At 64.7% G+C, this 109,888-nt stretch carries 89 protein-coding genes; 46 read left to right on the top strand and 43 right to left on the bottom strand.

The genetic code is table 11. The features are described 5' to 3' along the window. The coding region (locus CAG22_RS22100; protein ID WP_371916863.1) for a toxin VasX at positions 1–411 on the bottom strand (411 nt) is incomplete at its 3' end. A gap of 245 nt (positions 412–656) precedes the next feature. Between CAG22_RS22100 and CAG22_RS28565 the strand changes: the two genes are divergently transcribed. Beyond that, the gene (locus tag CAG22_RS28565) at positions 657–824 is read left to right on the top strand and encodes a hypothetical protein (RefSeq protein WP_023660823.1); all 168 of its coding nucleotides are present in this window, start codon (positions 657–659) and stop codon (positions 822–824) included. Positions 825–920: 96 nt separating this feature from the next. Continuing rightward, positions 921–1,100, top strand: a complete 180-nt coding sequence (locus CAG22_RS22095; protein WP_170929329.1) for a hypothetical protein — start codon at positions 921–923, stop codon at positions 1,098–1,100. A gap of 584 nt (positions 1,101–1,684) precedes the next feature. Here the strand turns inward: CAG22_RS22095 and CAG22_RS22080 are convergent. The 11 genes from CAG22_RS22080 to CAG22_RS22030 all read right to left on the bottom strand — a co-directional run bounded on the left by CAG22_RS22080 (position 1,685) and on the right by CAG22_RS22030 (position 15,316). Further along, positions 1,685–2,629, bottom strand: a complete 945-nt coding sequence (locus tag CAG22_RS22080) for a carbohydrate kinase (protein ID WP_085706190.1) — start codon at positions 2,627–2,629, stop codon at positions 1,685–1,687. A gap of 33 nt (positions 2,630–2,662) precedes the next feature. Further along, positions 2,663–4,153 (bottom strand): xylulokinase, encoded by a 1,491-nt coding sequence (xylB, locus tag CAG22_RS22075; RefSeq protein ID WP_085706189.1) that lies wholly within the window; start codon positions 4,151–4,153, stop codon positions 2,663–2,665. Between the two features lie 16 nt (positions 4,154–4,169). Next, positions 4,170–5,645, bottom strand: coding sequence for a mannitol dehydrogenase family protein (locus CAG22_RS22070; protein ID WP_085706188.1), 1,476 nt, complete (start codon positions 5,643–5,645; stop codon positions 4,170–4,172). A gap of 10 nt (positions 5,646–5,655) precedes the next feature. Beyond that, a complete protein-coding gene (locus CAG22_RS22065; RefSeq protein ID WP_085706187.1) occupies positions 5,656–6,768 on the bottom strand; it encodes an ABC transporter ATP-binding protein in 1,113 nt (370 codons plus the stop codon). A gap of 165 nt (positions 6,769–6,933) precedes the next feature. Then, on the bottom strand, positions 6,934–7,767 hold the full coding sequence (locus CAG22_RS22060; RefSeq protein WP_085706186.1) for a carbohydrate ABC transporter permease: 834 nt from the start codon (positions 7,765–7,767) through the stop codon (positions 6,934–6,936). 10 nt (positions 7,768–7,777) lie between these two features. Then, positions 7,778–8,701 (bottom strand): carbohydrate ABC transporter permease, encoded by a 924-nt coding sequence (locus CAG22_RS22055; protein ID WP_025338566.1) that lies wholly within the window; start codon positions 8,699–8,701, stop codon positions 7,778–7,780. 98 nt (positions 8,702–8,799) lie between these two features. Next, positions 8,800–10,110 carry a sugar ABC transporter substrate-binding protein gene (locus CAG22_RS22050; RefSeq protein WP_085706185.1) on the bottom strand — a complete coding sequence of 437 codons (1,311 nt, stop codon included), beginning with the start codon at positions 10,108–10,110 and terminating at the stop codon, positions 8,800–8,802. 143 nt (positions 10,111–10,253) lie between these two features. After that, complete coding sequence (locus tag CAG22_RS22045; RefSeq protein ID WP_085706184.1) at positions 10,254–11,159, bottom strand: AraC family transcriptional regulator; 906 nt, start codon at positions 11,157–11,159, stop codon at positions 10,254–10,256. A 125-nt stretch (positions 11,160–11,284) separates the two neighbouring features. Then, positions 11,285–12,049 carry a hypothetical protein gene (locus CAG22_RS22040; RefSeq protein WP_085706183.1) on the bottom strand — a complete coding sequence of 255 codons (765 nt, stop codon included), beginning with the start codon at positions 12,047–12,049 and terminating at the stop codon, positions 11,285–11,287. 64 nt (positions 12,050–12,113) lie between these two features. Continuing rightward, complete coding sequence (locus tag CAG22_RS22035) at positions 12,114–13,391, bottom strand: bifunctional O-acetylhomoserine aminocarboxypropyltransferase/cysteine synthase (protein WP_085706182.1); 1,278 nt, start codon at positions 13,389–13,391, stop codon at positions 12,114–12,116. 167 nt (positions 13,392–13,558) lie between these two features. After that, positions 13,559–15,316, bottom strand: coding sequence for an OPT family oligopeptide transporter (locus CAG22_RS22030; protein ID WP_085706181.1), 1,758 nt, complete (start codon positions 15,314–15,316; stop codon positions 13,559–13,561). A gap of 242 nt (positions 15,317–15,558) precedes the next feature. Here CAG22_RS22030 and CAG22_RS22025 point away from each other — a divergent pair, with 242 nt between their 5' ends. Continuing rightward, positions 15,559–16,752 (top strand): ATP-binding protein, encoded by a 1,194-nt coding sequence (locus tag CAG22_RS22025; RefSeq protein WP_085706180.1) that lies wholly within the window; start codon positions 15,559–15,561, stop codon positions 16,750–16,752. A gap of 172 nt (positions 16,753–16,924) precedes the next feature. Next, positions 16,925–17,086: a hypothetical protein gene (locus CAG22_RS28560; protein ID WP_024086757.1), complete on the top strand. Its 162-nt coding sequence runs from the start codon at positions 16,925–16,927 to the stop codon at positions 17,084–17,086. Positions 17,087–17,166: 80 nt separating this feature from the next. Here the strand turns inward: CAG22_RS28560 and CAG22_RS22020 are convergent, their stop codons facing one another. After that, positions 17,167–18,138 carry a GlxA family transcriptional regulator gene (locus tag CAG22_RS22020; RefSeq protein WP_085706179.1) on the bottom strand — a complete coding sequence of 324 codons (972 nt, stop codon included), beginning with the start codon at positions 18,136–18,138 and terminating at the stop codon, positions 17,167–17,169. Between the two features lie 130 nt (positions 18,139–18,268). Between CAG22_RS22020 and CAG22_RS22015 the strand changes: the two genes are divergently transcribed. After that, positions 18,269–18,910 carry an HD domain-containing protein gene (locus CAG22_RS22015; protein WP_025338578.1) on the top strand — a complete coding sequence of 214 codons (642 nt, stop codon included), beginning with the start codon at positions 18,269–18,271 and terminating at the stop codon, positions 18,908–18,910. 52 nt (positions 18,911–18,962) lie between these two features. Here the strand turns inward: CAG22_RS22015 and CAG22_RS22010 are convergent, their stop codons facing one another. Together CAG22_RS22010 and CAG22_RS22005 are read right to left on the bottom strand one after the other, a co-directional pair. After that, positions 18,963–20,012, bottom strand: coding sequence for a 5'-nucleotidase (locus tag CAG22_RS22010; protein ID WP_085706178.1), 1,050 nt, complete (start codon positions 20,010–20,012; stop codon positions 18,963–18,965). 165 nt (positions 20,013–20,177) lie between these two features. Further along, positions 20,178–21,086, bottom strand: coding sequence for a LysR family transcriptional regulator (locus tag CAG22_RS22005; RefSeq protein ID WP_085706177.1), 909 nt, complete (start codon positions 21,084–21,086; stop codon positions 20,178–20,180). A gap of 94 nt (positions 21,087–21,180) precedes the next feature. Here CAG22_RS22005 and CAG22_RS22000 point away from each other — a divergent pair, with 94 nt between their 5' ends. Further along, a complete protein-coding gene (locus CAG22_RS22000) occupies positions 21,181–22,356 on the top strand; it encodes an MFS transporter (protein ID WP_075044783.1) in 1,176 nt (391 codons plus the stop codon). Between the two features lie 130 nt (positions 22,357–22,486). On the opposite strand, the gene CAG22_RS21995 is transcribed toward CAG22_RS22000, so the two are convergent. Further along, entirely contained in the window at positions 22,487–23,110 is a 624-nt protein-coding gene (locus CAG22_RS21995; protein WP_085706176.1) for a glutathione S-transferase family protein, read from the bottom strand. 197 nt (positions 23,111–23,307) lie between these two features. Between CAG22_RS21995 and CAG22_RS21990 the strand changes: the two genes are divergently transcribed. The 3 genes from CAG22_RS21990 to CAG22_RS21980 all read left to right on the top strand — a co-directional run bounded on the left by CAG22_RS21990 (position 23,308) and on the right by CAG22_RS21980 (position 25,443). Continuing rightward, positions 23,308–23,610 (top strand): DUF3077 domain-containing protein, encoded by a 303-nt coding sequence (locus CAG22_RS21990; RefSeq protein ID WP_085706175.1) that lies wholly within the window; start codon positions 23,308–23,310, stop codon positions 23,608–23,610. A 78-nt stretch (positions 23,611–23,688) separates the two neighbouring features. Next, the gene (locus CAG22_RS21985; RefSeq protein ID WP_085592760.1) at positions 23,689–24,411 is read left to right on the top strand and encodes a hypothetical protein; all 723 of its coding nucleotides are present in this window, start codon (positions 23,689–23,691) and stop codon (positions 24,409–24,411) included. Positions 24,412–24,522: 111 nt separating this feature from the next. Further along, positions 24,523–25,443, top strand: coding sequence for a LysR family transcriptional regulator (locus tag CAG22_RS21980; protein WP_085706174.1), 921 nt, complete (start codon positions 24,523–24,525; stop codon positions 25,441–25,443). Between the two features lie 584 nt (positions 25,444–26,027). Here CAG22_RS21980 and CAG22_RS21975 read toward each other — a convergent pair. Continuing rightward, a complete protein-coding gene (locus tag CAG22_RS21975) occupies positions 26,028–27,332 on the bottom strand; it encodes an MFS transporter (protein WP_075044788.1) in 1,305 nt (434 codons plus the stop codon). A 266-nt stretch (positions 27,333–27,598) separates the two neighbouring features. Between CAG22_RS21975 and CAG22_RS21970 the strand changes: the two genes are divergently transcribed. Genes CAG22_RS21970 through CAG22_RS21960 form a run of 3 tightly spaced genes read left to right on the top strand, consistent with a single transcriptional unit; the run spans position 27,599 to position 29,907 of the window. After that, positions 27,599–28,762 carry an iron-containing alcohol dehydrogenase gene (locus tag CAG22_RS21970; RefSeq protein ID WP_085706173.1) on the top strand — a complete coding sequence of 388 codons (1,164 nt, stop codon included), beginning with the start codon at positions 27,599–27,601 and terminating at the stop codon, positions 28,760–28,762. Between the two features lie 20 nt (positions 28,763–28,782). Beyond that, positions 28,783–29,097: an NIPSNAP family protein gene (locus tag CAG22_RS21965; protein ID WP_013972037.1), complete on the top strand. Its 315-nt coding sequence runs from the start codon at positions 28,783–28,785 to the stop codon at positions 29,095–29,097. Positions 29,098–29,130: 33 nt separating this feature from the next. Then, positions 29,131–29,907: an SDR family oxidoreductase gene (locus CAG22_RS21960; RefSeq protein ID WP_025338589.1), complete on the top strand. Its 777-nt coding sequence runs from the start codon at positions 29,131–29,133 to the stop codon at positions 29,905–29,907. Positions 29,908–30,164: 257 nt separating this feature from the next. Here the strand turns inward: CAG22_RS21960 and CAG22_RS21950 are convergent, their stop codons facing one another. The 6 genes from CAG22_RS21950 to CAG22_RS21925 form a co-directional block, all read right to left on the bottom strand. Continuing rightward, a complete protein-coding gene (locus CAG22_RS21950) occupies positions 30,165–31,100 on the bottom strand; it encodes a cyclase family protein (protein WP_025338590.1) in 936 nt (311 codons plus the stop codon). 98 nt (positions 31,101–31,198) lie between these two features. Next, entirely contained in the window at positions 31,199–31,741 is a 543-nt protein-coding gene (locus CAG22_RS21945; RefSeq protein WP_025338591.1) for a WYL domain-containing protein, read from the bottom strand. Between the two features lie 107 nt (positions 31,742–31,848). After that, positions 31,849–32,835, bottom strand: a complete 987-nt coding sequence (locus tag CAG22_RS21940) for a zinc-binding dehydrogenase (protein WP_085706172.1) — start codon at positions 32,833–32,835, stop codon at positions 31,849–31,851. A gap of 279 nt (positions 32,836–33,114) precedes the next feature. Next, complete coding sequence (locus CAG22_RS21935) at positions 33,115–33,912, bottom strand: SDR family NAD(P)-dependent oxidoreductase (RefSeq protein WP_025338593.1); 798 nt, start codon at positions 33,910–33,912, stop codon at positions 33,115–33,117. An 86-nt stretch (positions 33,913–33,998) separates the two neighbouring features. Beyond that, on the bottom strand, positions 33,999–34,922 hold the full coding sequence (locus tag CAG22_RS21930) for a LysR family transcriptional regulator (RefSeq protein ID WP_085692048.1): 924 nt from the start codon (positions 34,920–34,922) through the stop codon (positions 33,999–34,001). A gap of 257 nt (positions 34,923–35,179) precedes the next feature. Further along, on the bottom strand, positions 35,180–36,127 hold the full coding sequence (locus CAG22_RS21925; protein WP_085706171.1) for an IS110 family transposase: 948 nt from the start codon (positions 36,125–36,127) through the stop codon (positions 35,180–35,182). A 386-nt stretch (positions 36,128–36,513) separates the two neighbouring features. Between CAG22_RS21925 and CAG22_RS21920 the strand changes: the two genes are divergently transcribed. The 3 genes from CAG22_RS21920 (at position 36,514) to CAG22_RS21910 (ending at position 39,312) form a co-directional block, all read left to right on the top strand. Further along, positions 36,514–37,707 (top strand): MFS transporter, encoded by a 1,194-nt coding sequence (locus CAG22_RS21920; RefSeq protein WP_025338595.1) that lies wholly within the window; start codon positions 36,514–36,516, stop codon positions 37,705–37,707. A 30-nt stretch (positions 37,708–37,737) separates the two neighbouring features. Beyond that, the gene (locus CAG22_RS21915) at positions 37,738–38,844 is read left to right on the top strand and encodes an alkene reductase (protein WP_085706195.1); all 1,107 of its coding nucleotides are present in this window, start codon (positions 37,738–37,740) and stop codon (positions 38,842–38,844) included. Positions 38,845–39,087: 243 nt separating this feature from the next. Next, positions 39,088–39,312, top strand: a complete 225-nt coding sequence (locus tag CAG22_RS21910; protein ID WP_085706170.1) for a type II toxin-antitoxin system Phd/YefM family antitoxin — start codon at positions 39,088–39,090, stop codon at positions 39,310–39,312. Positions 39,313–39,392: 80 nt separating this feature from the next. Here the strand turns inward: CAG22_RS21910 and CAG22_RS21905 are convergent, their stop codons facing one another. Both CAG22_RS21905 and CAG22_RS21900 read right to left on the bottom strand, forming a co-directional pair. Continuing rightward, the gene (locus CAG22_RS21905; RefSeq protein ID WP_085619223.1) at positions 39,393–39,788 is read right to left on the bottom strand and encodes a hypothetical protein; all 396 of its coding nucleotides are present in this window, start codon (positions 39,786–39,788) and stop codon (positions 39,393–39,395) included. 88 nt (positions 39,789–39,876) lie between these two features. Continuing rightward, positions 39,877–40,785 (bottom strand): LysR family transcriptional regulator, encoded by a 909-nt coding sequence (locus tag CAG22_RS21900; protein ID WP_085706169.1) that lies wholly within the window; start codon positions 40,783–40,785, stop codon positions 39,877–39,879. 291 nt (positions 40,786–41,076) lie between these two features. Here CAG22_RS21900 and CAG22_RS21895 point away from each other — a divergent pair, with 291 nt between their 5' ends. Genes CAG22_RS21895 through CAG22_RS21885 form a run of 3 tightly spaced genes read left to right on the top strand, consistent with a single transcriptional unit; the run spans position 41,077 to position 44,675 of the window. Further along, entirely contained in the window at positions 41,077–42,381 is a 1,305-nt protein-coding gene (locus tag CAG22_RS21895) for an MFS transporter (RefSeq protein ID WP_025338598.1), read from the top strand. Between the two features lie 30 nt (positions 42,382–42,411). Further along, positions 42,412–43,653, top strand: a complete 1,242-nt coding sequence (locus CAG22_RS21890) for a Zn-dependent hydrolase (protein ID WP_085706168.1) — start codon at positions 42,412–42,414, stop codon at positions 43,651–43,653. Next, positions 43,653–44,675, top strand: a complete 1,023-nt coding sequence (locus CAG22_RS21885) for a histone deacetylase family protein (protein WP_085706167.1) — start codon at positions 43,653–43,655, stop codon at positions 44,673–44,675. Before CAG22_RS21890 ends, CAG22_RS21885 begins: the two co-directional genes overlap by 1 nt. 227 nt (positions 44,676–44,902) lie before the next feature. Here the strand turns inward: CAG22_RS21885 and CAG22_RS21880 are convergent, their stop codons facing one another. Further along, a complete protein-coding gene (locus CAG22_RS21880) occupies positions 44,903–46,327 on the bottom strand; it encodes a PLP-dependent aminotransferase family protein (protein ID WP_015269943.1) in 1,425 nt (474 codons plus the stop codon). A 323-nt stretch (positions 46,328–46,650) separates the two neighbouring features. On the opposite strand from CAG22_RS21880, the gene CAG22_RS21875 reads away from it, so the two are divergent. Further along, on the top strand, positions 46,651–48,060 hold the full coding sequence (locus CAG22_RS21875; protein ID WP_025338600.1) for an amino acid permease: 1,410 nt from the start codon (positions 46,651–46,653) through the stop codon (positions 48,058–48,060). Positions 48,061–48,063: 3 nt separating this feature from the next. On the opposite strand, the gene CAG22_RS21870 is transcribed toward CAG22_RS21875, so the two are convergent. After that, on the bottom strand, positions 48,064–48,231 hold the full coding sequence (locus CAG22_RS21870) for a hypothetical protein (RefSeq protein ID WP_371858551.1): 168 nt from the start codon (positions 48,229–48,231) through the stop codon (positions 48,064–48,066). Positions 48,232–48,427: 196 nt separating this feature from the next. On the opposite strand from CAG22_RS21870, the gene tam reads away from it, so the two are divergent. Beyond that, a complete protein-coding gene (tam, locus tag CAG22_RS21865; RefSeq protein WP_085706166.1) occupies positions 48,428–49,204 on the top strand; it encodes a trans-aconitate 2-methyltransferase in 777 nt (258 codons plus the stop codon). Here the strand turns inward: tam and CAG22_RS21860 are convergent. Beyond that, positions 49,194–49,565: a DUF2784 domain-containing protein gene (locus CAG22_RS21860; RefSeq protein WP_085619203.1), complete on the bottom strand. Its 372-nt coding sequence runs from the start codon at positions 49,563–49,565 to the stop codon at positions 49,194–49,196. The two genes, tam and CAG22_RS21860, sit on opposite strands and share 11 nt — an antisense overlap. A 156-nt stretch (positions 49,566–49,721) precedes the next feature. Next, on the bottom strand, positions 49,722–50,591 hold the full coding sequence (locus CAG22_RS21855) for a LysR substrate-binding domain-containing protein (RefSeq protein ID WP_013972053.1): 870 nt from the start codon (positions 50,589–50,591) through the stop codon (positions 49,722–49,724). Positions 50,592–50,834: 243 nt separating this feature from the next. On the opposite strand from CAG22_RS21855, the gene CAG22_RS21850 reads away from it, so the two are divergent. The 5 genes from CAG22_RS21850 (at position 50,835) to CAG22_RS21830 (ending at position 57,068) form a co-directional block, all read left to right on the top strand. Further along, entirely contained in the window at positions 50,835–52,151 is a 1,317-nt protein-coding gene (locus tag CAG22_RS21850; protein WP_085592731.1) for an MFS transporter, read from the top strand. A 15-nt stretch (positions 52,152–52,166) separates the two neighbouring features. Continuing rightward, the gene (locus tag CAG22_RS21845) at positions 52,167–53,558 is read left to right on the top strand and encodes an FAD-dependent oxidoreductase (protein ID WP_085706165.1); all 1,392 of its coding nucleotides are present in this window, start codon (positions 52,167–52,169) and stop codon (positions 53,556–53,558) included. Positions 53,559–53,655: 97 nt separating this feature from the next. Then, entirely contained in the window at positions 53,656–54,366 is a 711-nt protein-coding gene (locus tag CAG22_RS21840; protein WP_085592727.1) for a YebC/PmpR family DNA-binding transcriptional regulator, read from the top strand. Positions 54,367–54,510: 144 nt separating this feature from the next. Beyond that, a complete protein-coding gene (locus tag CAG22_RS21835; RefSeq protein WP_025338607.1) occupies positions 54,511–55,455 on the top strand; it encodes a LysR family transcriptional regulator in 945 nt (314 codons plus the stop codon). 200 nt (positions 55,456–55,655) lie between these two features. Beyond that, positions 55,656–57,068: a DOPA decarboxylase gene (locus CAG22_RS21830; protein WP_085706164.1), complete on the top strand. Its 1,413-nt coding sequence runs from the start codon at positions 55,656–55,658 to the stop codon at positions 57,066–57,068. Positions 57,069–57,414: 346 nt separating this feature from the next. Here CAG22_RS21830 and CAG22_RS21825 read toward each other — a convergent pair whose 3' ends face one another. Beyond that, positions 57,415–58,788: an MFS transporter gene (locus CAG22_RS21825; RefSeq protein WP_025338609.1), complete on the bottom strand. Its 1,374-nt coding sequence runs from the start codon at positions 58,786–58,788 to the stop codon at positions 57,415–57,417. 375 nt (positions 58,789–59,163) lie between these two features. Between CAG22_RS21825 and quiC the strand changes: the two genes are divergently transcribed. Beyond that, entirely contained in the window at positions 59,164–61,071 is a 1,908-nt protein-coding gene (gene quiC / locus CAG22_RS21820; RefSeq protein ID WP_085692039.1) for a 3-dehydroshikimate dehydratase QuiC, read from the top strand. 125 nt (positions 61,072–61,196) lie between these two features. Here the strand turns inward: quiC and CAG22_RS21815 are convergent, their stop codons facing one another. The 5 genes from CAG22_RS21815 to CAG22_RS21795 form a co-directional block, all read right to left on the bottom strand. Further along, positions 61,197–61,865: a bifunctional 2-polyprenyl-6-hydroxyphenol methylase/3-demethylubiquinol 3-O-methyltransferase UbiG gene (locus CAG22_RS21815; RefSeq protein WP_085706194.1), complete on the bottom strand. Its 669-nt coding sequence runs from the start codon at positions 61,863–61,865 to the stop codon at positions 61,197–61,199. Between the two features lie 45 nt (positions 61,866–61,910). Beyond that, a complete protein-coding gene (locus tag CAG22_RS21810) occupies positions 61,911–62,774 on the bottom strand; it encodes a sensor domain-containing diguanylate cyclase (protein WP_085706163.1) in 864 nt (287 codons plus the stop codon). A gap of 173 nt (positions 62,775–62,947) precedes the next feature. Further along, positions 62,948–64,276: a TolC family outer membrane protein gene (locus tag CAG22_RS21805; protein ID WP_085592713.1), complete on the bottom strand. Its 1,329-nt coding sequence runs from the start codon at positions 64,274–64,276 to the stop codon at positions 62,948–62,950. A gap of 1 nt (position 64,277) precedes the next feature. Beyond that, entirely contained in the window at positions 64,278–65,618 is a 1,341-nt protein-coding gene (locus CAG22_RS21800; RefSeq protein WP_085592711.1) for an HlyD family type I secretion periplasmic adaptor subunit, read from the bottom strand. A gap of 6 nt (positions 65,619–65,624) precedes the next feature. Further along, positions 65,625–67,361 carry a type I secretion system permease/ATPase gene (locus CAG22_RS21795; protein ID WP_085592709.1) on the bottom strand — a complete coding sequence of 579 codons (1,737 nt, stop codon included), beginning with the start codon at positions 67,359–67,361 and terminating at the stop codon, positions 65,625–65,627. A 545-nt stretch (positions 67,362–67,906) separates the two neighbouring features. Between CAG22_RS21795 and CAG22_RS21790 the strand changes: the two genes are divergently transcribed. Further along, complete coding sequence (locus tag CAG22_RS21790) at positions 67,907–78,904, top strand: peroxidase family protein (RefSeq protein WP_085706162.1); 10,998 nt, start codon at positions 67,907–67,909, stop codon at positions 78,902–78,904. 144 nt (positions 78,905–79,048) lie between these two features. Here CAG22_RS21790 and ttdB read toward each other — a convergent pair whose 3' ends face one another. The 3 genes from ttdB to CAG22_RS21775 are packed head-to-tail and all read right to left on the bottom strand — an operon-like array spanning position 79,049 to position 81,957. Continuing rightward, the gene (gene ttdB / locus CAG22_RS21785) at positions 79,049–79,657 is read right to left on the bottom strand and encodes a L(+)-tartrate dehydratase subunit beta (protein ID WP_085706161.1); all 609 of its coding nucleotides are present in this window, start codon (positions 79,655–79,657) and stop codon (positions 79,049–79,051) included. After that, positions 79,654–80,553, bottom strand: coding sequence for a L(+)-tartrate dehydratase subunit alpha (gene ttdA / locus CAG22_RS21780; protein ID WP_013972067.1), 900 nt, complete (start codon positions 80,551–80,553; stop codon positions 79,654–79,656). Before ttdA ends, ttdB begins: the two co-directional genes overlap by 4 nt. Positions 80,554–80,607: 54 nt before the next feature. Continuing rightward, a complete protein-coding gene (locus CAG22_RS21775; protein WP_085706160.1) occupies positions 80,608–81,957 on the bottom strand; it encodes a dicarboxylate/amino acid:cation symporter in 1,350 nt (449 codons plus the stop codon). A gap of 196 nt (positions 81,958–82,153) precedes the next feature. Here CAG22_RS21775 and CAG22_RS21770 point away from each other — a divergent pair, with 196 nt between their 5' ends. Together CAG22_RS21770 and CAG22_RS21765 are read left to right on the top strand one after the other, a co-directional pair. After that, the gene (locus tag CAG22_RS21770; RefSeq protein ID WP_085706159.1) at positions 82,154–83,065 is read left to right on the top strand and encodes a LysR substrate-binding domain-containing protein; all 912 of its coding nucleotides are present in this window, start codon (positions 82,154–82,156) and stop codon (positions 83,063–83,065) included. Positions 83,066–83,126: 61 nt separating this feature from the next. After that, complete coding sequence (locus tag CAG22_RS21765; RefSeq protein WP_085706158.1) at positions 83,127–83,612, top strand: isochorismatase family protein; 486 nt, start codon at positions 83,127–83,129, stop codon at positions 83,610–83,612. Between the two features lie 403 nt (positions 83,613–84,015). Here CAG22_RS21765 and CAG22_RS21760 read toward each other — a convergent pair whose 3' ends face one another. Then, positions 84,016–84,714, bottom strand: coding sequence for a pirin family protein (locus CAG22_RS21760; protein WP_047934682.1), 699 nt, complete (start codon positions 84,712–84,714; stop codon positions 84,016–84,018). Positions 84,715–84,889: 175 nt separating this feature from the next. Between CAG22_RS21760 and CAG22_RS21755 the strand changes: the two genes are divergently transcribed. Further along, positions 84,890–87,406, top strand: coding sequence for a UvrD-helicase domain-containing protein (locus CAG22_RS21755; protein ID WP_085706157.1), 2,517 nt, complete (start codon positions 84,890–84,892; stop codon positions 87,404–87,406). A gap of 7 nt (positions 87,407–87,413) precedes the next feature. Here the strand turns inward: CAG22_RS21755 and CAG22_RS21750 are convergent, their stop codons facing one another. Further along, a complete protein-coding gene (locus tag CAG22_RS21750) occupies positions 87,414–92,483 on the bottom strand; it encodes an NEL-type E3 ubiquitin ligase domain-containing protein (RefSeq protein WP_371916862.1) in 5,070 nt (1,689 codons plus the stop codon). Positions 92,484–92,527: 44 nt separating this feature from the next. Here CAG22_RS21750 and CAG22_RS21745 point away from each other — a divergent pair, with 44 nt between their 5' ends. The 4 genes from CAG22_RS21745 (at position 92,528) to CAG22_RS21730 (ending at position 96,828) form a co-directional block, all read left to right on the top strand. Further along, positions 92,528–93,454 carry an alpha/beta fold hydrolase gene (locus tag CAG22_RS21745; RefSeq protein WP_085693232.1) on the top strand — a complete coding sequence of 309 codons (927 nt, stop codon included), beginning with the start codon at positions 92,528–92,530 and terminating at the stop codon, positions 93,452–93,454. A gap of 163 nt (positions 93,455–93,617) precedes the next feature. Next, positions 93,618–94,043: a VOC family protein gene (locus CAG22_RS21740; protein ID WP_085592689.1), complete on the top strand. Its 426-nt coding sequence runs from the start codon at positions 93,618–93,620 to the stop codon at positions 94,041–94,043. After that, positions 94,040–94,819, top strand: a complete 780-nt coding sequence (locus tag CAG22_RS21735; protein WP_085706155.1) for an alpha/beta fold hydrolase — start codon at positions 94,040–94,042, stop codon at positions 94,817–94,819. The genes CAG22_RS21740 and CAG22_RS21735 overlap by 4 nt, the downstream gene beginning before the upstream one ends. Positions 94,820–95,151: 332 nt before the next feature. Beyond that, complete coding sequence (locus tag CAG22_RS21730) at positions 95,152–96,828, top strand: MFS transporter (protein ID WP_075044823.1); 1,677 nt, start codon at positions 95,152–95,154, stop codon at positions 96,826–96,828. A gap of 113 nt (positions 96,829–96,941) precedes the next feature. Here CAG22_RS21730 and CAG22_RS21725 read toward each other — a convergent pair whose 3' ends face one another. Beyond that, positions 96,942–97,511, bottom strand: coding sequence for a hypothetical protein (locus tag CAG22_RS21725; RefSeq protein ID WP_023662794.1), 570 nt, complete (start codon positions 97,509–97,511; stop codon positions 96,942–96,944). A 111-nt stretch (positions 97,512–97,622) separates the two neighbouring features. Between CAG22_RS21725 and CAG22_RS21720 the strand changes: the two genes are divergently transcribed. The 7 genes from CAG22_RS21720 to CAG22_RS21690 are packed head-to-tail and all read left to right on the top strand — an operon-like array spanning position 97,623 to position 103,906. Continuing rightward, positions 97,623–98,300 (top strand): thermostable hemolysin, encoded by a 678-nt coding sequence (locus CAG22_RS21720; RefSeq protein WP_085706154.1) that lies wholly within the window; start codon positions 97,623–97,625, stop codon positions 98,298–98,300. Continuing rightward, positions 98,290–99,750, top strand: a complete 1,461-nt coding sequence (locus CAG22_RS21715; protein WP_085706153.1) for an AMP-binding protein — start codon at positions 98,290–98,292, stop codon at positions 99,748–99,750. The genes CAG22_RS21720 and CAG22_RS21715 overlap by 11 nt, the downstream gene beginning before the upstream one ends. A 15-nt stretch (positions 99,751–99,765) precedes the next feature. Beyond that, positions 99,766–100,446: a TenA family transcriptional regulator gene (locus CAG22_RS21710; protein ID WP_085706152.1), complete on the top strand. Its 681-nt coding sequence runs from the start codon at positions 99,766–99,768 to the stop codon at positions 100,444–100,446. Next, on the top strand, positions 100,433–101,239 hold the full coding sequence (locus CAG22_RS21705) for an SDR family oxidoreductase (RefSeq protein WP_085706151.1): 807 nt from the start codon (positions 100,433–100,435) through the stop codon (positions 101,237–101,239). The genes CAG22_RS21710 and CAG22_RS21705 overlap by 14 nt, the downstream gene beginning before the upstream one ends. Further along, complete coding sequence (locus tag CAG22_RS21700) at positions 101,236–101,877, top strand: tetratricopeptide repeat protein (protein WP_025338632.1); 642 nt, start codon at positions 101,236–101,238, stop codon at positions 101,875–101,877. The genes CAG22_RS21705 and CAG22_RS21700 overlap by 4 nt, the downstream gene beginning before the upstream one ends. A 2-nt stretch (positions 101,878–101,879) precedes the next feature. Continuing rightward, positions 101,880–102,542: a response regulator gene (locus CAG22_RS21695; RefSeq protein WP_085706150.1), complete on the top strand. Its 663-nt coding sequence runs from the start codon at positions 101,880–101,882 to the stop codon at positions 102,540–102,542. Next, a complete protein-coding gene (locus CAG22_RS21690; RefSeq protein WP_025338634.1) occupies positions 102,539–103,906 on the top strand; it encodes a sensor histidine kinase in 1,368 nt (455 codons plus the stop codon). The genes CAG22_RS21695 and CAG22_RS21690 overlap by 4 nt, the downstream gene beginning before the upstream one ends. Positions 103,907–103,912: 6 nt before the next feature. Here CAG22_RS21690 and CAG22_RS21685 read toward each other — a convergent pair whose 3' ends face one another. Then, the gene (locus tag CAG22_RS21685; protein WP_085592672.1) at positions 103,913–104,299 is read right to left on the bottom strand and encodes a VOC family protein; all 387 of its coding nucleotides are present in this window, start codon (positions 104,297–104,299) and stop codon (positions 103,913–103,915) included. Positions 104,300–104,680: 381 nt separating this feature from the next. On the opposite strand from CAG22_RS21685, the gene CAG22_RS21680 reads away from it, so the two are divergent. Continuing rightward, positions 104,681–105,586 (top strand): LysR family transcriptional regulator, encoded by a 906-nt coding sequence (locus CAG22_RS21680; RefSeq protein WP_025338637.1) that lies wholly within the window; start codon positions 104,681–104,683, stop codon positions 105,584–105,586. A 38-nt stretch (positions 105,587–105,624) separates the two neighbouring features. Here CAG22_RS21680 and CAG22_RS21675 read toward each other — a convergent pair whose 3' ends face one another. Then, positions 105,625–106,098: a YMGG-like glycine zipper-containing protein gene (locus CAG22_RS21675; protein ID WP_025338638.1), complete on the bottom strand. Its 474-nt coding sequence runs from the start codon at positions 106,096–106,098 to the stop codon at positions 105,625–105,627. A gap of 151 nt (positions 106,099–106,249) precedes the next feature. On the opposite strand from CAG22_RS21675, the gene CAG22_RS21670 reads away from it, so the two are divergent. From CAG22_RS21670 to CAG22_RS21655, 4 genes are read left to right on the top strand one after another with little or no spacing between them, the layout of a single operon-like run. Further along, entirely contained in the window at positions 106,250–106,846 is a 597-nt protein-coding gene (locus CAG22_RS21670; protein WP_085693236.1) for a paraquat-inducible protein A, read from the top strand. Next, positions 106,843–107,487 (top strand): paraquat-inducible protein A, encoded by a 645-nt coding sequence (locus tag CAG22_RS21665; protein WP_085592668.1) that lies wholly within the window; start codon positions 106,843–106,845, stop codon positions 107,485–107,487. Before CAG22_RS21670 ends, CAG22_RS21665 begins: the two co-directional genes overlap by 4 nt. Next, on the top strand, positions 107,471–109,111 hold the full coding sequence (locus tag CAG22_RS21660) for an intermembrane transport protein PqiB (RefSeq protein ID WP_085663282.1): 1,641 nt from the start codon (positions 107,471–107,473) through the stop codon (positions 109,109–109,111). Before CAG22_RS21665 ends, CAG22_RS21660 begins: the two co-directional genes overlap by 17 nt. Positions 109,112–109,122: 11 nt before the next feature. After that, positions 109,123–109,659, top strand: a complete 537-nt coding sequence (locus CAG22_RS21655; protein ID WP_085706149.1) for a membrane integrity-associated transporter subunit PqiC — start codon at positions 109,123–109,125, stop codon at positions 109,657–109,659. The last annotated feature ends 229 nt before the right edge of the window (positions 109,660–109,888 follow it).

Raw genomic sequence — 109,888 nt, 5'->3', positions numbered from 1 at the left:
GGAGAAGGCCAGCCAGGCGCTGGCGTACCTGCTGGTATCGAGGTTGAGAAAGGCCGAAGGAATATCGTGGTCTTCGTTCACGCATTTTTCGGGCAGCGGAGAAGGCGGGCCATCTGGCGGCTCATAAGGGTTGAAGCGGCGCAGATGGCCTTGCTCGCTGACGGCATAGGCATGCCAGACCTGCTGGTCGAGCAGCACATAGAGGAAGCCCATGCGCAAAGTGCGCAAGCCGATCTTTGTCGAGATATGCCGGTTATCCGCCACGGTGGAAACACACTCGGGGCGGGTATCGGGCACCAGGGCGCGGCGCAGCGGCAGGATAGGCAGGCCCTGGCGCTCGCAGAACATGCACTGGTCGTGCGGCAGCCCGGCTTCGGCGATCGCGAGGGCAATACGTTGGCTGATGGTCATGAGCGATCCTCGTATTGGACAGGGCCTTGACGGCCTCTGAACACTAACGGGGAATCGCTTTCCAGAGAGGCATTGGGCTTCCTAAAAGCTTGTAGGAAACGTCTCTGAATAATGGTTTAGCTCTATATGGGGCCATGATCGGTACCCCGGCCTTTTGCGCCACCTGTCGAACCCAAGGCACTGCTGCTGGCCGTTTTCCGTCCGATCTGTATGCGCGATCAACGCGCAAACCCAGGAGAACTTCCATGGCAAACGATCAGAATGACCCCGGCCTCGAGCAAACCGAATCCCAGCCCGGCAGCGGTGACGGAGAGGTCCCGCTACCTTCGGATGACGAAGGCCCGATAGAAGAGGAGATGGAGGACGTGCAGGCAAACAATTCGGTTTCTGCCGAGCACCCGCAGCCTCGGTGACGGGATTTGGCCGGAACGAATGCGGTTCACACCTTTCTTGCGAGGTATGCAGCGATGAGCCCCGATCCGAATGCCCAAGGCGGCACGAACCCGGACATGCCCACTTCACCCGACCCGGCCGTTGACCCCGACCGCCCGACCATACCCGACCCTGACGACGACCCGCTCATGAACGAAGAAGAGGGTGGTGATTGGCAGAAGGAAGACAGCTTGGCTGATGACGGCAGGCAGAGCGTGGAGCAGCCTGCGGTAGACCTGGATCAGCGCAGGGAATGACCATTGATAGGGCAAGGCCCTGTGGGAGCGGGTTTACCCGCGAAGAATCCAACTCGGTGCATGGCACCGGCTGCGCCGGTGTTCGCGGGCATGCCCGCTCCCACAGGTACTGTGGCTGCCTTGAAGGCTGTGGTGATCCTGTGGGAGCGGGTTTACCCGCGAAGAATCCAGCGCGGTGGCTGGCACCGGCTGCGCCGGTGTTCGCGGGTGAACCCGCTCCCACAGGTACTGTGGCTGCCTTGAAGGCTGTGGTGATCCTGTGGGAGCGGGTTTACCCGCGAAGAATGCGACACGGTGCATGGCACCGGCTGCGCCGGTGTTCGCGGACAAGCCCGCTCCTACAGGTACTGCGGCTGCCTTGAAGGTTGTGGTAATCCTGTGGGAGCGGGCATGCCCGCGAAGAATCCAACGCGGTGCATGGCACCGGCTGCGCCGGTGTTCGCGGGACAAGCCCGCTCCTGCAGGTACTGCAGCTGCCTTGGAAGGTTGTGGTGATCCTGTGGGAGCGGGTTACCCGCGAAGAATCCAACGCGGTGCATGGCACCGGCTTCGCCGGTGTTTTCGGCTAAACCCGCTCCAGCGCATCAGGCCATAAGCGATACCTCATGCTCAAACGGCAGGTCCGGGCCCACTCGGGAGCAGGTGATCGCCGCAGCACGGATCGCATAGGCAAGCATCGCATCGATGGTGTCACGCTCAAGCATCGCCAAACCTGCCGGGTTGTCGGCTCCGAGCCTGGCGAGGTAGGCGAGCACTGCCGCCTGGAAGGTATCACCAGCACCCACGGTATCGCGCACCGGTAAAGACGTATCCGCCGGACGCAGCCATGACCCGTAAGCGCAATGCACGCTTGCCCCGTCACCGCCATGCGTGACAAACACCAGACTGCACCGTTCGCCAAGCCAGCCTCGAGCCACTTCTGCGGGGTCGCGCCCCGGGTACAGCAGGGTCAGGTCTTCCTCGCTGGCCTTGATCAGATGTGCGTGGCCGGCAAAGGCTTCAACCTGGCGCCGCCACAGCGCCACATCCGGCTGCGGATTCAGCCGCACGTTCGGGTCGAGGCTGATCAGGCGTTGATCACGTTCGCGTTGCACCAGCGCCATCAGGGTATCGGCCACGGGCGTCACCACCAGGGTGTACGACCCCACATGCAGCCCGCGCACGCGCTCATCCAGCGCAGGCAGATGTTCCAGCCGCACCTGTCGGTCCGCGCAGCCTTCACCGCGAAACTGGTACTGCGCCGAGCCGTTGGCATCCAGGCCGACCATGGCCAGTGTGGTTGGCGCATCACTGCTCACCAGGTAGCCGCATTCCACGTTTTCCTCTTCAAGCACCCTGCGCAGTCGCACGCCCAGGTAGTCACTGGACAGGCCGCCGAACAACGCGGCGTCCGCGCCCAGCCGGCGCAGGCCGACCGCGACATTGAACGGCGAGCCGCCGGCAATCGCGGTAAAGCCCAGCTCGCTACTGCGGGGGCTGTTTTCCACGCTGAACACATCGAACAAGGCTTCGCCACACACCAGATACATGGAGTTCTCCAATACGAAAGGTAAGGCCGGCGATCAGCGTGCCGGCAGATGATCCCGGTAGCGCTGATAGGCAACCTGGTACTCGGCTTGCTGTGCCGGGCGGGGCAGGGTGCGTGTGCTTTCGTCCAGGGCCACGCAGCGTTGGCAAAGGGTTGCAAGGCTGTCGCCATGGCCCGACTGCCGGCCGAGGCTCCAGACGGCCTGGATTGCAGCACCCAGGGCGGCGGCTTCGGTCTGTTGCGGGCACACCACTGGCAGGCCGAGCAGGTCTGCCAGCACCTGGCGCCACAACGGGCTTTTCGCCGCGCCGCCGACCAGGCGGATTTCGCTGCCTTGCAAGCCACTGGCGCGCAGCAGGTCGAGGCCGTGGCGCAGGCTGAAGCAGGTGCCTTCCAGCACTGCCCGGCACAGGTTGGCGCGGGTCAGGTTGGTACTGGTCATGCCGTGCAGGCTGGCACTGGCGTTGGGCAACGCGGGTACGCGCTCGCCGTCGAAGAAGGGCAGCATCAGCAGGCCGTCGGCGCCAATGGGCGCTTGGCCGGCAAGCTCGGTGAAGCGCTCGAGGTCCAGCTCCAGCAGATCGCGCACCAGGGCGCAGGCGCTGGTCAGGTTCATGGTGCAGATCAGCGGCAGCCAGCCACCGCTGGAGGCGCAGAAGGTCGCCACTTCGCCCTGTGCGCTGACGCGGGGCTGGTCGTCATAGGCCGCCAGGGTGCCGGAGGTGCCGAGGCTCAAGGTGATCATGCCGGGGGCGATGTTGCCGGTGCCGATGGCGCCGAGCATGTTGTCGCCACCCCCACTGGCTACCCACGTCTGCGGGCTCAGGCCCAGCGCCTTGGCGGCGTGCTCCCGCAGGGTGCCGATGTACTCGCCGGATTCGACCAACTCGGGCAAGGCTGCCAGCAGCCGCTCGCCTGGCTCGATGCGTTGCAGCACATCGGCGGCCCAGGTTCGACGGCGCACGTCGAAATACCCGGTACCGGAGGCGTCGCCGGGCTCGCTGCAGGCGCGGCCGGTCAGCCAGTGGTTGAGGTAGTCATGGGGCAGCAGGATATGAGCCAGGCGGGCGAACAGGTCGGGGTGCTGGCGCTTGGTCCATAGCAGCTTGGACGCGGTATAGCCTGGCGCGATCACCAGGCCCAGGCGATCGAGCGAGCCTTTGGCGCCACCGAGTGCATCGAGCAGTTGCTGGTTCTCGGGCGCGGTTTCGGTGTCGCACCAGAGCTTGGCCGGGCGCAGTACCTGGCCCTCGGTATCGAGCAGCACCAGGCCATGTTGCTGGCCGGACACCGCCAGTGCGCGGATCGCCCGGCCGTCGACACCAGCCGCACGCAGTGCGCCGGCCACCGCGCTGCGCAGGGCGGCCAGCCAGTCGGCCGGGTCCTGCTCGCGGCGCCCATCGCGGCCTTGGGGTGGGGCGTGGGCGGCGCTGCCCAGGCCGAGCACCTGGCCACTGCCGGCGTCCAGCACCAGGGCCTTGGTGCCTTGGGTGCCGCAGTCGATGCCGAGGAACAGTCCATCCATGTCGATACGCTCCGGGTCAGTCGCCGAGGACCTGGCGCAAGGTTGCACTCACGCCGTGTTCGCGCAAGCTGTCGTATAGGCGCTCGAAGGCACTTACGAAGGCCCTGGATGCCGGTATCGCCGTGCCGAAGATCGCCTCGTCGCCGAGCACCCGGGCGGCCAGGCCGTCACGCTGCACCACCCGCGCCTGGCAGTCGGCGGCGCGTGGGTCGGGGATGCTGTAGCGGGTGCCGTGTTCGTCTTCGCCGCGCAGGTACACCGCCCAGGCCGCGACCACCAGGGCGACGCGCTCCAGTGGCTTGCCATCGGCGATCAGGCGGTTGGCGGTGGGCACGATGAACTTGGGAAACTTCGACGAGCCGTCCGAGCACACGCGCTCCAGCTGGTCGGCGATGGCGCGGTTGGCGAAGCGTTCGCTGAGGCTGGCCTTGTAGCGCTCCAGGTCGATACCCGGCACGGGGGCCAGTTGCGGGGTTACGTCCTGGTCCATGAAGGTGCGCATGTAGCGATGCAGTAGCGGGTCGGCGAGGGTTTCGTGGACAAAGCGGTAGCCCTGCAGGAAGCCCAGGTAGGTGAGCGCCAGGTGGCTGCCGTTGAGCAGTTTGATCTTCATCGCTTCATAGGGCGTGACGTCGTTGGTGAACTGCACGCCGACCTTTTCCCAGGCAGGGCGCCCGGCGACGAACTTGTCTTCCACCACCCATTGCAGGAACGGCTCGCACACTACTGGCCAGGCATCCTCGACGCCATGGCGCTCGAGCAGTTGCTGGCGGTGGGCGGGGCTGGTCATCGGCGTGATGCGGTCGACCATGGCGTTGGGGAAGCTGACATTGCCGCCGATCCACTCGGCCAGCTCAGGGTCGAGCAGCCGGGCGAAGGCCAGCAGCGCCTTGCGCGCCACATCGCCGTTGTGCGGGAGGTTGTCGCAGGACATCACGGTGAACGGCCCGCTGCCGGCCGCGCGGCGGCGGCGCAAGGCTTCGCAGAGAAAGCCGAACACACTGTGCGGGGCCTGTGGGTTGGCCAGGTCGTGCTGCACCTGTGGCAGGTCGGCGCGGAATTCACCGGTGCTGTCGTCGATGCAGTAGCCGCCTTCGGTGATGGTCAGCGAGACGATGCGGATGGCGGACTCGGCCAGCTTGGCCAGCAGCGCGCCGGCACCGTCCTCGGCCAGCAGCATGCCGTTGAGGGCGGCGATCACCCGCACTTCGGTGTCGGGCTGGTCGCCCAGTTCGAACAGGGTGTAGAGGTGGTCCTGCGCGGCCAGGGCATCGCGCATGGCGCGGTCTTCGCTGCGCAGGCCGGCGCCGCAGATGGCCCAGTCGAGGCCTTCGCCGAGGTTCATCAGGGCGTCGGTGTAGGCGGCCTGGTGGGCGCGGTGGAAGCCGCCGACGCCGATGTGCACGATGCCCTGGCGCAGTTGCCCGGGGTCGTAGGCGGGGCGGGTGACCGTGGCCGAAAGCTGGCCGAGGTTGGTTTGGTTCAGTTTCATTCTGCAGTCCTCAGGCCGCTTGTTGCAGGCGTTTGTCCAGGGCCTGGCCGTTGCTGTCGAACAGGTGGCAGTGGGCTGGGTCGAAGGTCAGCTCCAGTTGTTCACCAAAGGCCGGCGCGAAGTCGCCGCGCACGCGTACGGTGAGCATCTCCCCGGAGGCGGCACGCACATGGCAGTAGCTGTCGCTGCCCAGCCGCTCGCTGACGTCGGCGGTCACCTGCAGCGAAGCTGGGGCGCCTTGGCCGGCGAGGGTGATGTTCAGGTGCTCGGGGCGGATGCCCAGGGTCACCTGGCTGCCGGTGTGCAGGTCGCCTGCGCACAGGGGCAGGGCGATGCGGCTGCCGCATTCGAGGGCGACCTCGCACTGGTTGCCCTGGTTGCGGCTCAGGTGGCCACGCAGGAAGCCCATCTTCGGGGTGCCGAGAAAGCCCGCCACGAACAGGTTGGCCGGGTGATGGTACAGCTCCAGCGGCGAGCCGACCTGCTCGACGCGCCCACCGTTGAGCACCACAACCTTGTCAGCCAGGGTCATCGCCTCGACCTGGTCGTGGGTCACGTAGATCATGGTCGCGGCCAGCTCCTGGTGCAGGCGTGCCAGCTCCAGGCGCATCTGTACGCGCAGGGCGGCGTCGAGGTTGGACAGTGGTTCGTCGAACAGGAAGATCTTCGGGTTGCGCACGATGGCCCGGCCGATCGCCACCCGCTGGCGCTGGCCGCCGGAAAGCTGGCGAGGCTTGCGCTCGAGCAGCGGTTGCAGCTCGAGGATGCGCGCGGCGTTGTCGACCTTGGCGGCCACTTCCTGCTTGCTGACGCCGGCCAGGTCCAGGGCGAAGGAGAGGTTCTTGCGCACGGTCATGTGCGGGTACAGGGCGTAGGTCTGGAACACCATCGCCAGGTCGCGCTTGGCTGGGGCGGTGTCGGTGATGTCGGCACCGTCCAGGGTAATGCTGCCGCCGCTGACCTCTTCGAGGCCGGCGATCACCCGCAGCAGGGTGGACTTGCCGCAGCCGGACGGGCCGACGAACACCACGAAGTCGCGGTCGCGCACGTCCAGGTCGATGCCCTTGATGATGGCGTGGCCATCGAAGCCTTTGTACAGGTTGCGGATCTTCAGGTCAGCCATGTCGGGTTACCTCTGCGGTGGCCAGGAATTGATAGGAGTTAGCTGGACCCTGTGGGAGCGGGTTCACCCGCGAACACCGGCGCAGCCGGTGCCTGACACTGAGTCGCCTGCTTCGCGGGTGAACCCGCTCCCACAGGGGCTGTGTTACAGGGGCATGAATGCGGTTCATTTCACGGCTCCGAACGAGAGGCCACGCACCAGCTGCTTCTGGCTGACCCAGCCAAAGATCAGGATCGGCGCGCAGGCCAGGGTCGAGACGGCCGAGAGCTTGGCCCAGAACAGCCCTTCGGGGCTTGAATAGGACGCCACCAGCGCCGTCAGCGGCGCGGCAGCAGATGAGGTCAGGTTCAGTGACCAGAATGCCTCGTTCCAGCACAGGATCAGCGACAGCAGCAGGGTCGAGGCCAACCCGCCGCGGGCGATCGGCAGCAGCACGCGGACAATCTCCTGCCAGGTGCCTGCGCCGTCCAGCCGCGCGGCTTCGAGGATGTCCACGGGGATATCCTTGAAGTAGGTGTAAACCATCCACACCACGATCGGCAGGTTGATCAGGGTGTAGACGATGATCAGCGCCAGGCGCGAGTCCAGCAGGCCGAACTGCTTGGCCAGCAGGTAGATCGGCATCAGCACGCCCACCGGTGGCAGCATCTTGGTCGATAGCATCCACAGCAGCGTGCGCTTGGTATGGCGGGTTTCGAAGAAGGCCATCGAGTACGCCGCCGGCACGGCAATCAGCATGCACAGCAGGGTTGCCGAGACCGAGATCAACACCGAGTTCCAGGCGTAGGCAAAGTAGTCGCTGCGTTCGTTGATGTGCAGGTAGTTCTCCAGCGTCGGCGTGAACAGGAACTGCGGCGGCGTGGCGAACGCATCCAGTTCGGTCTTGAAGCTGGTCAGCACCATCCACAGGATCGGGAAGAAGATCACCAGGGCGATGCCCCAGCACAGCAGGCCTAGCAGTGCATTGTGCAGGCGGCGGGTTTGCTTGAGTGTCAGCATGGCGGGCTCCTCAGCTGCGCTCGGTGAGGTTCTTGCCAATCATGCGTACCAGCACGATGGCGGCGATGTTGGCGATCAGCACGGCGATCAGCCCGCCCGCCGAGGCCATGCCCACGTCGAACTGCAGCAGCGCCTGGTTGTAGATCAGGTAGGCGAGGTTGGTGGACTCGAAACCCGGGCCGCCACTGGTGGTGGTGAAGATTTCGGCGAACACCGACAGCAGGAAGATGGTCTCGATCATCACCACCACGGCGATGGGGCGGGCCAGGTGCGGCAGGGTCAGGTGCCAGAAGATCGCCAGCGGGCCAGCACCATCCAGGCGTGCGGCTTCCTTCTGTTCCTGGTCCAGCGACTGCATGGCGGTCATCAGGATCAGGATGGCGAACGGCAGCCACTGCCACGAGACGATCAGGATGATCGACAGCAGCGGGTAGTGCGCCAGCCAGTCCACCGGCTGCGCGCCAAACAGCCGCCACAGTGCTGCGAGGATGCCCGACACCGGGTGGAAGATCAGGTTCTTCCACAGCAGCGCGCTGACCGTGGGCATGATGAAGAACGGCGAAATCAGCAGCACCCGCACCACGCCACGCCCCCAGAACTCGCCCGCTTCCAGCAGCGCGGCAATGAGCACGCCGAGGACGATACTGATGGCCAGCACGCTGCCGACCAGGGTCAGGGTGTTGAGGGCGCCGGGCAGGAAGCCGGCATCGGTGACGAAGAAGGTGAAGTTCTCCAGGCCGACGAATGCGTTTTCGCCGGGGTACAGCAAGTTGTAGCGGATCAGCGAGAAATACAGGGTCATGCCCAGGGGCACGATCATCCACAACAGCAGCAGCGCTACCGAGGGGCTGACCAGGAACCAGCCGGGGCCGACACGGCGTTTGCCGGGGCGCGCGGTGGCTAGGCTCGGGCTGTCTAGGGCCGAAGTGTTCATGGCGACTCCGTGTGCGTCGAAAAGGGCGAGCGGCCGGCCGCCACCGCGCGGGTGTGCGGCGCGGCAACGGTCAGGTCATGGCTGCTCGGGGGTGGCTGTTACTTGGGATAACCGGCGCGTTTCATCTCGCGCTCGGTCGACTGCTGGGCCGCAGCCAGCACCTGGTCCACCTTCATCTGCCCGGTGAGGGCGGCAGAGAACAGCTTGCCGACCTGAGTGCCGATGGCCTGGAACTCGGGGATGGTCACCAGCTGGATGCCCACATAGGGCACAGGCTTCAGGGTGGGGTGGTCGGGGTCGACGCGTTTGAGCGATTCCAGTGTCACCTTGGCGAAGGGGGCCGCGGCCAGGTAGGCGTCGCTGTAGGTCGAGGCGCGGGTGCCCGGTGGTACGTTGGCCACGCCTTCCTGCTCGGCCACCAGCTTGCCGTAGGCCTCGGAGGTGGCCCAGGTGCTGAAGGTTCTGGCGGCGTCCTTGGCCCTGGAGCTGGTGGGGATCGCCAGTGCCCACGAGTACAGCCACGTGGCGCCCTTGTCGGTGACCTCCTTCGGAGCGAAGGCGAAGCCGACCTGGTCGGCGACCTTGCTCTGGGCCTTGTCGGTGACGAACGAGCCGGCGACGCTGGCATCGACCCACATCGCGCACTTGCCGCTGTTGAACAGCGCGAGGTTTTCGTTGAAACCGTTGCTGGAGGCGCCGGGCGGGCCGTACTGCTTGAGGGTGTTCACGTAGAAGTTCAGTGCGTTCTTCCACTCGCTGCCGCTGAACTCCGGCTGCCATTGCTCATTGAACCAGCGCGCGCCGAAGGCGTTGGCCACGGTGCCGATCAGCGCCATGTTCTCGCCCCAGCCGGCCTTGCCGCGCAGGCAGATGCCGTACTGGTCCTGGTCGGGCTGGTTGAGTTTGGCGGCGAACTCGCCGATCTGGGTCCAGGTCGGTTGCTCGGGCATGCTGAGCCCGGCCTTTTCGAACAGGTCCTTGCGGTAATAGGTGATCGAGGCTTCGGCGTAGAACGGCAGGGCGTACAGCGTGCCGCCCGCCGACAGGCCATTGCGCACCGAGGGGAACACGTCGTCCAGCCTGTAGTCGGCGGGCAGGTCGTTCATCGGGGCCAGCCAGCCTTTGGCGCCCCACAGCGCGGCCTCGTACATGCCAATGGTCAGCACATCGAACTGCCCGCCCTGGGTGGCGATGTCGGTGGTCAGGCGCTGGCGCAGCACGTTTTCTTCCAGCACTACCCACTTCAGCTTGATGTCCGGGTGCTGCTGCTCGAACACTTTGGCCAGGCGCTGCATGCGGATCATGTCGTTGTTGTTGACCGTGGCGATGGTCAGGGTTTCGGCGGCCTGGGTGAACAGCGGCAGGCTGAGGCAGGCGGCGGCCAGGCAGGTCTTGATCGAGTTGTTCATCGGTGAACCCCCTTACCGGGCCGGGTGACGGCGCGGAAGACATTATTGTTTTTGTGTCGCTCGCCGCCGATTACACCGCCCCACGGCGATGCCGACAAAGCCTCGCCTGCACTTGCACTGATACTTTTTTGCAGCGCTCGGGCTCAGGGGCGGTTCTGTTCGGTCAGCCGCTGGGTCACCAGGCTGCGGTAGCTGGAGGGGGTCATGCCCTTGAGTTGCTGGAAGCGCCGGTTGAAGTTGGACAGGTTGCTGAAGCCCGATTCGAAGCACACTTCGGTCACCGGCAGCTCGCTTTTGGCCAGCAGTTCGCACGACTTGCTGACCCGCAGGCGGTTGACGAACTCGACAAAACCGCGCCCCGCGGCCTGCTTGAAGAAGCGCGAGAAGTAGGTGGGGGTCATCCCCAGGTGCTCGGCCACCTCGTTCTGGGTGAGGTCCTGGGCATAGTGCTGGAAGATATAGTCCACCGCCCGGTTGATGCGTTCCACATGGTGCTCGTCGGCCAGTTGCGAGGAGGTGACGGTGGACAGCAGGTGGTAGTCCTCGCAGGCGGCGAGTTGTTCCATGAGGATAAAAAAGTATCCCAGGCGGGTCATGCCGCGGCTGTCGGCGATGCGTTGCAGCAGCATGCGGCTTTCGGCGATCAGCGCCGGGTCGCGGAACTCGATGCCATAGCGCGCCCGCGCCAGCAGCGGGGCCAGCTGGCCAAGCTCGGAGAACACCTGGCTACCGTCCTCCAGCACTTCGTCGGTGAAGTTGACCAGCATGTCGCGCTTGTCCACCACCTCGTCGGGGGCCATCTGGCTGATCCAGTTGTGCGGCAGGTTGGGGCCGGTGAGGAATAGCGTATCGGGGGCGAAGTTGCCGATGTAGTCGCCAATGAATACCTTGCCGGCACTGGCGACGATCAGGTGCAGCTCGTATTCCTTGTGAAAGTGCCAGCGCACCAGCGGGCTGGGGAAGCCATGCTGGCGGTAGATCAGCGAGTGGCCTTCGTGGTCGTCCATCAATTCGTAGGACGGGTCGGTGACTTTGCTCGTTCTGGGCATGGCGCTGTCCGGGCCTTGGGAGGGCGAGGCGTTATCGTAGCTCGAAGTGGTGAAGCAGGGCAGAGCCAGCTTCACCTGATCGTTTAACGCGGTCAGTTGCAGGAGCGGCCTTGTGTCGCGGTGTATCAGGCCCGTTGCAATGCCGCAGCGAGCGCCACGGTCAGCACCACGGCGCAGAGCATGGCCAGGCTGATGGTAACGGCCACGCCCCACCTTTCGAGCAGCCCTGCCAACACCAGATAAAACGCGATCACCCCCACCGCCCCGATCGCATTGCCCCGCACCATCGCCGCCATTCCGGCACGGCCATTTTGCACATGGGCGAACACCACCAGCGGCCAGGCAATCACCGGGATCGGCGCCAGCATGCCGCTGGCCGCCGGGCCCAACCAGTTGGCCAGGCTTGTGATGACCATCAGCAACGAAGTGGCAGACACCATGCGCAGAGGGATCTCCCAAAACCGCTGCCGGGGCCGGGCCAGGGCATCCGGCCTGGGCTCGCGGCCGCTGGCGCGTATTAGCACGCCAATCAGCACCAGCGCCACGGCAATCGACAGGTACAGGTTGCCCCCGTGGGTAAACGCATAGGCCGCTACACCATAGAACAGCATCGCCAGTAATACGGCCGGGCCGATGCCGAGCCTGCGTGTAGCGAACAGGTAGAAAGTGTAAGTGGCCTGCACCGCCGCCAGGCCGCCCAGCGCGCCGGGCACCGCACCCAAGGCAAAGGCCGTGCCCTGTTCCAGGCACAGGAAGGTCATTACCAAGGCCGAAGTGATCGGCAGGCCGGAAAGCAACCCACCGAGCAGGCCACCCCAGCGACGCGAGGCGAGGGAGATGGCCCACATCAGTAGCGGGGTGACGATCAGCTTGAGGTAGAACAGGGTCATCGCAGGGCTATCCATATGTGCGAAAGGTGCGCCCGCCGTAGGCATTGGGTAGGGCGCAGATGAATCAACCGCGGCTGGCCTCCAGCGCCTGGGCCAGGTCGGCGATGATGTCGTCGCTGTGCTCGATGCCGATCGACAGGCGCACCATGTCCCGTGGCACGCCGGCCTTCTCCAGTTCCTCGTCGTTGAGCTGGCGGTGGGTGGTGGAGGCGGGGTGGCAGGCCAGCGACTTGGCGTCGCCGATGTTCACCAGGCGCACCACCAGCTGCAGTGCATCGATGAAGCGCGCGCCGGCCGCCTGGCCGCCCTTGATGCCGAACGACAGGATCGACGCCGGTTTGCCGCCGGTGTAGCGCCGGGCCAGTTCATGCTCGGGGTGGTCGGGCAGCCCTGCATATTTCACCCACGCCACCTGCTCGTGGGCTTGCAGGTAGCGGGCGACCTTCAGCGCGTTCTCGGTGTGGCGTTCCATGCGCAGGGCCAAGGTTTCCAGCCCTTGCAGGATCAGGAAGGCATTGAACGGCGACAGCGCGGCACCGGTGTTGCGCAACGGCACCACGCGGCAGCGGCCGATGAAGGCGGCGGGGCCGAAGGCTTCGGTGTAGGTGACGCCGTGGTAGGACGGGTCGGGGGTGTTGAGCAGGGCGAAGCGTTCCTTGTTGTCGGCCCAGGGGAACTTGCCGGAGTCGATGACGATGCCGCCAATGCTGGTGCCGTGGCCGCCGATGTACTTGGTCAGCGAGTGCACGACGATATCGGCACCGTGCTCAAACGGCCGGCACAGCACCGGGGTGGCCACGGTGTTGTCGACGATCAGCGGCACACCATGGCGGTGGGCGGCCTCGGCCAGCGCGGCGATGTCGACGATATTGCCGGCAGGGTTGCCGATGGACTCGCAGAACACCGCCTTGGTACGCGAATCGATCAATGCTTCGAGGGCGTCGATGTCGTCATGGGCGGCGAAGCGGGTATGGATGCCCATGCGCGGCAGGGTGTGGGCCAGCAGGTTGTAGGTGCCGCCGTACAGCTTGGCCACCGAGACAATGTTGTCGCCGGCCTCGGCGACGGTCTGGATGGCGTAGGTGATGGCCGCCATGCCCGAGGCCACCGCCAGCGCGCCAACCCCGCCCTCCAGGGCGGCCATGCGCTGCTCGAGCACGTCGTTGGTGGGGTTCATGATGCGCGAGTAGATGTTGCCGGCCACCTTCAGGTCGAACAGGTCGGCGCCGTGCTGGGTGTCGTCGAAGGCGAAGGAAGTGGTCTGGTAGATCGGTACGGCCACTGCCCGGGTGGTCGGGTCGGGGCTGAAGCCTGCGTGGATGGCGAGGGTTTCCAGCTTCATGCAATCGTTCCTTGAGCGTGGGTGGAGCGATCGAGCATGTGGCGGGGGGAGGGTATGGGTCAAGCGTGAACGCGCGATGGGCTGCCCGGCAGCAGCCCATCGCATTCAAGGGCGCGTTAGAACGTTGTAAATGGCACGCAAGCAGCATGGCCGAGCCACGCCAACCGCTACAGCATCCGCACCATCTCCCAGAACGATGCCGCCACCCCGGTAATGCTTTCCCCGGCAATCAGCCCCGCTGCGGCCGTGATCGCAAACCGCTCTGTAACGCTCGGCCAACGGCAACCGACCAGCCAGGTAACCACCGCGCCGAGCCCCATCATCATGCTGATCGATGCCGGCAGTATGAACGCCAGCCCCAGCGCGCCGGTACTCGGCAGCCAGCGCGCCACCCATTGCGGCAGCAGGCTGTCCAGCACGCCCAGCAGTACGCCTGCCGCGCTGCCGGCCACGATCGCCCAGCGCAGCTCCGGCGACAGAGCCCCCAGCCCCTGCATCAGGGTCTGGGCCACGGCTTTCCAGGTCGCCACGGCCGGTGCGGGCCATTGCTCGCTAAGCAGCAGGGTCTGCGGATCGGGAATCAGCACCAGGTACACCAGCACGCTCGTCATGCTGCCGATGAGGATGCCCAGGCACTGTGCAATCAGTTGCTTGTGTGGCGTGGCGCCGATCGCCTGGCCAACCTTGAAGTCGTTCATCAGGTCGGTGGCTTGCCCGGCCGCGCCGCCGGCAGTGTTGGCGCTCATCAGGTTGATGGCCACCTGGCCCGGGGCGACCAGGCCAAAGCTGAGCTGCGACAGCTTGCCGATGGCGCCGATCGGCGCAATACCGGTGGCACCGACCACGCGCGCGGCGACCACCGCAAGGCATATCGCCAAGGGAATACTCAGCAGCGCCATCCACCAGTCGATGCCGAACAGCAACGCCTGTAGCGCCACTACCAGCGCAATGGACAATAACAGCCCGCACGCAGGTGCCAGGGAAAACCGCCCACGTGCGTGCGCTGCCCGGCTTGCCAGCGGGGCGGAGGGCCTTTGCCGGGGCATTTGCAACAGGCGGACCGACAATGAAGTCAGGGTCGCGCATACCATCAGGCTGACGCCCGGCCACAACAGCCATTCCACCAGGGCAGCGAACTGTGGGCCGCTGGCGTTCGGGGCCAGCACCACCAGGGCATGGTCGATCAGCCACGGTGCCAGCCCGCCCCAGGCCAGCGCGGCGCCGAACAGCAGCGTAAGGCCCACGCGGATACCGATGATGCCGCCGAAGCCGACCAGCATCAGCGAAGGATCGAGCGTGAAGGTCAGGCGCTCAAGCGCAGGCGAGGGTGCCCAGCGCGGTATCGCCCAGACGAACCCGTCAATCCACTTCACCAGCCCCGACAGCAACGCGGCGCTGCACAGCACCTTTATCCGCATCATGGCTTCGTGGCCGTGGCGGTAGATCTGCTGCAATGTCTCCAGGGTCGCCATGCCCTCAGGGAACTTCAGGCCATGGTCATCGAGCAGGGCGGGGCGCAGATACCAGGCGATCCAGATGCCCAGGAAGCTCACGGAGAACACCCAGGCCATCATCGGCAGCGGGTCCAGCTGGTGACCGGTGAGCAGGGTATAGGCGGGGATCGGCGCGACCAGCCCGCCAGAAACGATGGACGCGGCGGCCGAGGCCACGGTCTGGTTGATGTTGCTTTCGTGCAGCGTCCATGCGGGCCGGCCCTTGCTGCGCCCCGCCAGGCCCTGCCAAAGGGCGAAGCCGACCAGCAAGGCGATGATCGACATGTTGAACGACCAGCCGATCCGAAGGCCCGCGTACACATTCGAGGGTGTCAGCAGAATGCCCAGCACTACGCCGGTGAGCACCGCCCGCAGGCTCAGTTCACGTTCGATGCGAGCCTGGGGAAGGGCGGTGGACGGGGCATCTCTCATGGCAATCCCTTGTCGGAGTGGTAAGCGCGCTTTGCACAACTGAGCCACTGATGCCACAAAGGTTCACTGTCGCTGCTGGTTGTGAAAGGTGCCCAGCAACAGCCCGGAAGTGCTAGCGGCAACACCGTCGGGTCTCAAGAAAAGTGCTGTGCACAGGGGCTCGCTTTTGCTGACATTGCCGAATCAAGTGAAATTAGTTAAGTTATCTAAACTCGATAACTTTCCTAAACTCGGTATAAGTCATGGACCCGATCGCTAATCCCTATTCCCCGGGAGCAGGCGCGCCGCCGCCGGCATTGGCTGGTCGCGACGCATTGCTCAAGCAGGTAAGCATCGCAATCGCCCGCATTCGCCGGGGCCGGGCGGCGAAGAGCGTGCTGATGGTCGGCTTGCGCGGCGTGGGCAAGACTGTACTGCTCGAAAAAATGCGCATTGAAGCCGAGGCCGAGGGTGTTCATGCCATACGCATGGAGGCGCCGGAAAACCGTTCGCTACCCGCACTGTTGGCGCCTCAATTGCGCCTGGCGCTGCTTCGCCTGAGCCGGGTGGAAGCGGCTCGGGACCTGGCTCAACGGGGGTTGCGAGCCCTTGCCGGTTTTGCGAAGTCGTTGAAGGTTGCCTACGCGGACATAGAAGTAGGCCTGGACCTGGAGCCAGAACCTGGCTTGGCTGATAACGGTGACCTGGAAGGCGACCTGGCGACCTTGCTGGAGGAGGCCGGCAAGGCCGCACAGCGCGCCGACACGGCGCTGGTGATGTTCATCGACGAGTTGCAGTACGTTGCCGAAGATCAGTTGGCCGCGTTGATTACAGCCTTGCATCGCTGTGCCCAGGGCCAGTTACCTGTCACGCTGGTTGGGGCTGGCCTGCCTCAATTGCGGGGGCGTTGTGGTAACGCGAAATCCTATGCGGAGCGACTGTTCGATTTCCCTGAGATCGGCCCGCTTGCTCCTGAGGCCGCAAGGTTTGCGGTAGTACGGCCTGCAGAAGATGAAGGCGTGGCATTCGAAGAAGCGGCGCTGGGAAGTGTGCTGGCACATTCACAGGGCTATCCCTATTTCCTGCAGGAGTGGGGCAAGCATTCATGGGATGTAGCCACGCAGAGCCCCATCACCAGCGCTGATGTCGAAACTGCTTCAGAGCAGGCGATTGCCACACTGGATGAGAGCTTCTTCCGGGTGCGCTTTGACCGCCTGACGCTTGCGGAAAAGAAGTACCTGCGTGGCATGGCGGATCTGGGGGCCGGCCCTCATCGTTCTGGTGATATCGCGGCCAGCCTGGCGCGTAAGGTTTCCACGCTCGCACCGCTGCGCAGTGCATTGATCGAGAAAGGGATGATCTACAGCCCGAACCACGGTGATACGGCGTTCACGGTGCCGCTCTTCGATGAGTTCATGCGGCGTATCATGCCGGGCGATGATTGGCGGATGGGCTAGCCTGCTCTACAGGCATGCAAGCCGCAATCACAGGCAACGGTCCTCCCTGATTGCCAGTACGACTGTAAAGATATGCAAAGTTTCCCCGGGCCATCACGCTGCCGCTCTAGAATCCGCCCGCTGCCGAACCTGGTAATGGCAGGCAGCAGATCTAGCCTTGTGGAGCGTTCCAATGAAGTCGAAACACCTTTTCCGCGCAGCTCTGGTTGCGGCGCTGGTATCGGCCTTGTCAGGCTGCTGGATGTTCATGCCGCCGGGTGGTGGCGGTGGTCATGGTGGTGGCCACGGTGGCGGCGGTGGCTTTGGCGGCCATCAGGGCGGTGGCCCTCGCTAAGCTGACCTAGCGATGGAGCGCACAGCCTCGGCCGGGTCGCTAAAGCGTACCCGGCGCGAGCGCACATACCACGGTTCACCTCACCCCGACCGCCCAAACCGCTTGCGATACTCCGCCGGCGTCACCCCCACATGCTTCACGAACGCCCGCCGCAACGTATCCGCATTGGCAAACCCGCACAGCGCCGCCACCTGCTTCGGTGCCTCTCGCCCAGCCTCCAGCCGCGCCCGCGCAGCATTCACCCGCGCCAGCTCCACCCACGCGGCCGGGGTCATGCCCACATCACCCTGAAACACCCGTGCAAAATGCCTCGGGCTCAGCCCAACCCGCGCAGCCAGGCTGGCAACCCCGTGGTCCAGTGCGGGGTTGGCGGCCACGTAACGCTGCAACCCCTGCAATGCCGAACGCCCGACCGGCGACGTCCCGCCTTGCCGGCTGAACTGCAGCTGCCCGCCAGGCCGCTTGAAGTACATCACCAGGTGCCCGGCAACCTGCTTGGCAATATCCCGCCCCAGGTCTTCTTCCACCAGGGCCAGTGCCAGGTCCAGCCCGGCCGTTACCCCCGCAGCGGTACGCAGGTTGCCGTCATGCACCTGAATGGCGTCGGCATCCACCTGCACCCGCGGATAACGCTCGGCCAGAGGCTGCACCACGGCCCAGTGGGTGGTCACACGCCGGTCATCCAGCAACCCGGCAGCCGCCAGGGCAAACGCCCCCGTGCACACCGAGCCGTAACGCCGGCAAGCGCCCGCGCGTTGCCGCAGCCAGTCGAGAATGCCGGGGCGCAGGTATTGCTCGGCAGCCTGCGGCGTGCCGGCGACCAGCAAGGTGTCGATGGCTTCCAGGTCTTCGCCGATCCAGCCGTCGGCGACCAGGCGCGTACCGGAAGAGCTCACCAGCGGCCCCGGTTCGCAAGCCAGCAACAGTAGGCGATAGGCGTCACGGCCGGCCTGGCGGTTGGCTTCGGCGAACACATCGAGCGGGCCGCAGGCATCCAGCAGTTGTACGCCGGGCATGGCCAGGATGGCGACCGTGATGGGGGCAGAGGGCATGGTGGCTCCGGGCGTTGCGCCGCAAGTCCGTAATCCGCCGACAATGGCAGTATCTGGCGTTACAAGTCAATTGAGGGCATTGGCTCACGACCGCAGACTGGGCTCGTCATCAACCCACCCAGGAGCGACCATGTCCTCATCCATCGCCGGTATCCAGGTGCCCGACAGCGCCATGGCTCGGGAAATCACCGAGCTCGTCCGTGACACGGCTTCCCCTTTGCTGTTCCACCACTCCAGCCGGGTGTTCTACTTCGCGGCCCTTGCCGGGCAGCGGCTGGGGCTGCGTTACGACAGTGAACTGTTGTACGCAGGCTGCATGTTCCATGACATGGGCCTTACCCATCAGCACAGCAGCGATTGCTGCCGCTTCGAGGTGGACGGTGCCAATGCGGCGCGCGATTTCCTCCAGCGCCACGGCGTGGACGAGCGCGATGTCGAGCGTGTGTGGACGGCGATCGCGCTGCATACCACGCCGGGTATTCCAGAGCACATGCACCCGCTGATCGCCCTGGTTACGGCGGGGGTAGAAACTGATGTGCTGGGGCTGCACCACGAAGGGTTGGGGATTGCCGCGCGGGACGCCGTGGTCCAGGCGCACCCGCGTGGGGAGCGGTTCAAGGAGGCGATCATCCAGGCGTTTTATGACGGGATCCGGCACAAGCCGCAGACCACGTTTGGCAACGTGAAGGCGGATGTGATCGCGGACAAGGAGCCTGCATTCCGGCCTGGGAATTTCTGCAGCGTCATTCGGCAGTCCTGCTGGGCGAGCTGAGTAAAGCGGGCGGAGGCTGCAGAGCAGCCCCAGCAATTTCAACTGTTGCGCATCAATCCTGGGGCCGCTTTGCGGCCCTTTCGCGACACGAGGCCGCTCCCACAGGTTCAGCGACAACCTCGGGAGCAACGCTGTACCTGTGGGGCACGTCGAGCGCAGAGTCCGCTACCGAGCGCTCGCGATTCGCCACCCCGAACGGCACATGCACCATCGGCAAATCCCCCGCCGGCGATTGCAAATGGCTGCGCTGGTCATCAAAGAACACATGCGGCTTCAGTATCGACAGCACCCTGGGTTTTTCCATCCCGCCCAGAAAGAAGCACTCGTCCGGCGATACGCCCCAATCCTTCAACGTCGTCACCACCCGCTCGTGCGAAGGGGCATTGCGCGCCGTCACGATGGCAATCCGCAAGATGCGCTTGTACGCCGGGTCCTCGGCCAACTTGCGGTCTTCGAGCATGCGAATCAGCGAAAGCTTGCGGTACAGGTCCGCCAGCGGCCCCGGCGAATGCGGGATGCCCTTGCGCACGCGTTCATGCTCCTGAAACTCGTCCAGGTTGTCGTCGCGCTTGTACACGCGCTCGGCCTCGTCATCGGCAATCACCCCGTCAAAGTCGAAGGCTACCCGCAGTTCGGTGTCGATCTCGTCATCGTAGATGCGTGTCGGCAGCACCCGCCCGGCCGGGTAGTTGGCGTCGATGGCTTTCTGCACATCTTCCTCGTTGGCGCTGAGAAACAGCGAGGCATTGAACGCCGGGATGTACTCGTAGGGCGAGCGGCCCGACATGAACGCCGCGCGGGTGATGTCCAGCTGGTAGTGGCTGATCGAGCGAAACACCCGCAGGCCGGTTTCCGGCGAGTTGCGCGACAGCAGCACCACCTCCACCGGCAACTGCTCGGGGAAGGCCTGGTTGATGCTCAGGAAGCGGCGAATGAACGGGAACGCCACGCCCTTGGGGAAGGGTTCGTCCAGGTTCTGCTGCTGGTGCTGGCGGTAAGCCTCGACGCCCTGGGTCTGGTAGATGTCGTCCGAGACGGTGAGGTCGAACAGCGCACTCGAAGCAACGCCGATGACCAGTTTCTGTTCGATGGGGTAGGGCATGAAGTAACTCCTGAACATGAGCCGAGGGCAAGGGATCCTGTACAGCGCGATTCTGTAGGAGCGGCCTTGTGTCGCGAAAGGGCCGCAAAGCGGCCCCTGGATTTCAGCAACTGTGCATAGTCTGCTGGGGCTGCTCTGCAGCCCTTTCGCGACACAAGGCCGCTCCTACAAGGCGCTGGGCAGGACTGACAGTTGCTCCACCAGAAAATCCACGAACACCCGCACCCGCGCCGGCATCGCCGGGCCGCCGACGAACACCGCATGGATCGGCTCGCGATCACCGGGGTTGTACGCCTCCAGCAAGGGCACCAGCTGCCCGTCGGCCAGGTCATCGGCCACGGTAAAGGTACCGATGCGCGCCACGCCGGCGCCGAGCCTTGCCAACTGCGCCAGGGCCTCGCCGCTGCTGCATTCGATATTGCCCGTCACCTTCAATGAAAACGCCTGCCCGTCGCGACGGAACGGCCAGTCGGGTGCGGCGCGGCGGAAGTTGAAACGCAGGCAGTTGTGCCGGGCCAGGTCCTCTGGCACAAGCGGCGTACCGCAGCGCGCCAGGTACTCGGGCGAGGCGACGATCACCTGGCCGGTTTCGCCAATGGCGCGGGCGCTCAACGAACTGTCCGGCAGGTGGCCGAAGCGCAGCGCCACGTCGGCCTGGCCGCCGAGAATGTCGGCCACTTCGTCGCTGAGGGTAAGGTCGACCAGCACCTGCGGGTAGCGCGCGCTGAACGCTGCCAGCAACGGCACCACGGTCAAGCGGCCATGGCCCAGCGCTGCGCTGACCCGCAAGCGCCCGCGTGGCACGCCCTGGTCGGTGATGGCCTCTTCCACTTCTAGCATGTCGGCCAGCACCCGCCGTGCACCGCGCAGGTACGCTTCGCCCTCGGGCGTGAGGGTGATCGCCCGGGTGGTGCGCAGCAGCAGGCGGGTGCCCAGGCGCTGTTCGGTGCGCGCGAGGATGCGGCTCACCGCCGAAGGCGTCAGGCCCAGCGCCCGGGCGGCGGCGGACAGGCTGCCCTCCTGGGCCACCTTGGCAAATATTTCCATCTCTCCGGATCTTCCACTGAAGTCCATTTGTGCCCCTTCAGCAAAGGTGGTTCGCAAAAATGCAGTCTAGTGCGGCTCAGCTTCGGATCGTAGCATTTGCAGCACAGATAAGGAGCTTGCCATGCGTATCAATCCACCTCTTGTCGCACTCGCCATCGGTGCCTTCGGCATCGGGGTCACCGAGTTCGCCCCCATGGGCATGTTGCCCAGCATCGCCACCGACCTTGGCGTCTCCATCCCCGCTGCCGGATTGTTGGTCAGTGCCTATGCGATCGGTGTGCTGATCGGCGCACCGCTGATGACCTTGGCCACGGTGAAGATCCCACGGCGTTACCTGCTGATCGGGCTGATGGCCATTTTCACCCTCGGCAACCTGATGTCGGCCCTGGCCAGCGACTACGCCAGCCTGCTGGTCGCCCGCGTGGTCACCTCGCTGAACCACGGTGCGTTCTTCGGCATCGGTTCGATCGTCGCGGCCAGCGTGGTGCCGCCCGAGAAGCGCGCCGGGGCCGTGGCGGCCATGTTCATGGGGTTGACCCTGGCCACCATCGGCGGAGTGCCGCTGGCGACCTGGTTCGGTGAAATGCTGGGCTGGCGCACGGCATTCTGGGGCATCGCCGGGCTCGGCCTGGTGGCAATGACCACCCTCTGGTACGCACTGCCCAATGTGCCGTCGCCCAAGGGTGGCGGGGCCATGGCCGAAATCCGCGTGCTGGGCCGCGGGCCGGTGCTGGCGGCATTGCTGCTGACCGTGGTGGGCTCCAGCGCGATGTTCACGGTATTCACCTACATCGCGCCGATCCTGCAGAGCGAGGCGGCAGCGTCCACTACCTTCGTCACGGCCATGCTGGTGTTGTTCGGTGTCGGCCTGACCTTGGGCAACGTGTGGGGTGGCAAGGCGGCGGACCGCTCGATCGACCGTACCCTGATGCTGTCGCTGGCCGTGCTGATTGCGGTGTTGCTGGTGTTCCCGCTGGTGATGGACTGGCCGCTGCCGACTGCGCTGGCGATCCTGGTGTGGGGCGCTGCCAGCTTTGCCCTGGTGCCGCCGCTGCAGATGCGGGTGATGGAGGCGGCCAAGGATGCGCCCAACCTGGCGTCGGCGGTGAACATCGGGGCGTTCAACCTGGGGAATGCGATTGGTGCGGCGCTGGGGGGGGCGGTGATCAATGCCGGGCTGGGGTATTCGGCGGTTTCCCTGGCGGGGGCGGCGATGGCGGCGGTTGGGTTGGTGATGGTATTGATGTTTGCCTGGCGTGGGCGGGCGGTGGCATTGGGGGATCGGGCAGCGGTGTAAGGGCTTGAGTTCCTGGGGGCGCTTTGCGCCCCTTTCGCGACACAAGGCCGCTCCTACAGGAAACCGCGATTCCTTGTAGGAGCGGCCTTGTGTCGCGATGGGCTGCAAGGCAGCCCCACAGTTTTGCCCATCACGGCGTACCGTTACGGCCATGCAGGTGGTAGGCCGGGCGCTCGCTCAGCCGCTCGTAATAATCGCGCACGGCCGGCAGGTGCGGGTGCTCGAACGGCGTTTCGAACCAGCGGTTGACCGACAGGCCAATGGGGATGTCGGCCAAGGTAAACTGGCTGCCGGCCACGTAGGCACCGGTGCTTGCCAGCTGGCGGTCGAGAATGTGCATGTAGCGCGCCCAGTCCGCGCAGCCGGCGGCCAGGGCCTGTGGGTCCTGGTGGGCGGGCGAGTGCCTGACCAGCGACATGAACGCGTAGCTCCAGGAACGGTTGAGGTCCGAGGCCTGCCAGTCGATCCACTGGTCGATCCTGGCCCGCGCCTGCGCTTCGCCCGGGTAGAACCCGGTGGCGCCATAGTGCGTGGCCAGGTAGCGGATGATGCTGTTGGATTCCCACAGGGTGAAGTCGCCATCCTGGATCACCGGGATCATGGCGTTGGGGTTCAACGCAAGGAACTCGGCGCTGTCCGTCGCCTTGAAACCCGCCCCCCAGTCTTCGCGCTCGAACGCGACCTCGAACTCGGCGCACGCCCACAGGACTTTTCGTACATTGATGGAGGAGGCTCTGCCCAGTATCCGTAGCATGGTATTCATCCTTGTGGGGGGAGATTGATCGTCCGTCACTGCCGGTTGCCGGTCAAGAGCCTGAGTGGTGGTGGAGCATCCCCTTTGTAGGTTCCTTGTAGTCCATTTCCGAAAGTAAGCCTTTCCACCCCCAAGGTTATTGTGGCGGGGCAGGCAGCGCCCTAGTCTCGGCACGCTCGTAACCCCGAGGAATGGACATGGACAAAGACACTCCGAAAGAAAGCAGCAACCTCAATGTCGTGCGTGCAGCGGGCCGTTTTGGCAACGGCGGCGCCGAACTGGTGCAGATGAACGCGCAGTTGCCAATGCGTACGGCGCTGATGGAGGCCTCGAGCATCATGGGCTGCATTACCGAAATCACCCGCAAGGCCATCGACCGGCCCGGTGACCGCAAGGCGATGATGCAGGCCACGTATTACCTGGCAGGCATGGCCAAGGCGCTGATCGACGGCCAGTTGCAGCAGTTGCGCCAGGCTCGGGGAGGCGAGCAGGAGCCTTAGTCAGGCTTGCCTGGGGACCATGAACTTGGCACCCTTGGCCAGTTTGAATCTCTGTATCACGACAGAAGGAAGTTCGCATTGAGCTGGGACAAGGTGGGGAAACTCCTCGTAGCCGTGCTGCTTGGCCTGATGGTCCTGCTGGCCGCCTATGGGTTGCTCAGGGGCAACCCGCGCCTGGAGGCATCGCTGACCTATGCCTACCTCACCTATCCCAGCCAGTTCAGCGAACGCATCACCAAAGCCAGCGAGCAGCTCAAGTACGAGCAGTTGCAGGGGCGTATCAATGCCATCAGCGAGGGCGGGTTGAGCCACGATCAGGTCGAGCGGCTGATCGAAATGGCCCAGGCGCCGTATGCCCAGTTGTTCGCCAAGCCCTTCGAGGCCGGGCTGGTCGACCACCGTACCGGTCTGCTCATCGAGCTGCGCAACAGCGGTGATGCGCAGGTGCGCCTGGTGAAAATCCGCCTGCCGGCGAAAGGCCTGGTGCAGGTGCGCGATGCAGCTGGCAATGACACCATCCTGGAAACCTCCACCATGCAAGCGGACATCCCCGTCATCGAGCCGGGTGGCGCGTGCAAGGTATGGGTGTATTTCGATGCGGACTACTCGCAGATCCGCCAGGGCGGGGTCAGCATCAGTCACGCCGATGGCAAGGCTGACATACAGGTTTACCGCGAGGTCATCGGTTTCCCGGCCTGGGTGGCCCGTTACAGCCGCGAGCTGATAGTGCTGCTGGGCATATTGGCGGCCAGCGTGCTGGGCCTGGGGTATGCCTGCCTGTCGCGTCGGCGCGTGGCGTGAGCTTGCCGGGCGTGTCTTCAGGGCAAAGGACATTTGCCGTAAACTCAACAATCGCCCGTTGACAACCCTCTATAGTGCTCGGCATTACAAGACCCATGCCGAGCCTGCCCGATGATCCCCTCCCTGGACTCCATTTTTTCCCGCCTGCGCCTGCGTCAGTTACGCCTGCTCATCGAACTGGACCGTTGCGGCTCCCTGCACAAGGCGGCGGAGGCCATGGCGATTTCCCAGCCCGGGGCCACCAAGGCCTTGCGCGAGGTGGAAGAGGTGCTGGGTGTGCCGTTGTTCCAGCGCCTGCCCAGCGGCCTGGTGGCCAATGACGTAGGCCGTTGCGTGATGCGATATGCGCGCTTGATTCACAGTGACCTGGGGCATTTGCGCGAAGAGGTGCTTGGCATCGTCCAGGGCCAGGGTGGGCGGCTGGCGGTGGGTAGCATCATGGGTGCCATGCCGACCCTGGTCGGCGCCCTCGGGCGGTTGCGCCGCAAGCAGCCGCAACTGGCGGTGGAGATCGCCGAGAACACCAGTGCCAACCTGCTGGCCCAGCTTGATGAAGGGCGCCTGGACCTGGCCATCTGCCGGCCAGGGCTGGGCCGCAACGCGGCGGACTACGCCTTTGTCGAACTGGCCCAGGAGCCGCTGGCGGTGGTCGCGCACCCGCAGCACCCGCTGGCCGGTGCGGCGGCGCTGGAAGTTGGCGACCTGAGCCAGTATCGCTGGATCGTCTACCCGGCGAACATGCCAATGCGCCAGGCGCTGGAGCGTGAATTGAGCGAGGCGGGGGTGGAGGTGCCACGCTACCCGCTGGAAACCTTCTCCACCTTTGCCACCTTCATGCTGCTGGAAGACGACCCGACGCTGGTGGCGGTGATCCCCAGCGCCGTGGCGGCCTTTGCCGAGCAGCGCGGGTTGCTGGTGTCGCTGGCAGTGCAACTGCGGGCACTGAGCGAGCCGTTCGGGATCGTGCACCGGGTAGCAGCGCCGCTGTCGCCGGCGGCGCGGTTGCTGGTGGAGGAGCTTACGGCCGGTTGAGCCCTGTTGCGGCCCCCTATGGGAGCGGGTCTACCCGCGAAGAATACGACGCGGTGGATGGCACCGGCTACGCCGGTGTTCGCGGCCACGGCCGCTCCTACAGGTACAGCGTGATCCCGAAGCCTGCGCCGTCCCTGTGGGAGCGGGTTCACCCGCGAAGCAGGCGACGCGGTGGATGGCACCGGCTGCGCCGGTGTTCGCGGCTGAAGCCGCTCCCACAGGTACAGCGCAAGCCCGAAGCCTGCGCCGTCCCTGTGGGAGCGGGTTCACCCGCGAAGCAGGCGACGCGGTGGATGGCACCGGCTACGCCGGTGTTCGCGGCCGCTCCCACAGGTAAAGCGTGAACCCGAAGCCTGCGCCGTACCTGTGGGAGCGGGCAAGCCCGCGAAGCAGGCGACGCGGTTGATGGCACCGGCTACGCCGGTGTTCGCGGCCACGGCCGCTCCTACAGGTAAAGCGTGAGCCCGAGGCCTGCGCCGTACCTGTGGGAGCGGGTTCACCCGCGAAGCAGGCGACGCGGTGGATGGCACCGGCTCTGCCGGTGTTCGCGGCTGAAGCCACACAGGGATCTCGCAATCTAGGTCTCAGAACTGCCGCTCGCGGTAATCGATCAAGCTGGAAAACACCGCAATCAACACCGCAGCCACCACAAAGAAGATCAGCGCAAAGAAGTAATCCCCGGTGAACTGCACGATCAGCCCGATCACGATCGGCACCAGCACTCCGGCCATGTTGCCGCAGAAGTTCATGGTGCCACCCAGCACGCCGGTGCGCGACGGCCCGCCGATGATCGCCGGCAGGCACCAGTACATCCCGCACCAACGGATGAAGAACATCGCCACGCACAGCAGGCTGATCACCGCGACGGTCTCGCCCACATAGGCTGCCGCCAGGATGCACAGCGCCGCCACCAGCGCCGAACCGCTGAACATGGTGCGCATCACCAGGTTCGGCGAGGCACCGCTGGCCCGCCAGCGGTCACCGATCCAGCCGCCGATCAGTTCGCCGACAAACCCGCACATGAAGATCAGGAAGGTCGCCCCGCCCATGGCCGAGATGTTCAGGCCGTGGGCTTTGTGCAGGTAGCTCGGCATCCAGGTCAGCAGGCCGTAGAACACTGCCAGGATGCAGCTGTAGCCGGCGAACATGGCAAAGATCGAACGGTCCTTGAGCAGCTCGCGCAGCGGCAGCCTGGCCTTGGCTGCCGCGGCATGGGCGCTGGCGTTGCCTTCGGTGATGTGGCGCAGCTCGGCCTCGTTCACCCCCGGGTGCTCGCTGGGGTGGTTGCGGATGTACTTCCACGCCAGGATGCCGGCCAATACGGTGCCGACCCCGGCCACCACGAAGGCCAACCGCCACGAACCCAGCCAGGCAATCAGCCCGGAAATCAGGATCGCCCCCAGGGCGCTGCCCAGCGGCGCGCCGCCATCCACCAGCACCGCGCCACGGCCTCGTTCGTTAGGCGTCAGCCAGGCGCCATTGAGCTTGGCCCCGGCGGGCATGATCGGCGACTCGGCCACGCCCAGGCCGATACGCGTCAGCAGCAGTACCAGCCAGTTGTGCGAGGCCGCGCCCAGTGCCTGGAACAGGCCCCAGGCCACAGTTGCCGCGCCAATGATGCCGCGGGTGTGGAAGCGGTCCAGCAGCATGCCGCCAGGGATCTGCATCAAGGCATAGGACCAGAAGAACGCACTGAGCATCAGCCCTTCCATGGCCGGCGTCAGGTTGAATTCGGGGGCGATCAGCGGCAGCGCCACCGACAGCGAGGCGCGGTCGATGTAGTTGATTGCGGTCAGCAGCAACAGGATCAGGAAGATGCGCCAGCGCACCGTGGTCATCGGGGCCGCAGCGGGCAGCGCCAGGTCGGCCGGGGAGGGGATGGTCTTCATCGCAGGAGCTCGTTGTTGTGATTATCGGGAGGCGTAGCAACTACGCAGGCCGATTGTTGGAGCGCTGCCGGCAGTGCAGGTAATGAAAAGAGCTGATCCGCCAATAACGCCTGCTTATTACCCAGGCAGGGGATAAGCAGTGGTTATTGGCGGATCAGCTCTTTTCATTATCGGCGGCCCTGGCCCGCGCTCTAGATTGCCCCGGCACGGCCCGCCAGCGTCACGGCGGGCACAACAAGAACAACGCAGTTGCCTGAGGACCCCTCATGAGCCAATTCCAGTTCCATTTCCCCACCATTGCCAAATGTGGCGCGGGCCTGGCCGACCAGGCCGGTGCGCTGCTCAAGCCGTACGTGGACGGCACCCTGCTGGTGGTCACCGATCAGGGCCTGATCGACGCTGGCATCCTGGCCGGCTTCTTCGCCTCGCTGGAGCAGGCGGGCATCGACTACCAGCTGTTCTGCGCCGTTGAAGCCAACCCCGGCACCGACGTGCTCGACGCTGCCGTGGCGCTGCTGAAAGAGCGCAACTGCACCGCCGTGATCGGCGTGGGCGGCGGCAGCAGCATCGACACCGCCAAGGGCGTGGCGGCGATGGCCACCAACCCTGGCAACATCCTCGACTACGAGGGCTACGACAAACTGACCCAGCCGCCGCTGCCGATCTTCGCCATCCCGACCACCTCCGGTACCGGCAGCGAATGCACGGCGTCGACCGTGTTCACCAACAAGCGCACGCTGTTCAAGACGGTGATCGTCAGCCCGCGGCTGTTCCCGCGCCTGGCCATCCTCGACCCGGCACTGACCCTGAAGCTGCCTGCGGCCATCACCGCCGCCACCGGCATGGATGCCCTGACCCACGCCATCGAGTCGTATGTGTCGCGCCATGCCAACCCGATCAGCCAGGCCATGGCCCTGCAGGCCATTCGCATGATTGCCGGCAGCCTGGAAAAAACCTACTTCGTCGGCACCGACATGGCGGCCCGCGAGCAGATGCTGCTGGGCTCGTTCCTGGCCGGGGTAGCGTTCTCGCAATCCAAGCTGGGCAACGTGCATGCCATTTCCCACACCTTCGGCGGGGTGTTCAACATCCCCCATGGCATCGCCAACGCCGCCCTGCTGCCTTACGTGATCAAGTTCAACCTGCCGGCCTGCCCGGAGCGCTTCCGCGACATCGCCATTGCCCTGGGCGCCGATGTGACCGGGCTCAGCGTGGAGCAGGCCGCGGCACGCACGGTAGATGCAGTGGCGGCCCTGAACCAGGCCATCGGCATTCCCGCGACCATCCGTGAACTGGGCGTGGACCTGGAGTTCCTGCCGCAGATGGTCAGCGACTCGATGCGCAGCGGCAACGTGCTCGTCAACCCACGCCTGACCACCGCGCGCGATGTCGAGCGCCTGATCACCGACGCCTACCACGGCAACCTCTGAACCTTTACGGAACCACGACCATGTTCTATGAAATGCGTACCTACACCCTGCACATCGGCAAGATGAAGCAATACCTGGAGCACTTCGAAAAGGAAGGCTTGCCGGTGATCTCGCGCTACGCCAAGCTGGTGGGCTGGTGGTACACCGAGATTGGCGAACTGAACCAGGTGGTGCACATCTGGGCCTACGAGAGCCTTGACGACCGCATCGAGCGCCGCGCCGCCCTGTACCGCGATGCGGACTGGCTGGAGCGTTTCATCCCCGTGGCCTTCCCGATGCTGGTGCGGATGGAATCGAAGCTGTTGATGCCTGCCGCGTTTTCGCCGATCCAGTGACCCTGTAACTGCATTGCATCAAGGAGCAACCCAATGGATCTAGGCATTACCGGCCGCTGGGCCATCGTCTGCGCGGCCAGCCAGGGCCTGGGCAAAGGCTGCGCCGAGGCGCTGGGCAAAGAAGGCGTCAACCTGGTCATCAATGCCCGCACCCAGGCCACCCTGGAGCAGACCGCAGCCGAGTTGCGCGCGGCCTGCCCGGGCATCGAGGTGCGCACGGTGGCCGGTGATGTCGCCGACGCCGAGGTGCGCCAGGCGCTGCTGGCAGCCTGCCCGCAGGTGGATATCCTGGTCAACAATGCCGGTGGCCCGCCCCCGGGCGACTTCCGCGACTGGGGCCGCGAGGACTGGCTGAAGGCACTGGACGCCAACATGCTTACCCCCATCGAGCTGATCAAGGCGGTGGTCGATGGCATGGCCGAGCGCGGGTTTGGCCGGGTGGTGAACATCACCTCCGGCGCGGTGAAGGCGCCGATCGATATTCTTGGCTTGTCCAATGGTGCGCGCAGTGGCCTGACCGGCTTCATCGCTGGCCTGGCCCGTCAGCAGCGCCTGGCGGGCAGCAACGTGACGCTGAATAATCTGCTGCCTGGGGCGTTCGACACGGCGCGCCTGCAGAAGACCTTGAAAGCGGCAGGTGGCGATGTGGAAGCCACCGCCCAGTCGCGACGCAAGGCCATCCCGGCGGCTCGCTTTGGCAGTGCCGGCGAGTTCGGCGCTTACTGCGCGTTCCTGTGCAGTGCGCATGCCGGGTACATCACTGGGCAGAACCTGTTGATCGATGGCGGGGCGTTCCCCGGTACGTTCTGAATCGCCTGACTGAACGTAGGCACCTGTGGGAGCGGGTGAACCCTAATCCCGGTCAGTTAGGCAAATTGGGGCCGCTTTGCGGCCCTTCGCGGGCTTGCCCGCTCCCACAGGTTTGGCGCGGGGCTCAGAAAATGCGCGGTTCCTGTGGGAGCGGGCAAGCCCGCGAACACCGGCGAAGCCGGTGCCATGCACCGTGTCGCTTTCTTCGCGGGTGAACCCGCTCCCACAGGTACCGTGTCAGCCTTCAGGCGCGGCGATCAGTGAATCGCCACGGGGTTGATGTTCACCTGGGTCGAGCCCTTGTACAGGGGCTGGCCCAGCACGAACAGGAACTCGAACGCCTTGTCCTTCACCAGCGCGCGGGTGTCGATCAGCTCCAGGTTGTAGATGCCGCGCTTGGCCAGCATGAACTGGTTGACCGGGAATTCTTCACCGGTCGGGTTCGGGTACACCTCCGAAGCCCAGGTATCGCCACCAAAGGCGACAATGCCCTGGTCAGCCAGCCACTCGGCCGCCGGCAGGTCGATGCCCGGTTCGGTGGCGAGGAACTGCTGGTTGTCCTTGCCGATCAGTTCCAGCCAACCGGTGTTGAACAGCACCACGTCACCCTTGCGCAGGGTAATGCCTTCTTTCTTGAGCACGGCCTTGATGTCGTCGACGGTGAACGAGGTGCCGCCCGGCACGATGGCCTTGCCGTAGTGAGCGGTCATGTCCAGCACCACGCCGCGGGTGACCATTGGCGGTACTTTTTCCACGCCCAGCTTGGTCACGCCTTCGACGGTGACGAAGTCGGCAGCCTTGTTGCCGTTGTAGTAGACGTTGTCGATACCGATGTGGCCGATGCCGTTGAGCTGGGTGCCGACGCCGGTCCAGCCGTTGACCAGTTCATCGTTGAAGCTGAACTTGTTGCGGCCCAGGGTCTGGCCGGCCTGTTCGCCAGGCTGGATGTTGTACAGGTGGAAGCTGCGGTGGCGGAAGGCCGGCAGGTCTTTGCTCACCGGTACGGCCAGCGGGTAGGTCTTGCCGGTCTTGACCAGGCCGACCGCCTGCTTGACCACTTCGGGGGTGAGCAGGTTGGCGGCGCCGATTTCATCCTGTTTGCCGTAGGGCGAGGTCTGCCAGTCGGCGGCCAGGGTGGCCTGGGCAGTGGTCGCCAGGGCGACGGCGAGCAGCAGGGGCTTGAAGCGTTTCATCGGGTACTCCTGATAGTGAGGCGTTGTCAGGAGCAGATTCTGCGCAGGGCCAGCTATGGGAAAAAGCGGCCCGGGGGACAATGACTTTTGCTTGCCGGTCAACAACCACCCTCGTGCAGCGCCAGGCTCTGGCGCAACTGTTCGAGCATGGCCTGGCGCAGTGCCTGCGGCGCCTGCACGCGGATCGAGCCGGCCTGGGACAGCAGCCAGCCCATCAGCGCACGGTTGTCGTCGACGGTGGCTACCAGGGTGGCGCCACCGTCCGCTTGCAGCGTCAGTTGCATATCTGCCGACAGGGGCGCCGCTTCCAGGCGCCGGGCCAGCGCATCATCGACCCAGGCGTGCAATTCGACCTGTTCCGGGGGTGTGAGCGCATCGGGCTGCAGCTGATGCGCCTCACCCAGGTTCAGGCCCGGTTGCCAGTACCAGCCGTAGGGCATGCCTTTGCTGTTGCACTGCAGCGGGAACAGCGCCGCGAGTTCGACCAGGTCGCGTTCGACGGTGCGTTTGCTGGTGATATGGCCCACGGTTGTCAGGGCGGCCTGCAACTGGGTGGAACTCATCCCCGGGTGGCGGCCGGGCAGCAGCTTGAGCAGCTGCCACTGGCGGGCGATGGTGTGACGGGTAGGGTGGCTGGGCAAAGGGTTCGTCCTTGAAGGCAGGCACGAAGCCTGCCTGGGTAGTGGCGTTTAGCTATTGCCCAGCATACCTTGTAGCAGAATGGGATCCAAGTTCTCGCACACGGCGTTCAGTCGAGGCGCGTCACCCATTTGCCTGCGCCTTGGCCCTCTTTCAGTTGCCGCAGAGCCTGTGGCAATGCCGAGAAGGTGAACTCGCGGCGCTGTGGCGCGATCAGGCTGCCATCGGCGACGGCCTGCAGCAGGCGTTCACCGGCCACGCGCAGGGCTTGGCGATCTGCCAACCGGCCATGGGCATGAATGCTGTTGAGCGCCACTTCATGCAGCGAGATCGCCGTGCCGAAGGCGGGCGTTGGCGCGGTTTCCTGGCGGTCCTGGATGCACACCAGGTGGCCGTTGTAGCCGAGCAGGTGGGCAAGGCTGCCGGCATGGGCGCCGCTGACGGTGTCGAACAGGGCATGCAGCGGGCGCTCGCCCAGGGCGGCCTGCAGTTGGTTCTGCCAGTCGGCGTCGTGGTAGTCGAACACCCCACTCACACCAAGGGCCTTGAGCGTGGCGTGGTGGCGTCGGCCAGCACTGGCCCACACGCGCAGGCCGCGTTGCGCGGCCAGTTGCGCGAGGTAGAAGCCCACCGCGCCACCGGCGCCGATCACCAGCACGTCGCGGCTGGCACCTTCGGGCACCTTGGCCAGGGCCTGCCAGGCGGTCAGGGCGGGGCAGGGCACGGCGGCCGCGGCGGTGTCGCCGAGCGCACTGGGGATATGCATCACCAGGCTGACATCCAGCAGGCAGTGCTCGGCAAAGCTGCCGTCACGCGCCAGCGATTGGTGGTAGGCAACGCGGCTGCCCAACGGCATGTCGACGCCTGCGCCAACGGCGACTACCACACCGGCGCCATCCACGCCCGGGACCGTGCCTTGCTGCCAGGCAGGGTGGCCCCACTCGCAGATTTTCCAGTCCACCGGGTTGAGGGCAATGGCGCGGTTGGCCACCAGCACCTCACCGGGGCCGGGTTGTGGCAGGGGTTTACGCAGCAGTTGCAGGCCGTCGAGGCCGGCGTTCGGGGTCCAGGCCCAGGCTTGATGATCGGTTGGCATGGTGCGGGTCCTTTCGAGACGGGTGTGGGCGGCAGGCTAGCGGGGATCGGGCGGGGGAAACAGGTGCGGTGATGGCAAGGTGTTTTGACTGGAAGACAAGAAAGCGGGGCCGCTGTGCGGCCCATCGCAGGCAAGCCAGCTCCCACAGGTACAGCACCAGCCTGGAGCCTGTGCAATTCCGGTGGGAGCTGGCTTGCCTGCGATGGGCTGCAAAGCAGCCCCAATTCATTCAGCCCCGGGTTTCGACAAGGCTGTTTTGCCTGGTAGCCGGGGTTGAATTCAGATAGCCAGGCTGTCGACCACGCCGCCGTCGACCCGCAGCGCTGCACCGGTGGTGGCGGACGAGTAAGGGGAGGCGAGGTACACCGCCAGGTGGGCGACTTCGTCGACATCGGCGGCGCGTTGGATGATCGAACTCGGCCGTGCGGTACGCACGAAGTTGTCGGCTTCTTCACGAATGCTGCGCCCGGACGCCTGGGCTGCATCAGCCACCAGCGCGGCCACGCCGTCGGTCAGGGTCGGGCCGGGCAGCACTGCGTTCACGGTGACCCCGGTGCCGGCCAGGCGCTTGGCCAGGCCATGCGATACCGCCAGGTTGGCAGCCTTGGTGACGCCGTAGTTGATCATGTCGGCAGGGATGGCGATGCCCGATTCCGAGGAGATGAACAGGATCCGTCCCCAACCTTTCTCGACCATGCCCGGGGCATAGTGGCGGGCCAGGCGCACGCCGCTCAGTACGTTGGTGTCGTAGAAGCGCGTCCACTCGCTGTCGGCCACGTCGAAGAAGTCGACGTCGTCGTAGATGCCCAGGTTGTTGACCAGGATGTCGGCCCGTGGGTGGGCGGCGAACAGGGTTTCGGCACCGGCGGCGGTGCCCAGGTCGGCGACCACGCCGTGGATCTGCCCACGGCCACCTTGCTCGCGCAGTTCGGCCAGGGCGGCATCCAGCGACTTCTGGCTGCGGCCGGCAATGACTACGTCAGCGTTGGCGCGGGCCAGGCCGCGGGCGATAGCCAGACCAATACCGCCGGTCGAGCCGCTGATGATGGCGGTGCGTCCGCCGAGGTCGATGTTCATGGAATGGCTCCTGTGGGTGAGTTGCATCGATAGGAGCCATCCTAGTGAAGCGCGGTCAGACTGTAAAAGACGTAATTCGACTGAGTTCAGACCTTGTTGGACTTATCAAGCCCTTGCTCGGCCAATGCCAGCACCCGCTCGCGGAAAATGCCCACGATCGGCCGCAAGTCGACCTGGTGCCAGACCGCCCACAACTGCTCGCTGGGCTGGAACCAGTCCAGCTGGCGCAGCACCACGGTAGGCCCGGCGCTGGCCGACAGGCTGCTTTGCACCATGGCCAGGCCCAGGCCGGCGGACACCAGGCCGAGCACGCTCAGCGGGTCGTTGGCCTCCAGCGACAGGCGCGGGGTGAAGCCGGCATCGCCACAGCGGGCGATGAAATCGTCACGCTTGTGGCCCTGGTCGGGTTGGCCACCGGTGATGATCCAGTCCTGTTCGTGCAGGTCGGCGGGGGTCAGTTCGGCCTTGCTGGCCAGCGGGTGAGCGGCCGGGATGGCCAGCAGCAATGGGTCGTCCAGCACCGGTTGGCCGCGCAGGTCGGGGTCATTCTTTGGCGGCGGCTCGCAAACCAGGGCAATGTCCAGGCTGCGCTGACGCAGGCCTTCGAACTGTTCGTTGGGGGTCATGTTGTACAGCGCAATGTGAATGTTCGGGCGCTCGCCACGAATGGCCCGCACCGCGCCAGGCAGCACGCCGGCGTGGATGGCGTGGTTGACGTAACCGATGCACAGCCCGCCTTCTTCGCCACGGCCCAGGCGCTTGCCCAGCGATTCCAGGCGCTCGGCATGCTTGAGCAGGCCGCGCGCCTCGGCCAGGAAGGTGCGCCCGTCCCTGGTCAGGTACAGGCGCTGGTTGCGCCGTTCGAACAGCGCCAGGCCAAGGTTGTCCTCCAGCTGGGCAATCTGCCGGCTGAGGGGGGATTGGGAAATATGCAGCTGCTCGGCGGCCCGGCCGACGTTCTCGCATTCGGCGACGGCTACGAAGTAGCGCAACTGACGTAGATCTTGCATGAGACCTCCTGGGACTTAACTATTAACAATTATGACTTGGAAGGTCTCGATCTTGCCAGCGTGCCATGCGTTCACTTCGTCGGGTTGATGGACACGGTCAATTGTGGGAGCAACTGTCTTGCTCAATTTCTAAAATCTAGCGCGTCACCTGTGGGAGCGGGCTTGTCCCGCGAACACGGGCGAAGCCCGTGCCATCCAGCGCGGTATTGGCTTGGTGGGCAAGCCCGCTCTCATATGAATTACGTCAGTTTCCTGATCTAGGTCCGCTTAGGCTGTGGCAAGACCAGATCCAGCCAAGGCTCGCCATTCCTGAGCATGGCATTGAGCCGTACGAGGAATACCCGCATACAGGCTACGATAGCGACCTTGGCAACTTTTCCTCGTTCGCGCAGTGCCTCATAACGAGCCTTGAGTGCTGGGTTGTACTTCATCGCCACAAGGCATGACATGTACAACGATCGCCTGGCCTCAAACCGCCCGCCTGAGATAGAGCGCTTGCCCACAAATTTTCCGCTGTCGTGGTTGAAGGGCGCCACCCCGACCAATGAGGCTATTTCTCTAGACTCGACACGCCCCAGTTCTGGCAGAAGCGTTACCAGCTTGCCCGCCGTAACCAGCCCAATGCCTTTGACCTGGACCAGCTGAGTAACCCGTTCATCTTTCAGGGCTTCCGCTTGCTGGCTGATCGCTTGCTCAACCAGCTTGATCTGCGATTTGAAGTGCTGGAGGTTGGCTTTCAGAAAGTCGGACACCACGCGGGACTGCGCCTGTTTCAGGCGCCTCAGATCGTCATCACGCTGCTGAACCAGCCGATCACGTTGCTGCAGCAATTCCCGCAACAGCGCACGTTCCGGGCTGATCCGCAGGGTGGACTGGTCTGGAATGACCTCAGCGTAGTGGGCCAGTACTTCGGCATCGATGGCGTCGGTCTTGGCTTTGACGCCGATGGATTCTGCGAACGCTCGGGCTCGCCTGGGATTGACGCGTATGACTTTGTAGCCGCCATCCTGCAAGAAATGCATGACATCTCGCTCGTAGCCGCCCGTGGCCTCCAGCAAAACGCGCTTGATACTGCGCCCGCCAAGGCTTCGCTGCAGCTCCTCGAAGCCTGCCCGATCATTGCTCACATGGATTTTTATGCCCTGTGGCCGCACCAGCGCATCGAGTGATCGACTGGAAACATCAATACCCAGGAAGGACGCCATCACCAAACCCTCCTAAACTCAACACTGTGAGAGGACTTTGGCTTGGCCCACGCTTGTGATTCGAGATCAGAGCCGCATCCAACTGTTCGGGCTCTCGCCAAAGTGGAACGGTGAATGACAGCTTGTGCTCCCACTCGTGCTCATGGCACCTGCGGCATTCAGCTTGTCATTCACCGCTCTCACTCCAGATTTTAATCCCCCATCAAGACACAAGGCCGCTCCCACAACTGACCGCGCAGGCTGGAACATTAAAGTTGACCCGCTCGCAATAGCTTGAAGATAACCTTTGCCTTCAAATCAAAACTCATTGTCCCGTCCCCACCTTTTTCCCATCCCCACGTCCCTCGAGAATTCACCCATCCCAACCTTCCACAGGTGATTCTCAAATGCCTCTCGCCTTGTTAGCCCTGACCCTGGCAGCCTTCGCCATCGGCACCACGGAGTTCGTGATCGTCGGCCTCATCCCGACCATCGCCAATGACCTGGCGGTCACCCTGCCTTCGGCCGGCCTGCTGGTCAGCCTTTACGCCCTCAGCGTCGCCATCGGCGCGCCTCTGCTCACCGCCATGACCGGCCGCGTCCCGCGCAAGCTGCTGCTGGTCGGCCTGATGGCGCTGTTCACCGCCGGTAACCTGGTGGCCTGGCAGGCGCCCAGCTACGAATCGCTGATCATGGCGCGCATCCTCACCGGCCTGGCCCACGGGGTGTTCTTCTCGGTCGGCTCGATCATCGCCACCAGCCTGGTGCCGAAAGAAAAAGCCGCCAGCGCCATCGCCACCATGTTCAGTGGCATGACCGTGGCCTTCGTCACCGGTATCCCGCTGGGTACCTTCATCGGCCAGCACTTCGGCTGGCGCGTGACCTTCCTGGTGGTGGCTGCCTTCGGCCTGGTGGCGCTGCTCGGCGCACTGCTGTTCGTGCCCAAGCGCATCCAGCACAGCCAGCCGGCACCGCTGCTGCGCCAACTGCGGGTGATGCTGCAACCGCGCCTGCTGCTGGTGTATGCCATGACGGCCGTGGGTTACGGCGGCTCGCTGATCGCCTTCACCTTCCTTGCCCCGATCCTGCAGGACATCGCCGGCTTCGGCGCCAACAGCGTCGCCCTGGTGCTGCTCGCCTACGGCGTTTCGGTTGCCCTGGGCAACATCTGGGGCGGCCGCCTGGCCGACCGCAAAGGCCCGGTCAAGGCACTGTCGATCATCTTCCTGCTGCTGGCCGTTGTGCTGCTGGCGCTGACCTTCACCGCGCCGCATCCGGTGCTGGTGGTAATCACCGTACTGGCCTGGGGCGCGGTGGCCTTCGGCAATGTGCCGGGCCTGCAGGTGTACGTGGTGCAGCAGGCGGAAAAGGTCGCCCCCGACGCAGTCGACGTGGCTGCCGGTTTCAACATCGCCGCCTTCAACCTGGGTGTGGCCGGTGGTTCCTGGGGCGGTGCCCAGGTAGTGCAACAGCTCGGCCTCGGTCACACCCCATGGATTGCCGCGCTGGTCACCCTCGGTGCCCTGGCCCTGACCCTGTACAGCGGCCGCCTCGACCGCCGCGTACCTGCCCAGCCACAACCTGTTGTCAGCCGCGCCTGACCCCTGATTCGCCTTACGGAGATGCTCATGATGACTCAAGATCCGCTGTTCCAATCCCTGCAATTCGGTGCCCTTAACCTGCCCAACCGCGTGCTGATGCCGCCGATGACCCGCTCCCGCGCTGCCCAGCCTGGCGATGTACCGACCGCGCTGATGGCCGAGTACTACGCACAACGCGCCAGTGCCGGGCTGATCGTCAGTGAAGGCACCTGGATCTCGCCACTGGGCAAGGGTTACGCCCGCACCCCGGGTATCCATACCCAGGCGCAGATCGACGGCTGGCGCCTGGTCACCGAGGCGGTACATGCCGCAGGCGGGCGCATCTTCGCCCAGCTCTGGCACGTCGGCCGCCTCAGCCACAGCAGCCTGCTCGGCGGCCAGGCACCGGTGTCGTCCTCGGCGATGCAGGCCGAAGGCGTGAACGTGTTCATCGACAATGCCGACGGCACGCCAGGCTTTGTCCAGGCCTCCAAACCACGCGCGTTGAGCGAAGCGGAAATTGCCGAGATCATCGAGCAATACCGCCAGGCTGCGCGCAACGCGATGGCAGCCGGTTTTGACGGTGTCGAGTTGCACGCGGCCAACGGTTACCTGGTCAACCAGTTCCTCGATTCTGGCGCCAACGACCGCACCGACCGCTACGGCGGTTCGCTGGAAAACCGCCTGCGTTTCCTCGACCAGGTCACCCGTGCGCTGGTCGAAGGCACCGGCGACGCCCAGCGCGTAGGCGTACGCCTGGCGCCGCTGACCACGCTCAATGGCTGCGTCGATGGCGACCCGGTCACCACCTATACCGCAGCGGCCAAGCGCCTGGGCGAAATCGGCATCGGCTACCTGCACATTGCCGAAGCCGACTGGGATGACGCGCCGGACATGCCGGTGGACTTCAAGCAACAGCTGCGGGCGGTGTTCCCCGGGGTGATGGTGTATGCCGGCAAATACACCGGCGAACGTGCACGGCGCGCGCTGGAGGAGGGCTGGGCTGACCTGATCGGCTTCGGCCGACCATTCGTGGCCAACCCGGACCTGCCGGCGCGGTTGAAACTGGATGCACCCTTGGCCGAGCACGAACGGGCCACGCTGTTTGGCGGTGATGCCCATGGCCTGACCGACTACCCGGCACTGGCAACAGCCTGACCCCGACCGCTCCTCATGGAACTGCAAATGACTCATTGAGTTAGCAGGGACCCTGTGGGAGCGGCTTTAGCCGCGAACACCGGCGCAGCCGGTGCCATGCACCGCGTTGGATTCAAAGGGCTGGGCGATCTACCACAAACACGGCTTTTCGCCTGTCGTGTCTCACCTCTGTGCTTGAGCAGCGACGACTTGTTTGTGTCCTATATATGGACCAAAATATGGCTCTCTATTGAGGGTGTAAACATGCAAAAGATATTCGCTGACGTGGCCGTAAGCGTGTCGGAACTGAAAAAGAACCCATCCGCGGTGATGACCGGCGCTGCGGGTATGCCCGTCGCCGTGCTCAATCACAACCGCGTGATGGGTTACATGGTACCGGCCGAACTGTACGAGGCCATGATGGACCGCTTGGAAGATCTCGAATTGAGCGAACTGGCCAAGTCGGGGTTGGGTGAAAAAGGCCGGTAAACATCATCAGCGGTGTAGCCATCCTGCAAACGCCGCGCGCTACGAATGAGCTTCGCTCACAATACCCCTGTTCCTCGTTGCTATTCCGTCAGCATCACAGCATTGGCGTATTTTTCCTGGTCCGGTGTGAACGTTGTCAGCATGCCGGTGTGATTACAGGTCAGGGTGAGCTCTGTTCGCGTATCGATGAACAGATCCTCGCCGCGAAGGCCCTGCCATTGCGCCAGGTACTTGAACGAACCGTACTTCATCGGTTTCTTCAAAGCGCGATCATGGCCACCTTTCCAACCTAGCACCGGGAGAGCGCCATCGGCGCAGTGCCGGGCAAGTTCTGGTTGGGCCAGAGCACGCTCACGGCCAATCTCCCAGCAGCGGATCAAGCCCTCGTCGGGCCCCTTCCATGCTTCTTCCCAGGTGATCAAGGGGCGGATGGGGTGATGAATGGGGCGTCGAATGACCCCGGTAGCTCGATCCATGACTGAGATTGTCCGTAATGTTCAGTTGGTCTGGATGCTACTAATTGGCCACTATCGTGTCCAGTGCTCGCCGACCCCAGCTCTGCGTTCAGTCAAGGCTCTGCTGCAAAGCCTCGATAAACACCTCTTCCGCGCTGCTGAAGCGTTGCTCCCTGTTCCACAGCAGGTGGATATCCACATCGGCAATCCCTTCCTGCGGCGGCAGCTTCCACAGCAACCCGGCGTCTACATCCGGCGCCACCACATGCTCGGGCAGGCAACCTATGCCAAACCCGGCAATCACCAGCCGGCGCACTTCTTCAAGGCTTGGTGACGATGCCACGATCCGCCCGGCAAACCCTTGCTGGTCGCGGAAAATGGTCAGTGGCGACAGCATGCCGCCAATCTGGTCACTGGTGAAACTGACGAAGTTCTCCCGCTGCAGGTCGCCTTCGTCCTGGCCGAACAGGGCATGGTGCTTGCCACAGAAGAACGCATAGCGCTGGCGCAGGAACAACCGTTGCTCCAGCCGTGGCTGCGCCCGCCGGTTCAGGCTGAGGCCCGCCGTGGCGGTTTTTTCCTGCAGGGCGGCGACGATGTCGGAGCTGCGCATCACGTCGATCTCCAGCTCCACCCGCGGGTGCTGGCGGTGGAAGTCGGCGAGGAAGTCGTCGAAGCGTTCGTTGACGATACGGCTGATCATCAGCAGGCGTACCTTGCCCACCAGTTCGTCCGCCGGCTGCTCCAGCAAGCCGCCAATCTGCGACATCTGCCCATAGACCTCGCCGGCCAGCTGGAACAGCTGCTCGCCCATTTCCGTCAGCACGAAACGCGGCCCGCGGCGGGCGATGAGCTGGCGGCCAAGCTGTTCTTCAAGGCGCTTGAGCGCCTGGCTCACTGCCGGCTGGGTGAGGTGCAGGCGGGCGGCCGTGCGGCTGATGGACAGCTCCTGGCCGATGACCCGGAAGGTGCGCAGCAGGTTCCAGTCGAGGCGGTCGTTGAGCAGACGGTCGGGCATGGCAGGGCTCGATAATAAGCAGGGCTAATATTTCGAATAATAAATAGAAAATTGACTAATCATAGCCCCGGGCCGATAAATCGCAGGTATCGAGGCCTGCTGAGTCGGTGCTGGCCTCTTCGGGGGCTTGCCCGCTCCCACAGGGTCACCACAAGTTTCGAATGCTGCGCAGTACCTGTGGGAGCGGGCGAGCCCGCGAAGAAGCCAATACCGATTCAACAAGCCAAGCGCCACAAGAGCGCCCCCGTGCCCCTGACAACTCCTGCCAGAACAACAAGCAAAGGAGCCCCCGTGAAGCCCACCGCTTCCCCCCAGCCACGCCGTGCTGCCGCCGCCGCGTTCATCGGTACCATGATCGAGTGGTACGACTTCTACATCTACGCCACCGCCGCCGCCCTGGTGTTCGGCGCGCTGTTCTTCCCCTCCGACAACAGCCTGTTCAGCACCATGGCCGCGTTCGGCACCTTCGCCGTCGGCTTCTTCGCCCGGCCGCTGGGTGGCATCGTCTTCGGCCACGTAGGCGACCGAATCGGCCGCAAGAAGTCGCTGGTCATCACCTTGCTGATGATGGGCATCGTCACCGTGGGCATCGGCCTGCTGCCGACCTACGCACAAATCGGCGCCAGTGCGCCGGTACTGCTGATCCTGCTGCGCATCGTCCAGGGCATTGCCGTGGGCGGCGAGTGGGGCGGGGCGGTGCTGATGGCCGGTGAGCATGCCCCCAAGGGCCGGCGCAACTTCTTCGCTTCGTTCGCCCAGCTGGGCAGCCCGGCGGGCCTGATCCTGTCGCTGCTGGCCTTCGGCGCGGTCACCCGCCTGCCGGAAGAAGACCTGATGAACTGGGGCTGGCGCGTGCCGTTCCTGGCCAGCGCGCTGTTGCTGCTGGTGGGCCTGGCGATTCGCCTGGGGGTGAACGAGTCGCCCGAGTTCATCGCCAGCCGCGAGCAGGCGGAAAAGGCCCGGCGCAAGGAGCAGGCCCCGGTATTCGAAGTGCTGCGCACGGCCTGGCGCCCGCTGTTGCTGTGCATCGGTGCCAATACCCTGGGTATTGCCGGGGTCTACTTCACCAACACCTTCATGATCAGCTACACCACCCAGCAGTTGCACCTGGAGCGTTCGTTGATCCTGGAGTGCCTGTTCTTCGTGGCGATCATCCAGTTCTGCGTGCAGCCGTTGGCCGCGTGGCTATCGGAAAAGATCGGCGCCACCCGCTTCCTGGCCCTGGTCGCGCTGCTGGCGATGGCCTCGCCGTACCCGATGTTCGTGCTGGTCAGCTCGGGCCAGGGCCCGTTGATCGTGCTCGGCATTGCCCTGGCCGCCGCGTGCATGGCGTCGTTCTACGCGGTGATCGCCGGCTACGTCAGCGGCATGTTCGACACCCGCGTGCGCTACACCGCCATTTCCCTGGCCTACCAGATCTGCGGCGCCATCGCGGGCGGCCTGACCCCGCTGATCGGTACCTGGCTGGCCCACACCTTCACCGGCCAATGGTGGCCGATGGCGGTGTTCTACACCCTGATCGCCACCATCTCGCTGGTCTGCGTGCTCGCCCTGGCGCGCCAGTACGCCCGCAGCCAGCGCCTGGAACTGGCCTGATCGAACCGCTTTTTTCTGGAGTACCCGCACATGTTGAAAAGCAATGGCGAACGCCTGTGGGCGAGCCTGATGGCCATGGCCGAAATTGGCGCTACCGCCCGTGGCGGCAGCTGCCGCCTGGCCCTGAGCGACGAGGACAAGGCTGGCCGTGAACTGTTCAGCCACTGGTGCCGCGAAGCCGGCCTGACGCTGACTGTGGATGCCATCGGCAACCTGTTCGCTCGCCGTGCTGGCAGCGACCCCGATGCAGCGCCGGTGATGATGGGCAGCCACCTCGACACCCAACCTGAGGGCGGCCGTTTCGATGGCGTCTACGGTGTGCTGGCGGGCCTTGAAGTGGTGCGCCGGCTCAATGACCTGAACATCCAGACGCGCAAGCCGCTGGAAATCGCCGTATGGACCAACGAGGAGGGCGCCCGATTCACCCCGGCCATGTTCGGCTCGGCGGTGTTCACCGGCACCCTGGCATTGGACGAAGCGCTGGCCATTCGCGATGCCGATGGCATCAGTGTCAACGACGAACTGCAACGCACCGGTTACGCCGGCCAGCGCCCGCTGGGCGGCCAGGTCGATGCCTATTTCGAGGCGCATATCGAGCAAGGCCCGATCCTTGAAGACAACGCCAAGGCCATTGGCGTGGTCAGCGGCGGGCAGGCCATCCGATGGCTCGACGTCAGGGTCGAAGGCATGGCCGCACACGCCGGCACCACGCCGATGCCGCTGCGCAAGGATGCCCTGTACGGCACCGCACGGATGATCCTGGCGGTCGAGCAACTGGCTGCCGATTTTGCCCCCGAAGGCCTGACCACGGTGGGTGAACTGTCCATCGCCAAGTCCTCGCGCAACACCATTCCGGGGCTGCTGCAGTTCACCGTCGACTTGCGTCATCACCGGGATGAAGCCATCGAGGCGATGGAGCGCGACCTGACGTTGAAGCTGCAAGCCATCGCCAATCAGCGCGGGTTGCAGGTGCGTATCGAGCGCCATTGGATAAGCCCGGCCACACCATTCGATGCCGATTGCGTAGCCGCCGTGCAGCAGGCAGTGGATGGCCTGGGTTATGCCCAGCAGTCGATCGTCAGCGGCGCCGGCCACGACGCCATCCTGCTGGCCCGCTACTGCCCGACCGCCATGGTGTTCATCCCTTGTGTCGGCGGCCTGAGCCACAACGAAGCCGAAGACGTGTTGCCCGACGACGCCCGCCAGGGTGCCGATGTACTGCTCAATGCCGTGCTGGCCCGCGCGGGCCTTATCGAACAAGGAGACGCCTGATGCGTTGCTACTTCCACCCCGAACAACTGCTGCATCACCCACGCAGCTATTACTCGCGCGGCGCCATGCGCACCCCGCAGGAAGTCCCCGAACGCGCCCAGCGCCTGCTGCAGGCGGCCAAGGATCTGGGCTTCGACATCCGTCAGCCCGAGGACGCCGGCCTCGAACCGCTCAAGGCAGTGCATGGCGAGGCCTACCTGGCCTTCCTCGAAGAGGCCCATGCGCGCTGGAAGGAAGTGCCCGAGGACTGGGGCGACGAGGTCATGTCCAACATCTTCGTGCGTGAACCCAACGCCCTGCGTGGCATCCTCGCCCAGGCCGGACGCTACCTGGCTGACGGCAGCTGCCCTGTAGGCGAACACACCTGGCGCTCGGCCTATTGGTCTGCGCAAAGCGCAGTGGCCGGTGCCAAGGCCATTCTCGACGGCGAGCCGGCGGCCTATGCCCTGTGCCGGCCGCCAGGCCACCATGCGCGCTTCGATGCAGCCGGTGGTTTCTGCTACATCAACAACGCCGCTGTCGCTGCCCAGGCCTTGCGCAGCCGCTACAGCCGCGTGGCCATCCTCGATACCGACATGCACCACGGGCAGGGGATTCAGGAAATCTTCTACGACCGCCGGGATGTGCTGTATGTGTCGGTGCATGGCGACCCCACCAACTTCTACCCGGGTGTGGCCGGGTTCGCGGACGAGCGTGGCAGCGGTGCGGGGGAGGGGTACAACCTGAACTTGCCGATGGCGCATGGGGCTAGCGAAGCGGACTTCATGGGCCAGCTGGAAATCGCGCTGTCAGCGGTGAAGGACTTTGGCGCCGAGGTGCTGGTGTTGTCGCTGGGGTTCGATATCTACGAACTCGACCCGCAGAGCAAGGTGGCGGTGACGACTGAAGGGTTTGCGGTATTGGGCGAGCGGATTCGGGCGATGCGCTTACCGTGCCTGATCGTGCAGGAAGGGGGGTATCACCTGGAGAGCCTGGAGGCGAATGCGCAGGCGTTCTTTGCCGACAAGGCGGACTGGCGATAAGTGCCAGGGGCCGGCAGCCGAGGAATGGCTGCCGGCCTCTTCGCGGGTGAACCCGCTCCCACAGGGATCGCGACGCCCTAGGGCTTTCAGCAGGGCCGTTGCTCCCAAAGGGATATCACTAACCTCAAGGCTGGTGGGAGCCATGTGGGAGCGGGTTTACCCGCGAAGAGGCCGGGGCAGGCAGCCCATCAGCGCCAGGTGGACGCACGGATAGCCGAAGCAGCCCGTTACACCCCACCCCGCCGCACATGCTTCACCAACACCTTCTCCAGCAACTCCCACATCGCCGGCTCGGTACTGAACGCCACGTTGAACCGCATCCACCCGGTCGCCTTGGCATCGACCATGAACAACTGCCCGGGCCCCAACATGATGCCTTTCTCCAGCGCATCATCCAGCAGCGCCGCGCTGTCCGGAATCGCCGGGTGGCGGGTCCAGATATACATCCCTTCATCCGACTCGATGAACAGCTCGAAGCCCAACCGATGCAGATGCCGGCCAACTTCCTGGTGCGCCTCGGCCAAACGCTGGCGCAGGCGCTTGAGGTGCTTGCGCCAGCGCCCGTCGATGATCGCGGCATACACCACGCGCTCCATCACCTGCGAAGTGGTGAGGCCAGAGCGCATCTTCAGGTGCAGCAGCTTCTGCATCAGCTCGGGGTTGGCCAGCATGTAGCCGACCCGCACATTGGGCGAAATGCTCTTGGAGTAGCTGCCCACGTACACCACCTGCTGCAGGTGGTCGAGGCTGGCCAGGCACGGCTGCGGTTCGGCGACCATGTCGGCGTACAGGTTGTTCTCCACCAGGCGGAAGCCGTGCTGGCTGGCCAGTTGCAGCAGGCGGTGCAGCTGCGGTAGCGGCGTGCGCGAGCAGGTCGGGCTGTGCAGGTGCGGCTGGGTGAAGAACGCAGTGGGGCGGTGATGGGTGAGCAACTGCTCCAGCTGGTTCAGGTCGTAGCCGGCCGGTGTGCGCGGCACGCCGACCAGGGTCGCGCCCTGGGTGCGCAGGATGCTCATCAGGTTGGGGTAGCCCGGATCGTCCACCAGCACCACGTCGCCCGGGCGCACCAGGGTGCGCGCGGCCAGGTCCAGGGCCTGGCTGGCGCCATGGGTGAGCATCAGCTGCGCCGGGTTGGCAACGATCGACAGTTCCTGCTGCAGGTTCTGTGCGGTCAGTGCACGCAGCTCCATCAGGCCCATGGGGTCGCCGTAGCCCGACAGCTCCAACGGGCTGCCGGCCACCTGGCGCAGGCCGCGGCGCAGGCCGTCTTCGTACATCCAGTCGTTTGGCAGCCAGCCGCAGCCTGGCTTGAACGGCAACTGGCGGATTTCGAAGATCTGCTGCAGGTACCACTCGGAGTTGAACGTTGGTCGACTGGTGTCGGCCTCGGCGTTGTGCGGGTCGAGCAATTCGCCCGCCGCGCGGTTGACGAAGAACCCCGCATTACCCCGGCTCACCAGCAGGCCCTGGGCGACCAGACGGTCGTAGGCCTCGACCACGGTGAAGGTGCTCACCGAATAGCTCGCGGCAAAGGCGCGGATCGAGGGGACCTTGGCGCCTGGCTTGAGGGTCTGGTTGTCGATCAACTCGCGCAGCCCGTCGATGATCTGGTTCACCAGCGGGGTCGAGGAGTCTGGATGTAATTCGAACATTCGGGGCCTTCAGGGTGCGTATCGCCCGGCGTTTGCAGGGTGTATTGCATGGGCGACCTGTACAGTGCAGTGCGAGTTTCATGCCACTGTGCATGGCTCTCTGCGTCGGACATTTTTACATTAGGTGTCAGATATCGCCACCTAAAGCATGTTCAGTTCGTCCCAGGCGCCTGCCCTGGGGCGCGTCAGCAGGCCGCCATGGAGGGCCTGCGTGTGTTCGCTCACACCATCCTGCGCGCATTAGCACTGATGTACGTGAAACCGCCAGCCATCGGGGTTTCACAGATTTCCTTGGATAAAAAGAAGCACGGGGTACACAACTGATGGACGCAACATCCACAACCACCACCGCGAAAAGCGGGCACGAGAGCAAGCTCAGTGCCTCGCTCAAGTCGCGCCACCTGACGATGATGTCGATCGCCGGGGTTATCGGCGGCGCCTTGTTCGTCGGTTCCGGCAGCGTGATTCACAGCGCCGGCCCAGCCGCTGTGCTGGCCTACCTGGCAGGCGGCATCCTGGTGGTACTGATCATGCGCATGCTGGGTGAAATGGCGACTTCCTCGCCAGACACCGGTTCGTTCTCCACCTACGCCGATCGCGCCATCGGCCGTTGGGCCGGTTTCACCATCGGCTGGCTGTACTGGTGGTACTGGGTCATCCTCATGGCCTGGGAAGCTTATGTGGCGGGCAAGATCCTGCATGGTTTCTTCCCCGACGTCAGCGTCAACGTGTTCGTGCTGGCCACGACCCTGTTGCTGATCACCGTCAACTTCTTCAACGTCAAGCACTACGGTGAGTTCGAGTTCTGGTTCGCCTTGATCAAGGTGATCGCGATCGTCTGCTTCCTGATCGTGTGTACCGCTGCCGTGCTGAACATCTGGCAGTTCGGTGAAGTGCGTGGCATCAGCCACCTCACCGCCGAAGGCTTCATGCCCAATGGCATCACCACCGTGATCGGTGCCTTGCTCGGGGTGATGTTCGCCTTCCTCGGCGCGGAAATCGTCACCATCGCCGCTTCCGAAGCCAAGGACCCGGCTGCGCAGATCGTCAAGGCGACCAACTCGGTGGTCTGGCGTGTGTGCCTGTTCTACGTGGGTTCGATCTTCCTGATCGTTTGCCTGGTACCGTGGAACGACCCGCACCTGGGCGTTTCCGGCTATGGCGCCTACCGCCGCACCCTGGAGCTGCTGGGCGTGCCGTATGCCGAGCTGCTGATGAACTTCGTGGTGCTGACCTCGGTGAGCAGCTGCCTGATCTCGGGCCACTACACCGCTTCGCGCATGCTGTTCTCCCTGGCCCAGCGTGGCGACGCGCCGTCGTTCTTCAAGATCACCCGCGCTGGCACCGGTGTACCGGTGTACGCGATCATGGGTTCGTGCGCCGTGGCCGTGGTGTGTGCGCTGATCAACTTCAGCGAGACCCTGCGCCCGAAAGATGTGCTGGAAACCCTGATGAACACCACCGGCATGATTGCCCTGCTGGTGTACCTGGTGATTGCCTTCTCGCAGCTGCGCATGCGCCGCAAGCTGATTGCCGAAGGCAAGGAAGTACGCCTGAAGATGTGGCTGTTCCCATGGCTGACCTACCTGGTGATCGCGTTCATCGTGGCCGCCCTGGTAACCATGGCCTTCATGCCTGACTACCAGATCCTGGTGATCTCCACCGGTATCGCCGCGGCAATCGTGGTGGCGATGGGTGTGGTGCACCAGATCCGCACTGGCAAGCAGCACTAAGCGTCACTCGCTTCTCGAAACGGCCGGCTCCCTCGGGGACCCGGCCGTTTCGCGTTGTTGGGCATGGTTTTTTTCCGCTGGCATGTGAAAGCGCTGGTTCATCCAGGGCGAGCCGAGCAGGGCGGCGGTGGCGATCAGGGCCAGGATGGCGAGGGCGATGAAAGCTTTCATGGAGGGGCGCATACATGGACGACACCAAGCATAGGTGGTCAGTTCCGGCCCTATCGCCGGCAAGCCAGCTCCCACAGGTATTGCGCATGGCTTGAGATCGGTGCGTTCCCTGTGGGAGCTGGCTTGCCGGCGATAGGGCCCTCAAAGCCGACAGATGGCATATGCTGAACACATTGCCCGCCCAAAGGAGCTTCACATGGCCTGGTCCGCCACCCAGTATTCGCTGTTCGAAGACGAGCGTACCCGCGCCGTGCGCGATCTGCTCGCCGCTGTGCCACCACGCCCGGTACGCCACGCCACCGACCTGGGCTGTGGCCCTGGCAATTCCACCGAGGTGCTGCTGCAACGTTACCCGGATGCCCAGGTGACGGCCCTGGACAGTGACCCGGACATGATCGAAAAGGCCCGCGAGCGCAAACGGCTGTGCATCCCCCGGGTGCGCACTATCGTCGCTGACATTGCCGGCTGGTCCGCCCCCGAGCCGCAGGACCTGATCCTGGCAAATGCCTCGCTGCAATGGGTACCCGACCACGCCTCGCTGTACCCGCACCTGGTGCGCCAGTTGAGCGAAGGTGCCAGCCTGGCCGTGCAGACCCCGGACAACCTTGACGAGCCGGCCCACCGGCAGCTGCGCGAAATCGCCAGCCAGGGCCCCTGGGCGGCGAAATTCGCTGATTTCCAGCTGCCACCACGGCACAGCGCGGCGTTCTACTACGACCTGCTCAGCCCGCTGTGTGCACGGGTGGATGTGTGGCGCACCACCTACCACCACCCGTTGGCCGGTGGCGCCGAAACCGTGGTGGAATGGTTCAAGGGTTCGGCCTTGCGACCGTATCTGGCGCGGTTGGAGGAGCAGGAGCAGGCGGATTTCCTGCAGATGTATCTGCAGGCGATGCAGCGCGACTACCCGCCGGCCACCGATGGCAAGGTGCTGTTGCCGTTCCCGCGGCTATTCGTGATCGCTACCCGCTAGGGCGGCGCCAGCGCCAGGCCACGTAACTGTAGATGCCGAGGTTGAGCAGCAGCACGAAAGTGCCCAGCAGCAGCTGGATGTGCGGTGTCAGCCCGGCGGGGTAGATCAACGGCCAGATATAGTGCTCGACGAAGCCGCCCTGGTAACCCGCGTCACCAGCCGCGCTGCGCATGCGGTTTTCCCAGGTGGTCAGCGGGCAGCCCAGGTGCAGGCATTCCACCGCCAGGCCCCAGGCCAGCGCCGGCAGGTGCAGCAGCAGGGCAGGGCGCCAGCGCAGTACCAGCAGGCCGCCGAACAGCACCAGCAGGATGAAGAGCAGGTGCAGCAGGACCAGGCTGTCGGCGGCAAGGCGGTAGAGCATGGTTTGTGTGCCGAGGGTTGAGGTTATCCCAGCATAGTTGGGTTGCCTGTACCGGCCTCTTCGCGGGCTTGCCCGCTCCCACAGGATCACCACAGGTTTTGAATGCTGTGCTGTGCCTGTAGGAGCGGGCAAGCCCGCGAAGAGGCCGGCACAGGCTTACAACCCTTCCTCCACCATCTGCAGGAAGGTCGCCACCACCCGCCGCGTGCGCTGCTCGCTCAGGCACACCAGTGTCTCGGTCAGGTGCCGCTGGCAATCGACGATCGGCAACGCGCACACCCGCGCATCCGCACCAAACTCCGCCGCCGACACCACCCCCACACCAATCCCCACCACCACCGCTTCCCGCGCCGCTTCCCGGCCTTCCACCTGGATCGCGGGGCGAATCCGCAGCCCGGCCCGTTGCATTTCTTCTTCCAGCGTCTGCCGTGTCACCGACCCGGGCTCGCGCAGCACCAGCGGCGTATCGTCCAGATCCGCCAGGCTGATCGCGCCGCGGCTGGCCCATGGGTGCTGGTGGGAAACGAACGCCACCATCGGGTCGCGGCGCAGCGGCAGGCAGTGCAGGCGCTCATCGTCGACGTCCCGCCCCAGCAGGGCCAGGTCGGCCTGGTAGCTGAACAGCCGGGCCAGCGATTCGTCGGTGTTGCCGGTCTCGATCTTCACCTGGATGCCCGGGTAGCGCTGGCAGAAGCGGGCGATCTGCGGCAGCACGTGCACCGGCGCATCCACCGCCAGCACCAGGCTGCCGGTGTGCAGCGCACGCGAATCCTGCAGCAGTTCATGGGCCTCGGCCTCGCAGGCGAACAGGCGCTGGCTGATGCCCAGCAGGCGCTCGCCGAGGTCGGTGAGCTGCACCGAACGCTTGTTGCGGTGGAACAGCAAGACGCCGAAGCGCTCCTCCAGTTTGCGCACCTGGTCCGACACCGCCGGCTGGGTAAGAAACAGCTTTTCGGCGGCGCGGGTAAAGCTGCCGTGAACGGCCACGGCATGGAAGGCCTTGAGTTGTGCGTGGGAAACCGACATGACGACCTCAGTAACAAGCTGAGCTTATGTGTGAAATACGATAAATCGATTTTATTTATCTTAGCGCAACTGTTTCCATGCATGTCAGCCCGACGCTGGTACCACAAGTGCCGCCAGGGCCATGGCACCCATACGGCGCCATCTGACCCGATGACAGCCTCGTCATCGCTGTGCGTAACACAAGAACAAGACAGGCGTTTCTTCACATTCTGCCGGCACACTCAAGCAAGAGGTCAGACTTACATGAATCAATCCCTAGCCGCGTTCAAACGCTGGCGTATCCAGATTTTCGCCATTACCTGGCTGGCCTACGCCGCCTTCTACTTCACCCGCAAGGCCTTCTCGGTGGCCAAGCTGGGCATCGGTGAAGACCCCAACTTCATGCTCGACAAGGCCGCCATGGCCAACCTCGACGCCATCTACCTGGCCGCCTACGCCGTGGGCCAGTTCACCTGGGGCATGCTTGCCGACCGCTTTGGCCCACGCGTGGTGGTGCTCGGCGGCCTGCTGATTTCTGCTGCTGCGGCGGTGGTGATGGGCAGTTACGCCACCTTCCCGATCTTCGCCACCTGCATGCTGGTGCAGGGCCTGGCGCAATCCACTGGCTGGGCCGGGTTGTGCAAGAACATCGGCAGCTTCTTCCCGGCGTCGCAGCGTGGGCGGGTGCTGGGCCTTTGGAGTTCCTGCTATGCCTTCGGCGGCCTGGTGGCCTCGCCGTTCGCCGGCTGGTGGGCCTATACCCTGGTCGGTACCTGGCACGCGGCGTTCTTCTCCAGTGCCGCGGTGGTGGCGCTGGTGGCCGTGCTGTTCTTCTTCCTGCAGCGCAACAAGCCTGAAGACGTCGGCCTGCCGGCGGTGGAGCCCGAGCCGCAGAGCATGGCCCCGGCCGGCAACCTGTGCAGCGTGTGGGCGCCGCTGAAGGAGATCATGCGCAACCGCACGGTGCTGACCCTGGGGCTGGCGTACTTCCTGTTGAAGCCGGCGCGCTACGCCATCCTGCTGTGGGGGCCGGTGATCGTCTTCGAGCAGATGCCCTCGGTGGGCAAGGTGGGGGCAGCAATCATCCCGACAGCCTTCGAACTGGCCGGGCTGCTCGGCCCGATCATCATCGGCCTGGCCTCCGACAAGCTGTTCGGCGCCAGGCGCATGCCGGCCTGTGTCATCAGCCTGGTGTTGCTGACCGTGGCGTTGGCGGCGTTCATGGCGGCCATGCACACCGGCAGCGTGATCCTGGTGGTGGCCCTGCTGTTCGTCATGGGCCTGACCCTGTATGGGCCGGACTCGATGATCAGCGGCGCTGCGGCCATCGACTTCGGCACTGCCAAGGCCGGCGCCACCGCAGCAGGCTTCGTCAACGGCTGTGGCTCGGTGGGGGCGGTGCTGGGCGGGCTGCTGCCGGGGTACTTCGATGGTGTCACGGTGTTCATCGTGTTCGCCGGCTGCGCGCTGTTCTCGGCGCTGGTGCTGCTGCCGCACTGGAACAGCCGCCCGGCCAGCGCTGCGCAAAGTACCGACGTGGCACCGAATACCAGCATGGCAATCAAGCCACTGCGTACCTGAAAGGAAAGCGAGCGAATGAGACCCTTCTGGCTGCAACAGGCCCTGGATTCGGCGCAAGAGGCGGTGTGCCCGCCGCTGCAAGGCGATGCCCGTTGCGATGTATGCATCGTCGGCGGCGGCTATACCGGCCTGTGGACCGCACTGATGCTCAAGGAAGCGGTGCCGGCCCTGGATATCGTGCTGATCGAGGCCGATATCTGCGGTGCCGGTGCCAGTGGCCGCAATGGTGGCTGTGCGTTGTCCTGGTCGGCCAAGTACTTCACCCTCGAGCGGTTGTTCGGGGTGGCCGAGGCGGTGCGCCTGGTGCGTGAGTCGGAGCGCAGCATCGGTGAGATCGGCGCGTTCTGCGCGGCCAATGGCATCGACTGCGACTACCGCCTGGACGGCACGCTGTACACCGCCACCAACGCCGCCCAGGTCGGCGCCACCGACGCGGTGATCGCCGCGCTGGAGCAAAAGGGGATCAATTCGTTTCGCCGCCTGCCGCTGCAGCAGGTGCAGCGCCTGGCGGGTTCGGCGCGGCACCTGGAAGGCTGGTTCTCGCCGGCCGCGGCCACGGTGCAGCCGGGCAAGCTGGTGCGCGGCCTGCGCGGGGTGGCCTTGCAGCGCGGCGTGCGCATCCATGAGGGCACCGCCATGACCGGCCTGGAGCACGGCGCCCCGGTGCAGGTGCGCACGGCCCATGGCACGGTGCGCGCCGACCGCGTGGTATTGGGCCTGAATGCCTGGATGGCGCGGGCTTTCCCACAGTTCGAACGCAGCGTGGCGATTGTTTCCAGCGACATGGTGATCACCGAACCTTGCCCCGAGCTGCTGCACCAGGTCGGCCTGGACAGCGGCATCAGCGTGCTCGATTCGCGGATTTTCGTGCATTACTACCACAACACCTCCGATGGTCGGCTGATGCTCGGCAAGGGCGGCAATACCTTCGCCTATGGCGGGCGCATGCTGCCGGTGTTCGACCAGCCGTCGCCGTACCGGCCGCTGCTGCGTGAAAGCCTGGGCGGTTTCTTCCCGGCGCTGGCCGAGGTGCCGCTGGCGGCCAGCTGGAACGGGCCGTCTGACCGCTCGGTGACCGGTTTGCCGTTCTTTGGCCGGCTGGACGGGCAGGGCAACGTGTTCTACGGCTTTGGTTACTCCGGCAGCGGCGTCGGGCCCTGCCACATGGGCGGGCAGATTCTGTCGTCGCTGGCCCTGGGGCTGGACAACCCATGGACCCGTTCGCCGCTGGTCAAGGGACCGCTGGGGCTGTTCCCGCCCGAGCCGATTCGCTACCTGGGCTCGCTGATGGTACGCAATGCCATCCGCCGCAAGGAGCGGGCCGAGGACCGTGGGCTGCGGCCGCGCAGGCTGGATGTGCGCCTGGCGCGGTTTGCCGCGGCGGCGGGCAAGGCCGATAAAGGCTGATGAGATTTCTTGTCGAACACAGGCCAGAGGGCGTATAAACTGCACCCACTTTTGGCCGGTCGCTTCCTGAACCGGCCGCTGAAACAAGAGAGTCGACATGGGCGCACAGTGGAAAGCCAAACATAAAGAAGCCGCGGCCAACGCCAAAGGCAAGATCATGGGCAAGCTGTCCAAAGAGATCCAGATCGCCGCCAAGTCCGGCGCCGACCCGGACATGAACCCACGCCTGCGCCTGGCCATCGAGCAGGCCAAGAAGGCCTCGATGACCCGCGAGACCCTGGAGCGCGCAATCCGCAAGGGCGCGGGCCTGGACGGCGATGCCGTGCAGTACTCGGCGGTAAGCTACGAAGGTTTCGCCCCGCACCAGGTACCGCTGATCGTCGAGTGCCTGACCGACAACGTCAACCGCACCGTCGCGCAAATCCGCGTGCTGTTCCGCAAGGGCCAGCTGGGTGCCAGCGGTTCGGTGGCCTGGGATTTCAACCACGTCGGCCTGATCGAAGCCACCCCGAGCGGCGACGCCGACCCGGAAATGGCGGCCATCGAAGCCGGTGCCCAGGACTTTGAAGACGGCGACGAAGAGGGTTCGACCCTGTTCATCACCGACACCACCGACCTGGACGCGGTGCAGAAGGCCCTGCCGGAGCACGGCTTCACCGTGACCTCGGCGAAGATCGGCTACACCCCGAAGAACCCGGTGAGCGCGGCCACCCTGAGTGCCGAGGCGCTGGCCGAGGTGGAAGCGTTCCTCGAAGCCATCGACGAGAACGATGACGTGCAGAACGTTTATGTTGGTCTGACTGACTGATCTGCTTCTCTGGGGCCGCTTTGCGGCCCAATCGCCGGCAAGCCAGCTCCCACAGGTACAGCACAAGCCCCGATGGTTGTGGTGACCCTGTGGGAGCTGGCTTGCCGGCGATTGGGCCGGTCGATCCTCTGGAAGGGAGCCTGTATGAACCCCGCTTTCGCCTCCCTCAGCCTCGCCCACCTGCGCACCCTCGACCACCTGCTGCAGCTGAAGAACCTCAGCCACGCCGCCGAGCGCCTGGGCGTCAGCCAGTCCGCCCTCAGCCGCCAGTTGGCCCACCTGCGCGAAGCCTTCGACGACCCCTTGCTGGTACGCCAGGGCCGCGGTTACGTGCTCAGCGAACACGCCGAAGCCCTGGTCGAACCCCTGCGCCAGGTTCTCGAAGAGCTGCACGCCCTGCGCCAGCCCGCGGTGTTCGACCCGGCGCGCTGCGAGCGGCGTTTCTGCCTGGCTGCATCAGACTATGTGGCCGAGCACATGCTGCCGCTGCTGGTGGCGGCGCTGGAGCGCGAAGCGCCGGGTGTTTCGCTGGAGTACCGTACCTGGCAGGCCGGCCAGTACGCCTTGCTGGCCAGCGGCGAGATCGACCTGGCCACCACCTTGTTCGACGAGTCGCCACCCAACCTGCACGGGCGCCTGTTGGGCGAGGACCGCGCGGTGTGCCTGATGCGCCACGACCACCCGCTGGCCGCCCGTGGCGCGCTCAGCCAGGCCGACTACCTGGCGCACAAGCATGTGCGTATTTCCGGTGGAGGTGACAAGGACAGCTTCATCGACCGCCACTTGCGCGCCCAGGGCCTGCAACGGCGGGTCAGCCTGGAAGTGCCGTTCTTCTCTGCCACCGTGCAGGTGATCGCCAACAGCCAGGCGCTGGCCACCGTGCCCGAGCACATCGCCCGGCAGCTGTGCCGCCTGCATGACCTGGCCTGGCGGCCGCTGGGCTTCATCGACCACAGCCAGCGCTACTGGGTGGTGTGGCACCAGCGCCTGCAGGCCTCGGCCGAACACCGCTGGTTGCGCAACCGGGTGTTCGAGTTGTGGCGCCAGTCGCAGTTCGGTGTGCAGGGCGGGCATGCGGGTTTGCCATAGCAGGTATGCGCGAGGCGGGGTTATTTACTTCGGGTCAGGTGCCTAGACTGGGGCATTGTGTTGCCTGTAGCGGCCTCTTCGCGGGCACGCCCGCTCCCACAGGTACTGCATCGCTCTCAAGCCTGGTGCAATACCTGTGGGAGCGGGCGTGCCCGCGAAGAGGCCAGCACAGGCAGCGAAAAACCCACAGGAGACCCCAGGTGACCCCCGAACAATTCCGCCAGTACGGCCACCAACTGATCGACCTGATCGCCGACTACCGCCAGTCCGTCGGCGAGCGCCCGGTCATGGCCCAGGTCGAGCCCGGCTATCTCAAGGCCGCCTTGCCCGCTCAGGCCCCCCTGCAAGGCGAACCTTTCGCTGCGATCCTCGACGACGTCAACCAGTTGGTCATGCCCGGCCTGTCCCATTGGCAGCACCCGGACTTCTACGGCTACTTCCCCTCCAATGGCACCCTGTCGTCGGTCCTCGGTGACTTCCTCAGCACTGGCCTGGGCGTGCTGGGCCTTTCGTGGCAGTCCAGCCCGGCCCTGAGCGAGCTGGAGGAAACCACCCTCGACTGGCTGCGTCAGTTGCTCGGCCTGTCTGGCCAATGGAGCGGGGTGATCCAGGACACCGCATCCACCAGCACCCTGGTGGCGCTGATCTGCGCGCGGGAACGCGCCAGCGACTACGCACTGGTACGCGGCGGCCTGCAAGCCCAGGCCAGGCCGCTGATCGTCTATGTCAGCGCCCATGCCCACAGCTCGGTGGACAAGGCCGCATTGCTGGCAGGTTTCGGTCGCGACAACATCCGCCTGATCCCGACCGACGAACGCCATGCCCTGCGCCCGGAAGCACTGCAGGCGGCGATCGAGCAGGACCTGGCCGCCGGCAACCAGCCCTGCGCCGTAGTCGCGACCACCGGCACCACCGCCACCACGGCCCTCGACCCGCTGCGGCCGATCGGCGAGATCGCCCAGGCCCATGGCCTGTGGCTGCACGTGGACTCGGCCATGGCCGGCTCGGCGATGATCCTGCCGGAATGCCGCTGGATGTGGGACGGCATCGAGCTGGCCGATTCGCTGGTGGTCAACGCGCACAAGTGGCTGGGCGTGGCCTTCGATTGCTCGATCTACTACGTGCGCGACCCGCAGCACCTGATCCGGGTGATGAGCACCAACCCCAGCTACCTGCAGTCGGCGGTGGATGGCGAGGTGAAGAACCTGCGTGACTGGGGTATCCCGCTGGGCCGCCGGTTCCGCGCGTTGAAGCTTTGGTTCATGCTGCGCAGCGAGGGGGTCGAGGCGTTGCAGGCACGGCTGCGGCGTGACCTGGACAATGCCCAGTGGCTGGCCGGGCAAATCGGCGCGGCGGCGGAGTGGGAGGTGCTGGCGCCGGTGCAGTTGCAGACGTTGTGCATTCGCCATCGGCCGGCGGGGCTGGAAGGGGAGGCGCTGGATGCGCATACCAAGGGCTGGGCCGAACGGCTGAACGCGTCCGGGGATGCCTATGTGACGCCGGCGACGCTGGATGGACGGTGGATGGTGCGGGTGTCGATTGGCGCATTGCCGACCGAGCGGGAGCATGTCGAACAGCTCTGGGCGCGCCTGCAGGAAGTGGTCAAGGGCTGAAGCTGCCGGGGCCGCGTTGCGGCCCATTCGCCGGCAAGCCAGCTCCCACAGGGACCGCACAAGGCCTGAAGCCTGTGCGGTCAAGGTGGGAGCTGGCTTGCCGGCTAAAGGGCTCCCACAGGGACCGCACAAGACTTGAAGCCTGTGCGGTCAAGGTAGGAGCTGGCTTGCCGGCGAAGGGCACCCACAGGGACCGCACAAGACTTGAAGCCTGTGCGGTCAAGGTAGGAGCTGGCTTGCCGGCGAAAGGGCTCCCACAGGGACCGCACAAGACCTGGAGCCTATGCGGTCAAGGTGGGAGCGGGCATGCCCGCGAATGGGCTGCAGAGCAGCCCCCTGCAATCTGTCAGTGGCTCACTGCCTGAAAGCTCCCTTTACGGCTAGCCTCATACGCGGTCTTGTCCATCGGTTTGGCATCGGGGTTGCCAAGGTCTTCCATTGCCAGGCGATGGGTTTCCGGGGCGATGTACGCTGCCAGGGCACACACGCAGGTGATGAAGAACGCCAGGCCACCGACCACCAGCGGGATGTTGTCCGAACCAGGCGGGGCAACCAGGGCGAACAGTGCCGGCAGCATGGCGGTCAGCATGGTGCCGATGTTCTGCGCGATGGCCATGGCCGAAACACGGTAGCGGGTGTGGAACAGCTCTGGGTAGAAGCTTGGGAACACCGCGTTGTAACCCTGGTACACCATGCCCCACATGACGATGGAAGAGGCGAACGCCAGCGGTACGTTCTGGATGCTGATCGCATACAGGTAGACGAAAGCCAGCAGGCCCGAGCCCAGGCAACCGGCGATCATGGTCGGGCGACGGCCGATCTTGTCGGAAAGGTTGCCGACAAACGGAATCACCAGCACCGCGACGATGTTGCCGACTACCGGAATCCACAGGTACACGCTCTTGTCGAAGCCGATGCCATAGGCCGGCTGCACCGCGTAGGCCGCACCGAAGATGGTGGCGACCACCGGGATCACGTTCATCAGGGCCATGAACATCACCAGCACCATGTGCTTCCAGCTGTGGCGGAAGGCCTCGCTGATCGGCGACTTGGCGACTTTGTCCTGCTTCTCTTCCTTCACGAACGCCGGGGTTTCGTGCACTTCCTTGCGAATGATGAAGCCGGCGATCAGCACGATGGCGCTCATCAGGAATGGAATGCGCCAGCCCCAGTCGTTGAAGGCTTCGCTGGGCATGAAGTAGGCCAGTGGCAGGAACACTGCCGCCGCCAGCACCTGGCCAGCCTGCACGCCTTGCAGGGTGAAGCTGGCGTAGTAGCCCCGTCGACCGAACGGTGCGTGCTCCATGATCATCGAACTGGCACCGGAGATTTCCCCGGCCACGGCAAAGCCCTGGATCAGGCGCAGCACTACCAGCAAGGCCGGGGCGAGCAGGCCGATGTCGTGGTAGGTGGGCAGCAGGCCCACGGCCATCGTCGACAGGCCCATCAGGAACATGCACAGCAGCAGTACGTTCTTGCGGCCGCGGGTGTCACCCCAGTGGCCCAGCACGAAGGCGCCGACCGGGCGCGCCAGGTAACCCACGCCGTAAGTGGCCAGCGAGGCAATGATGGCCATTTTCGGGTCGGTGTTGGGGAAGAAGATCTGCGGGAAAATCAGCGCAGCGGCCTGGGCGTAAATGAAGAAGTCGTAGTACTCGAGTGCCGAGCCTATCCATCCACTGGCGGTCGCTTTCTTGGCTTGAGAGCTGGAGTGAGCCATCGTTGTCTCCGTTGTTATTGTTGTTTGCACAGGTTCCGCCGGAGATTCGCCAAGGCAGGAGGCGAGGGTCGGTGTGCCTGCGTCTGTGGTTCATGTTGACCACGGGCCAGTGGGCTGGCAATTCGCTAAAACCGGTTTTGTGCGATAATCGAACGCAAAACTAACCATTCCGTACAAAGAGATTGAAGCGACGACTTTACCTGCGAATAATCGATCGTGCCAGGAACTGTGGCACTGATTTTCCAGGCCCGGCCCAATCGCCGGCAAGCCAGCTCCCACAAGGTATGCGCCAATTCTGTGGGAGCTGGCTTGCCGGCGATTGGGCCGGTACAGGCAGCCCTGGCCTCAACCCTCTAACAACAAGGAACTCCCGCCATGCAGCGTTCGATCGCTACCGTGTCCTTGAGCGGCACCCTGCCGGAAAAGCTCGAAGCCATCGCCGCCGCCGGTTTTGACGGCGTCGAGATCTTCGAAAACGACCTGCTCTATTACGCCGGCAGCCCGCGCCAGGTTCGGCAGATGTGCGCCGACCTGGGTATTGCCATCACCCTGTTTCAGCCGTTCCGCGACTTCGAGGGCTGCCGCCGCGACCGCCTGCAGAAAAACCTCGACCGCGCCGAGCGCAAGTTCGACCTGATGCAGGAACTGGGTACCGACTTGGTGCTGGTGTGCAGCAACGTCCAGGCCGATGCCCTGGGCGAAGAGCAATTGCTGGTCGACGACCTGCGCCTGCTGGCCGAGCACGCTGGCAAACGCGGCCTGCGCATTGGCTACGAAGCCTTGGCCTGGGGCCGCCACGTCAACACCTACCAGCAAGTCTGGAACCTGGTGCGCCAGGCCGACCACCCGGCCCTCGGGGTGATTCTCGACAGCTTCCACACCTTGTCGCTCAAGGGCGACCCGAGCGCGATCCGCGACATCCCCGGCGACAAGATCTTCTTCGTGCAAATGGCCGACGCGCCGATCCTGGCCATGGATGTGCTGGAGTGGAGCCGCCACTTCCGCTGCTTCCCGGGGCAGGGCGAGATGGACATGGCCGGTTTCCTGGCGCCAATCCTTGCCACCGGCTACCGCGGGCCGCTGTCGCTGGAAATTTTCAACGACGGCTTCCGCGCCGCACCGCCCCGGCAGAACGCCGCCGACGGCCTGCGTTCGCTGCTGTACCTCGAAGAGCACACCCGCCTGCGCCTGGAGCAGGAAGGTACCCCGATCGAGCCCGGTGTGCTGTTCACCCCGCCGGCGGCCAGTGCCTATGACGGCGTGGAGTTCCTCGAATTCGCAGTCGACGAAGCCGTTGGCGCGCGCCTGGGCAGCTGGCTGAAGCGCCTGGGCTTTGCCGATGCAGGCAAGCACCGCAGCAAAGAGGTGCAGCTGCTGCGCCAGGGCGATATCAACATTGTGCTGAACGCCGAACCCTATTCCTTCGGCCACAACTTCTTCGAGGCCCACGGGCCGTCGCTGTGCGCCACCGCGCTGCGGGTCAAGGACCAGCAAGCCGCCCTGAAGCGCGCCACCGCCTTCCGTGGCCAGCCGTTCCGTGGCCTGGTCGGGCCCAACGAGTGCGAAGTGCCGGCGGTACGTGCGCCAGATGGCAGCCTGCTGTACCTGGTGGAGCAGGGCACTGCCGGCCAGACCCTGTACGACACCGACTTCAGCCTGGACAAGAACGCCACGGCCACCGGCGGCCTGCGCCGTATCGACCACATGGCCCTGGCCCTGCCGGCCGAGTCGCTGGACAGCTGGGTGCTGTTCTACAAGAGCCTGTTCGATTTCGCTGCCGACGACGAAGTGGTGCTGCCGGACCCTTATGGCCTGGTCAAGAGCCGCGCCCTGCGTAGCCAGTGCGGCACCCTGCGCCTGCCGCTGAACATCTCGGAAAACCGCAACACCGCCATCGCCCATGCGCTGTCCAGCTACCGCGGTTCGGGCGTGCACCACATCGCCTTCGATTGCGACGACATCTTCCGCGAAGTGGCGCGGGCCAAACTGGCTGGGGTACCGTTGCTGGAGATCCCGCTGAACTACTACGACGACCTGGCGGCGCGTTTCGATTTCGACGACGAGTTCCTCAGCGAACTGGCCTACTACAACGTGCTGTACGACCGCGATGCCCAGGGCGGCGAGCTGTTCCACGTGTACACCGAGCCGTTCGAAGAGCGTTTCTTCTTCGAGATCATCCAGCGCAAGGGAGGGTACGCCGGTTACGGTGCGGCCAACGTCGCGGTGCGCCTGGCAGCCATGGCCAAGGCCCGCAGCGGGGCGGCGCGCAAGCCAGTCCTGTAGTTGCTGCCTGTACCGGCCTCATCGCCGGCAAGCCAGCTCCCACAGGATCACCACGGCCCGATAGGCCAGTGCAGTACCTGTGGGAGCTGGCTTGCCGGCGATGAGGCCGGTAAAGCCACTGCGGTTCAGCGCCCCTCGGCCACCAACAGCAGCGACTGCGGCAGCGCACTCTGCGGGTGCTGTGGCTCCTGCAGGCTGACCAGCCGCAACCCCGCCATGTCCAGCGCGTTCAACCAGCTGGCCAGGGTACGGAAGTACCACGGCATCACCTGCCAATCCCCGGCGAACCCGGCAAACGCCTCCTCCCGCCAGCCATCCTGGTAATCTCCATCCGCCACGCTCCACGGGTGCAGGGTCTGGATCACCAGCGCACCGCCGGGCGCCAGCAACGCATTCATCGCCGCCAGCAACGGGATAATGTCCTGCTGCAACAGGGCGAAGTTGGCACAGATCAGGTCATAGTCCTTGCCAACATAGGCCTGCCCGGCGGCCAGCTGTGCATAGCTGGCCAGGTGCACCTCGGCGGAGCCTGCAGCACGGGCAGCATCCACCAGCGCCCGGTCTCCATCCACACCTACCGCCTCGATACCCCGGTCGCCCAGCGCGCGCAGCAGCCAGCCTTCACCACAGCCCAGGTCGAGCACCCGTTCGGGCTGGCGGCCAAGAATGGCCAGCAGGATGGCCTGGTCGGTGACCTGTCGGCGGCTCTCGATACTGCCGCTGCGCACCGCATCGATCCAGGCCTGGGCGTTGTGCTGCCAGCTGTCGAGCAAGGCGTCTTCAGGGTTGCGCATGGTCATCTCCGTCGTGCTCGTTTCCGCTGGCGGCCACCAGAGCGCTCAGCCGGCCGCAGCGCGCTGTCGCTTGATCCGGTACATATCGCCATCAGCATGGCGCAGCAGCATGTCGGCATCGTTGCCGTCCTCGGGGAAACGGGCCACGCCAATGCTGCAGGATGGCGCATCGATGCCCGCAAACTCGGCGCCGAGTGGCTCGGCCATGGTGGCCAGGATGCGTGCCACCTGCTCGGCGATGGCCTCTGGCGACACGTAGTCGGTCAGCAGCACGGTGAACTCGTCACCTCCCATCCGCGCCACTGTATCGGTCGCACCTACGCAGCCTTCCAGGCGCCGGGCCAGGGTGCACAGCACCCGGTCACCCACGCTGTGGCCATGGTTGTCGTTGATATCCTTGAAGTCATTGATATCGATGAACAGCAACGCCAGCGGGTGGTTGTGGTGCCGGGCCGCGGCAAGGGCTGTGTCCAGCCGCTCATTGAACATGGCCCGGTTGGCCAGGCGGGTGAGTGGGTCATGGTGGGCCAGGAAGCGCAGTTCCTCCTCGGCCTGGCGTTGGGCGGTGACATCCCGCGCCACACCGATGCGGGCATCGGCCTCATCGGACCAGCAGGCGGCCCACAGGATATGCACGATACCGCCATCCTTGCGGATGTAGCGGTTGCGGAAGTCGTAGTGGGATTGGCCGTTCATCACCCGGACGATCGATGCGCGGGTGATCGCCAGGTCGTCAGGGTGCATGTAGTCGGTGATCGGGGTGCCGATCAGTTCGCAGGCCCGGTAGCCCAGCAGCGCCTCGCAGGCATCGCTGACGAAAACGATCTGGTTGTCCCGGTCGACCACGAACACCGTGTCCAGCATCAGGTGGATCAGCCTGGGGTATAACGCTTGCAGGTCTACGGGCATGGGGCAGGGTGTCCGCGGCGGGGTGACCGATCATAGCCTGAAATGGAACAGAATGCGGTAGGCACCGCATACCCTGTGGGAGCGGGCATGCCCGCGAACACCGGCGCAGCCGGTGCCATCCACCGCGTCGCCTGCTTCGCGGGCATGCCCGCTCCCACAGGGCTGCCCGATAGTCAGTTGCTCACCACCAGTTCCGGCCCGAGGTAATCGTTGATCTGCTGGATATCGTCATCCCCCAGGCTGCCCACCGACGATGCCAGGCGCAGCCGCGACATCAGGTAGTTCAGCTTCGCCTCGAACAGGTCATGCCGGGCGTCAAACAGCAACTCCTCGGCATTGAGCACATCCGAGTTGGTACTGGTGCCGCCTTCCCTGAAACCCTTGCGGGCCGAAAGCAGCGAGCGTTCGTTGGACGCCACGGCCTTTTCCAGCGCCTGAATGCGCAAGGCGCCACTCTGCACGCCGCGGTACTCGCGGGTGGTGCCGGAAATCACTTCCTCGCGCGTGGCGTCCAGTTCATCCAGGGCCTTGGAACTGTTGGCGCTGGCCTGGCGGGTGAGGGCGCTGGTGCTGCCGCCGCTGTACAACGGAATGTTCAGCTCCAGCCCGATCGAGCTGTAGTGGTTGCGCTGGTTCAGTTCGGAAATCGACTGGCTGCTGCCGGCGGTATAGCCCGCCACGAAATCCAGGGTCGGCCAGTGCCCGGCGCGGGCGCGTTTCACTTCTTCTTCGGCCAGCTCGTAGTTGTGCCGGCGCGCATGAATCAATGGGCTGTCGGCCTGGGCCTTGACCAGCCAGTCCTGCAGGTTGCCCGGCATCAGCGGCGGGGTGCTGAAGCCCGGCTGCAAGGTGGTCAGCGACTCCGGCGTTTCACCGATGTATTCCTCCAGCTTGCGGCGGGCGTTGACCAGGTTGTCCTGGGCCTCGATCAGGTCGGCCTCGGCCAGGTCGCGACGGGCTACAGACTCGTCGATATCGGTGATGGTGCCGGCACCCAGCTCCATGCGCCGCTTCGCCGACGCCAGCTGCTCTTCGAAGGCATTCAGCTTGGCTTTGGCCAGGGTGATGGTTTCGCTGGCCAGCAGCACGTCGAAGTAGGCGTCGGCCAGGCGCACCGCAGCGTCCTGGGTCTTGGCATCGAACACCGCCACGCTGTAGTCGGCACGTTGCTGGCCCTGGCGGTACTCGGCCATCTTCTGCTTGTTGAACAGCGGTTGGCGCAACCGCACGTTGGCACCCTTGGAGTCATAGTCCAGGTCGCTGTCCCGGCCATTCTGCCGCTGGCTGCCATTGACCTTGTTGAAGTAGCCCGCAGCGTTGATCTGCGGCAGCAGGCCGGCCTCGCCGATGGCGCGGTTCTCACTGCCGGCTTCTTTCTCGTGCACCGCGGCGCGGTAGATCGGGCCCTGGTACTGCAGCAGGTCCCAGGCTTGCTTCAGGTCCATGGCACTGGCCTGTACGGACAACCCCAACAGGCACAACATCAGGCACGGGCGATTCATGTCATTGCTCCTTGAACGAGGCGTCCACGCGTTCGAGCATCGGCTTGAGCAGGTAGCTGAGCAGGTTGCGCTCGCCGGTCTTGATGGTGACGGTGGCCGGCATGCCGGGGCGGATGTGGTTGCTGCCCAGCAGGCCCATGCCGCCTTGCGTCACTTCCACTTGGGCCAGGTAGTACGGCTGCTTGCTTTCTTCGTCCATCAGGCGGTCGGCGGAAATGGTCATGACCCGCCCGGGGATGTTCGGTGTCTTCGCATGGTTGAAGGCCGGGAAGGCGAGGTCCACGTCCAGGCCCGGCACCATCTTGTCGATGGCCTGCACCGGGATCATTGCGTCGACCTGCAACGGCTGGTCGAGCGGCACCACCTCCATGATCTTGGCCCCAGGCTGGATGATGCCGCCGACCGTGGCGATGCTCAGTGCCTGGACCATGCCGTCGATCGGCGAGCGGATCACCGTGTGGGTCACTTCGTAGTCCAGCGCGCGCAGGCGATCGGCCAGGGTGGTGTTCTCCTTGGCGGTATCGGTCAGTTGCGATTCCACTTCCTTGAGGTAGTCGTGCTGGCGTTGCAGGATGCGCAGCTTGATCTCGGTGGCCTGGCTGCGCGCCCGGGCAATGTTGTTGAGGTTTTCGGCCTGGCCGGCGGACAGGTCGGCATTGTTGCGCTCCAGCTCCAGCAGGCGATTGCGTGGCACATAGCCTTCGGCGGCCAGCACGCGTGTGCCTTGCAGTTCCTGGTTGAGGAAGCCGATCTGCGAGGCGCGGGCGCCGTACACCTGCTGCAGGCCCTTGAGCTGCACCGCCGTGGCGGCCAGGTTTTCCTCGAGGATGCTCAGTTCACCAGCAAGGCCGGCGCGGCGGGTGTCCAGCAGGCGCTGTTGCAGGTCCATGGCTGCCAGCAGGCGCGGGTCGTTGCCGTAGTGCTTGAGCAGGGCAGGGTCGAAGGTGACCTTGTCGCGGCCATCGCGCTCGGCTTCCAGGCGGTTTTCCACGGTCTTGCTGACGATGTACTGGGCACTGACCGCGCCCTGTTCGGCCACCGCACGCAGGGCGTCCAGGCGTACCACCTCCTGGCCTTTCTTCACCATGTCGCCTTCACGCACCAGGATCGCCTCGACCGTGCCGCCGGTCAGGTGCTGCACCGCCTTGCGGTTGCTGGTGACCTTGACCGTGCCGGTGGCGACCACCCCGGCATCCAGTGGCGCCAGGCACGACCACAGCAGGAAGCCGCCAAAGCCGGCGATGACCATCCATACGCCCCAGCGTGCCGGCCGGCCCATGTCCAGGTCGATACCGTTGCGGGCCTCGGCGGGAATCAATTCGGTGTGTTGGGTCATCTGCATGATCGATCACTCCCGTGCTTTTACCGAGGCCAGCGGCGCTGCGGTCGCCGCCGGGATCACGCTGGCCTTGCGCAGCGCAGCGAACACTTCGTCGCGGCTGCCGAGCATGTGCACGGCACCGTCACGCAGCATCAGCACCTTGTCGACCGCGCACAGCACATTAGGCCGGTGGGAAATCAGGATTACCGTGGCCCCGCGCGCCTTGAGTTCGGCCAGCGCATCGACCAAGGCCTTTTCGCCAACGTCATCGAGGTTGGCGTTGGGCTCGTCCAGCACCACCAGGTTCGGCTCGCCATACAGCGCACGGGCCAGGGCGATGCGTTGCTTCTGGCCACCGGACAGCGGGCTGCCGTCGGCTGCCAGGCGGGTGTCGTAGCCCTGCGGGAAGCGCAGGATCATGTCGTGCACGCCACTGCTGCGGGCAGCGCGGATCACCGCTTCGCTGTCCACTTCGGTGAAGCGTGCGATGTTCTCGGCGATGGTGCCCTCGAACAACTCCACGTCCTGCGGCAGATAGCCGAGCCACGGGCCAAGTTCGGCCTTGTTCCAGGTGAAGATGTCGGCGCCGTCCAGGCGCACCTTGCCGGCCTGGGTCGGCCACACGCCTACCAGCAGGCGGGCGAGGGTGGATTTGCCCGAGGCCGAAGGGCCGATGATGCCCAGGCTTTCACCCGGGACCAGGCTGAAGCTGACCCCGCGCACGATGTTGTTGTTGGTGCCGGGGGCGCCGGCGATCACGTTTTCCACGGCCAGCATGCCCATTGGCCGCTGCAGCGACATGCTCGGTGGCCGCTGCGGGTAGTCGTGCAGCAGGTCGTTGAGCCGGCCCCAGGCGGAACGGCAGCCCAGCAGTTGCTTCCACGCGGCGATCGCCTGTTCAACCGGGGCCAGGGCGCGGCCGGTAAGGATCGAGCAGGCGATCATCATGCCGGGGGTGATCTTGCCTTCGATCGCCAGCAGCGCGCCGGCACCGAGGATCACTGACTGCAAGGTGATGCGCACGAAGCGCCCGGTGCTGCTGATCATTGCGGCGCGGTCGGAGGCCAGGGTCTGCATCTGCAGGATGCGCAAGTGCCCCTGGTACCAGCGCTTGCCTATCTCCGGCAGCATGCCCATGGCTTCGATCACTTCGGCGTTGCGCAGGTTGTTGTTGGCATAGCTGGCCGACGACATGGCCGCCTGGTTGGCCTCGGCCAAGGGTTTTTGCGTGGCCTTCTCGGTGAGGTAGGCCAGGCCCACCAGGATCAGCGAACCGATCAGCGTCACCAGCCCCAGCAGTGGGTGGATCAGGTAGCAGACCAGCAGGTAGATCGGCGTCCAGGGGGCATCGAAGAAGGCGAACAGGCCGTTGCCGGTCAGAAACTGGCGCACCTGCGCAAGGTCCTGCAGGGCCTGGGCCGGGTTGCCGCCGGCGCGGCTCAGGTTGCGTTCGAAGGCAGCGCTGAAGATGCGTCGGTTGAGGTCCATGTCGAGGAAGTTGCCGACCCGGATCAGTACGCGGGTACGGACCATCTCCAGGGCCGACATCAGCATGAACAAGCCGATCACCAGCAGGGTGAGCATGGTCAGGGTGGTGACGTTGCGGCTGACCAGGGCGCGGTCGTACACCTGCAACATATAAATTGCTGGCGTCAACATCATGACGTTTATGACGCCGCTGAAGGCGGCCAGGGCAAAAAAGCTGCGGCGCAGGCGGAACAGCACGTCGGCCAGCTCGGAACGAGTGCGTGGTGGCTTGTGCATCGGGGCCTCCCTTTATCACAAATCGGGAAGCCCTTGCGGCGCCCCGTGCAGCGGTAATCGTGGCTTCTGGTTGGCTCGCAGGCGGATCGCTCTAATGGCGGATGCTCCAAAACGCTGCGCTGCTCCCACATGCTGGAGCGTAGGTTGCAGCGACATAGCCGGTAATATCGTTTCGCTCTATGAAGTCTTTGAACTTTTCATAAGTGCCAAAAAAAACAGCTATTTGCATCGCATTATCATCGCCAGATGATTTTTTCGACGGGATATTGACAACCTTTTCGCCTGCGACTTTAGTCTGATGTATTCGGGCCCTGTGCGAGCTGGGGTCGATGCATGTGCGTTACAGCTGTATCGCATGCTTAACAAGGCCCCCCGGATGGTGGGTGCCGGCTTGCGAATGATGAGGCCAGTGGGGGCCAGCACAAGAGTGTTGTGCCCACTGAACCTGGACCACCGAACCAGTATCTGCGCACGTCAACACTGACTGGGCGCGGGAAGGACCCTGTTGCCCTGTGTCATCTCCGGACAGATCGAGGGCAATTGAAATGGCAGATTTCAGCAAGTCGGACCTGGAGTTCATCCTTCAACAGATTTTCATCGCCGAAGCCCACGCCGATGGCGCGAGCCTGACCGACCTGCTGCCCAACAGCCAGGTACCGTTCGGCCTGCGCACCGTGGACGGCAGCTACAACAACCTGGTAACCGGGCAGAGCGAGTTCGGTGCCGCCGACAACTCGTTCCTGCGCCTGCTCAGCCCCTCCTTCAGCGGCGACTATGCCGGCACCGGCACGGTCACCGATTCGCAACCACGCACCATCAGCAACCTGATCGTCGACCAGACGGCGAACAACCCGGCCGCGGTCGAGGCCAATGGTGGTGCCGCTCCGGTGATCAGCCCCGGCATCGACGGGGTGTTCGGCACCGCTGACGACACCGAAGTGTTCTTCATCCCCAACGTGTCGCCCGACGTCGGCCTGACCGCCGGCTTCAACGCCTGGATGACCTTCTTCGGCCAGTTCTTCGACCACGGTCTGGACCTGGTCACCAAGAGCAGCACCGACTTCGTGTTCATCCCGCTGCAGCCGGACGACCCGCTGTTCGTCGAAGGCAGCCCGACCAACTTCATGGTGCTGCCACGGGCTGTGCGTACCGCAGGCGCCGATGGTGTTGTGGGTACCGCCGACGATGGCCAGACCAACACCACCTCGCCGTTCGTCGACCAGAGCCAGACCTACAGCTCGCACCCCTCGCACCAGGTGTTCCTGCGTGAATACACGCTCAATGCCGCAGGCGACCCGGTAGCCACCGGGCGGCTGATCACCAACCGTGACCTGGGCGCCGATGGCCGCTTCGGCACCGCCGACGATGGCAACGGCGAAAGCGGTGGCATGGCCACCTGGGCGGTGGTCAAGGCCCAGGCACGCGACCTGCTGGGCATCAACCTGACCGACGCCGACGTGCACAGCGTGCCGCTGCTGGCCACCGACCCCTACGGCAACTTCGTGCGCGGGCCCAACGGCATGCCGCAGGTGGTGATGCGCGTTAGCAATGGCGCCGACGGCATCGCCGGTACCGCCGACGACGTCACCACGCTGGTCGAAGGCAACCGCGACGCGCCGATCAGCCTGGCCAATGCCGTGAGCACCGGGCATGGCTTCCTCGACGACATCGCCCACAACGCCGCGCCGGTGATCGTGAACGGTGTGCTGCAGGCCGACGCCGATACTGCCGTCGGCAACGCACAGCCGGTGGGGCCGGGTGGCAACAACCTGACCTACGACAACGAACTGCTCGACGCCCACTACATCGCCGGCGACGGCCGGGTGAACGAGAACATCGGCCTGACTGCCGTGCACCATGTGTTCCACTCCGAGCACAACCGCCTGGTGCAGCAGACCAAGGACACCCTGCTGGCTTCCGGCGACGTGGCGTTCCTCAACCAGTGGCTGATCGATGATGTCGCTGCCATCCCCACCACGCCCGCCGAAATCGCTGCGCTGGTATGGGACGGCGAGCGGCTGTTCCAGGCGGCCAAGTTCGGCACCGAGATGCAGTACCAGCACCTGGTGTTCGAAGAGTTCGCCCGTACCATCCAGCCGCAGATCGACGAGTTCCTGGCCCCCAACGGCTACGACACCTCGATCGACCCGGCCATCCTCGCCGAGTTCGCCCATGTGGTGTACCGCTTCGGTCACTCGATGCTGACAGAGACCGTCGACCGCTTCGACCCGGCGTTCGCCCCGGTGAACGGCGACCCGCAGCTCGGCCTGATCGCTGCCTTCCTCAACCCGCTGGCCTTCGCCGGCAGTGGCGCTACCGCCGACGAAGCGGCCGGCGCGATCATCCGTGGCGTCACCCGTCAGCTGGGCAACGAAATCGACGAGTTCGTCACCGAGGCGCTGCGCAACAACCTGCTTGGCCTGCCGCTGGACCTGCCCGCGCTGAACATTGCCCGTGGCCGTGACACCGGCATCCCCACCCTCAACGAGGCGCGGCGCGATTTCTATGCCATGACCGGCGACAGCCAGCTCAAGCCTTACATCAGCTGGGCCGACTTTGCCGACCATCTCAAGCACCCGGCATCGCTGATCAACTTCATCGCCGCCTACGGTACCCACGCCACCATCACCGGGGCGGACACCGAAGCGGCCAAGCGCGCCGCCGCCGTGGCGCTGGTGCTTGGCGGTGACGGCGCGCCAGCGGACCGCCTGGACTTCCTCAACGGCACCGGCGCCTACGCCAACGTGACACTGGTCGGCGCGGACGGCATCCCCGGCACCGCCGATGACATCACCGGAGTGACCGTGACCGGCGTCGATGACATCGACTTCTGGGTCGGCGGCCTGGCCGAGCAGAAAATGCCATTCGGCGGCATGCTCGGCTCCAGTTTCAACTTCGTCTTCGAGACCCAGCTGGAAGCGCTGCAGAACGGCGACCGGTTCTACTACCTGTCGCGCACCGCGGGCATGAACTTTGGCACCGAGCTGGAGAACAACTCCTTCGCCAAGCTGATCATGCTCAACTCCGATGTCACCCACCTGTCCAACACCGTGTTCCTCACGCCGACCTTCACCCTCGAGGTGAACCAGGCCAACCAGTTCACCGGGCTGGGGGCCGATGGCCGGGCCGACCCGACGGGCGGCATCATGATCAACGGCGTCGAAGTGGTGCCGCTGGTGATTCGCGACAACCCCGATACCGTGGGCACCGACACCAACTTCCTGCATTACACCGGCGAAGACCACGTGGTGCTGGGCGGCACCTCCGGCAACGACATCATCATCTCCGGTGAGGGCGACGATACCGTCTACGGCGACGCCGGCAACGACACCCTGGAAGGCGGTGCGGGCAACGATGCGGTGCTGGGCGGTGCCGGTGATGACATCATCACCGACTCCTTCGGCGACAACCGCCTGGAAGGCAACGATGGCAACGACGTGATCGTCGCCGGCAGCATGCTGGCGGCCGGCAACCTTATCCTGGGCGGCAACGGCCAGGACTTCATCATCACCACCGAGGACATCAGCACCACCTTCGGCGGGCAGGGCGACGACTTCATCCTCGGCGCCAAGACCAACCTACCACCGACCGGCAACGAGGGCGACGACTGGATCGAGAAGGGCACCCAGGACGGTGCGCCCGGCGACAACTTTGCGCCGCTGCTGGGTGACGAAGTGGTCGGCAACGACATCTTCGTCGGTGGCGGTGGCTTTGACGAGATGATCGGCGAGGGCGGTGATGACATCTTTGTCGGCAGCGACGCCCAGGACAAGATGGACGGCATGTCCGGCTTCGACTGGATTACCAACAAGAATGACCAGGTTGGCGTCACCGTCGACCTGACCCTGGCCGCCCTGGCTCAACCCCATGGCAACGCACCGAACCAGAACACCGGTATTTTCAACCCGGTCGGCGCCTCGCCGGCTTCCATCCTCGACCGCTTTGCCGAGGTCGAGGGCGTGTCCGGCTCGAACTTCGCCGATGTGCTCAAGGGCGATAATGTCGATGCCGTGACCATCCTCAACCATGGTGGTGCCACCGGCAGTGCGCTGACCAACGTGGCGCTGATCCGTGGCCTGCAGCAGTTCCTGGCCGATGCCGGGTTGCCGACCACCGGCTTTGCCACTGGCAACATCATGCTCGGCGGCAACGGCAGCGACCTGATCGAAGGCCGTGGGGGCGATGACCTGATCGACGGTGACAAGTGGCTCAACGTGCGCATCGCCGTGTATGCCCCAGGAGACGTCAACCACACCGGCCCTGAGATCGCCAGCTTCGACAGCATGGTCGACATGATTCCGTTCATGCTCGACCGCACCTACAACCCAGGCCAGCTCAAGGCCGTGCGGGAAATCCTGCCCGGCACCTCGACGGGAGGCGCGGCGTTCGACACGGCAGTGTTCTCGGGGGTGCAGAGCGAGTACACGGTGACGCAGAACACCAAAGGTACGCTCGACACTTCCGATGATGTCTGGACAGTGACCGACAACGTCGATGGCCGCGATGGCGTCGATACCCTGCTGCACATCGAGCGCCTGCAGTTCGCCGACAGCCAGCGGGTGCTGGTGGAGGGGCTGAATGCGCAGCCTACCGGCAGCCCGGCCATTACTGATGGCAACGGCGGTGCGATCACCGTGGGCGATGTCCTTACCGTAAACGTGGCCGGCGTGCTGGATGCCGACAACATCAGCGCCGGCAACCCGCTGGGCACGCTCGCCGACCGTTCGGTGTCGTACTACTGGCAGTTCGAGGCCACCCCGGGCAGTGGCGTGTTCGAAGACATCATCCTGCTGCCGGCCGGCGACCTGGCGTTCCAGAGTGCCGACGGCACCACGTTCAAGGTGTCGCCGGACCTGGCCGGGTTGTCGCTGCGGGTCAAGGCGATCTACCAGGACGCCCATGGCACCACCGAAGTGCTGTTCTCCCAGCCCACTACCGTGGTGCAACCGGGCGCGCCTGTGGTACCGACGCCAGCCACGCCGGTGGCGGATGCCACTGCTGGCGGCGCCGGGCTGCACATGGTGCGTTCCGACCTCAACTTCATCCTCGACCAGATCAAGATCGCCGAGGCCGATGCCAACGGGGCAGACATCCTCTCGCTGCTGCCCAACATCCGTGCGCCGCTGGGCCTGCGGGCGGTGGATGGCTCGAACAACAACCTGATGAACCTCAACGGTATCAACAATACGCAGTACGGTGCCGCCGACAACGTCTTCCCGCGCGTGACCGACCCGGTGTTCAACCCGGCCGAAGGTGCACCGGCCGGCTTCTTCGGCCCTGGCTCGCCGGCCATTCCGGGCTCGTCGTACGAGCAGACCAGCGGCCCGGTGTTCGACTCGCAGCCGCGCACCATCAGCAACCTGGTCGTCGACCAGACTTCCAACAACCCGGCGGCCTATGCCACCGCGTATGACCCGGGTGCGGACGGCGTGCTCAACTTCGGTGCCGTGGGCAACGACGACGTGCTCAAGGACGGCGTGCGCATCGTCGCCAGCCCGGGCCTGGACGGCCAGTTCGGCACCGCCGACGACCACGACGTGTACCTGTTCGAGAACACCGCCGCCGATGCTGGCCTGTCGGCGCCGTTCAACGCCTGGATGACCTTCTTCGGGCAGTTCTTCGACCATGGCCTGGACCTGGTCACCAAGGGGGGCTCCGGCACTATTTACATCCCGCTGCAACCGGATGACCCGCTGTACGTGGAGGGCGGTTTCACCAACTTCATGGTGGTGACCCGTGCGACCAACCTGCCTGGGCCGGATGGCATCCTCGGCAACGCCGATGACATCCACGAGCACACCAATACCACCACCCCGTTCGTGGATCAGAACCAGACCTACAGCTCGCATCCTTCCCACCAGGTGTTCCTGCGCGGCTATCTGCTGACCGACGACGGGCCTATCGCCACCGGCCGATTGATCACCAACCGGGACCTGGGCGCCGACGGCCGCTACGGTACCGCCGACGACACCGAAATTGGTGGCATGGCGACCTGGAAGGTGGTCAAGGCCCAAGCCCGTGACGTACTGGGCATCAACCTGACCGACGCAGACGTCGACAACGTGCCGCTACTGGCGACCGATGCCTACGGCAACTTCATCAAGGGGCCCAACGGTTTCCCGATGGTGATCATGAAAGGGGCAGACGGCATTGCCGGCACGGCCGACGACCAGCAGGTCGAAGGCAACCCGCTGGCGCCGATCGACCTGACCAATGCCGTGCGCACCGGTCACCAGTTCCTTGCCGACATCGCCCACAATGCCGTGCCGGTGTTCAGCAACGGCGTACTGGTGCCTGATGCCGATACCGATGTGGGCAATGCCGTGCCGGTGAACCCGCAGACTGGCGCCAACCTGGCCTACGACAACGAACTGCTCGATGCGCACTACATCGCCGGCGACGGCCGGGTCAACGAGAACATCGGCCTGACCGCCGTGCATGCGATCTTCCACTCCGAGCACAACCGGCTGGTGGCGCAGACCATGGACACCGTGCTCGATTCGGGTGACCTGGCCTTCATCAACGAGTGGCTGCTCAACCCGATAACCGTGCTGCCGGCCGACCAGGCCGCAATCGACGCGCTGGTGTGGAATGGCGAGCGGCTGTTCCAGGCCGCCAAGTTCGGTACCGAGATGCAGTACCAGCACCTGGTGTTCGAGGAGTTCGCCCGCACCGTACAACCGCGGGTCGACCTGTTCTTCGCCCCGACCCAGGTGTATGACGTCGACCTCGATGCGTCGATCGTGGCCGAGTTCGCTCACACCGTGTACCGTTTCGGCCACTCGATGCTGACCGAGACCGTCGACCGCTTCGACGTCGACTTCACCGTCATCAGCGACCCGGCCAGCGCCAACCCCGACCAGCAATTGGGCCTGATCGCGGCGTTCCTCAACCCGCTGGCGTATGCCGCCAGTGGCGTCACCCCCGAGGATGCCACCAGTGCCATCGTGCGCGGGGTCACCCGCCAGGCCGGTAACGAGATCGACGAGTTCGTCACCGAGGCGCTGCGCAACAACCTGCTCGGTCTGCCGCTGGACCTGCCGGCGATCAACATCGCCCGTGGCCGCGACGTCGGTATTCCTTCGCTGAACGCTGTGCGCCGCGACATCTATGCGCAAACCGGCGATACCCAGCTCAAGCCTTACACCAGCTGGGTCGACCTGGTGCAGCACCTGAAGCATCCGGAGTCGCTGATCAACTTCATCGCCGCCTACGGCACCCATAGCACCATCACCGGGGCCACCACGTTGCTGGAGAAACGCGCGGCGGCCATGGCCCTGGTGTTCGGCGGCGACGGCGCGCCGGCCGATCGCCTGGACTTCCTCAACAGCACCGGAGCCTACGCCAACGTCACGCTGCCTGGCAGGGATGGCGTGCTGGGTACCGCCGATGACCTGAGGGCAGTGACCGTGACCGGGGTCGATGCCATCGACCTTTGGATCGGCGGCCTGGCCGAAGCGAAAACCCCGTTCGGCGGCATGCTCGGCAGCACCTTCAACTTCGTGTTCGAGAACCAGATGGAGAAACTGCAGGATGGCGACCGCTTCTACTACCTGGAGCGCACCGCCGGCCTGTCGATGAACGCCGAGCTGGAAAGCAACTCGTTCGCCAAGCTGATCATGGCCAACACCTCGGCCACCCACCTGCCGGGCCTGGTGTTCTCCGACCCGGGCTTCTACCTGGAAGTGGACCAGAGCAAGCAGTTCAACGAAGGCCTGGGCAACCTCGACCCACTGGGCGAAAACGGCGAGCAGGTGGTGTTCCGCGACAGCCCGCTGACGGCAGGCCCGGACACCAACTACATCCGCTATGCCGGTGCCGAGCACATCGTGCTGGGCGGCACCGAGGGTGACGACATCCTGGTGTCCAGCGAGGGTGACGATACGGTCTGGGGCGATGGCGGCAACGACCGCATCGAGGGTGGCGACGGCAACGACCAGCTGCGTGGTGGTGCCGGCGACGACATCATCAGCGACATGGGTGGTGACGACAACATCCAGGGCGGCGACGGCAACGATGTGTTGCACGGCGGTAATGGCGTCAACCTGATCATCGGCGGTTTCGGCAACGACTTCATCGTCACCGGTGAGGACGCCTCCGAAGCCATTGGCGGCCAGGGCAACGACTTTATCCTGGGCAGCAAAGCCAACGAGCAGGACATGGGCAACGAAGGTGACGACTGGATCGAGAAGGGCACCTCGGACGGTGCACCTGGCGACAACTTCGACCCGCTCGGCAACGACCCGATCATCGGCAACGACGTGTTCATCGGTGGCAACGAGAACGACAAGTTCAACGGTGAAGGCGGCGACGACATCATGGTCGGCAGCCTGGGCTTCGGTGACCGCTACATCGGTGGTTCCGGCTACGACTGGGCGACCTTCAAGGGCCTGGCCCAGGGCGTGACTGCTGACTTCAGCGATCGCTTCTTCGATGTGCCGCCGGTACCGGGCTCGGGCGCGTCTGCGCTGGTGCGCTTCGACATCATGGAAGGCCTGTCGGGTTCGGCCCATGGCGACTTCCTGCGCGGTGACAGCGAAACTTCTGCCACCTTGCCGACCAACGGCGCCAACGGCAGCGTGCTGACCAACATCAGCCTGATCAACGGCCTGTCCGGCCTGCTGGCTGCCGGGGCAACGTTCTACGATGGTGGCAACATCATCCTCGGCGGCAGCGGCAGCGACCTGATCGAAGGCCGTGGCGGCGACGATATCCTCGACGGTGACAAGTGGCTGAACGTGCGCATCAGCGTGCGCGCCAACAGCGACGGCACCGGCCCGGAAATCGCCAGCTTCGACAGCATGGAGCCGATGGTGCCGCTGATGCTCAATGGCACCTACAACCCGGGCCAGCTGGTGATCGTCCGTGAAATCCTGAGCGGCACCGACAGCTACGACACGGCGGTGTTCTCGGGGGTAGCCACCGACTATAGCGTGGTGGTCGATGGCAACTCGGTGATCGTCACTGACCTGGTGGACGGGCGTGATGGTGTCGACCGCCTGACCGGTATCGAGCGCCTGCAGTTCTCCGACAGCGCCCAGGCCTCCGGTGTGGGCACTGCGGTCAACGCCGGCCCAACGGGCCACCTGGCGATCCTCGACGCTGTCACCGGCCTGCGTAACGACACATCGGTCAGCGGCCAGTTGCTGCGGGTGAGCAACGTGGCGGTGCACGATGCCGACAATGTCAGCGCCACCAATGCGAGCGGCGCCATCAGCGGCCCTGTGGCGTACTACTGGCAAGTCGAGACCCTGCCAGGTTCGGGTGTCTATGAAGACATCACCTTCGTCGCTGCCGGCGAAGTTTCCCGGGCCACCGGCGCCACCTACCGGGTCACGGACGATGTGGCGGGGCTGAACATCCGCGTACGGGCGGTGTACCAGGACGCCAAGGGCACGCTGGAAATCGTCGATTCGTCGGCGAACAGCGCGCCGACCGCCGGGCCGACCGTGACCGGGCTGCTGGTGCAGAACCAGACCCTCACCGCCAACACCGCGACCATCGTCGATGCCGACGGCCTGAGCAACCCGCAGTTCACCTTCCAGTGGCAGTCCAATCGCGGGCTCGGCTGGGTCAATATTGCCGGCGCCATCAGCAGCACCTTTGTCCTTACCCAGGAACAGGTGGGGCAGAACATGCGGGTGGTGGTCAGCTATGTGGATGACGTCGGGGTGCAGGAAAGCATCGCCTCCGACATCCTCGACCCGGTGGCCAACGTCAACGATGCGCCTACCGGTGCCGTGCTGATCAGCGACACCACGCCAGCCCTGGGGCAGACGTTGACGGCGCTTACCGGCAGTATTGCCGACCTGGACGGGCTGGGGGCGTTCAGCTTCCAGTGGCAGCAAGGAACTGGCGGCATCTTCACCAACATCATTGGGGCCACTGCGGCCACCTTCACCCCGGGCCTCGACCAGGGAGGCCAGCAACTGCAGGTGATCGTGCGCTACACCGACGCCTTCGGCGCGCAGGAGTCACTCACCTCGGCGGCGACTGCTGCGGTGCCAGCCTTGACGCTGGTCGGCACCAATGGCGCCGATATCCTGATCGGGAGCGCAGGCAATGACGTGATCTCTGGCCTGGACGGTGCCGATCAACTGTTTGGCGGGCTTGGCAACGACATCCTCAACGGCGGGCTTGGCGCGGATGCCATGAACGGCGGTGGTGGCAACGACACCTTCGTGGTCGACAACGTCGGCGACACGGTGATCGAGGCGCTTAACGGCGGTGTCGACTTGGTGCAGACCAGCCTGGCCAGCTACACCCTGGGTGCCAACGTTGAAAACCTGACCTTTACCGGAGTGGGCAACTTCATCGGTGGCGGTAATGCGCTGAACAACGTCATCACCGGCGGCGCTGGCAATGACCTGCTCAATGGCGCTGCGGGTGCCGACCGCCTGGTGGGTGGTCTGGGCAATGACACCTACGTGGTGGATAACGCCGGGGATGTAGTGGTCGAGGCCACGGGGGCCGGTACGGATACCGTGCGTACCACGCTGGCCAGCTACACCCTGGGTGCGAACATCGAGAGCCTGGTCTATACCGGGGTGGGCAACTTCATCGGAGGTGGTAACACGCTGGACAACAACATGTTCGGCGGCGCTGGCAACGACTTGCTCAATGGTGGTGCGGGTGCCGACCGCCTAGTGGGTGGCCTCGGCAACGACACCTACGTGGTGGACAACGCCGGGGATGTGCTGACCGAGGCCGTGGGAGGCGGTACGGATACCGTGCGTACCACGCTGGCCAGCTACACCCTGGGTGCGAACATCGAGAGCCTGGTCTATACCGGGGTGGGCAACTTCATCGGAGGTGGTAACACGCTGGACAACACCATGTTCGGCGGCGCTGGCAACGACTTGCTCAATGGTGGTGCGGGTGCCGACCGCCTGGTGGGTGGCCTCGGCAACGACACCTACGTGGTGGACAACGCCGGGGATGTGCTGACCGAGGCCGTGGGAGGCGGTACGGATACCGTGCGTACCACGCTGACCAGCTACACCCTGGGTGCGAACATCGAGAACCTGACCTATACCGGGGTGGGTAACTTCAGCGGTACCGGTAACACGCAGGCCAACTTCATTACCGGCGGTAGTGGCAACGATAGCCTGGACGGCGGTCTTGGCAACGACATCCTCAACGGGGGTGCAGGCAGTGACACGCTGTTCGGGGGTGGAGGCAACGACACGCTGCTTGGTGGCAGCGGCAACGACTTCCTCAACGGCGCAGCAGGCGATGACACGGTCAACGGCGGCGCGGGCGATGACACCATGATGGCCACTGATGGCAATGATGTCTTCCAGTTCGCCGCGGGCTTCGGCAATGACCTGATCATCAACTTCGACAGTAACGCGATCGGCGGCCAGGACAGGCTGGATATCACCGCCTTCAACATCACCGCAGCCACCTTTGCGGCCAACGTCACCATCACCGATGCCGGAGCGGACACGCTGGTCAGCATCGGTGCTACCGACTCCATCCGCCTGGTGGGAGTGGCGGATGCAACCACAGTGACCGCAGCGGACTTCAACCTGTCGGTTTGAGGAACCGAAGGAAAAGCTGTCGGCATTGAAATGCACGGGCTGCTGCGCAGCCCGTCGCGACACAAGGCCGCTCCTACAGGAGATCCCCTGTAGGAGCGGCCTTGTGTCGCGACGGGCCGCAAAGCGGCCCCATGTCGCACGCAGTTACTTGATGAACCGCACCTGGCTGTTTATCCTCTCGATCACCGCCCCCTTGCGTTCGTTGAACCGGGCCTTGTTCTGCTCGAACAGGTTGTTGCCCTTGGTGTCGATGGAGATGATCAACGGGCCGAACTCGCGCACGCGGTTCACCCATAGCGTCTCCGGCATGCCCAGGTCCTGCCATTCCGCACGCTCGATCTCTTCCACCTGGGTCGCCGCCAGCACCGCGCAACCGCCCGGGAACACCGCATGCACTGCCTTGTTCTCCAGGCAACCGGTCGTGGTCTCCGGGCCCATGCCGCCTTTACCGACGATCAGCTTGACGCCGGTCTGCTCGATGAACTGCTTCTCGAACTTTTCCATGCGCATGCTGGTGGTCGGGCCGATGGAGACCATCTCGAAGCTGCCATCGTCCTTCTTCCTGACGATGGGGCCTGCGTGGAAAATCGCGCCGCCACGCAAGTCGACCGGCAGCTCGCGGCCCAGTTCGATGAGCCGGCGGTGGGCAACGTCACGGCAGGTCACCAGTTGGCCGGTGAGGTAGACCACATCGCCCACGTTGAGGTTGGCCAGGTCTTCGTCGCTGATAGGTGTGCTCAGGATCTTTTTCACAGTACTACCCCTTCGTGCGAGAGGATGTCGTAGGACAGGTCGGCGTTGATGCGGATCTTGCCGCGGCGGTGCGCCCAGCAGCCGGTGGACACCGCCACACCGATGGTGGACGGGTGGCGGGCCGAAGACTCGATGTTCACGCCCATCACGCTGCTGTTGCCGGTCAGGCCCTGCGGGCCGATGCCGATTTCGTTGAGGCCTTCCTCCAGCAACTTTTCCATCATCGCCGCGCTTTCGTTGGGGTGGCTTGAGTCCACTTCGCGCAGGATGGCCTTCTTCGACAGGCGTGCCGCCGTCTCCACCGAGGTGGATACCCCTACACCCACCAGCAGTGGCGGGCAGGCGTTGACACCGCGCGAGGTAATGACATCGAAGACGAACTCGGTCACCCCTTCATAGCCTTGCCCCGGCATCAGTACCTTGGCCGAGCCAGGCAGCGTGCAGCCGCCGCCGGCCATGTACACGTCGACGATGGCGTAGTCGGCATCGGGGATGATTTCCCAGTCCAGCCACGGGATCTTCGAGCCGGTGTTGGTGCCGGTGTTCTTCTCGATGAAGGTTTCCACCGCATTGTGGCGCAGCGGCCCCTGAATGGTGGCTTCCCTGGTGGCGTTCTCGAGGATGCCTTCCATCTCACCCAGCAGCGGGAAGCGCGCGCCCGCCGAGACGAAGTACTGGATGACGCCGGTGTCCTGGCAGCTGGGCCGGTTGAGCTTGTCGGCGTATTCCTGGTTGTCGGCCATCGAGTCGTACACGGCGATGGCCAGCGGGTTGGTTTCGGCGGCGCGCAACTTGGCGGTCTTTTCCTTGACGTCGCGGGGCAGGCGCTTGCCGATATAGGCGGTGAACTTGGCCATCACGTCGGTAAGCGATGACACGGCTGTTTCTTTGTCCATGATTATTTCCTCACTGCATCACAAGGCGGGTTCTTTTTGCTGTTTTTCGAAAGGTCAGGGTGCGGGTGTGCCGGCCTCCAGGCGTGCAAGGGCAGGGTGCGGCACAGCGGCCTCGGGTTCGGGGGCGGTCGGTAGCTGGCCGTCCAGGGCCTGGGCCATGCGCTGCTTGTCCAGCGCACCCACCCAGTTGGCGATGGCCACGGTGCCGACCGCGTTGCCGATGGTGTTGGTGATGGCCCGGGCTTCGGACATGAAGCGGTCCACGCCCAGCAGCAGGACCATGCCGGCCACCGGGATGTTGTCCATGGTCGCCAGGGTCGCGGCCAGGGTGATGAAGCCCGAGCCGGTTACGCCTGCAGAGCCTTTGGAGGTGAGCAGCAGCACACCCAGCACGATCAGTTGGTCCATCAAGGTCAACGGTGTGTTGGTGGCCTGGGCGATGAAGATGGCGGCCATGGTGTAGTAGATGCACTGGCCGTCCGGGTTGAAGGTAAGGCCCGAGGGGATCACCAGGCCGACCACAGGCTTGGACACGCCAACCTTTTCCAGCTTGTTCATCAGTTGCGGCACCACCGACTCGGATGAGCTGGTACCCAGTACCGTGAACAGTTCTTCCTTGAGGTACTTGAGGAACTTCCACAGGTTGAAGCCGCACAGCCGGGCAATGGCGCCCAGCACCACCACCACGAACAGGAAGCAGGTCAGGTACATGGTCGCCATCAGCTTGCCCAGCGAAACGATCGAGCCCAGCCCGTACTTGCCCACGGTGAAGGCCATGGCCCCGCAGGCGGCCAGCGGTGCCACGCGCATGATCATGCCGACGATGAAGAACATGCCGTGGGAGAACGCTTCGAGCACATCCACCATCGGCTTGCCGCGCGGGCCCAGGTGGGAGAGGGCGATGCCGAACAGGGTGCTGAACAGCAGAATCGGCAGGATCTCGTTCTTGGCGAAGGCATCGGTCACGCTGCCGGGTATCACATGCAGCAGGAAATCGATGAACCCGCCGCTGTTGCCGGCTGCCGCGGCGGTGTAGGTGGAGATGCTCTTGGCATCCAGGGTGGCAGGGTCGACGTTCATGCCCTGGCCGGGCTGCACGATGTTGACCACCACCAGCCCCAGTACCAGGGCAAAGGTGGACAGCACTTCGAAGTAGATCAGCGCGCGCACGCCGACGCGGCCGAGTTCCTTCATGTTTTCCATCTTGGCGATTCCCAGCACCACCGTGGCGAAGATGATCGGGGCGAAGACCATCTTGATCAGTTTGATGAAGGCGTCACCGACGGGCTTCAGGTCAGCGCCAACCTGTGGCCAGAACACCCCGATCAGCACCCCGAGGGTTACGCCGATCAATACCTGTACGTAGAGCTTGCCGAACAACTTGCCGAACGATCGCTTGGCCATTGCCGTCTCCGAATTATTGTTGTGAGTCGGATTTATCTGGCGGCCGGGCTGCTCGTGAGGGGTGCAGGTCACACCTGGCCTTGGCGGCCGAAGAGCCCAGCTTTCTTGTGGTTAATCACGCAGGGCAAAAGGTAATGGTTTTTCAAAAATGCTGTAATACAATGAAATTCAACTCATTGTTTCCCTCAGGTTAATTATGAATCCGGTATCGGAGCTGGCGTTCTTCACCCAGCTGATCAGGGTGGGTAGCCTGGCGGGCACTGCTCGCGAACTGAACCTGACCCCGCCAGCGGTCTCCAAGCGCCTGGCCCAGCTGGAACAGCGCCTGGGCGTGCGCCTGCTCAACCGCACCACACGCAGCATCAGCCTTACCGCCGAGGGCGAGACTTACCTGGTGAATGCCAAGCGCATACTGGGCGAGATCGAGGAAATGGAACGGCAGGTGTCCAGCAGCCGCGCCGAGCCCAAGGGCTTGCTGCGGGTCAATGCGCCGCTGGGCTTTGGCCGTACCCACGTGGGGCCGGCGGTGTCATCGTTTGCCAAGCGCTACCCCGAGGTGGAAGTGCAACTGCACCTGACCGACCGCCCCATTGCCCTGCCGAACGATGCCATCGACGTGGCCATCCGCTTTGGCGAGCTGCCCGACTCACGGCTGATCGCCCGCAAGATCGCGGCCAACCGCCGCCGATTGTGCGCATCGCCCGGTTACCTGGAAGCCCACGGTACCCCCGAATCGCCAAAGGACCTGGCCAGCCACAACTGCATCGTGTTGCGCCAGAACGACGCCGCGTTCGGTATCTGGCGGCTCAGCCGCGGCAAGCAGAGCGAGTCGGTGAAGGTGCATGGCAGCCTCAGCACCAACGATGGCGAGGTCGCCCTGAACTGGGCGCTGGACGGGCAGGGCATCCTGCTGCGGGCCGAGTGGAACCTGGCCGACCACCTGCGCAGCGGGCGCCTGGTGGAGGTGCTGGGCGATTACCACACGCCGCCTGCGGATATCTATGCGGTGTACCTGGAACGCCTGAACCTGTCGGCCAAGGTGTCGTGCTTCGTCGAGCACCTGAGGGCATTCTTCCGCCAGGGGGACAGCCTGGCAGGGTGGCATTGAGGCCTTTGCCACAGGCGATCGCGTTATACTCCGCGCCTTTGCCCATGCCCGGAATCCGCCCATGCGCCAGGTTTTGCTCATTGTCGATGTCCAGTCCACCTTCAGCCCGCCCGAGTGGCTGGTCGATGGCCTGCGCCGGTTGTCGGCGAATATCCCCACCATCGCCTCGGTCGAGTTGCACGACGAACAGGTCACGCCGTTCGAGCGCCAGCTTGGCTGGCACCCGGCGGCCGAGGACGACAGCCTGGTCGAGGCCGACCAGGTGTTCGTCAAGCATGGCTACGGGCAGAGCGTCGAGGCCATCGACTACATCAAGAAATTGGGTGTGGAGCGCGTGCTGGTATGCGGGCTGCAGACCGAAACCTGTGTGCTGGCCGCCGGTTTCGCCCTGTTCGATGCGGGGCTGATGCCCACCCTGGTCACCGACATGACGGTAGGCTCTTCGCTCGACAGGTCGGGCAAGCTGGGCATCGACCTGTGGAAGCATCACTTCCGCCAGGTCACCACCTCGGCCGAGGTGTTCGCCGAAGTGGCTGTACCAGGCTAGCGCTTGCAGGCCCATTCTCATAGAACTGCACATAACTCATTGAATTAGCAGGGACCCTGTGGGAGCGGCTTTAGCCGCGAACACCGGCGCAGTCTGTGCCATGCACCGCGTTGGATTCTTCGCGGCTAAAGCCGCTCCCACAGGGTACGAGGATCGCTTGCAAATTCAGTTATCTGTGCGACAGCGCAGCCCAAAGGGTTGGGTAATCTCCCACAGGTTAAAGCATGGTCTTATCGGGCCGTGGTGATCGTGTGGGAGCGGCCTTGCGTCGCGAAAGGGCTGCGTAGCGGCCCCAGGATCTCGGCATCACAGCCGAAATTGCCGGGGCCGCCTTGCGGCCCTTTCGCGACGCAAGGCCGCTCCCACAGGGGAACACCTACATGCGAACTTGCAAGGACAGGCCTCAGGCCACATCCACCAGCACGATCTCGCTGTCCTCGATGGCGGTCACCCGCAGCACCTCCTCCTGCTCGATCGCCACGCCATCGCGCGCCTTGGCACGCAGCCCGTTGACCTCCACCAGCCCCTTGGCCGGCACCAGGTAGCCCCGGCGTGCGGCATCGAAGCGGTACTCGGCAGTTTCACCGGCACGCAGGGTGGCAGCCACCAGCCGCGCATCGGTGCGGATCTGCAGGCTGTCCTCATCGCCCGCACGGCCGCTGGCCAGGGTCACGAAGCCTTCGCCACGCTCACCTTTGGGGAACGGCCGGCTACCCCACTGCGGTGCTTCGCCAGTGCGCTCCGGCACGATCCAGATCTGGAAAATACGCGTGTCGACGTCTTCCAGGTTGTACTCGCTGTGCACGATGCCGGTACCGGCGCTCATCACCTGCACGTCACCGGCTTCGGTACGGCCTTTGTTACCCAGGCTGTCCTGGTGGCTGATCGCACCTTCACGCACATAGGTGATGATTTCCATGTCGCGGTGCGGGTGCGGCGGGAAGCCGCTGCCGGCAGCGATCAGGTCGTCGTTCCACACCCGCAGGTTGCCCCAGTGCATGCGCGCCGGGTCGTAGTACTCGGCAAACGAGAAATGATGGTGGGCGTCGAGCCAGCCGTGGTTGGCGTGGCCGAGGCTTTCGAACGGTCGCAGTTGCAGCATGGTCGTGCTCCTTGAATCAGTGGAATGAGGCCATGATGCGTCAAAGAAGCATCGAAAATAAGCGTAAATATCGGCTTAAAACAATCAGTAAAATAGATTAATTGCGATGGAGTGTTTTATCCGCTTCATCGCCTAATCCACTGATCTGCAAGCATTCGCTGGCGATTTTTTGTCGATGCGGCGAACATGCCCGCTGATTTTGTTTTTCAACGGAGTGACCGTGGCCCACGAGCAACCCCAGGCCCCTGCCGACCTTACCCCTCCTGCCCAGCTGCCCTGGTTTCGCCGCCTGGCGGCACGCCTGCTGGGGCGTGGCCTGACCCGCTTGCAGGCCCAGCACCGCGACTCCTGGTTCCTCGGCCACGCCAGCGGCCAGCGCAGTGGCCATGCCGATGGCGTGCGTGAAGGGTTCGAACGCGGGCGGGTGGAAGGTTACGAGGCCGGGCGCCAGGTGCTGGTGATCCGCGATACCCGGCCCGACACCGCCGCGGTGCCGGGCCGGGATGACAACCTGTTCGACGACTGGCGCCTGCCCCTGACTGCCGAGCTGAAAAAGCGCTTCAAGTCCGATGTCGCCCAGCGCCTGCCCGCCGAGGCCCAACCCAGTGCCGCGCAATGGAAGCTGATATTCAGCGACACACCGTCCACCTGCGTGGTGGCAGGGGCCGGGGCGGGCAAGTCCACCTCGCTGGTGCTGCGCATCCTGCTGTTGCGCCATTACCTGGGTTATGAGCTGGACGCGATGACCGTGGTCACCTTCACCCGCGAATCGCGTAAGGACTTCATCAAGCGCCTGCGGCAGGTCTTCGCGCTGTGGCAGATCAATCTGCAACCGGTGCAGGCCCGTGAACTGGTACGCACCTTCCATTCGCGCATCCTGCCGCTTGTGCGCAGCCTGCCGGGCTTTGACCAGGTGCGCGCGTTCGAAACGCTGGGCAACGAGATGCCGGTCGGGCGTGAGGCCGAGGCCGAGAGCAACCCGTTCGACCTGCGCCTGAACGATGCCCAGCGCCAGCAGCTGAACCAGTGCTACAGCACGCTGCTGGGCGAGAGCCCGCGTTTTGCCGAGCTGGTCGGCCTGTTGCGCAGCGAAGCCCTGCAGCTGAAGCCGCTGGACCCGAACAACCCCGATGTGCAGAAGCGCGCCCAGGTAACCCAGCTGGCTGCCCAGCGCGACGAAGAGCTGTGCGACGTGATCGAAGACCTGTGGTTCGCCGCCGGCGCCTGGCCGATCAAGGGCATCGAACCCTGCCGCGAGACCATCCAGATTCGTGGCAGCCGCTTCCATGTGCATGGCCGTCTGGCCGGCCAGGGGCCTTTGCTCGTGCTGGGCTTCGACCCGGCGGAAAGCGCGCAGTACCAGCGCCCCGGCGCCAAGCTGGCGGTGCGCGCCGAGTGGGCGGTCAAGCGCACCCTGTTGCAGGCCTTCTGCGACCAGCCGCTGATCTGGCTCGACAACTACGCCATGGCCCGGCGCCTGGCTGCCTCGCTGGCCGGTGATGCCGTGGCCGGCCCCGGCTTCGAATACAAGGTCAAGGGCGAGCTGGCCTCGGCGCCGCTGCTCGATGCCTTTGTCGGTGCGGCGAATTTCATCGAGAACCTCGGCCTGGAGGTGAACACTGCCGTGGCGGCGATGAGCTTCCCGTCCGGCGACAGCGATGCACTGTTCTTCGAGGCCCTGGCCCTGTACTGGAAGGCCCTGGAGGCGCACCTGCTTGACCAGTCGCCGCCGGTGATGAGCTACAACCGCATGTTCGCCTTGTTCGGCGAGAACAACCCGGAAAACCTGCAACTGCTGCCCGACCCGTTGCTGCGGCCGCTGGCGCACCTGATGATCGACGAGTTCCAGGACGTGTCACCGCAGATCGTCAGCTGGCTGCGCGCCAGCCTCGCCGAGATCCGTCGTCGCGGCCCGGCGATGCACACCGGGCGCCATGCCCAGCATTCGTCGCTGCTGTGCGTGGGCGACGACTGGCAGTCGATCTACGGCTGGCGTGGCAGTTCGCCCAAGTACTTCATGGAATTCACCAAGGCCTTCCCGTCGCCGGCCAACACCCGGGTGATGCTGGTCGACAACTACCGTTGCCAGCAGCAGGTGATCGACGCGGCCGAACACTTGGTCAAGGGCACCCCGGCAATTGCCGGCAAGAAAGCCCGGGCCAGTGGCCCGGCGGCCGAGTTGCCAGGCTCGCCGGTAAAAGTGTTCGACCGTGACGAGGCAGCCCTGGGTGAAACGCTGATCGAGCACTACCAGCGTGGCGAGACGGTAATGATGCTGTACCGCAAGGGCAGCGACAGGGCGCTGATGAACGAGCACCTGCAAGGCGTGCTGCACGCCGAGGCGGCGTTGCCGGCCGAGCAGCGCCGGCTGCGCCAGTTGACCTACCACAGTGCCAAGGGCTTGCAGGCCGATGCAGTGTTCATGCTGGGCGACTGCCAGTACCTGACCAGTTCGCCCTACAAGAACCAGGTGTATCGCCAGGCCGGGCTGGGCAAGGCCGGTGATGCCCAGCCGTTCGATACCGCGCAGAAGGAAGAGGTGCAGCGCCTGGCCTACGTGGCGGTAACCCGCGCGGTCAGGCACTGCTATTGGCATGTGGAGGCGGCCAACGCAGAGGTGGCGGCAGCGCCGCGTGCGTCGAGCCAGGTGGATGGGCGGCAGGCCTTCTTCGAAGACCTGCGTGGTCATTGATCAGCGTTCAGGCATCGAGGACGTCCGCTTGCCGGGTAAGGCTCAGCAGTAGCCCGGCTTCCACCTCCTGCTGTGCCTGGGTCAAGGCGTTCGTAGCCTTCACATACGCTTCCTCTTTTAGGGGAACCCGACTTAGCGTGCCGTTTTCGTCCAGCGCAAGGGTAGGCATTTCCGGGGCCAATGCACGTATTATCGCCTTGTCCAGGTAAGTGATCGGCTCCTGGCTTTCGTCCAGGCAATAAAATAGGTAATCGAGGCCTGGGCGCCAGAAGTCGGTAATGGCTTCGAACTGACTGGCATATTGGCGCTTGAGGTAGTCAACCCAGACCGGCTGTTCGCTCATCCACTGCTGCCTAGCGCTGGTGTCAGCATCGAGTTCCAGCACGGCAGCGCGAACGTTGTCGATGATTTGCTGGTTGAGCCTTGCGGCATCGCGATAGAGCATGCCGCTGCTGGGTTCGGGGAAATCGAGCTTTCCGCTCAAGGACTGGCGCAGTGCCAGGCGGACCTCGATATCGTCTACCAGGCCTGTTGCCAGGTCCGCATCGGGGAACGCCGCCGCGACGTCCAGCACGTCACGGTCCGGTAACTGACCGGCATGCTCCTGCAGCGCCCGCTTGCGCGAACTGCGTTGCAGGCTGATGCGATCGGCCAGTTCGTTGACTTTCTCGCGACGGTACAGCTTGCGATAAAGGTCGAGCAGCGGCTTGGCCGTGTCCTGTGCCCACCCAGACAGTTGGTTGGCCAGCAATTCCACTTCCAGAGCGCTGAATGCTTCGGCGCCGGCATCACCGCAAGTTGGCGGGAAGGATTGCGCCACCTCGTTCAAACGCTCGCGCAGCGCCGTGTCCCCATGGGCGTGCTCCAACAGTTCCCACACTCGCGCACGCAGGCCATCCGGATCCCTTCGCGCTTCCACTGAGTTGGTCAGGCGCTCCAACACCGCTTGCAGGTCGCCATTGTCGTTCTGATCGAACAGGTCGGACCACAACTGCAGCTGATGGTCGGTCGCGGAATCGCGCCAGAGCCCTTGCCACTCTGGCCTTTCCGGCGTGTGCTCGAAAATATTGACGCCGCTGGCTCGTAGCCGACTGGCCGACTCGGCCTCGAGGTTGTTGTAGTTGAACAGCCAGCGGCGCTCGGGCAAGCGGGCGGCGACGTCTCGCGCATACGGACTGCGCAGGATGCTTGCCAGGTCCGGAACTTGGCGAATGCGGTTGGATGAAAGGTCCAGGTAGCGCAACTGGTACTGTGACTGGTTCATCAGGGTGCTCAAGCCCTGGGGAAATGCCTGCAAATGAGCGTCGGAGAGGTTCAGGTGCTGCAACCGCGCCATGTAGCGCACATCAGGGGCGTTCTGCAGCGGGTTGAAGTCCAGCTCCAGTTGCTGCGGATGGATCATGTCCTGAAAGCGCGTGGCGAGGTTTTCATCGAGCGTGATGCGATTGTGCCCCAGCCTCAGGACATCCCGTGGTCGGCCGCAAAGGAAAGTCAATGTCGCTTCATCCAGTGTCAACTGGTTGCGCCGCAGGTTCAGCTGGCGCAGGTCTGGCATCGCTGCCAGCACTCGCTGTGCGGTGGGCGAGAGGGTAGCAAGGGTGTTGTTGGTCAGGTCCAGCGTGCGCAGCCTGGGCACCGATTCAAGTGCCTGGAACAGCGCTTCCCCGTCGATTTCTCGGTTGTTGGTGACTTCCAGCACTTGCAGGTTGGGGAAACGTGACAGGAACGTGCTGTCCAGTCGTTGCAGCTGAAGCTCGTTCAGCTTGAGCTCACGGATGTGGGGCAGGCTGGCTGTGATCGCTGGCAACTCGGGTAACCGAATACGCTCCAGCTCGAGCGTGCGACCCTTCCGCTGCCAAGCCTCGATGAGGCGATCAGTGCATCTTTGTCGATCGAGGCGCTCGAAGATGTCGTGTGGGCTCTTGTACCACGCCTCCAGATAGCTATTCAGATCTCTCCACTCTGTTTCCAGTTGTCGAATTGCCGAGCCGAGATCACCGGTCTGGCTCAGTTCGCCCCTCAGGGCGTTGATCTCGTTGCTCTTCAGCGAGGGGAAAAGTGATTTGAGCCGACGTATTGCGGCGTATGCGCCGATCGGGCCTGTTCCTCGGCCACTGAGTGGGTAACCGAATCGTCCATGTGCCAGGCGCATGGGCGAGCGAAAGCCTGGCTTGATTGGCTGCTGGCCCAGCAGTGCGGCGCAGCCCGAGCGGTCGGCGACGGCGCTGGCGAAAACTTCGGCCTCAGTCGCCTGCGGCTTTTCGGCTACCAATGCATCGCGCAGCAGTTGGCTGTCATCATTGGCCAGGTCTGCTCGGTACAGGCCGGTCAAGGCACGATCGAGGCGAGCGCGGGCCTGCAGGTAGCGGGCTTCTTCAGCCACGCGCAAGGGCACACGTCCGCTTTTCAGTCGATCGCGTTCGGCGCTGTCGGCATGCGCGACGAGCTCTTCCAGGGCATTGTCAGGCAAACCGGGGAACTGGCGGCCCAAGGTCTTCGCTTCGTCGCCAAGCGGTACCCGATGGCTTTTCAACATGCTCGCGAAGACTTCGCGACGGCGTGCTGACAGGCGGTTGGCCAACAGCTCGTCAAGGGCGCTCGGACGCTGCTCTGCTGGCGTATCGGGTAGTAACTGCTCTATGACATCTTCATCCATCCCCGCCAGGACAACCTTGCTCAGTTCGCCATTGTCAAGCTCTTCGCGGCCGATCTCTATCTGCAACGTGTCGGCTTTTGGCTCCGCTCCGAAGTAGACCGCCTCTCCCCATTTTTCGGCACCGGTGAAGACCTTCAGCCTGTAATGCGCAGGCCAACCAGGCATCTGTACCAGTTCGGGCAGCGCGAAGTTCATATGCGCAGCCAAAGGCAGGCCGTGACGTACTCGGGTGATGATGGTCTGCACGTCGTTGGTCAGTCGCAGGCGCAGCAAGGCATCGGCCAACAGAGCCGGGGGCCGCGAACCGTTGACCTGGCTGTGACGCAAGGTGTCTGCATCGACCTCGGTTATACGCAAGGCGGCAAGTTGCTCCGATGCATCCAGCCCCTGGCTGAATTGGCCCAGCCCTTCGAGCAACTGCGCATCGTCCCATTCGAGCGGGTTGTCATGGGCCAATTGCCAACGCTGGTCGCCGAGGTAGCGCAAGGCAGGGGCGTAGGCATCGGGGGCGTTCGGGTGACGCACATGCCACTGCCCGCCGGTTTCGAACACCTCATACAGTTTGCCTTGCAGCCAGACGTGGCTTTTGCCATCGAAGATGTAGAGCCCTTCGGAATTTGTCGGCACTCCGACTGGCAAGGAGTCCGAGGTGCTGTAAGGGCCCATGTCTGGGTGCCAAAGCCGTTCGCGGCCACCTTTCAATACACTTTCCAGCGCATCGACGAACCCCGATGCCTTGAGCGCGCTGCTGCCGGCGGCGAAGCCGGCAACAACGGCGGCATTGATGGCCAGCGACTCGAGTTGTTGCAGCGCTTCCTGGGTATCGCCTTCTTCCCAGGCTTCGAACCCGGTGAACACCGAATCCATGAGGTCGTAGGCGAATACTCCAAGCATCGCGGCATCCAGCCCAGGCACGAAGAAGGCGGCCACGTTCAGAACGTTCATGCCTGCGTCCAGCCAGTGTTGCAGCCGTTCCTTGCGTGCCTTGGCATCGGCATCGGCGGTTGGTACCGCGATCGTTCTGGCAGTTGCCATGAGGCGACGCTTGTGGTCTTTGTAAAGCACCTGCCAGATGGGAAGCGCCAGGCGGGTTCGCTTGAAGTGCAGTTCAGGCTTGTCCTTGGGTCTGCGCGTGGAGGTACCCTGCTCGAACAGGGCATGTTCGAGCTTGCGGCTGAACTCGACCTGGTGGTCCTTGTCAGCGAAGCTGATCAAGTGCTGTCGAAACGTGGTTTGCAGCAGGCGTTGACGTATGTGAGCACCGGCCTTTTGCAAAGAAGCGAACTCCCTCAGCGGGTGTTGTGCATCCTGGGGAATGTAGAGCATGCAGGGGTTGGTCTGGTCGGCTTCATCAGGGCCCAGCAGCAGTACGCCATGAATCGGGATGCCGAGCAGGCTGAAGCGCCAGCAGCGAAGCCTGTGTTCGCCATAGCGAGGCGTGCTTTCGTTGTCGCATAGCTGTACAAGGGCATCGCGACCTTTGAGCGTCAGCAGGCTCTTGAGGTAAGCGATCATCGCCTCGGTTTTCAGTGCCTGCTGGCTTGCATCGATCCACTGCTGCTCGATCGCGGCTTTTCTGGGGCCTTCATAGATACTCTGCAGGTGGTCTTGATACTGCCGGCCCAGGTCCAGACTTCGGCAAAGGTTCACGAACGCTTCGGGCTCCAGCCCAGGAAGTGAGGCGTCGTCGTCCGGGCCAAGGGTCAGGGTGTCGAACGGGCCCACTTCGTCGGTGCCTTCGAAATTGTGCAGGGCGGCCTCCAGCAGCGTGCGCTTCTGTGGTGGCCCTTCGGGGCGATTGATGTACGTATCGTCACCGCCGAGTGAGAAATCGAGGCCGGGGACATTCACCAGCGTGGTGTACACCTTGAACGGCTGGTGCAGGTACTGGGCCTTGTCCGCTTTGACATCCGGGCCCAACCGGCTCTCGAGCAAAGGCTTGCAGAATTCGCTGATCTGCCTGAAGTCCTCGAGCAAGGCCCGCAGAGCTTTGAACTCGGCATCGCGGGCGCTGATCAGCTGCCGTAAACGCGCCTGGTCTTCATCGCTGGCTGCGGCGTACCAGGCGTAAGGCGAGCCGTTTTCGTCGAGGTAGTCCTTGCGCGCGCTCTGCACGACGCGGCGGGTATGGTCGGGGTGCATCGTTCGGCACCAGGTAGGCAGGTTACGGACAATCTGGGCCTGATGGAAAGGCACGGGTGTGCTGGTCATGCTGAATACTCCGTGATCAATGGAGGCGCCAGTCGACAGGTTTCGCCTCGGCATGCGGTGGTATTTAGTTGAATCCACAGGTCGGTCCTGTGCACGAGAGCGTCGGTAGGGGAGCAGCGCGGGCAGGGCTGTTGGGAGATGGTGGCGCAAGGCATGGGGTAGGCATGTCGTGTGGATGACGCCGGCGTGTGGGGTATGGGTCGGTGTCATGTGATGCCTGGCCATGGGCCGGCGCTCTATCAGGGAGAACTACGATGCATTCGCTGTGCAGTCCCAAGGATCACCTGCTGGACCTCGACGGTATTGAAATTGCGGTACGGACCTGGGGCGCGGAGGACGGCATCCCGGTGCTGGCCCTGCATGGCTGGCTGGACAACGCCGCCTCGTTCGAGCGCCTGGCACCGATGCTCGACGGCTGCTTCGTGGTCGCCCCCGACCTGGTCGGCCACGGCCGCTCGGACCATCGCCGCCACGACAGTGGCTACTACCTGTGGGAACATGCCGAGGACATGCTGGCGGTGGCCGACAGCCTGGGCCTGGCGCAATTCCATGTGCTGGCCCATGGCATGGGCACCGGGGTGGCGTCGCTGCTGGCGGCCATGACCAGCGGTATTGCCAGCATGACCTTCCTCGACGGCATGGGCGCACCGTTCACGGTGGCCGAGGACGACCGCGTGCAGCACCTGGCCCGGGCCTACCGGCTCAAGCGAATGGTGCAGCGCAGCCAGTTGCAGGGTTTTGCCGAGCCGGACGTCGGCCGTTTCGAGGACCTGGACACGGCCCTGGCACAACGCCGCGAGCGCCTGGATACCGGGCTGTCGGAAGAGGCGGCACGGCTGCTGGCGCTGCGTGACCTGCTGCAGCTGGGCGAGGGCTATTGCTGGCGCCACGACCCACGCCTGGTGCTGCCCGAACCCATGCCGCTGACCGAGCGCGAAGCCTGCGACCTGCTCAGCCAGATCCGTTGCCCGTTGTACCTGCTGTTCGGCCGCCAGGGGGCATTCACTGGTGAAGCCTTTACCCGGCGCCAGGCGGCCTTGCCCAGCCAGGCGAAGATCTCCTGGCATCCGGGCGGGCACCACTTCCACCTGGATGCGCCGGACCGGGCGCTGGTCGATCAACTGCTGCGCATCCTCGCCCGCCATGAAGGGGGCGTGCTGCAACGGTTGGTAAACGAGTAACTGGATATGGTCATGCCATGCGCACGTGGGCTATGGTGGTGAATCTCATCGGGCTTGCGTGATCCCTTGTGGGGGCGGGCGAAGCCCGTGCCATTCACCGCAGCGCCTGATTCGCGGGCACGCCCGCTCCCACAGGAATCCAGCGGCCACAAGGAGCCTTGGCATGCGACCATTCGTCATCAAGCACATCGACCACCTCGTCCTGCGGGTCAGCGACCTGGAGCGCAGCGTCGCTTTCTACACCCAACTGCTCGGCTGCACGGTCAGCCGCGTGCGCGAAGACCTGGGAATGGTCCACCTGGCCACGGGCACGGCGATGATCGACCTGGTGACCCTGGACGGTCCCCTGGGTAAGCCTGGTGGGGCGGCGCCGGGAGCCGAGGGGCGCAACCTGCACCATTTCTGCCTGCGCATCGAGCCGTTCGACGAGGCTGCACTTACGGCCTACCTGCAAGCTGCGGGGGTTGAAGTCGAACCTGCCGAAAAGCGCTATGGCGCCGAAGGCGAGGGGCTGTCGCTGTACTGCTACGACCCTGATGGCAACCAGGTCGAGCTGAAAGGGCCGGTACCGGCAACGGAGGCTCCATGAGCAACCTGCACACCCGCGAGCACTGGATCGACACCGCACAAGGCAAGCTCTTCGCCCAGGAATGGGCGCCGCTGCAGGCGCAGGGCGCGCCTATCGTCCTGCTGCACGATTCGCTGGGTTGCGTTGCCCTGTGGCGCGAGTTCCCGGCGCAGCTTGCGCAAACCACCGGGCACCGGGTAATCGCCTACGATCGCCTGGGCTTTGGCCGCTCCGACGCCCACCCCGGCAGCTTGCGCCTGGGCTTTGTCGAGGACGAGGTACAGCAGGGGTTCACGGCGCTGCGCGAGCATTTTGGCATTGGCGATTTCATTGTCTTCGGCCACAGCGTTGGCGGCGGCATGGCCGTGGCCTGTGCGGCGGCCTTCGCCAGCCAGTGTGTGGGGCTGATTACCGAATCGGCGCAGGCGTTTGTCGAGGCCCGTACCCTTGAAGGCATTCGCGTGGCCGACCAGCAGTTTGCCGAACCCGGGCAGCTGCAACGGCTGGAGCGCTACCACGGCGGCAAGGCCGAGTGGGTATTGCGTGCCTGGGTGGACAACTGGTTGTCCGAGCACTTTGCCGATTGGAGCCTGGATGCGCTGCTGCCGCAGGTACGCTGCCCGCTGTTGAGCCTGCATGGCGACAACGACGAGTTCGGCTCGCCGGCACACCCCGAGCGGCTGGTGGCGCTGACTGGTGGCCCGGGGGTGATGCGCCTGTTGCAAGATTGTGGCCATGTGCCGCATCGGGAGCAGGCCGAGCGGGTACTGGAGGAAGTCCTGCAGTTCTTGCGCTGACCTTTCTCCCCAGGCTGACGCGATCCCTGTAGGAGCGGCCTTGTGTCTCGAAAGGGCTGCAAAGCAGCCCCGACAATCTGTGCAGGTACGCTGAAATCCTGGGGCTGCTTCGCACCCCATTCGCGACACAAGGCCGCTCCTACAGGGATCGCGCAAGGCTCAAGTGGATATCCCGGCAAAGCCTATTATGCTTCAGTTACCTTGCTGCGATCCGAGGCGGCCTGCCTCGTCGTGCTTCGCATATCCAAAGCAAGCCCCCCAGGGCCTGGGTGCGATGGTGAAAAAGATTTGAGGTGCTCCCGGCCTGCATGACGACAAGACGGAGGCACCCCATGGCGGTTCTCGACAGCACATCCACGGGCAGCGCGCCCCAACGCGGTATCACCCGGGAGGAGCGCAAGGTCATCTTCGCCTCATCCCTGGGCACGGTATTCGAATGGTACGACTTCTACCTGTACGGCTCCCTGGCGGCGATCATCGCCAAGCATTTCTTTGCCGGGGTCAATGAAACCACCTCGTTCATCTTCGCCTTGCTGGCCTTTGCCGCCGGTTTTGCCGTGCGGCCATTCGGCGCCATCGTGTTCGGCCGCCTGGGCGACATGATCGGGCGCAAGTACACCTTCCTCATCACCATCGTCATCATGGGCCTGTCCACCGCTGTGGTGGGCCTGCTTCCCAGCTATGCCACGATCGGCGTAGCCGCGCCGATCATCCTCATCAGCCTGCGCCTGCTGCAGGGCCTGGCATTGGGTGGCGAGTACGGCGGCGCGGCCACCTACGTGGCCGAACATGCACCCAAGGGCCGGCGCGGTTTCTTCACCGCCTGGATCCAGACCACGGCCACCCTGGGGCTGTTCCTCTCGCTGCTGGTGATCATGGCCTGCCGCACGGCCATGGGAAACGAGGTGTTCGAGGCCTGGGGGTGGCGGGTGCCGTTCCTGCTGTCGATATTGCTGCTGGCGATTTCGGTGTACATCCGCATGCAGCTCAACGAGTCGCCGGTGTTCATGAAGATGAAGGCCGAGGGCAAGGCGTCCAAGGCGCCACTGACCGAATCGTTCGCCCGCTGGGACAACCTCAAGGTGGTGATCATGTCGCTGCTCGGCGGCACCGCCGGCCAGGCCGTGGTGTGGTACACCGGGCAGTTCTATGCGCTGTTCTTCCTGTTGCAGATGCTCAAGATCGAGCCGCAGACCGCCAACCTGCTGATTGCCGGTTCGCTGTTGATCGGCACACCGTTCTTCATCTTCTTCGGCAGCCTGTCCGACCGCATCGGCCGCAAGAAAATCATCATGGCCGGTTGCATCATCGCCGCGCTGACCTACTTCCCGATCTTCAAGGCATTGACCCAGTACGGCAACCCGGACGTGTTCGTCGCCCAGGAGCAGAACCCGGTAGTGGTGATGGCAGACCCTGCCCAGTGCGCGTTCCAGTTCGACCCGGTGGGCAAGGCCAAATTCACCAGCTCGTGCGATATCGCCAAGAGCCTGCTGGCCAAGCGGGCCATCCCCTATACCAACGAAGCGGCCGAGCCTGGCAACGTGGCGCAGATCCGCATTGGTGAGCGGGTGCTGCCAAGCTTTGATGGCAGTGGCCTGGCGGCAGCGGACTTCAAGGCACAGAGCGACGCCTTCACCGCGACCTTGAGCGGAGCGTTGAAGGAAGCCGGTTACCCGGAAAAGGCCGACCCGGCGAAGATCCACTACCCGATGGTGCTGTTGCTGCTGACCATTCTGGTGATCTACGTGACCATGGTCTACGGCCCGATCGCGGCCTGGCTGGTGGAGCTGTTCCCGGCGCGTATCCGCTACACCTCGATGTCGCTGCCTTACCACATCGGCAACGGCTGGTTCGGCGGCTTCCTGCCGACCGTGGCGTTTGCCATGGTGGCGGCGACCGGGGATATCTATTACGGCTTGTGGTACCCGATCGTGATTGCGGTGATGACGGCGGTGCTGGGGATCTTCTTCCTGCCGGAGACCAAGGACCGCGATATCAACCACACTTGAAAGGTTGAGGCTGCCTGTACCGGCCTCTTCGCGGGCTTGCCCGCTCCCACAGGGATACCACTGTGCCCTGTGGGAGCGGGTTCACCCGCGAAGAGGGCGGCACAGTCAACCCATCAGTCAAAATAGCCACGCAACCCAAAGGCATACCCGGTATCCACCCCGGCAGCCTCGCCCCGGCTCCAGCGCTTCTTCAACACGAACTCGAACGCCGGCTCGTACAGCCCGTCCCGCACCAGCGCACCCGCCAGCACCTCCACGTCATACCAGCCATTGTCCAGCTCGATGATCGGCCGCCCCGGCACCTGGTAGCGCGCCATCAGGTCACCCAGTGTCTTGGGCGTGAAGTGCTGCAGGATGCGCCAGGTGTACAGCATCAGCGCACCGTGCTCGACCTGCAGCACATAGCCATTGCGGCGGTGCTTGAGGCGGCTGCCGGGTTCGCGCAGGGCAGGGGTGTGGTTGTCCAGGGTGAACAGGATGCGGTAGGGCAGGTTATCGACCCCGGCCAGTGGCAGCACAATCCCTTCGCGCACGGCCTGGTCGCCGCTGTCGCCGTGGGTGAACGCATGGGCCAGGTCGTCGGGCAATTCATGTTGTTGCTTGAAGCGCTCGAGCAGCTGGATATCGCCGAGCAGAAAGTAGTCGACCAGGTCGTTGAGCACTTCGCTGAATTCGTGGCGCATCTGTTTTCCTTGTTGGTGCGCATGGGGGCAATGGCAAATGTAGCACTTCAGATTGGCTTCAGATTGCCCCCTGATACTGCCCCCGAGACCTGACTTGAAAGGGGGACAGCCATGACCCAGGCAGACAGCGCCAGCCTGTTTCCACTGGCTATCGGCAGCCACGGCGATCGCCTTGCCCACATGACACTGAAACACTTGGGGGAGCCGGGGCGCGACGAGCTGGAACAGTTCATTCACGCCCGCTTTGCCTGCGCGCACCACGCCGACGTGCAGCACTACCTGCCCGAACTGCTCGGCCTGCATGACAGCCACGGGCGCCTGATGGCCGCTGCCGGCATACGCCTGGCCAGTAGTGGCCCGACCTTCATCGAGCGTTACCTGGATGAACCGCTGGAAGTGGCAGTGACCCGGCTGTCGGCCAGCCCGGTGAGCCGTGCGCAGTTGGTCGAAGTGGGCAACCTGGCCGCGCTCAGCGCCGGCAGCGCGCGGATCATGATCATTGCCGTGACCTGGTTGCTGGCCGCCCGCGGCTTGCAGTGGGTGGCCTTCACCGGTGCCGCGACCCTGGTCAACAGCTTTCATCGCCTGGGCCTGGTGCCCACGGCGCTGGCCGTGGCCGACCCTGGCCGGTTGAACGGCGATGCCGACAGTTGGGGCAGTTACTACGCGCAGCACCCGCAAGTGTTCGTCGGCAACATCGGCTACGGCCATGCAGCCCTGGCCCGCGGCGGCGTTTTCGAGCGGCTGGGCTTGCCCGCGAGCGTGCAGGAGGCCGGCCATGCCGCGTGAATGCCAGCTGTTCAGGGAAGTGTTGCAACTGCACGCCCGCCACCGAGGGGCGCAACCGGCGTTGCTGGGCATTGGCGGGCCATTTACCTATCAACAGTTGCTGGACGAGGTCGAGCAACGCCAGGCCTGGTTGAGCGCGCAGCCACCGGGCACCTTCGCCCTGGCCCTGGAAAACGGCCCCGAGGCGCTGTTCTGGGACCTGGCAGCACTGTTCGCGGCGCGCCCCATCGTCATCCTGCCGGCGTTCTTCAGCAGCGCCCAACGCCGCCACTGCCTGGCACAGAGCGGGGCGGTGCTGGCGCTGGCCGACGAGGCCTTCGCTGACGACCTGCACGCCAGCGGCTTCATTGCCGGTGAGCGCTTCTGGAGCCGGCAGCCGCCAGCGGCCGTACCCTTGCCACCGGGTACCGCGAAGATTACCTACACCTCCGGTAGCACCGGTGCACCCAAGGGCGTATGCCTGAGCGCCGATGCCATGCTGCGGGTAGCGCGTGAACTGGAGGCCGCCAGCCGGCCCACGGCGCCAGGCAAGTACCTGGCGGTATTGCCCCTGGCGGTGCTGCTGGAGAACCTGGGCCTGTACGCGGCCCTGCTGGCCGGGGCGAGCATTGCCCTGTACCCGCAGGCGCAACTGGGCTTTCGCGGTGCCAGCCAGGTCGACTTCAAGCAATTGCTGGGCGCCATCGCCTTGAGTGGGGCCGAAAGCCTGATCCTGGTGCCGCAACTGCTGCTCGGGCTGGTCACTGCCATCGAGCGCGGCCTGATGCGGGTCGGCCCGTTGCGCTTCGTGGCGGTGGGCGGCGCGCGGGTGGCGCCGAGCCTGCTGGCCCGGGCCGAGGGCGTCGGGCTGCCGGTGTTCGAGGGCTATGGCTTGTCCGAATGCGCCTCGGTGGTATGCCTCAATCGCCCCGGGGCGCACCGCCCGGGCAGTGTCGGGCGGCCGCTGCCGCATGTGCAGGTGCGCATTGCCGAAGACGGCGAAGTGCAGGTGGCCGGTTCGGCGTTGCTCGGCTACCTGGGCGAGCCACCGTTCAGCGAGCCGTGGTTGCCGACCGGTGACCTGGGCCACTTCGACAGCGACGGCTTCCTGTACCTGGCCGGGCGCAAGAAGCACCAGTACAGCACCAGCTTCGGGCGCAACGTCAACCCCGAGTGGGTCGAGGCCGAACTGACCCAGGGCGGGGTGATCGCCCAGGCATTCGTCCACGGCGAAGGCCTGGCACACAACTTGGCGCTGATCTGGCCGCTGGACCCGCAGGCTGACGACCACACCCTCGAACAGGCCATTCGTCAGGCCAATGCCGGCCTGCCGGACTATGCCCGGGTGCATGCCTGGCGGCGCCTGCCCGAACCCTTGAGTGCCGCCGGGCAAACCCTTACCGCCAACGGCCGGCCACGCCGCGAACAGATCCTGCGGTGTTACCAGTCCCTGTTATCCGACCTTCAATGACCCACGAGGTTTGCCATGCTTTTCTTCGATACGCTGCAGCAGGAAACCGCCGACGAGCGTACGGCATTGTTCAGCGTCCCTGTCATCCGCGACGCGCTGGCCGGCAAGGCCAGCCTCGAGGCCTATGTGGCCTTTCTCACCCAGGCCTACCACCACGTGCGGCACACCGTGCCATTGATGATGGCCTGCGGGGCCCGTTTGCCGGCGCGGCTGGAGTGGCTGCGCGGCGCAGTGTGCGAGTACATCGAGGAGGAGTACGGCCATGAGCGCTGGATTCTCGATGACATCGCCGCCTGCGGTGGCGACCCCCACCAGGTGGCGGGCGGCCGCCCGGCATTGCCTGTCGAGCTGATGGTGGCCTTTCTCTACGACCAGATTGCCCGTGGCAACCCGGTCGGGCTGTTCGGCATGGTCAACGTGCTCGAAGGCACCAGCATTGCCCTGGCCACCCAGGCTGCCGGTACCCTGCAGAGCAGCCTCGGCCTGCCGGACCAGGCGTTCAGCTACCTGAGTTCCCATGGCGCCCTGGACCAGGACCACATGGCCACCTACCGTGGCCTGATGAACCGCCTGGACCAACCCGAGGACCAGCAGGCGGTAATCCACGCTGCCAAAGTGGTGTACCGCCTGTACACCGCCATGTTCGAAGGGCTGCCGCGTACCGCGCAGCAGGAGGTACAGCATGCGCTTGCCTGATTGCGTGGCGGTGCTCACCGGCGCCAGCGGTGGCATCGGCCTGGAGCTGGCGGACCAGCTTTGCAGTGCCGGGGGCCGCGTACTGGCGGTCAGCCGGCAGCAGGGCAAGCTGGCCGAACTGATGGCGCGCTACCCCGGCCAACTGCGTTGGCAGCAGGCCGACCTGCGCTGCGCCGAAGGCCGCCGTGACGTGCTGGAGGCGGCGCGGGCGATGGGCAGTTGCAACCTGTTGATCAACGCCGCCGGGGTCAACCGCTTCGCCTTGCTCGAACAGATGGACGAGGCCGCCCTGGACGAGTTGTTCGACCTCAACGTCAAGGCCGCCGTGCAGCTCACCCGCCTGTGCCTGCCGTTGCTGCGCGCGCAGCCCAGTGCGCTGGTGGTGAACGTGGGGTCGATCTACGGCTCCATCGGCTACCCCGGCTATGCCACCTACTGCGCCAGCAAGTTTGCCTTGCGTGGGTTCTCCGAGGCATTGCGCCGCGAGCTTGCCGACACCTCGGTGAACGTGCTGTATGCCGCACCGCGCACCACCCGCACGACGATGAACAGCAGCGCCGCGCAGGCCCTGAACCAGGCGTTGAAGGTGGGCGTCGATGACCCGCAGGATGTCGCCCGGGCAGTGCTCGACGCGGTGCAGGCCGAGCGCAGCGAACTGTACCTGGGCTGGCCGGAGAAACTCTTCGTGCGCCTTAACGGCATGCTGCCGGGCGTGGTCGACCGCGCCCTGCGCAAGCAATTGCCGCTGATCCGCCGCTACAGCACCTGGCACAGCAAGGAGTCGAGCAAATGAAACGTCTGATACTGGCCGGCCTGCTGGCCATCGCCCCGTTCACCTGGGCCCTCGACCAGAACGGTACCCAGCAACTCAATGCCATCCAGCAGCGCTGGGCGGTTATTCGCTACAACCTGCCCGAAGCCCAGCGTGCCGGGGCGTTCGAGGCCCTGGCGGTACAGTCGGCGGCGTTGGTGCGCCAGCACCCGGGCTCGGCCGAGCCGCTGATCTGGGACGGCATCGTCAACAGCAGCTGGGCCGGTGCCACCGGCGGGTTGGGCGCGCTGGGCAAGGTCAAGGCCGCCCGCGCCAGCCTGGAAAAGGCCCTGGCCATGGACCCCAAGGCCCTGCAGGGCTCGGCCTACACCAGCCTGGGCGCGCTGTACGACCAGGTGCCCGGATGGCCGCTGAGCTTCGGCGACCAAGCCAAGGCCGAGGCCATGCTGCGCCAGGCGCTGGCGATCAACCCCGACGGAATCGACAGCAACTACTTCTGGGCTGACCACCTGTACCGGCAGAACCGCTACGACGAAGCCCGCGCCGCCCTGCAAAAGGCGTTGCAGGCACCGCCCCGGCCCGGGCGGGAGCTGGCCGACCAGGGCCGGCGCGGTGAAATCGATGCTTTACTCAAAGCGATCAAGGACAAACAGGATTAAGCATGCGCCTGCTGCTGGTAGAAGACGACGCCGCGTTGGGGGAGGGGATCTGTGACGGCCTGCGCCGCGAGGGCTATACCCTCGACTGGCTGCAGGATGGCGCCAGCGCGTTGCATGCCCTGTGCCACGAGGAGTTTGACCTGGCCATTCTCGACCTGGGCTTGCCGCGCCTGGATGGCATCGAGTTGTTGCGGCGCCTGCGTGCGGCCGGGAAGAGCCTGCCGGTGCTGGTGCTGACCGCCCGAGACGCCACCGAGGACCGCATCGCCGGGCTGGACGCCGGTGCCGACGACTACCTGGTCAAACCCTTCGACCTCAACGAACTCAAGGCCCGCTTGCGGGCCTTGCTGCGGCGCAGTAGTGGCCGTGCGCGGGTGCTGATAGAGCATGCCGGGGTGTGCCTGGACCCGGTCAGCCAACAGGTGCACTTCCAGGGCCAGCCGGTGGTGCTCACGCCCAAGGAATACCTGCTGTTGCACGAATTGCTGGCCCAGCCAGGCAAGGTGTTCACCCGCGAACGCTTGACCCAGTTGCTGTATGGCTGGGATGAAGAGCCGGAGAGCAATACCCTGGAAGTGAACATCTACCACCTGCGCAAGAAGCTGTTCAACGGCCTGATCCGCACCGTGCGCGGAATCGGCTACCTGGTGGAACGCAAGGCATGAGCTCGCTGCGCCAACGCACCCTGTGGCGGGTGATGCTGCTGTTGCTGGTCGGCAGCGGGTTGCTGGCGCTGTACAACTACCACGACAGCCGCCACGAAATTAACGAGGTGTACGACGCCCACCTGGCGCAGAACGCCCGGCTGCTGCAGGGCATCATGAGCCTGCCGGTGCAGGAGCAGAGCCGTGACGAGTTGTACCGTGCCTTCGACGAGGCCTTGAGCAAGGCCGGGCACCACAAGGTGGGGCACCGCTACGAGAGCAAGCTGGCCTTCCAGGTGTGGGCCGACGACAACGGGCTGTTGGTGCACACGCCCAGCGCCCCGCAGCTGGGGCAGGCGCCGCGGGTGCCAGGTTTTGCCGACGTGGTGGTGGACGGGCGCCGTTGGCGCAGTTTCGTCTTGCCGGTGCCGGAAAAACACTGGGTGATCTGGGTGGGCGAGCGCAACGACGTGCGCGACGACCTGATCGAACGCATCGTGCGGCACACGCTGTTGCCATTCCTGTTCGGCAGCCTGGCCCTGGCCTTGCTGGTGTGGGCGGCCATTGGCTGGGGGCTGCGGCCGCTGCAGAACATGGCCAGGGTGATCCGCGCCCGCCACGCCGAGTCGCTCGAGCCGTTGCAGCTGGTGCCGTTGCCGAAGGAGCTGGAACCGATGCAGGCGGCGATCAACCGCCTGCTCGGGCAGATCGATGACCTGCTGCGCCGCGAGCACCGTTTCATCGCCGACGCTGCCCACGAGATGCGCACGCCCTTGGCCATCCTGCGCCTGCATGCGCAGAACGCCCTCAATGCAGACAGCGCTGCCGAGCGGGACAAGGCCCTGCAGTTCCTGATGGGCGGTGTCGACCGCCTTGCCCGGGTGGTCAACCAGCTGTTGACCCTGGCCCGCCTGGAGCCGCGGCCAGGCCGGCGCGACTGGCCGCGGGTGGACCTGGAGGGCGTGGTGGCCGAGACCCTTGCCGAGCTGACCCCATGGATTCTGGAGCGCGGGCTGGAGCCTTCGCTGGACATCGCCGCCGGCGACTACCACTTGCACACCGACGCTGGCGCGCTGGGTATCGCCTTGCAGAACCTGGTGGCCAATGCCGTGGACCATTCGCCGGCAGGCGGTCGGGTCACCGTGACACTGCAGCGCGAAGGCCAAGCCTTGCTGGTCAGTGTCGATGACGAAGGGCCGGGCATCGCCGAAGTCGACCAGCAGCGGGTGTTCGAGCGCTTCTACAGCAAGGGCTCGACCAATGGCGCCGGGCTGGGGTTGTCGATCGTCAGCACCATCATGACCCGCCTGGGTGGCAGCGTGCAGTTGCGCAACCAGGCGCCACACGGGTTGCGCGCGACCTTGCGCCTGCCCGTGGGGCCCTGAACATCGCTAGTGTTTCTGGGCGATCTGGATCAGGTTGCCGCAGGTGTCATCGAACACCGCTACGGTGACGGGCCCCATGTCGGTGGGCGTCTGGGTGAACTGCACGCCTGCCGCGCACAGCCGGGTATATTCGGCCTGGATGTCACGCACGCCGAACGAGGTGGCGGGGATGCCGTCCTGCTTGAGCGCGGCCTTGTATTCCCTGGCGGCCGGGTGCGCGTCGGGTTCGAGCAGCAGCTCGACGCCGTTGGGGTCGTTGGGGGAGGTGAGCGTCAGCCAGCGGTGTCGGCCCATGGGGATATCGTGCTTGGGCTCGAAACCGAGTACGTAGTGGTAGAAAGCCAGGGCCTTGGCCTGGTCGTCGACGAGGATGCTGGTGACCACGATCTTCATAAGCGCACACCCTATGTCTGGAGCCGATGAGTACTAGTAAAGACAATCAGGGGTATTTGACCAGCGGGCTGCCAGGCTCCTGTGTGCTTTAGCCTGCTGTCAGTCAGTTTCTACAGGCTTTACTGGGGCTGCTTTGCAGCCCATCGCCGGCAAGCCAGCTCCCACAGGGACCACGTAACTCTTGAAGTCTGCGCTGTACCTGTGGGAGCTGGCTTGCCGGCGATGGGCCGCGTCGGATTCTTCGCGGCAAAAGTCCCCCTACAAAAAACCTGCTCAAGCCATAGGTAAATCCTTCATCACCCGGCCCCCACCCAGCCGCTGCCAAGGGTAAAGTGACAGGCATGATCCCAGCGCGCCCAGACCGGCGTCAGAGAGGTGCCCGTGGCGGCCTACACATTGCGACAACTCAAGTACTTCGTCACCACCGTCGAGGCCGGCAGCGTGGCCGAGGCTTCCCGCCAGCTGTACATCGCCCAGCCCTCCATCTCCACGGCCATCAAGAGCCTGGAGGAAAGCTTCGGCGTGCAGCTGTTCATCCGTCACCACGCCCAGGGTGTGTCACTGACGCCCAGCGGCAAGCGCTTCTATGCCAAGACCAAGTCGCTGCTGCAGATGGCCCACGAATTCGAACAGAACGCCCTGGCCGACAACGACACCGTGGCCGGGCAAATCGATATCGGCTGCTTCGAGACCGTGGCACCGCTGTACCTGCCGCGGCTGATCGCCGGCTTTCGCCAGCGTTACCCGGGGGTGGATATCCGCCTGCGCGACGGCGAGCAGCAGGACCTGATCCAGGGCCTGACCGCGGGTACCTTCGACCTGGCGTTCCTCTACGACCATGATCTGGACGGCACCATCGAGGCCGAGCCGCTGATGCCGCCGCAGAAACCCTATGTGCTGCTGCCCGAAAACCACCGCTTCGCCGGCCAGGCCCAGGTGTCGCTGCGTGACCTGTGCCCGGAGCCGATGATCCTGCTGGACGTGGCCCCCAGCCGCACCTACTTCGTCAGCCTGTTCAACGAAATGGGCCTCACGCCCAACATCGTCTTCAGCTCGCCGTCGATCGAGATGGTGCGCGGCATGGTCGGGCAGGGCTTCGGTTTTTCGCTGCTGGTGACGCGGCCGCACTCGGAGTACACCTACGACGGGCAACGCCTGGCCATGCTGGATATCGCCGAGCCAGTGGCGCTGTCAGGGCTGGCGGCGGCCTGGTTGAAGCGGGTGCAACTGACCAAGCCGGCGCAGTTGTTCGTGGAGTTCTGCCGGGAGCAGTTGGCGAAGTTCTGATACGGGCACGCCATGCAGGAGCATGGCGTGCCCGTCGGTCAGGGGTTGACCTGATAGCCGCGCCCTTGCAGGCACCCGGCATAGGCACTGGCATGAGCCTGGGCTTTCGCTTCGTCCTGGCCGCGCCGGTCCTGACGGCGGTCCTGACGCTGGCGCATGCCACCGACCGCAGCACCGGCGGCGGCCACTTCGCCGGCGCGGTTCTGCCGGTATTGCTCCTTGGCATCGTCACCGACCCGGTCATACAGCTCGTCGTGCTGGTTACCGCGCACCTGCGCGCCTGCCGCACCGGCAACCGCGCCGGCAGCGGCACCGCGTACCCGGCCACCGACATGGGGGTCGCTGGAGGTCGCGGCACTGTTCGCGGCATTGGTCGCGACGGTATTGCAATCATTGATATCCAGTTGCATCTGCTGGCTGCTCTGGCCCTTGAGCGGCACCACCGACTGCGCCTGGGTTGCCGATGCCGCGCACAGCAGCACCAGCAGGCAACTCCACGTCATCGTACGCATGGCAAACCTCCAGCGGGTGGGGATCCCGTTTCACAGAATAGTTCGCCTTTGCTGCCGATGATGGCAGTTTTGCCGGGATGGTCTAAACCGGATATCAAGCGTGGTTCGCCTGCGTTTGACGGCGTGAATCCGGGCTACCTGTGGAAACCCCATGAGCCAGACCCAGCACCTGATCATCTGTGAGTACTGTGACACGGTTTACCACCGTGCGCCGCTGCTCAAGCATCAGCGCGCCGTTTGCCAGCGCTGTGGCGGCGTGCTGTACCGGCACACCTCGCTGACCGTGCAGCAGCGGCTGGCCCTGAGCGTGACGGGTGGCATCCTGCTGGTGTTCGCCAACTTCTACCCGGTGATGACCATCGGTATGCAGGGGCTCACCCATTCCGCGACATTATGGGACTCGGTGCAGATCCTCAGCCACGGCAGTATCACTTTCATCGCCCTGGTCATGGCCTTGTCGATCATCTTTGCGCCGGTGCTGCAGATTACCCTGTTGTGCTGGCTATTGAGTTTCGCCCTGGCCGGCCAGCGCGCCCCCGGCTTTGCCCTGTGCATGCGCAGCCTGGAGAGCCTGCGGCCGTGGAGCATGCTGGAGGTGTGCCTGCTGGGGGCGATGGTGGCGGTGATCAAGCTGGCGGGGCTGCTCGATGTGATACCCGGCATCGGCCTGCTGGCCCTGGCCGCCCTGAGCATGCTGATCATCCATGTCGCCGGCAAGGACATCCGCGACCTTTGGGAGCAGGTATGAATACCCCGGCCAATGCCGACGACCTGGGCCTGTGCCTGTGCCATGGCTGCGGCCAGGCCTGCGAACTGGGCAGCGGCAAGCACACCTGCGAGCGCTGTGGTGCCGCCATCCACCGGCGCAAGGCCAATGCCATCAGCCGCGGCTGGGCGTTTCTGCTGGCGGCGCTGGTTTTCTACATCCCCGCCAACCTGCTGCCGGTGATGCACACCGAAATGCTCGGCAGTGGCAGCGCAAGCACCATTGGCGGTGGTGTGCTGGAGTTCTGGGAGGCAGGGGCCTGGGACATCGCACTGATCATCTTCATCGCCAGTGTGGGCGTGCCGGCCATCAAGTTCTTTTCGCTCGGCCTGTTGCTGTTCACCGCCCAGCGCGGCTCTACCTGGGCCTGCCGACAGCGCTCGCAGCTGTACCGTTTCGTCGAGCTGATCGGCTACTGGTCGATGCTCGATGTGATGGTGGTGGCGCTGGTGGCGGCGCTGGTGCAACTGCGCGGGCTGGGCACCATCGAGCCGCGGGTGGGCATCCTGTTTTTCGGCATGGTGGTGGTACTGACCATGTTTTCTGCGATGAGCTTCGATCCACGCCTGATCTGGGATAGCCGTGCCAACGAGGGAGGCCGCATTGATGGTGCAACAGACTGACAAGCGCGAGGGCGCGGGGCAGGTTGAAGTGCACACCCGGCGCTGGAGTGTGTCGCTGGTATGGATCGTGCCGATACTGGCGATCTTGATCGGCGCTTCGCTGGTGGTGCGCAACTGGATGCAGCAGGGCCCGGTCATCGCCATTTCCTTCCACACCGGGGAAGGGCTGGTGGCGCACAAGACCCAGGTCAAGTACCGCAGCGTGGTGATCGGCGAAGTCACCACGGTGGACCTGGCCGACGACAAGAAGAGCGTGGTTGCCAAGGTTCAGCTGTCCAACGACGCCCGCGCGTTCGCCACCCAGGGGGCGCGCTTCTGGGTGGTGCGGCCACGCATTGGCGTGGGCGGCGTGTCCGGTGTGGACACGCTGCTGTCGGGCAGTTTCATCGGGGCGGATTCCGGCGAATCGAAAGTGCCGGAGAAGTCCTTTGTCGGCCTGGAGCTGCCACCGCCGATCACCTACGACGAAAAGGGCAAGCGCTTTGTCCTGACTGCCAGTGACCTGGGGTCGCTGGATATTGGCTCGTCGATCTACTACCGCAAGATCCCGGTGGGAGAGGTGGTGTCCTTTGCCTTGCAGGGCGATGGCAAGGGCGTGGAAATCGGCGTGTTCGTGCAGGCCCCCTACGACAGCTTCGTCACCGCCGATACCCGCTTCTGGAACGCCAGTGGCGTGGACATGCAGATCGGTGCCAACGGCCTGAAGATCGATACCGAATCACTGTCGTCGATCCTGGTGGGCGGGCTGGCCTTTGGCTCGCCCGACTTCGCCCCGCAAGCCGAGCCCGCTGCCGACCAGGCGCGCTTCCAGCTGTTTGCCGACCGCGACACCGCCCTGGCACCGCCCAGTGGCCAGGCGCAGTACCTGCAATTGCGCTTCGACCAGGCCATGCGCGGCCTGTCGGTGGGAGCGCCGGTGGAGTTCAAGGGGGTGGAGTTTGGCCGGGTCACTTCGGTCAAGCTCGACTACGATGCCACCCGGCAGACCTTCCCGGTGGTGGTCGATGCGGTGATCTACCCGCAGCGGCTGGGGCCGGTGCACCGCAAGATGCTGTCCGTGTTCAAGCATGCCGAAGGCGACATGGACGGCGCGCGCCGGCTGATCGGCACCTTCGTCGAGCACGGGCTGCGGGCCCAGGCGCGCAGCGGCAACCTGATCACCGGGCAGATGTTCATTTCCCTGGACTTCTACCCCGATGCCCCCAAGGTGGCCTTCGACAAGACCGCAGACCCTATCACCATCCCCACCTTGCCCGGCAGCCTGGAGCAGTTGCAGGAACAGCTGCAGCGGGTGGTGGAGCGCATCAGCAAACTGCCGCTGGAGAGCATCGCCAACAACCTGGACGGCAGCCTGCGAGAGTTGCGCGCCAGCCTCAAGCAGTTCAATGGCCAAACGCTACCGGACGTGAAGGTGGCGCTGGACGAAGTGCACAAGACCCTGCGCACCGCCAATTCGGCCATTTCCGAAGACTCGCCGCAGCGCGAGCGGATGGGCGAAACCCTGGACGAACTGGAGCGCATGTCGCGTTCGCTGCGTGACCTTGCCGATTACCTGGGCCGGCACCCCGAGTCGCTGATACGCGGCCGGCCGAAAGCGGCCGCTGCCGCCGATCTTGAACCCTGAGGAGACAGCCGATGCATCGACTGCGCAATGTGTGTGGCGCCGGCCTGCTGGCCGTGCTGTGGGGCTGCAGCAGTACCCCGAACAACTATCACACGCTGGTACCGAGCGAACCGGTGCGCGACGGTGGCCAGCGCATCCAGGTGGCGAGGGTGGCCGTGCCGCCGCAGGTGGACCGCCCGCAGTTGGTGGTGCGGCAAGGGCAGAGCGGCTTGGCCATCCTCGAGACGGAGTGGTGGGGGGCCAACCTGGTGGATGAGTTCCGCAGCGCCTTGCAGGACCAGTTGGGCGGGCCGGTGGGTGGCGGCAAGGCGTTGCTGCGGGTGGACGTGCAGCGCTTCGATAGCGTGCCGGGGCGCTATGCTTCGCTGGAGGCGGTATGGCGCCTGACGCGCTCGGGTGAGGCCGAACTGACCTGCCGTACCTCGCTGCAGACGCCCGCGGACAACAGCATCGCCAGCCTGGTCAATGCCCACCAGGCCAACCTGCGCAAACTGGCCGAGGCGGTGCGGGGGAGTGCCCGGCAGGGCAGCTGTGCCCAACCTGCCTGATGGCTGATCGATGCACGGTACTTGTGGGAGCGGCCTTGTGTCGCGAAAGGGCCGCGTAGCGGCCCCCGGATTTCAGCGTCACGGCAGCAATTGCCGGGGCCGCCTTGCGGCCCTTTCGCGACACAAGGCCGCTTGTATGGTGATACTCGAAGGGGTGGTGGGACGAAAAAGCCGAATCTGACTGTTCACAGCAGTACAGACCGTGGGAGAACTCGCCCCACCCCTTCAC

Source organism: Pseudomonas sp. B8(2017) (assembly GCF_002113575.1).
In the GTDB taxonomy this organism is placed as follows: Bacteria; Pseudomonadota; Gammaproteobacteria; order Pseudomonadales; family Pseudomonadaceae; genus Aquipseudomonas; species Aquipseudomonas putida_Z.
Note: the sequence above shows the minus strand (reverse complement) of the source record. Positions and strands in the feature narration are given on the sequence as shown.

Coding starts and splice junctions, on each gene's coding strand:
- CAG22_RS28565 (WP_023660823.1), top strand. CDS start 657: ATGGCAAACGATCAGAATGACCCCGGCCTCGAGCAAACCGAATCCCAG.
- CAG22_RS22095 (WP_170929329.1), top strand. CDS start 921: ATGCCCACTTCACCCGACCCGGCCGTTGACCCCGACCGCCCGACCATA.
- CAG22_RS22080 (WP_085706190.1), bottom strand. CDS start 2,629: ATGTATCTGGTGTGTGGCGAAGCCTTGTTCGATGTGTTCAGCGTGGAA.
- xylB (WP_085706189.1), bottom strand. CDS start 4,153: ATGGATGGACTGTTCCTCGGCATCGACTGCGGCACCCAAGGCACCAAG.
- CAG22_RS22070 (WP_085706188.1), bottom strand. CDS start 5,645: ATGAAACTGAACCAAACCAACCTCGGCCAGCTTTCGGCCACGGTCACC.
- CAG22_RS22065 (WP_085706187.1), bottom strand. CDS start 6,768: ATGGCTGACCTGAAGATCCGCAACCTGTACAAAGGCTTCGATGGCCAC.
- CAG22_RS22060 (WP_085706186.1), bottom strand. CDS start 7,767: ATGCTGACACTCAAGCAAACCCGCCGCCTGCACAATGCACTGCTAGGC.
- CAG22_RS22055 (WP_025338566.1), bottom strand. CDS start 8,701: ATGAACACTTCGGCCCTAGACAGCCCGAGCCTAGCCACCGCGCGCCCC.
- CAG22_RS22050 (WP_085706185.1), bottom strand. CDS start 10,110: ATGAACAACTCGATCAAGACCTGCCTGGCCGCCGCCTGCCTCAGCCTG.
- CAG22_RS22045 (WP_085706184.1), bottom strand. CDS start 11,159: ATGCCCAGAACGAGCAAAGTCACCGACCCGTCCTACGAATTGATGGAC.
- CAG22_RS22040 (WP_085706183.1), bottom strand. CDS start 12,049: ATGACCCTGTTCTACCTCAAGCTGATCGTCACCCCGCTACTGATGTGG.
- CAG22_RS22035 (WP_085706182.1), bottom strand. CDS start 13,391: ATGAAGCTGGAAACCCTCGCCATCCACGCAGGCTTCAGCCCCGACCCG.
- CAG22_RS22030 (WP_085706181.1), bottom strand. CDS start 15,316: ATGAGAGATGCCCCGTCCACCGCCCTTCCCCAGGCTCGCATCGAACGT.
- CAG22_RS22025 (WP_085706180.1), top strand. CDS start 15,559: ATGGACCCGATCGCTAATCCCTATTCCCCGGGAGCAGGCGCGCCGCCG.
- CAG22_RS28560 (WP_024086757.1), top strand. CDS start 16,925: ATGAAGTCGAAACACCTTTTCCGCGCAGCTCTGGTTGCGGCGCTGGTA.
- CAG22_RS22020 (WP_085706179.1), bottom strand. CDS start 18,138: ATGCCCTCTGCCCCCATCACGGTCGCCATCCTGGCCATGCCCGGCGTA.
- CAG22_RS22015 (WP_025338578.1), top strand. CDS start 18,269: ATGTCCTCATCCATCGCCGGTATCCAGGTGCCCGACAGCGCCATGGCT.
- CAG22_RS22010 (WP_085706178.1), bottom strand. CDS start 20,012: ATGCCCTACCCCATCGAACAGAAACTGGTCATCGGCGTTGCTTCGAGT.
- CAG22_RS22005 (WP_085706177.1), bottom strand. CDS start 21,086: ATGGACTTCAGTGGAAGATCCGGAGAGATGGAAATATTTGCCAAGGTG.
- CAG22_RS22000 (WP_075044783.1), top strand. CDS start 21,181: ATGCGTATCAATCCACCTCTTGTCGCACTCGCCATCGGTGCCTTCGGC.
- CAG22_RS21995 (WP_085706176.1), bottom strand. CDS start 23,110: ATGCTACGGATACTGGGCAGAGCCTCCTCCATCAATGTACGAAAAGTC.
- CAG22_RS21990 (WP_085706175.1), top strand. CDS start 23,308: ATGGACAAAGACACTCCGAAAGAAAGCAGCAACCTCAATGTCGTGCGT.
- CAG22_RS21980 (WP_085706174.1), top strand. CDS start 24,523: ATGATCCCCTCCCTGGACTCCATTTTTTCCCGCCTGCGCCTGCGTCAG.
- CAG22_RS21975 (WP_075044788.1), bottom strand. CDS start 27,332: ATGAAGACCATCCCCTCCCCGGCCGACCTGGCGCTGCCCGCTGCGGCC.
- CAG22_RS21970 (WP_085706173.1), top strand. CDS start 27,599: ATGAGCCAATTCCAGTTCCATTTCCCCACCATTGCCAAATGTGGCGCG.
- CAG22_RS21965 (WP_013972037.1), top strand. CDS start 28,783: ATGTTCTATGAAATGCGTACCTACACCCTGCACATCGGCAAGATGAAG.
- CAG22_RS21960 (WP_025338589.1), top strand. CDS start 29,131: ATGGATCTAGGCATTACCGGCCGCTGGGCCATCGTCTGCGCGGCCAGC.
- CAG22_RS21950 (WP_025338590.1), bottom strand. CDS start 31,100: ATGAAACGCTTCAAGCCCCTGCTGCTCGCCGTCGCCCTGGCGACCACT.
- CAG22_RS21940 (WP_085706172.1), bottom strand. CDS start 32,835: ATGCCAACCGATCATCAAGCCTGGGCCTGGACCCCGAACGCCGGCCTC.
- CAG22_RS21935 (WP_025338593.1), bottom strand. CDS start 33,912: ATGAACATCGACCTCGGCGGACGCACCGCCATCATCAGCGGCTCGACC.
- CAG22_RS21930 (WP_085692048.1), bottom strand. CDS start 34,922: ATGCAAGATCTACGTCAGTTGCGCTACTTCGTAGCCGTCGCCGAATGC.
- CAG22_RS21925 (WP_085706171.1), bottom strand. CDS start 36,127: ATGGCGTCCTTCCTGGGTATTGATGTTTCCAGTCGATCACTCGATGCG.
- CAG22_RS21920 (WP_025338595.1), top strand. CDS start 36,514: ATGCCTCTCGCCTTGTTAGCCCTGACCCTGGCAGCCTTCGCCATCGGC.
- CAG22_RS21915 (WP_085706195.1), top strand. CDS start 37,738: ATGACTCAAGATCCGCTGTTCCAATCCCTGCAATTCGGTGCCCTTAAC.
- CAG22_RS21910 (WP_085706170.1), top strand. CDS start 39,088: ATGCAAAAGATATTCGCTGACGTGGCCGTAAGCGTGTCGGAACTGAAA.
- CAG22_RS21905 (WP_085619223.1), bottom strand. CDS start 39,788: ATGGATCGAGCTACCGGGGTCATTCGACGCCCCATTCATCACCCCATC.
- CAG22_RS21900 (WP_085706169.1), bottom strand. CDS start 40,785: ATGCCCGACCGTCTGCTCAACGACCGCCTCGACTGGAACCTGCTGCGC.
- CAG22_RS21890 (WP_085706168.1), top strand. CDS start 42,412: ATGTTGAAAAGCAATGGCGAACGCCTGTGGGCGAGCCTGATGGCCATG.
- CAG22_RS21885 (WP_085706167.1), top strand. CDS start 43,653: ATGCGTTGCTACTTCCACCCCGAACAACTGCTGCATCACCCACGCAGC.
- CAG22_RS21880 (WP_015269943.1), bottom strand. CDS start 46,327: ATGTTCGAATTACATCCAGACTCCTCGACCCCGCTGGTGAACCAGATC.
- CAG22_RS21875 (WP_025338600.1), top strand. CDS start 46,651: ATGGACGCAACATCCACAACCACCACCGCGAAAAGCGGGCACGAGAGC.
- CAG22_RS21870 (WP_371858551.1), bottom strand. CDS start 48,231: ATGAAAGCTTTCATCGCCCTCGCCATCCTGGCCCTGATCGCCACCGCC.
- tam (WP_085706166.1), top strand. CDS start 48,428: ATGGCCTGGTCCGCCACCCAGTATTCGCTGTTCGAAGACGAGCGTACC.
- CAG22_RS21860 (WP_085619203.1), bottom strand. CDS start 49,565: ATGCTCTACCGCCTTGCCGCCGACAGCCTGGTCCTGCTGCACCTGCTC.
- CAG22_RS21855 (WP_013972053.1), bottom strand. CDS start 50,591: ATGTCGGTTTCCCACGCACAACTCAAGGCCTTCCATGCCGTGGCCGTT.
- CAG22_RS21850 (WP_085592731.1), top strand. CDS start 50,835: ATGAATCAATCCCTAGCCGCGTTCAAACGCTGGCGTATCCAGATTTTC.
- CAG22_RS21845 (WP_085706165.1), top strand. CDS start 52,167: ATGAGACCCTTCTGGCTGCAACAGGCCCTGGATTCGGCGCAAGAGGCG.
- CAG22_RS21840 (WP_085592727.1), top strand. CDS start 53,656: ATGGGCGCACAGTGGAAAGCCAAACATAAAGAAGCCGCGGCCAACGCC.
- CAG22_RS21835 (WP_025338607.1), top strand. CDS start 54,511: ATGAACCCCGCTTTCGCCTCCCTCAGCCTCGCCCACCTGCGCACCCTC.
- CAG22_RS21825 (WP_025338609.1), bottom strand. CDS start 58,788: ATGGCTCACTCCAGCTCTCAAGCCAAGAAAGCGACCGCCAGTGGATGG.
- quiC (WP_085692039.1), top strand. CDS start 59,164: ATGCAGCGTTCGATCGCTACCGTGTCCTTGAGCGGCACCCTGCCGGAA.
- CAG22_RS21815 (WP_085706194.1), bottom strand. CDS start 61,865: ATGCGCAACCCTGAAGACGCCTTGCTCGACAGCTGGCAGCACAACGCC.
- CAG22_RS21810 (WP_085706163.1), bottom strand. CDS start 62,774: ATGCCCGTAGACCTGCAAGCGTTATACCCCAGGCTGATCCACCTGATG.
- CAG22_RS21805 (WP_085592713.1), bottom strand. CDS start 64,276: ATGAATCGCCCGTGCCTGATGTTGTGCCTGTTGGGGTTGTCCGTACAG.
- CAG22_RS21800 (WP_085592711.1), bottom strand. CDS start 65,618: ATGCAGATGACCCAACACACCGAATTGATTCCCGCCGAGGCCCGCAAC.
- CAG22_RS21795 (WP_085592709.1), bottom strand. CDS start 67,361: ATGCACAAGCCACCACGCACTCGTTCCGAGCTGGCCGACGTGCTGTTC.
- CAG22_RS21790 (WP_085706162.1), top strand. CDS start 67,907: ATGGCAGATTTCAGCAAGTCGGACCTGGAGTTCATCCTTCAACAGATT.
- ttdA (WP_013972067.1), bottom strand. CDS start 80,553: ATGGACAAAGAAACAGCCGTGTCATCGCTTACCGACGTGATGGCCAAG.
- CAG22_RS21775 (WP_085706160.1), bottom strand. CDS start 81,957: ATGGCCAAGCGATCGTTCGGCAAGTTGTTCGGCAAGCTCTACGTACAG.
- CAG22_RS21770 (WP_085706159.1), top strand. CDS start 82,154: ATGAATCCGGTATCGGAGCTGGCGTTCTTCACCCAGCTGATCAGGGTG.
- CAG22_RS21765 (WP_085706158.1), top strand. CDS start 83,127: ATGCGCCAGGTTTTGCTCATTGTCGATGTCCAGTCCACCTTCAGCCCG.
- CAG22_RS21760 (WP_047934682.1), bottom strand. CDS start 84,714: ATGCTGCAACTGCGACCGTTCGAAAGCCTCGGCCACGCCAACCACGGC.
- CAG22_RS21755 (WP_085706157.1), top strand. CDS start 84,890: ATGCGGCGAACATGCCCGCTGATTTTGTTTTTCAACGGAGTGACCGTG.
- CAG22_RS21750 (WP_371916862.1), bottom strand. CDS start 92,483: ATGACACCGACCCATACCCCACACGCCGGCGTCATCCACACGACATGC.
- CAG22_RS21745 (WP_085693232.1), top strand. CDS start 92,528: ATGCATTCGCTGTGCAGTCCCAAGGATCACCTGCTGGACCTCGACGGT.
- CAG22_RS21740 (WP_085592689.1), top strand. CDS start 93,618: ATGCGACCATTCGTCATCAAGCACATCGACCACCTCGTCCTGCGGGTC.
- CAG22_RS21735 (WP_085706155.1), top strand. CDS start 94,040: ATGAGCAACCTGCACACCCGCGAGCACTGGATCGACACCGCACAAGGC.
- CAG22_RS21730 (WP_075044823.1), top strand. CDS start 95,152: ATGGCGGTTCTCGACAGCACATCCACGGGCAGCGCGCCCCAACGCGGT.
- CAG22_RS21725 (WP_023662794.1), bottom strand. CDS start 97,511: ATGCGCCACGAATTCAGCGAAGTGCTCAACGACCTGGTCGACTACTTT.
- CAG22_RS21720 (WP_085706154.1), top strand. CDS start 97,623: ATGACCCAGGCAGACAGCGCCAGCCTGTTTCCACTGGCTATCGGCAGC.
- CAG22_RS21715 (WP_085706153.1), top strand. CDS start 98,290: ATGCCGCGTGAATGCCAGCTGTTCAGGGAAGTGTTGCAACTGCACGCC.
- CAG22_RS21710 (WP_085706152.1), top strand. CDS start 99,766: ATGCTTTTCTTCGATACGCTGCAGCAGGAAACCGCCGACGAGCGTACG.
- CAG22_RS21705 (WP_085706151.1), top strand. CDS start 100,433: ATGCGCTTGCCTGATTGCGTGGCGGTGCTCACCGGCGCCAGCGGTGGC.
- CAG22_RS21700 (WP_025338632.1), top strand. CDS start 101,236: ATGAAACGTCTGATACTGGCCGGCCTGCTGGCCATCGCCCCGTTCACC.
- CAG22_RS21695 (WP_085706150.1), top strand. CDS start 101,880: ATGCGCCTGCTGCTGGTAGAAGACGACGCCGCGTTGGGGGAGGGGATC.
- CAG22_RS21690 (WP_025338634.1), top strand. CDS start 102,539: ATGAGCTCGCTGCGCCAACGCACCCTGTGGCGGGTGATGCTGCTGTTG.
- CAG22_RS21685 (WP_085592672.1), bottom strand. CDS start 104,299: ATGAAGATCGTGGTCACCAGCATCCTCGTCGACGACCAGGCCAAGGCC.
- CAG22_RS21675 (WP_025338638.1), bottom strand. CDS start 106,098: ATGCGTACGATGACGTGGAGTTGCCTGCTGGTGCTGCTGTGCGCGGCA.
- CAG22_RS21670 (WP_085693236.1), top strand. CDS start 106,250: ATGAGCCAGACCCAGCACCTGATCATCTGTGAGTACTGTGACACGGTT.
- CAG22_RS21665 (WP_085592668.1), top strand. CDS start 106,843: ATGAATACCCCGGCCAATGCCGACGACCTGGGCCTGTGCCTGTGCCAT.
- CAG22_RS21660 (WP_085663282.1), top strand. CDS start 107,471: ATGGTGCAACAGACTGACAAGCGCGAGGGCGCGGGGCAGGTTGAAGTG.
- CAG22_RS21655 (WP_085706149.1), top strand. CDS start 109,123: ATGCATCGACTGCGCAATGTGTGTGGCGCCGGCCTGCTGGCCGTGCTG.